The sequence below is a fragment of the Streptomyces uncialis genome, from assembly GCF_001905345.1.
GTDB classification, from domain to species: domain Bacteria; phylum Actinomycetota; class Actinomycetes; order Streptomycetales; family Streptomycetaceae; genus Streptomyces; species Streptomyces uncialis.
Window position 1 is genome coordinate 860,039 of sequence record NZ_LFBV01000002.1, and the last position, 115,343, is coordinate 975,381.

Genomic DNA, 115,343 nt, shown 5'->3' on the forward strand with positions numbered 1-115,343 from the left:
CCGTGCAGCGGGCTGCCGCCGATCGCCGCGACGGTCAGGATGCCGCCGAGGATCGGGCCCGCGCAGAACCCGGCCAGCCCGTACACCGCGCCCAGGACCACCACCGACAGCGCCGAGCCCGAACGCTGCTCCCCCGCCACCCGCTGGAGCCTGCGGGCGCCGAAGCCGAGCCCGAGGATCTGCGCGGCGCCGAGGGCGATGACCGTCCAGCCGCCGACGGCGACGAGCGTGTCACGGTGTCCGTAGAACAGTCTGCTCGCGAAGGACCCGGCGACGCCCAGCGGGACGAGCGTCGCGCAGAGCCCCGCGTAGAACAGCGCGGTGCGGACGACGAGCCGGGTGCGGGTGGTGAAGGAGTACGCGAAGAAGGCGGGGAGCAGCAGCGCGCTGCACGGGCTCAGCAGGGCGAGGAGACCACCGAGGAAGGCGGCCGTGTGCGTGATCCCGTTCATCGCCCGGTCGACTCCCGCTCCGTGGTGGCGCCGGAGGGCGTCGGCCCCGCGGCGGCGCGTGCCGCGTCGAGCGCCTTCTCGACGGCCTGCTCGAAGGACTCGGCGGGCTGGGCGCCCAGTACCGGGATGTCGTTGACCAGGAACGCGGGTGTGCTGGAGACACCGAGGGCGTATCCCTCCTCCTTGTCGCGCTCCACGGCCCGCTTCGCCCCCGGCGAGTCGAGATCCCTGGCGAAGCGGGCCGCGTCGGGGACGCCCGCCTCCTTCGCCATGGCGATCACCTTGTCCCGGCCGTAGGCGCCCTGGTTGCGGGGGCGTTCCTCGCCGAAGGCCGTGTCGTGGAACTCCCAGAACTTCCCTTGCTGTCCGGCCGCCCAGGTGGCCCGGGCCGCGCGCTCGGACTCCTCGCCGAAGAGCGGGAAGTTGCGCCATTCGATGCGCAGCAGCCCCTTGTCCACGTACCGGCTGATGAGTCCGGGTTCGGTGCCGCGCGCGAACTCGCGGCAGAAGGGGCACTGGAAGTCCGAGTACTCGATCATGACGACCGGCGCGTCGACCCGGCCGATCGCCAGCCGGTCGTCCGCGTCACGCCGTGCGAGACCGAGGAGTTCGGTGTTCCGCGGGTCCGGTTCCACCGGTTCGACGGACCCGGCGGCGGCCGGGGCGGAGGGCGCGGACCGGGCGCCGCTACGGTCCCGGTCGGACTCCTCACCGCCGAGGCTGAGCGCGAAGGCGGCGGTGCCGAGACCCAGCGCCAGGACGAGGAAGGCCGCGGCCTTGCGCCGCCGGGTCGCGTCCGGGGGTACGGGGAGAGAGGAGCGCGGGGCGGTGCCGGAGGCCGTGTCGGGGGTGGTCTGAGCGGGGGTGGCCTGACCGGGGGTTACCGGGTCGAGGCTTGTCGGCTCGGGGGTGGCCTTGCCGGAGGCCGCCTTGTCGGTGGGCGCGGGGCCGGCCGGGGTGAGCGGGGCGGGCGGAGCCGGGGGGCCGTCGGGGGTGTCGGCCGGGGTGTCGGCCGGTGTGGCCGGGGCGGCGGGGGTGGCCTTGTCCGTGGAATCAGTCTTGTCCTGGGCGGCCGGGGCTGTGGGATCGGTCGGCGTGTCCGACGGTTCGGGGGACGGGCCGGTCGGGTCAGGGGTCTGGGACGGCATGGGTACCTCTTGGATCGGTGCGTACGGCGTGAGGGGCGCACAGGGTGCGCGAAGGGAACGCGGGCGAGCGGCGCGCCGGACCGTGCGCCGTCGCTCGGGGCGTCCGGGAACGGCGTGCGCCGGGTTCCGCACCGCGCGTGCGGGCGTCAGGACCCTGGGGTACGGCGTGCGGCGACGGGAGCTGACACGGGGTCGGCGGCGGGCGCGCACCGGGGGCGGTACTCGGCGGACGGCCGCCGGGCCCGGTCGGTCGCGGCCTACACCCTCAGCACGGAGAGCACCGACAGCGGTATCGGTGGCGCGAGTCCGGAGAAACGGTCGCCGCCGCCCGTACCGAGGTGCGGTACCCGTACCAGGTCGGCCGGAAGGGCCAGGGAGGACGGGAGCGCCGGGGGCGGCAGCGGGACACGGGTCGACGAGGGCGGTTCGGGTACGGACTGCTTGCCGCAGGGGCGGGTGAGGTCGGAGACCGTGCCGGACGCCGTGGCGGGAGCGCCGACGGCGACGGGGCCGGACGGAAGGGCGGTACGGGCCGGGGCCGGTCCGGGGACGAGGCCCGCGGCGCGGGTCGGGGACGCGGTGTCATGGGCCGGGACCGGCATGGTGACCGTGCCGTCGGCGCGGGCGAGGGAGCACAGCCACGTGGTCAGCAGGAGGAGCAGCGCGAGCACGGCGCCGACCGTGGCCCGCGGAGTCCTCACCCGCTCCATACCGATTCCTCCGCCGCCGTTCGTCCGCGCTTGTCCGCGCCTGTACGTGTACCTGTCCGTGCCGTACGTGTACCTGTTCGTGCCTGTTCATACCGGTCAGGGGGCCTGTCCGTGGGTCGCGCCCGTCCGACGGCCCGTGGCGCGCGTCCTGCCCGCTGTGTTCGCCGCTCGCCCTGCCCGGCGTGTTCACCGGGTCCGACCGGTTCGCGGGCAGCCGTCACGTCGGTTCCTTCGCCCGGTCGCCGTCCGGGTGGACAGCGGGCCGGCCGGGAGGCCACGCCCACGATAGATCATGCTGGTCGGCCCCGTCCGAGGCCGGTACGGGTCGCCGCGAGGTCCCGTACGCGGGGCGGTGCGGGTGGCGCGGCCGGTACCGCCGGGTGAAGTGGCGCACAACGGCGGACGGACCGCCGTCCGGAGGAATCCGGAGGGCGGTCCGTCGGACCGGTGCGGCGGGCAGCCGTCACGTCAGCTCCTTCGTCCGGTCGCCGCCCAGGGTCCGTACGGCGGGCAGCACCCGGTCGTAGGCGCGCTCCTCGCGGCTGTCGGCGAACTGGGTGCGGTAGAGCTGCGCGTAGCGGCCGTCGAGGGCGAGCAGGGTCTCGTGGGTGCCGCGTTCGACGATCCGGCCGTCCTCCACCACGAGGATCTGGTCGGCGCCGCGGACCGTGGACAGCCGGTGGGCGATGACCACGGCGGTGCGGTCGGCGAGGGCCTCGTCGAGGGCCGCCTGGACGGCCGCCTCGGAGGTGTTGTCGAGGTGGGCGGTCGCCTCGTCGAGGATCACCACGCGCTGGCGGGCCAGCAGCAGCCGGGCGATGGTCATCCGCTGGCGTTCGCCGCCGGACAGCCGGTAGCCGCGCTCGCCGACGACGGTGTCGAGCTCCTCGGGCAGCGACCGGACCAGCTCGTCGAGACGGGCCCGGCGCAGGGCGTCCCACAGCTCGTCCTCGGTGGCGCCGGGCCGGGCGAGCAGGAGGTTGGCGCGGACCGACTCGTGGAAGAGATGGCCGTCCTGGGTGACCATGCCGACGGTGGCGCGCAGCGACTCGGTGGAGAGGTCCCGTACGTCGGTGCCGCCGACGCGGACCGTTCCGGAGTCGGCGTCGTAGAGGCGGGGCAGCAGGGACGCGACGGTCGACTTGCCGGCGCCGGACGAGCCGACGAGGGCGACGGTCTGGCCGGGTTCGGCGCGGAAGGACATCCCGCGCAGCACCTCTCCGCTGTCGCGGCTGTCCAGGGTGGCGACCTCCTCCAGGGAGGCGAGGGACACCTTGTCGGCGGCGGGGTAGCCGAAGCGCACATCGGTGAACTCGACGGCGACCGGCCCCTCGGGGACCTCATCGGCGTCGGGGCGTTCCTCGATCAGCGGCTTCAGGTCGAGGACCTCGAAGACCCGCTCGAAGCTGACGAGTGCGCTCATCACCTCGACCCGGGCGCCGGCCAGGGCGGTGAGCGGGGCGTACAGCCGGGTGAGCAGCAGGGCGAGGGCGACGACGGCGCCGGGCTCCAGGGTGCCGTTCAGCGCGAACCAGCCGCCGAGTCCGTAGACCAGGGCGAGTGCGAGGGCGGAGACCAGGGTCAGCGCGGTCATGAAGGTGTACTGGGACATCGCGGTCCGCACCCCGATGTCGCGGACCCGCTGGGCGCGGGCGGAGAACTCGGCCGACTCCTGCTCGGGCCGTCCGAAGAGCTTGACGAGGGTGGCGCCGGGGGCCGAGAAGCGCTCGGTCATCCGGGTGGCCATGGCGGCGTTGAGCTGGGTCGCCTCGCGCTGGAGTCCGGCCATCCGGGCGCCCATGCGGCGGGCGGGGAGGACGAACACGGGGAGCAGCAGCAGCGCGAGGAGGGTGATCTGCCACGACAGGGTGATCATCACGGCGAGGGTGAGCACCAGGGTGACGACATGGCCGACGACCCCGGCCAGCGTGCTGCTGAAGGCGCGCTGGGCGCCGATGACGTCGTTGTTGAGGCGGCTGACGAGGGCGCCGGTGCGGGTGCGGGTGAAGAAGGCGACGGGCATCCGCTGGACATGGTCGAAGACGGCCCGCCGCAGATCGAGGATCAGGTTCTCGCCGAGGGTCGAGGACAGCCGCCGCTCCATCAGTCCGAGTCCCGCCTCGGCGACGGCGATCAGGGCGATCAGCAGGGCGAGCCGGACCACGGTGCCCGGCGGCCCGTTCGACACGATCGCGTCGACGACGCGTCCGGCGAGCAGCGGGGTGGCCACGGCGAGGAACGCGGTGACGACGCTGAGCAGGAGGAAGCGGATGATCCGGGTGCGGTGGGGGCGGGCGAAGGTGGCGATACGGCCGAGGGTGGCGCGGTTGAAGGGGCGGCGGTCCTGCGCGTGGAGCAGTCCGTTGAGCTGGCTCCACGCTGTCGTCTCCATGTCCATGCCCTGACGGTAAAACCTCAAGCAATCCTGAGGTCAAGCCCTGGCCCGGAATTCGACGCCAAGTTCCCTCCGTAGGAGAGGGGTCGGCGGTCAGGGAGCGTCCGTTCCCTCGTCCGTGGCGGGGGGTTCGGTCGGGGTCGGGGTCCCGCCGGTCGTGCCGAGCACCGTGATCCGGACCGGTCCGCCGTCCGGATCGACGTCCCGTACCCAGGCGGCGGACATCCGGACGGTGCGGTTGGGCACCGCGGTCCCCCGCAGCCGCTCGTGGTGCAGTACACGGCCGTCCTGGGCCACTTGGAGCACCGGCCGGTCGAGGAACCGCGCCGTGCGCAGCACGAACGGCTGCCGTGCCGTGGCGGTGGCGAGGAGGTTCGGGGCGATCCAGCGCAGCGGGGCGTCGACCCGGACGGGCACCGGGGCGGCCCGGTGCGTGCCGGGGACGGCAGCGAGATGGGCGAGGACCGGTACGGCGGCGAGCACGCCCTCCCGGGCCGCGGTTCCGGCGGGTTCGGCGGCGTGCAGCAGGCTGCCCACGGCGAAGACCCCGTCGCGGGTGGTCCGGAAGGACATGTCGACGGCGGGTCCAAGGGTGCCCGGGTCCAGTACGAGGCCGCCGTCGCGGGCGAGTTCGTGTTCGGGGACGAAGTCACCGGTGAAGACGACGGTGTCGCAGGCGAGGGTGGTGGTGCGGCCGTCGGAGTGCCGCAGCCGGACGCCCGCGAGCCGTCCGTGGCCGACGAGCGCGGTGACGGTGGTACGGGTCAGCAGCGGGACGCCGTACCGCAGCCGGGCGGCCGTGGCGTGCGCCGGGGACGCCTGGTGGCGCTCGTACTCCGTGACCATGGCGACGGGTGCGACGCCGGCGCGGCGCAGGGTGTCCACGGCGTGGTACGAGACCTGTTCGGCGCCCACGACGACGGCGCGCCGTCCCACGTCCTGCCGGTACAGGTACACGGACTGCTGCAACTCGCCGGTGGTGAACACCCCGGCGGGCCGTGTCCCGGGCACGAGCCGGGCGGCGCGCGGCCGTTCACGCGCGCCGGTGGCGAGGACGACGGCCCGCGCGCTCACCTCGGCGGGCCCGTCGGGTCCGGTGGTGGCGAGGGTCAGCGGGCCCGTCCAGCCGAGGGCGGTGACCCCGGTGCGCAGCCGGACTCCGGCCCGTTCGGCGGCGGCGGTCCAGCGCCCGACGTAGGCGGGTCCGTCGACGCTCTCGGCGCCGGTGCCGAAGCCCCGGTGGAAGCAGTGGCGCGGTACACCGCCCGGTTCGCGTTCGCGTTCCAGGATCTCGACCCGGCCCGCGCCGAGCGCGGCGAGGCGCGCGGCTGCGGCGAGCCCGGCGGGCCCGGCTCCGACGACGAGGACATCGACGTCACGGTGGGTGCCGCCGGTTCCGCCGGATCTGCCGCTGGGGCTGTCGTCGCTGGTACTGGTGCTGGATGTGTTCATGTGGGGGTTCCTCCCGCCCGCCGGAGCAGGTCGCGGACGGCGGCTCCGCAGTGGGAGCCCTGACATCGGCCGCCGCGGGCCCGGGTGCGGCGGCGCAGACCGTCCGGGGTGACGGGCGGGACGGTGGAGTCGAGCGCGTCCCGGATCTCGCCCAGGGACACCCGTTCGCAGTGGCAGACGAGCGTGCCGTAGGCGGGGTCGCGGGCGATCAGGTCGGCCCGGACGCAGGGGCGTTCGGCCGTGCGGCCGAGGTCCGGCACCCGGATCGGCGGCAGCGCGGCGGACGGGCCGGGATCGAGTCCCGCGCCGGTGAGCAGGTCCAGGGTGTGGGCGGCGAGGGCCAGGGAGGCGCTGAGCCCGGTGGAGCGGACACCGCCGAGGGTGACGTACCGCTGGGCGGGGTGGGCGCGGACCCGGTAGTCCTCGTGTCCGGTGGCGGCGCGCAGCCCCGCGTACGCGGCGGTGACCTCCGCGCCGAGGAGCGCGGGTACGATCCGGGCGCCCTGGGCCCGCAGCCCGGCCAGCCCTTCGGCGGTCGTCGCCGTGTCGTCCTTGGCGTCCGGTCCGTCGAGATCCTCGGCGGTGGGGCCGACGAGGACGTTGCCGTGCACGGTCGGGGTGACGAGGACACCCTTGCCGAGGGCGGTGGGCACCGGCAGCAGGATGTGGCGGACGAGATCGCGGGCCGGGGTGTCGAGGACGAGGAGCTGGCCCCGGCGCGGGCGGACCGTGAAGTCCCGGTGACCGAGCAGCAGATCGAATTCGTCGGCGCGCAGCCCGGCGGCGTTCACCAGCCAGCGGGTACGCAGGGTGCCCCGGTCCGTGGTCAGGACATGGTGCCCGGCGGCCCCGGTCACCCGGTCCACCCGGGCCACCCGGCAGTTCAGATGGAGGTCGGTTCCGGCGCGCACGGCCTGGGTGGCGTAGGCGAGGGTGGTGCTCCAGGGGCAGACGACGCTTTCGCCGGGGACGGCGAGGGCTCCCAGTACGCCGGGCCCCAGACGGGGTTCGCGGGCGCGTACTTCGGCGGCGTCGAGGAGGACGGTGTCGTCGTACCCGTTACGCCGGGCCTTCGCGGCGAGTGCCGGGAGGGCCGCGAGTTGCTCCGCGTCCCAGGCGACGAGGAGCGCGCCCACCCGTTCGAGGGGGATGCCGCAGTCGGCGGCGTACGCGGCGAGCAGCCGTGATCCGTCCCGTACGAGGCGGGACTCCAGCGAGCCCGGGACGGCGTCGAAACCGGTGTGCAGGATCGCGGTGTTGGCCTTGGAGGTGCCGTCCCCCACGTCGTCGCGGGCGTCGACCAGCGCGGTCCGCAGGGCCGGGTACCGGGCCAGCTCACGGGCGACGGCACTGCCGACGACCCCGGCGCCGACGACCGTGATGTCGTAGACGGCCGCCGGTAGGTCGCCGCCGCGGGTGACGGCGCCGTATGTGGCCGACGGTACGGCGGGCGCCGGTACGCCATGTGCTGGGACGGCGTGCCGGTCGGGGGGCGGGACGTGGGCGGACCGGGCGGGCCGGTTCCGCGAGTCCTGTACCGCCGGGACCTGGGCGGAGGTGTGCGCGTGCGGGGCGTTCACCGGTCGGTCCCCGCCGCCCGTTCCGCACCGCCGGTCGGACGTGCCCCGGCCGCGCGCTCCGTATCCGCTGCCGCGTGTGTATCCGCTTCGGCTTCCGTGTCCGCTTCCGTGTCCGCTGCCGTCCGCGCCGGACGGGGCGCCGGAAGCGGGGCGCCGCCTTCCCGTGCGGTGTGTTCCGTCCGGTCCGTACGTTCGAGTTCCGCGGTGACCGCCGCGTGGAAGACGGTGAGCCGTTCGGCCGCCTCGTCCGCGTCGATCCGGGGTTCGTAGACGGTGCGCGGGCGCCAGTGGGGCACGGCCTCGTCGACGGTCAGGCCCGGTTCCTGGCCCAGCCTCGCCACCGCGCCGATGCCGAGCGCGGTGGCATCGGGCAGCGCGGACACCTCGACGGGGAGCTGGAGCAGATCCGCCTGGGTCTGCATCAGCAGCGCCGAGCGGGTGAGGCCGCCGTCGACGCGCAGCACGGTCAACGGCCGTCCGAGGTCCCGGGCGGCGGCGTCGGCGAGGGCGGTGACCTGCGCGGCGAGGCCCTCGCACAGGGCGCGCACCAGATGTCCGGGCCGGGTGCCGAGGCCGAGACCGGTGAGGGAACCGCGCGCCTCGCCCCGCCACCAGGGCGCGGCGAGACCGGCGAGGGCGGGGACGAACGTCACCCCGCCGCTGTCCGGGACGGACCCGCCGACCCGATCGAGGTCCGCCGCGCCGGAGACGACCCCGAGGCCGGTGAGCCAGCGGACCGCCGACGCGGCCGTGTACACCTGCCCGTCGAGGCAGTAGCTCGTCTCCCCGGACAGCCGCCAGGCCACACAGCTCACCAGCCCGGAGTCCCCCCGGCGGGGCTGCGGGCCGGTCTGGGCGAGGAGGAACGCGCCGGTGCCGTAGGTGCATTTGGCGGTGCCCGGTTCGGTGACCCGCTGGGCGAGCAGCGCCGCCTGCTGGTCCACCAGGAGTCCGGTGAGCGGGAGTTCGGGGCCGAACGCGGTGGTCGTGCCGACCAGGGTGTCGCAGTCCACGATCTCCGGCAGGTCCTCGCCGTCGAGCCCGAAGATCCCGAGGGCGGTGCCGGACCACGCGACCCGGTCCAGATCGAGGAGCTGGGTGCGTCCGGCGGTGGCCGCGTCGGTGACATAGGCGCCGGTGAGCCGGTGCACCAGCCAGACGTCGCTGGTGGTGACGGTGCCCTCGCGGGTGAGGTGGCGGCGCAGCCAGGTCATCTTGGGGGCGGCGAAGTACGGGTCGAGCGGAAGTCCGGTGAGTTGGCGTAACGCTTCGGCGTGCGGGGCGAGTTCGGCGCAGACGGACGCGGCGCGCCGGTCCTGCCACACCAGCGCCGCGGTGAGGGGGCGTCCCGTCGCCCGGTCCCAGGCGAGTACGGTCTCCCCCTGGTTGGCGAGGCCGACGGCGGCCACCGGTTCCCCCGCGTCGGCGAGGGCCTGCCGCCCGGCGCGGACCACGGACCCGTACAGCTCGGCGGGGTCCACCTCGACCAGGCCGCCGGGGCCCTCGCGGGGGTGCACGGGGGCGCTGCCGCTGCCGATGACCCCGCGCCGCGGGCACAGGACGAGGGCCTTGGTGCCGGAGGTGCCCTGGTCGACGGCGAGCACGGGCCGGGCGGCGGAACGGGTACCGGCCGTCATGTGTCCTCCTCCGGTGCGCCGTGCGGCGTGTCCGCCGGTGTCCGGCGCCGGGCACTCCGGCGGCGGGTGATCACCGCGCCAGCGTCCAGCACATACCGGCGCCGGTCAAGCCCGCCTCATCGCAGCTCAACGCACCTACGCTGGAGGCGACTTGTCCGAATCACCGGCTCCCCCACGGCCGCCGCACCGCACCGCCCGTCACCGAAGGCGCGGACGCCGCCCGGACGGCGTCCGCCCCCGTACCCCACGGAGGTCCCGCGTGTCCCATGACCGTCGCCCGGTCCCCGCACCCCGGGCGGACCGGAAGGAAGCGCCGCCGCTCGACGAGGAACAACGGCTGCGGGAGCTGGGCTACCGGCCCGAACTCGCCCGCCGGATGGGCGGCTTCGGCAACTTCGCGATCAGCTTCTCCGTGATCTCCGTGCTGTCCGGCTGTATGACCCTGTACGGCTTCGGGATGGGTACGGGCGGACCCGCCGTGATGATCTGGGGGTGGGTGGGCGTCGGGTTCTTCGTACTGTGCGTGGGGATGGCGCTCGCGGAGGTCACCAGCGCGTATCCCACCTCGGGCGCGCTGTACTTCATGGCCGACAAGCTCGGCGGCAGACGCTGGGGCTGGTACACGGGCTGGCTGAACCTGCTGGGGCTGCTCGGGGCGATCGCGGGCATCGACTACGGCGCCGCCCTGTTCACGGGCGCATTCCTGAACCTCCGCTTCGGCTTCGAGCCGACCCCCGGTTCGACCATGCTGATCTTCGTCGCGATCCTGCTGCTGCACGCCACCCTGAACCTGTTCGGCGTCCGGCTGGTGAGCGTCCTCAACACGATCAGCGTGTGGTGGCACCTCGCGGGCGTCGCCCTGATCGTCGGCGCGCTGTGGATCGTGCCGGACCAGCACCAGTCGCCGTCGTTCGTGTTCACCGAGTTCGTCAACGACACCGGCTGGGCCAATCCGTTCTATGTGGCGGCGGTCGGGCTGCTGCTCGCCCAGTACACGTTCTCCGGGTACGACGCCTCCGCGCATCTGTCGGAGGAGACCTCCCGCGCCTCGGTCGCGGCGGCGAAGGGGATCGTGCGGGCGATCTGGGTGTCGTGGATCGCCGGGTTCGCGCTGCTCACCGGACTCACCTTCGCCATCCAGGACTACAGCGGCACCCAGGACAGCGCGACGGGTGTGCCGCCCGCGCAGATCTTCCTCGACGCGCTCGGGACCGGCGGGGCGAGCGCGCTGCTCCTGGTGGTGATCGGGGCGCAGTTGTTCTGCGGCAACGCCGAGGTGGCCGCCGCCAGCCGGATGGTGTTCGCGTTCAGCAGGGACAACGCCCTGCCGGGTTCCGCGCTCTGGCGCCGGGTCAGTACCCGTACGCGCACCCCGGTCCCGGCGGTATGGCTGTCGGTGGGGGTCGCGGGTCTCCTCGCGCTGCCGTCGCTGTACTCGGCGACGGCGTACGGCGCGGTGACGGCGATCAACGTCATCGGGATCACCCCGGCGTACGCGATCCCGGTGTATCTGCGACTGCGCGCGGGCGACCGGTTCCGGCGCGGCCCGTGGCACCTGGGACGCTGGAGCCGTCCGGTCGGATGGGTCGCGGTGGGGTGGGTGGCGGTGGTGACGGTGCTGTTCCTGCTGCCGCAGTCGTCACCGGTCACCGTCGGGACGATGAACTACGCGTCGGTGGCGCTGCTGACGGTCCTGCTGCTGGCGACCGTCTGGTGGTACGTGGCACGCGACTCGTACGGGACACCGGAGCCGCCCCCGGCCGACGAGGTGCGGGCGGTACCGCCCGAGGACGCGGTACCCGGTACGGCGGACCGGTAACCGGCTTTCGACCGACAGCTGACCGGTCGGCTGCCACCGGCAGCCGACCGGGCCGCGCGGCGACCTGACCGGCGGGTTCTCAGCGGCGGCCGGATGTGCGAGAGTCCTGGTCGGTCGGGTGCGACGGGTACGAAGGGTGGGACGGCTCCACGGGACCTGCCGGGGGCCGGGGCCGCCCGGACTGCCGGGAGCGCACCGCACGAACCGGAACGCGCCGCACAGGCCGCACAGGCCGCACAGGCCGCACAGGCCGCCGAATGATGCCGAACGAAGGGGCGCAGCGCAGTGACAGAGCCGGTGAGCGGGACAGCGGGGCCCACCGGGCCGCGCGACCTCGTCGTGGGGCTGCTCGGCGCGGGCGCCATGGCGCGCGCGCATCTGCCCGCCTGGCTCGCGCTGGGCGCGCGGGTCACCGTACTGTCCGCGAGCGGCCGGGCGGCGGAGCTGGCGCGCCCGTACCGGGACCGGGGTGTCACCGTGGCCCGGGACCTCGGCGAACTGCTCGGCGGCTGCGACGTCGTCGACATCTGCACCCCGACACCGAGCCACCGGGAACTGGCGCTCGCCGCGATCGCGGCGGGCCGTCCGGTGGTGTGCGAGAAGCCACTGGCGCTGACCACCGAGGACGCCGCTCTGGTCGCGCGGACCGCCGAGGCGGCGGGGGTGCCGCTGTTCCCGGCGCATGTCGTGCGGTACTTCCCGGCGTACGCGGCGGCGGCCCGGGCGGTCGCCGCGGGACGGATCGGGACTCCGTCGGCGCTGCGGTTCACCCGGGCCGGGGCGTACCCGGTGTGGGCGCCGTGGTTCGCGGACCCGGCGCTGTCCGGGGGCATCCTGGTCGACCAGATGATCCATGACATGGACTTCGCCCGGCTGCTGGCGGGCGAGGTGGTCCGCGTCCACGCGCGGGTCCGCGTCGGCCGGTTCACCGACGGGGACGGCCCGGACCGCCCCGGGCACCCGACGGCGTCCGGCACGGCCCTGCTCACCCACGCCTCGGGAGCGGTCAGCCGTCTGCTGGGGGTATGGGGACGGCCCGGTCTGCCCTTCCGTACGACGTTCCGGGTGAGCGGTCCGGACGGGGTGCTGGAGCACGATTCGACGGCGGGTGCCGCAGGGGCAGCGAACACGGTGGGGCGTCCGGGCGGCGCGCGCGCCGGGCGTACGGGCTCCGCGCCCGGGGGCGTGACGGCGGCAGGCGCCGCAGGGGCACCGGCGGGCGATCGGGACGTGGAGGCACCGGCGGGCGGTTCCGATGTGGAGGCTCCCGGGGGCGCGTTGCCGGAGAGTCCGTATCTGACGCAGTTGCGGGAGTTCGCGGCGGCCGTCGCGGGTGGTCCGCCGCCCGGGGTGAGCGCGTGGGACGGAGTGGCCGCGGTGCGGATCGCGACGGCCGCGGCGGAGTCGGCGCGGACCGGGAAGCCGGTGGAACTGTCCGGACCGCTCGGGTAGACGGACCGTCGCGGGTACCCGGCCGATCCGCCGACCGGGTGCGAGGCCCGGGAAGGGTGTCCCAGGCTCCGGCGTGCGGTGGACGGCGGTCCCGTCGGCTACGCCGGTTCCGACGGCGCCACCAGGTCCGAGAGCTGCGCCAGGCCCGACCGGCCCCACAGCTACGCCGGGTCCGACAACTCCGACAGCCCCGAAAGCCACGCCACCAGGTCCCCGGTGACCCGTTCACCGGTGGCCGCGACATCGCCGTCGAGCGCTCCGAGGTCCGCGCGGTACACGGATGTCCGGTCCCGTCCGTGGTGCCGGGTGAGATAGCCGTGACCGGCGCCGTCGTCCCCGACGAGAGTCCAGTGCGGGGCGCGGTCCCGGACGCGGTGGGCCGTGTTGCGCGCGGTCAGGAGGTGCGGGCCGTACACGGTGGTGCCGTTGTCGAGGCGGACGCCCGGTACGCTCCGCCAGAGCCGGGCGAGGTCGGGTACGGGACCGTCGCGGAACCCCGACTCCCGTGCGGCGGAGACCGTGAGGAATCCCGCGAAGGTGTTCGCGAACGGCTCCTCCTCGCCCGTCCACGGATCACGCCGCACGATCTGGTACTCCGCGCCGCGCGGCCGGTCCAGCGCGAAGCCGTACCGGTCCCCGCCGCCGTCGGACTCCGCGCAGAACCACAACCGGTCCTGGTCCGCGCGCCGCCACCCGGCGGTGATGTCCTCCGCGGTGTCGTCGTGGTGCGGGGGCGGCGCGACATCCGCGAGGACGCCCACCCCGACCCGGCCCGCCCGGTACGTGCTCAGCCACCACCGGTACGAGGCGGGCAGCGGGCCCACGGTTGCCTCCGCCGCCGCGATCCACTCCCCCGGAACGCCGCCCGGGAGGCCGTCGATCAGCGGCGACGCGTCGATCAGCGCTCGCAGCAGCAGGGGGTCGGGTGTCATCGGGGAAGTGTGGCACGCCCCCGGCGAAGGCCTTCGGCCACGGGTGCGGAGGTCTCAGCCTCGGGTGACGAAGTCCAGGAGCAGCGACCGGTACCGTGCGGGCCGGTCCCTCGGGAGGGCGTGTCCCGCGCCCTCGACGGCCACGAACCGGGTGTCCGGCAGGGTCGTCACGTACTCACGGGCCACCTCCGGCGCCAGATAGTCGCAGTCGCCGCGCAGCACCAGGGCCGGTACGTGCGCGGTGCGGAGCGCGGACCGGGGGTCGGGGATCTCCTCGAAGTCGGTGGAGGTCAGCTGGTTGGCGTAGAAGCCGAGCGGGTTGTGGTGCGCGGGTGCGGGGGCGGCGCCGGGGCAGGAACCGCCGTCCTTGCCGGTCAGGGCCGTCTCCCGCATCCAGTGGTCGGCCTCGCGGTCACCGACGAGGGCGTGCGCGGCCCGGGGGTTGACGCGCAGCAGCAGGCTCGCCGCCAGGATGCGCGGTTCACCGGCCAGTTCCTCGCGGCGTTCGCGCTGCGCGGGGGTGAGCCGCTTCCAGGGGTCACCCGCCTCGCTGCCGGGCCGGGTGCGGCCCCACAGCGCGCCCGGGGAGGTGAACACGGCACGGGCCACCCGGTTCCCGTGCGCGGCGAGGTACTGGGCGGCCAGCGAGGCGCCCCAGGACTGGCCCACGAGGATCACCCGTTCCGCGCCGATCGCCCGGCGCACCGTTTCGAGGTCGGCGACGTGCCGGGCGACCGTGTAGTCGCGTACGTCGCGGAGCCGGGTGGAGCGTCCGGAGCCGGTCTGGTCGTAGGCGTACACGTCGAACCCGGCCGCCGCGAGGGCCCGTCCGGCGCGGGGAACGCCCTCACCGGGGGTGCCCGGCCCGCCGTGCAGGAAGATCACCGGCGTGGGGCGGGGGGTGCCCGCGGCGGGCTGGTGGACGTACGCGAGCCGGTCCCCGGCCGGGGTCCGCCAGTACTGGACGCCCTGCGGGACGGGTCCCGCGTCAGGCGCGGGCATGGGCCGGAACACCGTGACGGACCCGAGGACCGCCACGGACGTGGTGAGGCCGGCCGCGAACAGCGCGGTGGCGCGACGGCGCCGCGCGGTCACCCCGAACAGCGTGAACGCCGCCCGGCCGAGCAGCGATCCGACGGCGAGGGCGGTGAGGAGGGCCGCGCCCGCGAGCAGCGGTATCCACGCGCTGACCAGGGCGAGCGCGAGGAACGCGGCGACGGCGACGGCGGGGGCCAGCGCGAGCGCGGCGGCCAGCAGGAAGGCGCCGAAGAGCCTGCGGGGAAGGGTGGTTGCCATACGTTCGAGGCTAGGAACGGAACGGCGCGCGACCGTCGGACGAGGGGACGATTCCCCGGGCCCCGGATGTCCGCCCCCGGGGCGGCGGGGCCCCCGCCGCGCGGCGGGGGTGGACCTCGCCCATGCGGCACGGGGAACCCGACAGCCACGTGCGACGGCCGAGCGGCACGGGAACCCGATGGCCACGTGCGACGGCCCAGCGGCACCTGGAACCACGCACCCGCGCGCGACCCGCACGCGGACAAGTACGTCCAGGGGTGCCCCAAGGTCGCGAGCAGCGTCAGCCCCCGCGCCGGAACAGGTGGGCCCGCAGGGCAGGGAGCCGCAGGTCAGCGCACTCCCGGGCGGATCAGCCCCGTCTCGTACGCCGCGATCGTCGCCTGGACCCGGTTGGCGACGGACAACTTGCCGAGGATCACGCCGACATGGTCCTTGACGGTGGCGGGGCTGATGCCGAGCTGCCCGGCGATGTCCGCGTTGGACAGTCCACGTGCGAGCTGCCGCAGGACATCCGTCTCACGCGGGGTGAGCCGGCCGAGGAGCGTGGGGTCGGCGGGTTCCGAGGTGACGGCGAACCGGTCGATGAGGCGGCGGGTGACAGCCGGGTCGAGCAGGGCGGCTCCGCCCGCGATGACCCGGATCGCGTCGGCGACCCGTTCCGGTTCCGCGTCCTTGAGGAGGAACCCGGCGGCGCCCGCGCGCAGCGCCGCGTACACGTATTCGTCCAGGTCGAAGGTGGTGAGGACGAGGACCCGGCTGGCGGGCGCCCGCCGGGTGAGCCGGGCGGTCGCGGCGAGTCCGTCCAGGCCGGGCATCCGGACGTCCATCAGGACGACATCGGGGCGCAGCCGCAGCGTGAGGTCCACCGCGCCGTCACCGTCCGCCGCCTCACCGACGACGGTGAGCCCCGGTTCCGCGTCGAGGACCGCGGCGATCCCGGCGCGCACGACGGCCTGGTCGTCGGCGACGATCACTCGGATCGGGATGGGAACACCTCCGGCAGCCATACCCGGACCGACCCGTCGCCGGCCGCCCAGAGCGTACCGCCCGCGCGGTCGGCGGCCGTTCGCAGTCCGCGCACCGTGCGACGCGGCGGGGCGGGGGCGTGCAGTTCGAGACCGTTGTCGAGACAGCGGAGGGTGAGGGTCGTCCCGCCGGTCATCAGCATCGCGGCACACCGGTAGGCGGCGACCTCGACGGCGACGGGCAGGGGTCGGCGGGGTCCGTGGTGGCGGAGGGTGACCCCGTACCGGACGGCGAGGGCGGCCATCCCGGCGAGCGTGGGCGGCGGGGTGTCGTCGCTCGCGGGACGGTTCGTGCCTCCGGGGCCGTACGTGCTCGCGGGACGTTCCGTGCCGCCGGGACGGTTCACGTGGTCGAGGCCGTGCGTGCTGCCGGGGCGGTCCGTGGTCCCTGAGCCGCCCGCACACCCGGGGCCGTCCGCGACCCCGGGGCCGTCCGCGACCCTGGGGCGGTCCGTGCTGCCGGGACCTTCCGCGGCCCCGGGGTCGTACCTGTTGCCGGGACGGTCCGCGATCCCGGGGCCGTACGCGCTGCCGAGGCCGTGCACGCATCCGGGGCCGTGCACGCTGCCGGGGCCGTCGGGCACTCGGTTCGGTGGCACCGGCGCGGGCCGGGGGACGGGCGACGAGGGGGCGGTGAACGGGGGTGCGGGATGCGGGGACTCGGGGTGCGAGCGTTCGGAGTGCGGGCGTTCGGAGTGCGGGCGTTCGGAGTGCGGGCGTTCGGAGTGCGTGGGCGCAGGACGTGGTGGTGCGGGGCACGAGGGCACCCGCGTCGGCACAGCCGCTGACCCGGACGGACTCGCGGATGACGGCCCGTCCGGCGGCGCGGCAGGCGGCTCGACCGGCTCCCCGAGCGGTGCCGGAAGCCACCCCGTGAACGCCGCTCCCGGTGACCCCCCGGACCTCGGCCCGGACACCGGCTCAGGCAGTCCCCCGGGCGCCGGGCCAGACACCGGCCCGGACAGCCCCCCGAGCACCGCCCCCGGCACCGGCCCGGCCATCCATCCGGCCGCCGCCCCCGACACCGACACCTGCCCGGACACCGCCGCCGACCCCGGACCCGGCCCGGACATCCGCCTGCCCACCGGACCCGGTACCGGCCCGGCCACCGCCCCCGCCCGGAGTTCCACGAGCAGGTCCCGCAGGGCCGTCAGCGCGGCGCGGGCCTCGCTTCGGGCGGCTGCGAGGTCCCCGGCGTCCGCCGCCTCCGCGACCGCGTGGGCGTGCCGCCGGGCGGTGTCCCGCAGCCCGGCGGCGAACCGTTCGCGCTGTGCGCGGACGGCCGCGCCGGTTTCCCGCGCCCGCAGCTCCCGTCGCCGGTCGGCGTCGGCGCGGCGGACTGCGCGGCGCCGGGCCGCCCGGCGGCCTGCGGCCCAGACGAGCAGCGCGGGGACGGCGAGCAGCGCGGACAGCACGGCCCAGGCCGCCACACGGTCACCGCTGATCCCCGTACCGCGGGCGAGGGCGAGGCCGCCGACGGCGGCGACCGCGGTGACGGCCGCGAGGCCGCGTCCCCGGTCCAGCCGCTCCCCCGCCGAGCGGACGAAGGCGAGTTCGACCCACCAGTGGACGAGCAGGACGTCACCGGCGGGCGGTCCGCCCCAGTCGGCGAGGTCGCAGCCGAGCCAGAGGAGCAGGGCCAGCAGGACGGCGGCCAGGCCCCGTTCCGGTGCCCTGCGCCGCACGGCGAGCGGTGCGGCGTGCAGCGCCGACAGGGCGACGAAGGCCGACGCGGACGCGGGACCGTCGAAGGAGTCCGGCGCACCGGTGGCGAGGAGGGCGACCCCGAGGGACAGGGCGGTCGCGAGGCCGACGAGGGCCCAGTCGCGGGCGGCGGGGCCGGGCCAGGCGGGCCAGCGGCGGGTGGGCAGCGGGGCGGTGAGCGGGAGTTCGGCGCGTACGGTCCAGCCGGGGCCCGAGGGTCCGGCGGTGAGGGTGCCTCCGGCGGCGCCGACGGCGGACCGCAGCCCCGGGATGCCGAGTCCGCCGCCGAGGCCGGGGGCGGACCGCTCACCGCCGCCGTCCGTGACGGTCACGACGAGGAGGCGGCCGGTGTCCCGTGCCGTGACCGCCACCCGTACCGGGGCGCCGGACGCGTACCGCTGGGCGTTGGTGAGGGCTTCGCGGACCACGCGGTGGGCGGTGTGCGCGGTCGCGGGCGGGGCGGTGTCCAGGGTGCGGGTGTGGTCGGCGCCGTGGCGGGCGGCGAGGGTGTCGATGTCGGCGAGGGTGATCCCGCCGGGGCGGGTGTCGGGCGCGGTGAGCCGGTCGAGTTCGGCGACGGTGCCGCGGCCCGCGGCGGCGGCGTGGCGCAGGGCGTCCCGGGTGAGGTCGGGGCGGTCGAGCCGCAGGGCCGCCGCGCAGGACACCACGACGCCGGTCAGCCGGTGGGCGGCGGCGTCGTGCAGTTCGGCGGCGAACCGCTCCCGTTCGGCGAGGACTTCGTACCGTAGGGCCGCCCCGGACGCGGCGCGGTGCGCCCGGACGGCTTCCCGGTCGGCGGCGCGGCGGCGCCGGGACCGGCCCGCCGCCCAGAGCACCGCCCCGCATCCGGCGACGACGACCGCCGTCCCGGCGGTGTGCCGCGGCGGGCTTCCCGTCAGCGCGGCGGCGAGGGCGGCGGTCAGCGCCGTGGCGGCCACCCCGGACACGGCGGTCCCGGCGGTGCCGTGGACGGCGAGGGCGTACAGGGCGAGGGCCACGGCGACCGGCGGGCCTACGGTGTCGGCGGGTGCTCCGGCCAAGGCGGCGGCGAGGGCCGCGGCGAGGACGGCCGCGAGCGTCCCGGCGAGGGCGGCGAGCGGCCGGGTGCGGCGGCCGAGGAGGGCCGCGCAGCCGAGCGCGGTGGCCGCCAGGGCGGGCGGGCCCGCCGGGGGGCCACCGCTGACCGTCACGCACATCTGTACGACGGCGGGCGTCAGCGCGGGAACGGCCGCCGCTCCGGCCCGCGTCAACCTCTCGCCCACGCGCCGCCGCGTCATAGGGCCCTCTCCTCCGGGCTCATACGGCCCCCTCCCCCGCGTCCGGACGCAGGACCGCCCCGACCTGGTGTTCCGTCGTCCGGCACGGTACCGGTCGGGGCGTACGGGCGCCGTCCGGCCGGGCGCCCCGGTTAACGGGCGCGCGGAGCCAGCGCGCGAAGTCCCATGCCACTTACGGCGATCGTGCCGCGTCCGCCCTGGCGACCGTCCCGCGTCCGCTTTGTCAATCGTGCCGCCCGCGTCCAGGATGTGTCGCCATGGCGGTAGGGAACTGGCGGCGCGGTGAGATCGTGCTGGGGCGGTACGAGGTGCTGGACGTCCTCGACAACGGGGGCATGGGGCTGGTGTTCCGGGTCCGGCACCGTGACTGGCAGACGGATCTGGCGCTGAAGGTGCCCCGTCCCGAGCTGCTGAGGGTTCCGGCGGACGGGGACGCGTTCGCCGCCGAGGCCGGCACCTGGGCGGGGCTGGACCCGCATCCGCATGTCGTGAACTGTGTGTACGTGCGGCGGATCGACGGCTCGCCGTGCGTGTTCGCGGAGTGGGTGGACGGCGGGAACCTCGCGGAGCGGGTGCGGGGGCGCCGTCCGCAAGGCGGCGGGGAGACGGCCCGGTTGCTGGATCTGGCGGTGCAGATCGCCTGGGGGATCGCGCACGCGCACCGGGGCGGCGTGGTGCATCAGGACATCAAACCGGCCAATGTGATGGTGACCGGGGACGGGATCGCGAAGGTCTCCGACTTCGGGCTGGCGAACGCGCGGGCGGCGGCGGGCGAGAGCGCTGTCGCGCCGCCGGGGGTGAGCCTGTTCGCCGGGTACGGCGGGATGACGCCCGCGTACTGCTCGCCGGAGCAGGCGGAGGCCCGGGCCGGGGCGCGGCTGGCGATGACACGGGCGACGGACGTGTGGTCGTGGGCGCTGTGCGTGCTGGAGATGTTCACGGGCGGTCCGCCGTGCCGGCTGGGGCAGAGCGCGCCGGAGGTGTTCGAGGTGCTGGTGGAGGCCGCGTCGCGGGGGTCGGGCGTGGCCGCGATGCCCCGGGCGCTGGTGGACCTGCTGCGCCGGTGTTTCACGCTCGACCCGGCGGCCCGCCCGCACGACCTGGACGGACTCGCTGCCGAGGTCGCCGCGATCCACGCGGACACGGTCGGTGAACCGTACCCGCGGGCCCGTCCGGCCGGGACGCGGCTGCTCGCGGACGGGCTGTCCAACCGGGCGCTGTCGCTGCTGGATCTGGGCCGCGAGGAGGAGGCGGAGCTGATGTGGCGGGAGGCTGCCGGTGTCGACCCGCACCATCCGTCGGCCGTCCACAACTGGGCGCTGTACCGCTGGCGGCGGGGGCGGATCGGCGACACGGAGGTGGTGTCGGCGCTGCGGGCGGCCCGGACGGTGCGGGGCGGCCGGTGGGACGGGGACCCGCTGCTGGGCCTGGCGCAGCTGGAGCGCGGCGCGGACGACGAGGCCCGCGCGCTGCTGGCGGACGCTCCCGGGACGCCCGAGTTCGAGGCCGGGCGGCGGGAGTTGGCGCGGCGGCCGGCGGCCGTGGCGCCGCTGCGGGTGAGCGGCCACCGGGGCGGGGTGTCGGCGCTCGCGGTGGACGGTGCGGGGACGGTGGCGCTGAGCGGTGGTGCCGAGGGCTGCGTCCGGGTGTGGGACCTGCCGGGCGGGCGGTGCCGTCATGAGCTGTCGGGGGCGCGTGGCGGCCGGATCGTGTCGGTCGCGGTGAGCGCGGACGGCCGGTACGGGGTGGTGGCACGCCGGGACGGGCCGGTCGAGTGGTGGGATCTCGCGACGGGGACGCCGCGGTACCGGCTGACGGACCGTCCGGCCCGGGTCACCGCGGTGGCGGTGACCTCCCGGGGGGTGTGCTTCCTCGGTGACGAGCAGGGGCTGGTGGGCCGGTGGGAGCCGGGGGCGGGCCCGGCGGTGCGGGAGCTGGGACGGCACGGTGGGACCCGTACGGTGGCGGCCGGGACGGCGCCGGACCCGTGCGCGGTCACCCATGTCGCGGCCGGACAGGACGGCGCGGTCGTGGTGTCCGTGGCGGAGCGGGGCGGGCTGACGTCGGTGTACGTGTGGGACACCGCGCTCGGGCGGGTGCGGCACCGGCTGGAGCGGTCGGCGGACCTGCGTTTGACGGGCCTGGACCGGGTGGCGCTGAGCCCGGACGGCGGGTACGCGCTGCTGACCGGGCGTTTCGGGAGCGAGGCCCGGATCTGGGCGGCCCATGACGACCGGGTGCGCGACACGGTGCCGGACTCCATCGACCCGCATGTCGCCGTCGCGTTGAGCGCGGACGGCACGATCGCGGTGTCCGGCGGGACGGGCGGTCACACGGCACGGGTCTGGGAGACCGGGAGCGGGCGCTGTCTTCGGACGTTCGCCCTTCCGTCCGGCGGGAGCACTCCCGGGGGCATGGTGTCGAGCGGCCGGGTGGCCGTCAGCGGCGACGCCTCCACGGCGGTGGTGGCCGATCAGGACGGCGGTCTGTGGGTGCACCGGCTGCCACCGACCGGGTTCCGTGCGGCGTGGAGCTACGCCCGCCCCCGGTCGGCCGCCGATCTCGGTGACACCGCGTCCCAGTTCCGTGAGCTGCTGGACGGTGCCGAGCGGCGGGTGGCGGACGGCCGGACGGCGGACGCGGCACGTCTGCTCCGGACGGCGCGGTCCCTACCGGGCTTCGAACGGCACCCGGAACTGCGCGCCGCGTGGGCCGCGTTGGGCCGGGGCCGGGAGCGGACCGGGGTGCTCGCCGTGCTGCGGCGGTACGACATGCGGGGCGGCACCTGGACGTTCACCCCGCGGGTGACGCTCGCGGTCGAGTCGGACGGCGATGTGATGATCACCGGGGGCGGCGACGGAGCGCTGCGGGTGTGGGAACTCCAGTCCGGCCGGGGCATGTTCGCGTTCCCCGACCGCGCCGGGAAACCGCACACCGTGCTGATCGCCGACGACGAGCCCACGGCCGTCACCGCCGACTGGTCCGGTACCGCGTTCGTCTGGGACCTGGAGGGCGGGGTCCGGCGCGACGCGCTGCTCGGCAAGCACGGCCGGGTGAAGTGCGTCGCGATGTCCGCCGACGGCCGGTACGCCCTGGTCGGGGACGAGGGCGGGGCACTGGTCCTGTGGCGGTTGCGGCCGGCCGCGGCGGTGCGGGTGACGGCGGCCCATACGGGGCCGGTGTCCCGGGTCGCCCTGAGCCGGGACGGCCGGTACGCGGTGTCGACCGGCCATCAGGACCGGATCGCGCGGGTGTGGCGGACGGCGACCGGCGAGGAGCTGTTCTCGTTCCCGCTCGGGACGATGCCGGTGGGGCCGCGCGGGATGCGCTTCAGCCCCGACGGCGAACGGCTGTACGTCAACGCCCAGCCCGTGATGACCTGCTGGGAGGTGCCCACCGGCCGCGGGCTGTTCTCGGTCGAGGTGTCGTACCGGGACACCCTGGCGATGAGCGCGGACTGCCGGGTCGGGGTGACGTCCGGGGTCGGCTGTCTGGTGGTGTGGGACGCGGTGCGGGGCCGGACGATCCGTGAACTGCCGCACTCGGCGGTCGCGTTCGATATCAGCCCGGACGGCGGGTATGTGCTGAGCGCCGGGTACGACCACACACTGCGGCTGTGGGACGTGCGCACGGGGCGCTGCGCGCATGTGCTGGACGGCCATCCGAGGCGCATCATGGACGTGCTGTTCACCGCCGACGGACGCAACGCGCTGTCCACCGACGCCCGGCCCGCCATCCGGCTCTGGGAGTTCGACTGGGACCACGACTTCGGTCCGGCGGTCTCCCCATGAGCGTGACGGTCGTCCTCACCGTGCCGGGCCCGCCGCCCGCGGAGTACGTGTACGGGGAGCCGTTCAGCGTGGTGGTGGGCCGCGCCGCGGAGTGCGGCATCCGGATCGGGGCGGGGCACCGCGGTGTGTCGCGGCGGCACTGCCGGATCGAGAACGCGCCCCCGCCGCTGCGGATCTCGGACCTGGGGAGCAGCTTCGGTACGGAGGTGAACGGCGTACGGCTGGACCGGCTCACCGAGCGGCCCCTGGTGGACGGCGACGAGATCCGGGTGGGCGATGTCGTGCTGCGGGTGGGGGTGCGCGCGGCCCCGGCCGCCGCGCCGCCCGTCGCGCCGGAGCACGGCGACGCGCTGTCCGCGGCGCCGCCGGGGTATGAGCTGCTGCGGGAGCTGGGGCGCGGGGCGCAGGGGGTGGTGTATCTGGCCCGGGACCGGTCGAGCGGGGCGCTGGTGGCCCTGAAGCGGGTGCTGGCGTCGGGGGAGGTCGACGGTGCGGCGCGGTTCGCGTTCCGCCGTGAGTTCGGGAGTCTGCGGGCGCTGCGGCATCCGAACATCGTGGCGTTCCGGGGCGGTCACGACCGGGGCAGCGCGTTCTGGTTCGCGTGCGAGTACTGTCCCGGCGGCAGTCTGGTGGATCTGCTCGGCAGACGGGGCGGGCGGCCCCTGTCTGCGGCGCGGGCCGTGCCGCTGGCCCTGAGGATGCTCGCCGGGCTGGACCACGCGCACCGGGCGGAGGTCCCGGCGCCCCGGCAGGCCGACGGTGCGGTGGTGACGGCCCGGGGGCTGGTGCACCGGGACGTGAAACCGGCCAATGTGCTGCTCGTGGGTGAAGCGGGCGGCCCCGGAACGGTGGTGAAGCTCGCGGACTTCGGGCTGGCGAAGGCGTTCGAGCACGCCGGGCTGTCCGGTCACACCCGGTCGGGGGCGCTCGGCGGCACGCTGCCGTTCACGGCCCGCGCGCAGCTCGTCGACTACAAGTACGCGGGCCCCGAGGTCGATGTGTGGGCGACGGCCGCGTGTCTGTACTGGCTGCTGACCGGGACGACGCCCCGCGACTATCCGCCGGACCGTGATCCGGTGGCGGTGAGCCTGCGGGCCCCGGTGGTGCCGGTACGGGAGCGGGACCGGTCGGTGCCGCCCGGGCTCGCGGAGGTCCTGGACGAGGCACTGGTGGACACGCCCGCGATCCGGGTCACCACGGCGGCGGGCCTGGCGCGGGCGCTGGTTGCGGCCGCGCCGGGGCGGTGACCGGCTCCGGAACTGCGGCTGCCGGTGCGGCCGTTGGGCGCCGGTCCGGGCCGCGTCCGCCGCCCCGCGCCGACCCGGTCCGCGTGTGCCGTTCCGGTCTGCCGAGTGCGGTTCCGGTCTGCCGAGTGCGGGTCCGGTCTGCCGCTGTCAGTCCGCGAGGGCGACGTACAGCGGGGTGCCGAGCAGGACCGTCCGGTCGCCGTGCAGTTCGGGGTAGGGGCTGGGGCCGCTGAGGAGGCGCTTGGCGAGGAACTCGACGTGCTGGGCGGGGCCGCGCAGCGTGGAGCTGGCCTGGGCGACGGTGGCCAGCGCGTCGGTGTCGGCGGCGGCGAGGGCGTCCTGGGGGCCGGGGGCGGCGGGGCGCAGGACGAAGTCGTCGTCGGCCGGGGTCGCGATGCGGTGCAGGAGCACCGGGAGCAGGGAGGCGCTGAGCCGGTCCGGGGCGGGGGGCGGCGGGGCGCCCGCGTCGGCGGCGGCCCGGGTGGCGGCGCCGAGGACATGGGCGCTGGAGCCGCCGAGGCCGAGGATCGTGCGGCGGGTGCGGCCGCCGAAGTACACCGTGTCGTCGTCGCCGACAAGTCCCCACTGCATCGGCAGCAGGCCCCCGAAGTACTGGCCGGGTTCGTCCACATCGCCGATGTCGCCGTGGTCCTGGAGGAAGCGGACCACCCGTTCGAGGCGGGCGACGCGGTCGGCGGAGGCGGACTCGACGCTGCGTCTGGCGGTGACGACCTTGAGGTCCAGGCCCACCTCGGAGGTCCGCTTGCGGGCCCAGCCCGGGTCGGTCTGCGAGAGCAGCATGTCGACCTTGGCGTCGCTGATGTAGAGGTAGTAGCGGAACGACACGTGGACCTCCCGTGCTGCGGCCCCGGTCGCGGTGCCGTCGGTGCCCCGGCCCCCGTCGCGGTGCCGTCGGCGCGCGGTGATCCTACCGGGCGGTCGGACCCGCCCCCGACGCCGTCGGGACGGGGCGGCGGGCTCCGGCCGTGGAGCAGCCGGCGTGGTCAGCGGGCGGGTGCTCCGTGGGCGAGGGGTTCGCGGACGGGGGTTCCGTGGGCGAGGGGTTCGCGGGCGAGTGCTCCATCGGCGACGGGTTCGCGGGCGGGCTCGGGCGGGCCGGAACCGTCGTATCCGCGGACCGCGTCGAGGTACTCGGCGATGGCGTCCCGGTTGCGGATCAGACAGGTGACGCGCTCCGTCATCCGGTCCCGCTCGTGCTCCAGGGTGGCGATCATCTCCGCGGTGGCGTCGGGGAAATAGATGGTGCGGGGCTTGTCGAGGCAGGGCAGGATCTGTTTGATGATCCGGGTGGGCAGTCCCGCGTCGAGCAGACCGCGGATCTGGAGGATCCGGTCCACGAAACGTTCGTCGTACTTGCGGTAGCCGTTCGGGGTGCGCTGGGACACGATGAGCCCCTGCTCCTCGTAGTAGCGCAGCAGACGGCGGGGGGTGCCGGTGCGCTCCGACAGCTCTCCGATACGCATGTGATGCACCTCACATCGAGCCGGATTGACCTTCACATATGTGTGAGGGTTTGAGCATACCCATCATGTCGATCCGCGATACAGAGATCCCAGTTGACACCCCGTCACCTGCCAAGGACCAGAAACTCCCCCTGGCGGCGCTGCTCGCGCTGGCCACCGCCGTCTTCATCACCAGCCTCACCGAGACCCTGCCCGCCGGCGTACTGCCCTCCATGAGCGGCGACCTGGGCGTCAGCGAGTCCGCGATGGGCCAGTCGGTGACGATCTACGCGATCGGCACCGCGCTCACCGCCATCCCGCTCACCGCCGCCACCGCCGCCTGGCACCGCAAGCGGCTGCTGCTCACCGCGATGGCCGGGTTCGCCGTCGCCAACACCGTGACGGCCGTGTCGTCCGACTACCCCGTCACCATGGTCGCCCGCTTCCTCGCCGGGGTCGCCGCGGGCCTCGCCTGGGCCCTGCTCGCCGGATACGCCCGCCGGATGGCGCCCGTCCACCTCCAGGGCAAGGCCATCGCCATCGCCATGGCCGGTATCCCCGTCGCCCTGTCGCTGGGCGTGCCCGCCGGGACCTTCATCGGCGGCGCCCTCGGCTGGCGGGTCGCCTTCCTCATCATGACCGGGCTCACCGTCGTCCTCCTCGGCTGGATCGTCGCCGTGGTCCCCGAGTACCCCGGCCAGCGCGCCGGGAGCCGGACGCCCATGCTGCGCGCGCTGCGGGTGCCGGGGGTCGCCCCGGTGCTGTTCGTGACCCTGGTCTTCGTCCTCGCGCACACGATCCTCTACACGTACATCGCCACATTCCTCGACCGGCTCGGGATGGAGGACTCCACCGATGTGGTGCTGCTCGTCTTCGGCGGCGCGTCGCTGCTCAGTATCTGGATCGTCGCGACGCAGATCCACCGGCGGCTGCGCGGACTCACCGTCGCCAGCACCCTGCTCGTCGCCGTCGCCGCGACCCTGCTCGCGCTGCTCTCGGACAGCACCGCGCTGGTGTACGTCGCGGTGACGCTGTGGGGGCTGGGCTGGGGCGGTATCCCCACCCTGCTCCAGACCGCGGTGGGCGACGCGGGCGGCGAACAGGCGGACTCGGCGCAGGCCATGCTCGTCACGCTGTGGAACGTGGCGATGGCCGCGGGCGGCGTCGCGGGCGGTGTCCTGCTCGACCGGGTCGGTTCCGAATCCTTCCCCTGGAGCGTGCTGCTCCTGATGCTGCCGGTGCTCGCGGTGGTGGTGGCCGCGCGGGTGCACGGCTTCCCGGCGAAGCGCCCCGGCGCGACCGTCTGACCGTGACCGACCGGGGCCCGGCCGTTCCCCGTCCCACCGAGGACAGGGGAACGGCCGGGCCCCGGTCGGCGGTGCGCGGACCCCGGGCTGGACCGCGGTGGCGGCGAGGGACCAGTGCCTGCGGAGTGCGTCCACCGGGACCCGCACGGACACGCCTGGGCAGGGCCCCGGTGTTCGTGACCGGGGCCCTGCCCAGGGGCGATGCTCGGGTGGGACGGAACGGGACGGGCCGGGTCAGGGGGTCGCGGGCGGGGTCCCGTACGCGATGGGGTTGCTGAGGACCACGCCGTGGCTCTTGACGTCGATGGTCACCCGGTCGCCGTCCGCGATACGGAATCCGTCGTGGAAGCTGGCCTGATCGGCGCCGAGCAGGACGTAGTTGACCAGTCCGGGTCGCCGTACCGCGGGGAAGGTGAACAGATGGTCCACCATATCGCGCACCGGGTGGTACAGGGCGTCCGCGCCGCAGTCGAAGTTCCCCTCCCACGCGACCGCGCCGTCGCGTTCGATGGTGACCCGGCCGGTCACCGTCGCGGGCGGCTCCCCGAGGAACAGCCACGGGGACACCGCGGTGTCGCAGAGCTTGCAGTACGGGTTGTAGCCGGGGTCCTGGCGGTGGAGCCCGATGTCGCAGAGGTCGTTGCCGAAGGTGTATCCGGCGTAACGCGGCTCGCCCCGGGCGTCGTTGACGTACACCAGGAGCACCTCGGGCTCCTCGATCAGCGCGACCGGCTCGGCCGGGACGGTGAGCGTCTCGTCCGGCAGCCGCAGCCAGGAACCGAAGCCCTTGAAGAACCACTTGGGCGGCACGAACGGCGCCCCCGCCGGGGCGCTCTCCCCGCCGAACTTGGACTTGTGGGTGCCCATGAACCCGCTGAGCAGGGCGTCGCCGGACACCGTGGGCAGCAGCGGCGGCAGCGGGCGCAGTTGCGGGTCCCCGGGTTCGACGGTGACGGCCCCGCCGGCCGCGCGGATGTCCGCGACGGCCCGCGCGAGGTCACCGCCACCGGCGACGGCCTCCCGCAACTGCCCCTCCCCCACCGGGTACAGGGTCAGCGGCTCGCCGGGGCCGGGACGTTCGAAGGCCGCGTGGCGGCGGCCCTGGTACTCGCTCTCGAAGACGACGGACATGGTGCGGGCTCCTCGGAGGGTCGGACGTACGGGCCGGGCGGGACGCCCGACCCGGTGGCGCGCGGGCGGTGAGCGGGGTGGAGGCGGGTGAGCGGGGTGGGGGCCGGGGCACCGGCGGGACAGGGCAGAGCGCTTCAACGGGGCGGAGCGGTTCAGCCGGGCGGGGCGGTCACCTGGGTGAGGACCTCCTCGATCCGGTCCAGCGAGGCGCGCACCCAGGGCAGTCGGAGCGGATCGGACGCCGTGAGCGCGCGTTCCCGCCGTTCGGCCGTGTCACCGTAGAGACGGCTGGTCGCGACCCTGATCCGCAGGCTTCCGGCGGGTTCCCCGAAGGCGCTGCCCGGCAGGACCCCCACCCCGTACCGGTCGAGCAGCAGCCGGGTCAGGGCGTCGCCGTCGCCCACCCCGTGGCGGCGCTCCAGCCGCTCCCGCAGCGGGGCGAAGTCCGGGTACAGGTAGCAGGTCGCCCGGATCGGGGTGAGTTCGGCGCCGGTGGCGGCGAACCGGGCGGCGACCGCGCGGACGACCACCTCGTGCAGGGCCCGGGAGTGGGCGATCCGGGCGGTCACCTGGGGCGGCTCGTCGAAGGCGTACGCTGCCGCCGCCTGGACGGGGGCCGGGGGGCTGGACCAGATCTGGCTGGCGACGGAGATGAGCCGGGTGGTCAGCTCCCGTCCGGCCGGGCTGTCGGGGAGCCGGGCGACCCCGGTGCGCCAGCCGCCGAGCGCGAGGCTCTTGGTGAGGCCGGTGGTGACCACCGTGCGCTCGGGGGCGAGGACCGCCGGGGACACGGCGGGGCGCGCCGCGTCGTACACCAGGTCGCCGTAGATCTCGTCGGAGACGACGATCAGGTCGAGGTCCCGGACCGCCGCGGCGAACCGGCGCAGGGTGCCCGGTCCGGCGACGGTCCCGGTCGGGTTGTCGGGGACCGTGACGACCACGGCCCTCGGGTCGTGTCCGGCGGCGCGGGCCAGGGTGACGGCCTCCCGCAGCCGGTCGGGGTCGGGCACACCGCCCTCGCCCGGCGCGGTCGGCACGGTGATCGGGCGCACCCCGGCGAGCCGCGCATGGGCCGCGTAGCTGACCCAGCCGGGTACGGGGATGACGACGTCCCCGCCGATGGCCAGGAGCAGCGCGTAGAGCAGGGACTTGCTGCCGGGACCGGCGACCACCAGGTCAGGATCGGTGGCCCGGCCCCGGCGGCCCCAGTACCCGGCCGCGGCGGTGCGCAGGGCGGTGGAACCGGCGACGGGCCCGTAGGCGCCGAGGTCCGCGGCGGCGGCGAGCCGCTCGCGCAGCGCGGGCAGGACGGGCAGGCCGATCTCCCCGCTGGTGAGGGGGAGGACCTGTTCCCCGGCCTGTTGTCGGCGGGCCAGCAGCGCGTCGGCCGCGAGGGTCGCCGACATGGTCACCGGTGGGGGCTCGGGCATCAGGGACTCCAGCGGTCACGGGAAGCGGTCACGGGAAGCGGGGGCGGTGGTGGTGGGTGGGTGCGCGTCGGTCGGCCGGGGCGGCGGGACGCGGCGGACCGGGACCGGCGGGCCAGGGCCGGTGACGCAGGGCCGGTGGCCCGGGATCGGTGGTGGGCCGCGTCCGGGGCGGGGGGCGGCGGTCATGCCCCGGTCCAGCGGGCGCGCAGTTCGGCCTTGCGGACCTTGCCGGTGAGGGTCTTGGGCAGGGCGGTCACCACCTCCAGCCGCTCGGGGAGGAACCGCCGGTCCAGTCCGGCGCGTTCGACGTGGGCGCGCAGTTCGTCCAGTGCGGGGTGGCCGGTGCCGCTGGGGACGACCACGGCGCACAGGGTGTCCCCGCCGGGGCCGGGCAGACCGACCAGCGCGGCCTCGGTGACGGTGGGGTGGCCGCCGATGACGGCTTCGAGTTCGGTCATGGGGGCGACGGTGCCGTCGCGGACGACGGCGTCCCGGGCGCGGCCGACGATCCGGATGCCGCCGTCCCCGTCGGCGCGGGCCAGGTCCCCGGTGTCGAACCAGCCGTCGGCGCCGAACTCGGCCGCGTACACGTCGTCGCGTTTGTGGTAGCCGAGGGCGAGCGAGGCGCCCCGCACCCGCAGCCGGCCCACCCCGTCCAGGGTGCCGTCCGGCCCGGCGGGGTCGATGCGGACCTCCATCGCGTCGATGGGGCCGCCGTTGCTGTGGGCGGCCCAGTCCTCGGGCTGGCCGGGCCGGGTGATGGTGACGGGGCCGTTCTCGGACATGCCCCACAGCGAGTGGGCGCGGGCTCCGAGGGTGTCGCGGATGTCGGCCGCGAGGTCCGCGAGGACGGGCGCCGATCCGATGACGGCGTGCCGCAGGGTGCTGGTGTCGCGTGGATCGGCGCGCTGCGAGGCGGTGACGTCGGCGAGGGTGGCGGGCGGGCCGTACAGGAGAGTGGCCCCGTACCGTTCGACGAGGTCGAGGAGGGCTTCGTTGCGCCGGACGTCCTGGAAGGCGACGGTGCCGCCCAGCAGGACGCCCGCGAGGATGCCCTGGGCGAAGCCGGAGTAGTGGCACAGGGGGGTGGAGACGGCGGCCACCAGTCCGGGTCCGAGTCCGAAGGTGTCGACGTAGCCGCGGATGGCGGAGTGGACGGTGTTCTGGCTGTGCAGCACGCCCTTGGACTCACCGGTGGTGCCCGAGGTGAAGAGCACCACGAACGGGTCGTCGGGGCCGAGTTCCCGCCCTTCGGGGACCGCCTCGGTGCGGCCCACCCGGTCGGGGTCGGGGTCGACGAAGTGGTCGTGGAAGTCGCGGGCGCCGTCCGGTACGGGCCCCCCGACCACGAACACCTGCTCCAGGGTGGCGAGTTCCCCGCTCAGCGCGGTGACGGTCGACGCGAGCGGTGATCCCGCCCAGCCGGGGATCGTGACGCAGACGCGGGCCTCGGTGAGGGCGAGGCGGTGGCGCAGTTCGTCCTCGGGGCAGACCGGCGAGATGGGGCAGATCACCGCGCCGACGCGGGCACAGGCGAAGATCAGCGGCACCATCTCCCAGCGGTTGGGGAGCTGGACGGCGACGAAGTCGCCGCGCCGGACACCGAGTCCGGCGAGGGCGCGGGCGAAGCGTTCGGTGAGCTGGAGGAGTTCGGCGTAGTCGAGGGTGTCGGTGCGGGCCTCGGCGACCCGGCGGCCCGCGATGGCGAGATGGTGCGGCCGGTGGCGGGCCTGGCGGCGGAGGTCGTCCAGGAAGGTCTCGTCCCGCCACCAGCCCCGGCGCCGGTACTCGTCGGCGCGTACCCGCCGTGGATCGACGGGCGCGGGGGCGCTCACGGGCGCTCCGCGCGGCGCGCGGCGAGCAGTTCGGGCAGCGGGTCGCCGACGCTGGCGGCGGCGATCTCCAGCAGGGCGCGGGTGTTGTCGCGGACCCGGGTGGCCACCCAGTCGAAGACCCAGTCCTTGCGGGGTCCGGCGGCGAGTGCGAAGGGCACGGTCCGGGTGAGGGCGAGTCCGGCGGCGGCGGCTCCGCCGACATTGGCGACGACATCGGGGACCAGGGTGGCACCGGAGGCGATGATCTTCTGCTTGGCCTCGGCGCTGGAGGTGAGGTTGCCGCCCTCCACGATCAGCGGGGGGCGCAGCCGGTGGACGTTGGCGGCGTTGACGGCGTCCTTCTGCGCGGCGAGGACGAGCAGGTCGGCGTCGACCCCCAGCCATGCCTCGCGCTCCGGGTCGGCGGTGACGCCCTGCGGCAGCCGGGTGCGGTCGATCCGGCCGAGGTCGTCGGTGATGGCGACGAGGTCGTCCACGGGCAGCCGGTCGGCGGTGATGGTGCCGTCGATGTCGGCGACGGCGACGACGCGGTGGCCGCGTTCCTCCAGGAAGCGGGCGACGGCGCGGCCGACCGCGCCGAAGCCCTGGACGACGACCCGGGCGGCCTTGTCGCGGTGGGCGGCTTCCAGGGCGGTGACGGCGGCGACCCCTACGCCGTGTCCGGTGCAGTCGATCAGTGGTTCGTAGTAGGTGCGCCAGTCGTACGGCATGTCCACGGCGCGGGCCTTGCGGCGCGGGTCGTAGCCCGCCTCGGCGAAGAAGGTGGCGCGGTCGGCGGGGGTGACCCCGAGGTCGATGCCGAGATGGATGCCGCCGTGCAGCAGCGGGGCGACGGTACGGCCGAAGGTACGGAAGGTCTCCTCGCGGTCGCGGCCGTCGGAGACGATGCCCGCTTTGGCGCCGCCGACGCGCAGACCCACGAGGGTGAGCTTCTCGGTCATCCCCCGGGCGAGACCGGCGACCTCGTCCTCGGTGACGGCGGCGGTCATCCGGGTGCCGCCCATGGCGAGCGAGTCGACCAGGGAGTCGACGACGACCCAGCCCTTCAGGGGGCCGCCGCTGCCGTTGAGCTTCACCGAGAAGGCGGGTTCCTGGGTGTCGGTGGTACGGAGGCGGGCGTGCGGAGCGGTCATGTCCGGGACCTCACTTCGGTGTCGTTGCGATGGGGTGCGGTGTGTCGCGTGGGGTGCGGTGGAGTGCCGCCGGACCGGCGCGGGCGGGAGCGCGGCCGGTGGGACGGGAGCGGGGCCGAGGCGGACCCGGCGGTCGGACCGGCTCACTTCCACAGGTCGGTGAACCCGCGGAGGATCTCCTTGCCGTCCCGGCGGAATTCGAGGTGGGCCTGCGAGCCGTGGATACGGCCGTCGTCGGAGCGCAGGAACTCGACGGGGGCGTGCTCGGAGCGTCCGATGGAGCGGAAGCCCGGGGGCGCCTGCCGCAGATAGAGGGTGTGGCGGTGGAACACCGTGACGGTCGGTCCGACATGGGCGAACAGGGCTTCGCCCGGGTCGACACGGGCCTGGTGGCCGCCGACCCGCTGGGGTCCCTCCGCGAGACCGCCGCCCGCGGCGACACCGATGATCTGCATACCGCCGCAGATCCCGAACACGGGGACGTCGGTGGTCATCACCAGATCGATCAGCGGCCGGTAGTGGTCGCTGTCGTAGGCGCGGACCTTGGTGCCGCTCAGCACGATCGCCTGGTAGCGGTCGCCGGCCTTCGCGGGGACGTGGGCGGCCTCGACGGTGTCGGTGGCCGAGCCGAGTTCCGCGAAGCGGTCACGGAGCTGTTTCAGGGACAGGGTCCCGTTGTTCACGACCAGGACCCGGGAGGTCGCCATGGGCCGTGGACTCCTTTCAGGGGCGCGGTGGCCGGTCCCGGGGCGGGGACCGGCCGGAGGGGTGACCGGCCGGAGGGGTGACCGGCCGTGGGGGTGACCGGCCGTGGCGGTCCGGCCGGGAGGGACCGGCCGTGGGTGACCGGCCGTGGGGGCCCGGCCGTGGGGGTCCGGTCAGCCGGGGGTGATCACCGTTCCGGTGCGTTCGGCGAGGAGTTCCGACACGGGGGCGCTGCCGATGACGACCCGGCCGACGCCCCGGTCGAGGGCCTCACCCGCGGCCCGCAGCTTCTTGCGCATCCCGCCGGTGGCGCCGTTGTCGCGGAACGCGGCGGCGGCCTCCGCGGTGATCCGGTGCACCGGCCGGCCGTCGACGAGGAGATGGGTGACGTCGGTGACCAGGGTGAGATCGGGTGCGCCGGTGGCGCCCGCGAGGGCGGCGGCGGCCCGGTCGGCGTCGGTGTTGACCTCCCGCCCGTCGGGCCCGAGGGCCAGCGGGGTGACGAGCAGACAGTGGCCGGGGGCGAGGTTCTTCAGCCGTGCCGGGTCGATCCGGGCGACGGGTCCGACCAGGTTGTCGATCTCCACGAGCTGTTTGCGGTGCCACCACCAGCGTTCGCCCTGGGCCGCCTCGATCAGACCGTCGCTGCCGATGACCCGTTCGGTGGTGACGCCGCGTTCGGCGAGCCGGGCGACGACGTCCCGTCCGAGAGCCGCGCTGACGGTCTTGATGTCCTCGATCACCTGCGGGGTGGTCCAGCGGCTCTGGTTGCCGAACCGGTCGCGCAGCACCGCGGACGGCTCGCTGTAGCGGGGGCTGAGGCGTTTGAGCGGCTTGGACCAGCCGTGCACCAGGATCAGCGGGTGCGCGCGGCCGTGCCGGGCGAGGTCGTCCCACCAGAGCGCGGACACCTCGTCCAGGACGCTGCCGCCGAGTTTGACGACGGTGGGGACCGCGCTCACGCGGGCATCACGGGCTGCATGGTCAGTCCTTCCTCCTCCGGCAGGCCGAAGCGGATGTTGAGGGCCTGGACGGCCTGTCCCGCGGCGCCCTTGACGAGGTTGTCCAGGGCGGCGAGGACGACGATCCGGTCGCCGTCGGGGTCGTGCTCCACCGCGATGTCGCAGTAGTTGGAGCCGAGGACCGCCTGGGGGTCGGGGACGGGGATCAGGGTCTCGGTGTGCCGGCGCACCCGGACGAAGCGGTGGCCCTTGTAGAAGCGCAGATAGGCGCGGTGCAGGGTGCGGGCGTCCGGTGTGTCGCCGTCGGTGAAGACGTAGGAGCTGGTGAGCAGTCCGCGGACATGGGAGACGCCGTACGCGGACATGGACAGGGAGGCGATCCGGCCGGGTTCGGCGCGTTCCAGGAAGTCCCCGACCTCGGCGGCGTGCCGGTGCCCGGTGGGGGCGTACGGGGCGATGGCCCCGCTGCGGAAGGGGTGCAGATCGGGGGTGCGCAGCTGGAGGCCGCCGCCGCTGGAGCCGCTCTTGCCGTCCACGACGACGGTCCGCAGTTCGAGGCCGAGTCCGAGGACGAGCGGGGCGAGGCCCAGGGTGATGGCGGTGGCGTAGCAGCCGGGCAGCGAGATCAGGGGCGCGCCAGCGAGCCGTTCGCCGATCAGCTCCGGGACGCCGTACACGAACCGTTCGGCGAGTTCGGGGCTGCGGGACACCTTGGGGTACCAGCGGTCGTGGAGCGCGGGGGTGCGGATACGGAAGGCGCCGCTGAGGTCGATGACACAGGGGACGCGGTCGGCGAGGCGGGCCGCGAGTTCGGCGGAGGCCGGTGCCGGGGTGGACAGGAACACCACGTCGCAGCGTTCGGCGAGCACGTCCGGGTCGTCGGGGACCGCTTCGACGCTGACGCCGAGGTCCTGGCGCAGCCCGGGGTGGAGTTCGCTGGGGCGGCGGCCGACGCTGGAGGAGCCGCCGAGGAAGGTGAGCCGGAGCCGGGGGTGCTGGACGACGAGCCGGATCAGATCGCCGCCGGCGAGCCCGGAGGCGCCGATGATCCCTACCCGGACGGGTGGTGCGCCGCCCGTCATCCGAGGATCTCCCGGACATGGCGGCCGATCGCGGCGGGGATGTCGGCCCCGGTGGCGGAGGCGACCGCGCGGAAGCCGGGTGCGTGGTTGACCTCGTTGACGAGGTGGCCGTCGGGCGTCTCGAAGAGGTCGACACCGTAGATCCCGGCGCCCAGCAGGTCGACCACCCGGCCGACGATGTCCCGGACCTCGTGGTCGAGGGCCACCGCCTCGTTGCGGTTGCCGAGTGCGGCGTTGTTGCGCCAGTCGGTCCCGCCGCTCTCGAAGCGGGCCGCGGCGACGAGTTCCTCGCCCACCACCAGGCAGCGCACCGAGCTCCCGCCGAGGTAGGGCTCCACGAGGCACGCCTGCTCGAAGGCGTGGCCGAGGTCCTCGACGTAGTCGTAGACGGAGTGGGCGGTGTCCCGGGTGCGCAGCAGGGTGACGCGTTTGCCCATCCCGCCGAAGACGGGCTTGAGGACGACGGGCAGGGGGAGTTCGTCGAGTGCCTTCTCGAAGTCCTTGCGGGAGACGACGAGCCGGAAGTCGGGCACCGGTATCCCGGCGGTGCGCAGCAGGGCGCGCAGCACGAGTTTGTTCTCGCAGCTCTGGATGGCGTGGGTGGTGTTGAGGGTGGGGATGCCGGACGCCTGTGCGGCGGCGGCGAGCAGTCCGCCGCGGGTGTAGCTGCGGCTGCGGATGAGGAGGGTGTCGTACGCGGTGATCGACGGTGCGTCCGGGTGCCCGAGGCAGAGGGACTCGTCGTTCACCCAGTCGATGTGCAGGCCGAGGTCCGGCGCGGTCCGGATGAGCTGGCGTTCCTCCCAGCCGATCCGGTCCGCGACGATGGCCACTTTGCCGCCCATGGATGGACTCCTTCGTGTGAGCGCGTCGGCTACTGGCCCCAGTCGCGGAGCTGGACCTCGATCATCTGGAGCGAGAGGGTGCCGTCCTGGATGCCGTCGACCCGCAGGGTGAGCAGGCATTCGGGGCACGACAGCGTCTCGCCCTCGTTCAGCGGGGGTGTCGTCAGATCGGTCTCGCACTCGGGGCAGGCACCGGTGAGCGTGGGCATGGGTGTCTCCTGGCAGGGGTGGCGGCTCCGGCCCCGGGCCGGGGTCGGAGCGGGGGTGCGTGGGGGTACGAAGGGCGCTGAGGGTTCGGCGGGTACGTGGGGGTACGGGGGGCGCGGCGGGTACGTGGGGGTACGGGGGCGCGGCGGGTACGTGGGGGTACCGGGGCCGGGGCCGGGGCCGGGTGGTGGGGGTCAGGTGCCGGGGAACTCGACGGCGGCCTTGCGGATGGCGTCGCGGTCCAGCAGCGGGGCGCCGCGCTCGGTCTGCCGGCGCACCAGCCACTCGGTGAAGCCGGGGACGTCGATGTCGGTGCCGGAGTCGGCGAGCGCCCAGGTCACCAGCGGCGGGGTGAGGCGGGAACGGACCCGCAGTTCACGGGAGTTGCCGACGGTCTCGGCGGGCAGGGTCTCGTACGCCTCGGGGTGGGTGAGCTGGCCGGGCAGTTCGTAGGCGAAGGCGTGCGAGGTGGTGGGGCCGGGCTGGAAGGCGGTGCCGAGCCCGGAGCCCTTCAGGGCGAGGGCGGACAGCTCGGTGAGATGCGACAGGTCGAAGCGGGTGTCGCCGTGGATCACCCGCAGGGAGGTGAGCAGTTCGGCGAGGGGCGCGTTGCCGCCGCGTTCCCCGATGCCGCCGACGGTCGCGGAGATCCAGCGGGCACCCGCGCGGTAGGCGGCCAGCGAGTTGGCGACGGCCATACCGAGCATGTTGTGGGAGTGGATCTCGATCTCGGCGCCGTCGATCGCGGTGAGGTCGCCGATCACCCGTTCCATCTGCCAGGGCGACAGACAGGCCACGGTCTCCGCGAGCCGGAACCGGTCGGCCCCGGCGGCGAACCCGGCGGTGACGTAGGGGACGAGCCGTTCCCGTGGGGTGCGGGCGCCGTCCTCGCCGCTGAAGGTGACATGGAAGCCGCGTTCCTTGGCCTGCTCGATGGCGGCGCGGGCGACGGCGATGAGGTACTTGGTGCTGCTGGAGCCGAGTTTCAGCGCGGCGTGCTGCTCCGAGGTGGGGATGGAGAACATCACCGACCGCACCCCGAGGCGCAGGGCCTCGTCCAGGGCGCGCGCGCTCTGCCGCCGGTCGCGGACCACGACCAGGCTGAGGCTGCGTTCGGGGCCGACCGCGTGATGGGTGGCGTCGATGAGGGGGGCGTCCTTGGACGCCGCTCCGGAGATCATGCCGACCTCGACCAGTTCGACCCCGGACCGCACCAGGAGCCCGGCGATACGGCCGGCGTCCGCCGGGCCGAATTCCACCCCCGCCATATGGGCGGAGTCACGCAGGGTGGCGTCGGAGATACGAGGGAGTGGGCGTGCTCCGTTCGGAGGGCCGGCGTCCTTTTCTGTCACTGCCATGGCGTTCGTCTCCTTCATCGCGCCGCGTGTGGGGGCGGCGTCCTCGAAATAGCGCCAGGAATGTGCCGCGGACCCGGACGGGTCCGGTCGGAATGGGGAGGGCGATCGCGGCCGGAGGGGGGAGCCGCGATCACCGGTGTCCAGCCTCCGGGGGGCGGGTGCGCGCCGTCAAGATTTCGCGCCTCAGACGATTGTCAGGGATTGTCATGGGAGTTCAGGTCAGGAAAGGAAAGGACGGGCCGGGGCAGAAGTCGGGTAATTGATTTCGGCGGACGGCGGTGGCCGGAGAATTCCCGGCTATGGTGGCCGCGTTCCGTCCGGCGTGGGTACGGCAGAAGGGTGGTCATCGCATGGATCTGTTCTCCCTCCCTCGGCTCGGGGTGGTCGTCCCACCCGAGAACCCCACGGCCGAGCCGGAGTTCCACCGGCTCGTGGGCGGGGCGCTGAACGTCTACACCTCCCGCTTCCCGGTGCTGCCGGGGCTGGGCCTGCGGGACATGCTGGAGCGGTACAACGCCGTGCTGGCGGACACCCTCGCGGGCTTCGGCGGGATGCGGCTGGACGCGGCGGTGGTCGCGTGCAGCGCGTCGCACTATCTGCTCGCGCCCGCGGGCGACCGCGCGTTCTGCGAGCGGCTGAGCGAGCGGGCCGGGTTCCCGGTGCGTTCCTCGACGCAGGCGATCCTCGCGGCGTGCGAGGCGTTCGGGGCGGACGGGCTGACGCTGGTGTCGCCGTACGAGCCGTGGCTGACGGACACCTCGCGGGACTTCTGGCGGCGGGCGGGACTGCGGGTCGACGAGGTGGTGCTCGTCCCGGCGGGCGACCGCTTCGACCCGTACGCGGTGACCCGCGCCGAGATACTGGACCGGCTGTACGGCCGGCCGCTGCCGGGGGACGGCGCGCTGCTGTTCACCGGTACGGGGATGGCCACGCTGGCGGCGCTGGAGACCCTGGCGCGGGACACGGACCGGCTGCTGCTGACGTCCAATCTGGCGTCGGCGTGGTGGGCGCTGCGTGAGGTGGGCGCCTGGGGTCCGGGGACCGCCGCGGCCCATCCGCTGCTGGCGCGGCTGGCCCAGGTACCGGAGGCCGCCTGAACCGCCCGCGCCGCCGGGTGGGGTGGGCGGCGGGCGGGACGGTACTGCCGGGCGGACAGGGCGGGGGTGCGCCCCGGCCGACGCGGGGTGGGGGTCAGCCCCGGCCGATGCGGTAGCCGACCCCTCGTACGGTGATGATCCAGCCGCCCGCGCCGAGTTTGCCGCGCAGGCTGCTGACGTGGGTGTCGAGGGTGCGGCTGGACTGGGCCCAGTTGATGCCCCACACCCGGGACATGAGGTCCTTGCGGGAGACGGCCGCCGTGGGGCTGGCGGCCAGGGTGAACAGCAGGTCGAACTCCTTGCCGGTGACCTCGACCGTCCGGTCGTGCAGCCGGACCTCGCGGGTCCGCTCGTCCAGGTGCAGCGGTCCCAGCGAGATGGTCTGGGCGACGGTCTGCCCGGGGTAGGCGCGGCGCAGCACGGCCTCGATCCGGGCGATCAGCTCGCGCGGGCCGCAGGACTTGATCACGCAGTCGTCGGCGCCGGCCTGGAGGGCGAGCACCCGGTCGAGTTCGGTGTCGCGGTCGGTGAAGGCGATGACGGGGGTGGGTCCCGCGTCCCGGACGGCGCGGCAGATCTCCAGGCCGTCGATGTCGGACAGTTCGAGGTCCAGCAGCACCAGATCGGCGCTGCGGTAGGAGCTCAGGGCCGCCGCCCCGGTGCCCACGCTGACGGCGGCGTACCCGCGCCGCCGCAGTTCACGCAGGAGGGCGTCGGCGAGAGCGCGGTCCTCCTGCACGACGAGTACGCGTTCCATGGTGTGTGGTCGGCTTCCTTCGGTCGGTTCCCGGCCGGCCCGGGGCGTGAGCCGCCCGGGCCGGCCGGGCGGCTCAGCGTGGGACCGCGTAGCGGCTTGCGGGACGGGACAGACCGAGGTGGCCGCGCAGGGTGGTGGCCGTGTAGGCGGTGCGGAACGCGCCGCGCCGCTGGAGTTCGGGCACCAGTCGGCGGGTGATGCCGCGCAGGTCGTGGGGCAGTGCCCCGGGCCGCAGCCGGAAGCCGTCCAGCCCGGCGTCCCGCCAGTCGAGCAGCAGATCGGCGAGCCCGGCGGCACTGCCGGTGTAGATCCGCGCGTCGGAGGTGAGCGGGGTCCCGGCCAGCTCGTCGAGCCGCGCGGTGCGGCCGGCGGCGGCGCCGGGCTCGTCGTCGAGCAGGACGACGAGGTCGGCGAAGACCTTGAGCGGCGGCCCCGTCCGCCCGACGGTCCGCTGGGCCTCCTGGACCTGGGCGGTGACGGTGACGACCTCCTCGTGGGTGTGGGGGGTGATGTAGACGACGTCCACGGACCGGGCGGCGAACTCGTAGGGCGTCACGGCGTGGGCGAGCGAGGTGACGACGGGCTGGCCCTGCGGTGAGCGGGGGGTGATCGAGGGGCCGCGTACGCGGAAGCGGTCCCCTTCGAAGTCGATGTGGTGCAGCTTGTCCCGGTCGATGAAGCGGCCGGTGGCGGCGTCCCGGATCTCGGCGTCGTCCTCCCAGCTGTCCCACAGCCGCCGGACCGTCTCGACCACGTCCGACGCCTCACCGAAGAGTTCGAGCAGCCGGGCCGCGATCAGAGTGGAGTCCTGGACGTCCTCGGAGGTGAGCTGGGGGGTGGCGCGGCGGCCGAAGTGGGCGGCGTCGGCGGCCCGGGAGGCGATCTGCGGGCGCCAGCCGGCGCGGCCGTGGCTGGCGTGGTCGAGGGTGGCGATACCGGTGGAGATGTGGAACGGCTCGGTGTGGGTGACGTTGGCGGTGGGGACGAGTCCGATCCGCGAGGTGAGCGGCGCGAGCCGGGCGGCGAGGAGCACGGCGTCCAGACGGCCCCGGACCTGGTCGGTGCGCTGGTCGGGGAGGTGCAGCGACGCGGTCTGGAGGGCCAGTTCGTCCTCGATGGTGACGAAGTCGAGCAGTCCGCGTTCGGCCTCGGTGACCAGGTCGGCCCAGTATCCGGCGGTGAACAGTTCGGCGGGGCGGGCGTCCGGGGCGCGCCAGGCCGCCGGGTGCCATCCGGCGCCGTCGAGGGCGACGGCGAGATGGAGCGAGGTCACGATGCCTCCTTCTCGGTGCGGGGGGCACCGGTGCGCGGGGCGAGTCCGAGGTGGTCGCGGAGGGTGGTGCCGGTGTAGTCGGCGCGGAAGACGCCCTTCTCCTGGAGCAGCGGGACGACGCTGTCGACGAAGTCGTCGAGGCCGGGGGTCAGGTGGGGGACGAGGACGAAGCCGTCGGCGCCGTCGGTCCGCACGAAGGTGTCGATCGCGTCGGCGACGGTGCGCGGGGTTCCCACGAAGGTCTGCCGTCCGGTGACCTCGATGACCAGCTCGCGGATGCTCAGCTTCCGCTCGTCGGCGATCCCGCGCCAGCGGCGGGCGGTGGCCGCGCGGTCCTTGCGGAAGGTCGAATGGCCCTTGAGGACGAGGTTGTCGGGGGCCGGCTCGATGTCGGGCAGCGGACCGTCGGGGTCGTAGCCGGACAGGTCGTGGCCCCAGACGGCCTCGACGAAGGTGAGCGCGGTCCGCGGGCCCACCTGGGCCCGGGTGATCGCGGCGGCGTGTTCGGCGGCCTCCTCCTCGGTGTCCCCGAGGACGTAGGTCGCGGACGGGATGATCAGCAGATCGCCGGGGGCGCGCCCGTACGCGGCGAGGCGGCCTTTCACGTCCCGGTAGAAGGCGCGGGCCTGGTCGAGGTCGTCGTACTTGCTGAAGATGACGTCGGCCTCGGCGGCGGCGAACTCCCGGCCTTCCTCCGACTCCCCCGCCTGGATGACCACCGGGTGGCCCTGCGGGCCGCGGGGGGTGCTGAACCGTCCGGAGATGTCGAAGTGCTGTCCCTGGTGGGTGAACTCCCCCGCGCCCGGGCGGATGAACTCGCCCGCCGCCCGGTCAGCGAGGACGTCCCCGGCACCCCAGCTGTCCCACAGTTCCCGTGCGGTGGCGAGGAACTCGGCGGCGCGGGTGTAGCGGTCGGCCTCGGCGAGGAAGCCGCCGCGCCGGAAGTTCTCGCCGGTGAACGCGTCGAAGCTGGTGACGACGTTCCAGGCGGCCCGGCCCTCGCTGAGATGGTCCAGGGTGGCCAGCCTGCGGGCCACCTCGTAGGGCTCGTTGAAGGTGGCGTTGACGGTCGCCGCGAGGCCGAGGCGGGTGGTGACCCCGGCCAGTGCGCTGAGCACGGTCAGTCCCTCGGGCCTGCCGACCACGTCCAGGTCGTGGACACGGCCCTTGTGCTCCCGCAGCCGGAGCCCTTCCGCGAGGAAGAAGAAGTCGAACTTCCCGCGTTCCGCGGTCCGCGCCAGCTTGATGAAGGATTCCACGTCGATCTGGCTCTCGGAGCGCGGGTCCGACCAGACCGTGGTGTTGTGTATCCCGGGGAGTTGCGCTGCGAGATGTATCTGTTTCACGGGCACGACGATTTCTCCTCCAACGCCACCGTACGCAAAGTGTTCCGCACCATTGACCGGCCGGCGCGGACCCTCCCGGAATTCCGCCGCCGACCGGGTGTGCGGTAATGACGCGCACTTGTGAAGCCGGGGAAAGAACCGCCCATTCTTTCCCCGGCCGTGCGCATTTCCCCCCGGCCGGGATTCCGTTCGGTGTCCGCAGCCGTTTCCGTCATTCAAGCTGCGATGATCCTGCATTGCTTCCAAGGGCTACGCAACCCACCGCAATAGACTGTTCACAATCCGCGACGGCAAGGGATTGACCGAAAGCCGGACTTGTGCGCAGGGGGCCGCCGGAGTATCCACCGGGGCCGGCGGCGTCCGGTCAGGGCTTCGACGCCCGAACTGATGGCCGAAAACCGTGCTCGTCAGGCCGCGTCCGCCGCATTCGACACATTCCCGTCACACTCCCGACCGATGGCGCGATCCCGTCGTCCGCGACAGGTCCGCCCCGCCGGGTCGTTCAGGGCCTGCGGCCGTGGAAGGTGCGGCGCAGATCGCTCACCCAGGCGTCCGGGTTCTCCCAGGGGATGAAGTGGCCGCCATGGTCATGGGCGTTGACGTTGACGTGGTTGAACCAGCCGGCCTGCGGGCCGGACCCGAAGGCCCGGACGCGCTCGTCGGCGGTGCGGACACCGGGCGGGTTCTCGTAGGTGACGAAGGTGAGGCCGACCGGGGCCTGTACGACCGGGGTCCGGTCATGGGCGGGGGTCCAGGGGTAGCGGTTGGCGTTGGCGTAGTAACGCATCGATGTGGCGATGGAGTTGTTCACCCAGTAGATCGTGGCGTGGGTGAGCAGATCGTCCTTGCTGAAGACGGACTCCACGTCACCGCCGTTGTCACTCCAGGCGTCCCAGCGCTCCAGCAGCCAGGCGAGCAGTCCGGCGGGCGAGTCGCTGAGGCCGTGGGCCAGGGTGGCACCGTCGAGCATGTGCACGGCCAGGTGGGGCGCCCAGCGGTGGTCCAGTTCGACGATACGGGCGCGGACATCGGCGCTCTGTTCGTCGGTGAGGGGCCGGTTCCTTGCGAAGTCCCAGGCGCGGGGGCCGTTGAAGAAGTCGAGCGGCAGCCCGGAGCCGATGTGGATGCCGTACAGCTCGTCGGGGTACTTGTGGCCCAGCTGGCTGGAGACGATCCCGCCGATGTCGCAGCCCCCGGCGGCGTACTTCCCGTATCCCAGGGTCTCGGTCATCAGGGTGTGCCAGAGGTCGGAGACCTTCCAGAAGTTGATGTCCGGGAAGCCGGTGAGCGGGCCGGGGAAACCGAAGCCGGGCAGGGACGGCACGATGACGTCGAACGCGTCGGCGGGGTCACCGCCGAACGCGGCCGGGTCGGCGAGCGGGCCGATCACCTTCGACCAGTGCCAGAACGTCCACGGCCAGCCGTGGGTGAGGATCAGCGGGATCGGACGGGGTCCGCGCCCGGGTTCGCGCATGAAGTGCACCGGGACACCGGCGACGCTCACCTGGTAGTGCTCATGGACGTTGATGGCGGCTTCGGCCTCGCGCCAGTCGTATCCGTCCCGCCAGTAGGCGACCAGCTCACGCACACGGCTCCCGGGGACGCCGTAGGACCCGTCCTCGTTCCCCTCGTCCAGTGGCGGACGGGTCAGCGCGAGCCGGGTGCGCAGATCGTCGAGGACCGCGTCGGACACATGGATCGGGGTGGGCTCCAGGGGGAAGGCGTGCGGGGTGGTCATGGCGTGGTTCCTCACCGGGTGAAGGAGGCGGATTCCTCGGCCTGTTGGGCTCCGACGGCCCGACGATTCCACATCCGCCCCGGGGGCACCGATTCCCTATCCGCGTGGGGGCGCTGCTCCCAGGTGTTCCCAGATGTCCGCTCGTGACGTCGTCACCGAGAGGCGCGGAGCAGGACCGGTACGCCTCGTCCACCACCGTCATACGGATGCCACGTGGGCACGACCGCGTACGACGAGCGCGCCGCCGTCGAGGCGGCGGGTTCAGACGAAGGGCCGGGGTGGGCGGGAGCCTCCCGCGCCCATATGGCGCCGCAGCGCCAGGAAGCCGATACCGACCGTCAGCGGCCAGCACACGGCGAAGGCCCAGATCGCGGCCGGGCTGGCGGTGACGACGCCGAGGATCAGCAGCCCGAGCGAGGCGAGCCCGCACAGCGCGAGGATGCGCCCGCCCGCCGGCCGCTGCGGCAGTCTGAACCGCATGCCGAGCAGACCGAGCCTGCGGTGCAGCGCGCGGTCGCGGTCGAGCACGGACTCGATACCCCTGAGGGCTTGCTGTTCCCGGTCGGTGAGCCGGTCGGCGGCCATGGTGATCACCCCGGTGCGCTTGTCCTGCGGCAGGGCCTTCCCTCTCCGGCGGGGCTTGCGCGGACGCGCTCCGCGCCCTGGGCGGGAGCGTCACCACGCACGGCACCCGGCACCGCCGACGGCACCGCGGGCGGCACGTGTCGCGCCGCAGGGGACACACCACCACGCCGAAGCGCTGGCACTCCCTTGTCCACGTGCCATTTTGCCCATGCAGACCGCTTTCAAACGCTTTGCTGGGAATGCCGGGAACGGCGGGGCGGGGGAGTTCCTGGCGGCCCGCCGGTCCCGTCCCCTTGAACGCCGCAGAGCCGGGAACGGTTTCCGTGCGTGCCCGGAGCGCCGCTCTGCGTGTCCGTCGGGCATGGGCGCGTTCCGCCCGGCGGACCGCCGCCATAGCGTCCCGGGACCCGGCGTCCCAGCCGCAGACCGGCCGAACTCCGCTCACCGGCCGGGGGTGGCCGAAGCCGCCCGTCCCGGGCCCGGCCCCGCGCAGGGCCCGTCGGCGGCGATGCGGGCCGGGCCCGACGGCCTGTCCAGCGGCGAGCCCGTCCGGGCGCACCCGCGCGGACGGTGACCCGGTGCGCGGCCGGCGCGGCCGGAACCGCCGTCCGCCGGGCCGAACATGACCGAGAACACCCGGGCGACCGCCGCTCCCCCGGGCGCTCTGGTTCTTTTCGGCGTCCGGTGCCCGTCGGAGCGTCCGGACGCCGGGCCGGGCGGTCGTCGGGGAGCGGTGGAGGGCAGGCGTCCCCTTTGCCCGGCGGTCCCGGCCGCGCCGCCGCGTCCGGCCGCGCCTCCCGGGGTCCGGGCGGTCCGCCTGACGGGCCCCCGGGACCCGTGTGGTCCGTGGGATGAGATCGACTTGAAGCCACCCATGGGACGTTCTTTACATGGCCATGACCACTGCATCACCATTCCGTTGCCGGTACGGACACACCCAGAGCAAGGAGAGTTCGTGGCCAGACGCACACCGGGGCGGCGCGGCAGGTTCGCCGCCCTGACGGCCGGGTTCATGGCACTCCCCCTTCTCCTCGGCGCCGCGCCGGCGGCGGTGCCGCCGGACCCCGGCGGGACGGAGGCGGCGCCCCCGGCGTTCCGGGACAAGACGGAACCGGGACTCCGGGCGCAGCTCGGCTCCCGTGAACGGGCGACCTTCTGGGTCACGCTGGCCGAGGAGGCCGACTCCTCGGCCGCCCGCCGCGCCCGGGACAAGACGGCCAAGGGCCGTACGCTGCTGGCGGCCAAGCAGAGCCACGCCCGTGCGACCCAGGCCCCGTTGAAGGCGCTGCTGGACGGTGCCGGGGTCCGCCACGAGTCGTTCTGGGTCACCAACACCCTCAAGGTCACCGCCGACGAGGCCCTCGCCCGGAAGATCGCCGCCCGCCCCGAGGTCGCGTCCCTGGCCGCCGACGATCCGGTGGTCCTGCCCGATCCGCTGCCGGGCGACGGCAAGCCGCGGGTGAACGCCGTCGAGTGGAACATCGACCGGATCAACGCCCCCCGCGTCTGGTCCGAGTTCGGGGCGCGCGGGGAGAACGTCGTCGTCGCCACCATCGACAGCGGGGTCCAGCTCGGTCACCCCGCCCTGCACGACCGGTACCGCGGGCTGAAGGCGGACGGCGGCTACGACCACGCGTACAACTGGTACGACCCGGGCTGGGTGTGCGGCCCGACCAAGCCGTGCGACAACACCGGTCACGGCACCCATGTGATGGGCACGATGGTCGGGGACGGCGGGCCGGACCACACCATCGGGGTCGCGCCGGGCGCCACCTGGATCGCCGCCAAGGGCTGCGAGGACACCCGGTGCACCCGTGAGTCGCTGCTGCGGTCCGGCGAGTGGATGATCGCGCCGACCGACACCAACGGTCTGAACCCCCGGCCGGATCTCGCCCCGCACATCGTGAACAGCTCGTGGGGCAACAGCTCGTCCGACCCGTGGTTCAAGCCCGTCGTCCAGGCGTGGCGGGACGCGGGCATCTTCCCCGCGATGTCCAGCGGCAACAGCGGCTCGCAGTGCCAGGCCACCGGGTCGCCCGGCGGCTACGCCACCACGTACTCCAGCGGCGCGTTCGACGCGAACAACGCCATCGCCTCGTTCTCGGCGCGCGGCAGCGGCGAGGAAGGCGCCGTCAAGCCGAACCTCGCCGCCCCCGGTGTCGATGTGCGTTCCTCGTGGTCGGACGGCACGTACCGCCCGCTGTCCGGGACGTCGATGGCGACACCGCACACCGCCGCGACCGTGGCGCTGATGTGGTCGGCGGCGCCGAGTCTGCGCGGTGATGTCGCGGAGACCGAGCGGCTCCTGAACCGGACGGCGATCGACACGGAGGATCTGAGCTGCGGCGGCACCCCCGAGCGCAACAACGTCTGGGGCGAGGGCAGGCTGGACGCCCACGCGGCCGTGTCCGCCGCGCCCCGGGGTCCGGTCGGCGCGGTCAGCGGCGGTGTCACCTCCGGTGGCGCTCCCGTCGCGGACGCGGTGCTGGACTTCGTGGGTCCGGTGAAAGCCCGGGCGCACGGTGACGCCCAGGGCCGTTACCACGCCAAGCGGCTGGCGGCGGGCGAGTACGCGGTGACGGTGAGCGGATTCGGGTTCACCCCGGTCACCGGCACGGCGACGGTCACCGCGAACGGCACCGTCACCCGGGACTTCTCCCTGGAGCGGGCCCCGGCGGCCCGCCTCACCGGACGGGTCACCGGTGCTTCCGGGGCCGAGCGCCGGGCCGTCGTGGGTGTGGTGGACGCGCCAGCGTCGGCCACGACCGCCACCACGGGCGCCGACGGCACGTTCTCGCTGGATCTCCCGCAGGGCACGTACGACATCGCCGCGTCACCGGACCACCGGTGCGCCGCGGTCGCCACCGTACGGATCGAGGTCCGCGGGAACACCGTCCACGACTTCAGGACGCCGCCGCGCACCGACGGGTTCGGTACCAGCTGCACGGTCGCCACCGACGTGCCGTTCCCGCGCGGGACGAAGCCGATCACCTTCCCGCACACGGACCGGGCCGTCAGCACCATCGATCTGCCGTTCCCGGTGCCCTTCTACGGCCGGACCCATCGCGGCGCCGCCGTGTCCATCGACGGGGTGCTCGGCTTCTCGGATCTGCTCCACTCGGGCAACAACACCCTGCTGCCCCGGGCGGGCGCCCCCGACAACGCGCTCTTCCCGTACTGGGACGACCTCGTCCTGGGTGCGGGCTCGGGCGTCCACTGGGCTGCCTCGGGCACCGCGCCGCACCGCGAGGTCACCGTCGAGTGGCGGGATGTGGCGCTGGCGTCCTCGCGCGAGGTGCGGTTCTCCTTCGCCGCGGTGATCGGGGAGGACGGCACCGCGTCGTTCCACTACGAGAACGGGCCGGGCGCCGGCCTCGCTAACGGGGAGAGCGCGACGATCGGCGTCGAGAACCCCACGGGCACCGACGCGCTGATGTACTCGTTCAACAGCTCCGTGGTCCGGGGCGGGACGAGCGTCCACTTCCGGACCGGGGACACGGCCGTGCTCTCGGGGACGGTCACCGACGCCAACGACGGCAAGCCGGTCGCCGGGGCCACCGTGACGGCCGGGGGCCGGACCGACACCACCAGGGCCGACGGGGGCTATCTCTTCCAGCTGCCGCCGTCCGCCGCCCAGGATCTCGCGGTGGCCGCCCCGCACTACACCGCGGCGACCCGGCAGGTCCGCGGGGAGGCCGGCGGGGTCACCGTCACCGATGTGGCGCTCGGCACCGCACGGATCACCTCCGAAGCCGCTTCGGCGCACCTGGTCGTCCCGCCCGGGGAGCGGCGCGCCCGTGACCTCACGCTCACCAACACCGGCTCCGCCGGCGCGTACACCCTGACGGAGGCGACGGACGAGCCCTGGCTCACCGTCTCCCCCGCCGGCGGGGAACTCGCCGCCGGGGGACGTACGGCCGTCACCGTCACGGCCGACGCGTCGGGGGTCGCCCCGGGGACCGTCCTCACCGCGACGCTGAAGCTGGCCTCGGACAGCGGGCGCAAGCCGGTGACCGACATCCCGGTCACCGTGGTCGTGCCCGCCTACCGGACGGCCGTGGACGCGGGAGCCGCCCGCGCCCTCACCGACGCGCACGGCGACACCTGGACCCCCGACCGCGCGTACACCGCCGGAAGCCACGGCCACCTCGGCGCCAGTACCCGGCTGACCACCAACCGGGCGCTGACCGGGAGCCCGCTCCACGACCCCGCCCTCTACCGCACCGCGCGCCAGGACATGCGGGAGTACCGCTTCGACGGGCTGCCGACCGGTACCTACCGGGTGGAACTCGGCTTCGCGGAGCTCGCGGGCAAGCGGCCGTCGCAGCGGGTCTTCGATGTGACGGCCGAGGGCAAGCTGGTCGTCCCCAACCTCGATCTGGCACTGGAGGCGGGCGTACGGACCGCGCACGACCGGGCGTTCACCGTGCGGGTCACCGACGGACAGCTCGACCTGCGGTTCGACCGCACGGTGGGCAGGGCCCTGGTGAACGCGATCCGGGTGACCCACCGCCCCGATCTGACCGGCTGACGCCCCACCGGCACCTCATCGCCCGCACGGCACCGCCCACGGCACCGGGGCCCGACACCCCGGTGCCCCGGTGACGGCTGCCGGGCGGTATCCCGCCCCGCCGCACGGGGGCCCGCGGGGACGGACACACTCACAGCTAGGAGAGTTCGTGGCCAGACGCACAAAACCGGGACGCGGCACGAAAGCCGTCCTGACCGCCGTGGTGACGGCGGGTTCCCTCGTCCTGGGCCTCGCCCCGGCGCACGCGGCGCAGCCCGGCCCGTCGCCGTCGGCCGCCGCCTACCGGGCCAAGGCCGACAGCGGGGTCCGCGCGGACCTCGACCGCACCGGCAGGGCGACCTTCTGGGTGACCCTGGACGACGAGGCCACCCTGCCGTCCGGCGTCGCGGCACGGACCAAGGCGGAACGCGGGCGGACCGTGTTCACGGCGAAGCGGGCCCACGCCCGCGAGGCCCAGGCTCCGCTGAAGGCCCTGCTGGACGGCGCGGGGGCGACGTACGAGTCGTTCTGGATCACCAACACCCTCAAGGTCACCGCCGACCGGGACCTCGCCCGGCGGATCGCGGCCCGGCCGGAGGTCACCGCGCTGAACCCGGACGAGGCGGTCTCCGTCGCCGACACGGGCAAGGCGACCGCCCCTGTGAGGACGGCCACGCCTGCGAAGGCGTCCGAGGTCCGCAAGGCACCCAGGACGCCTGAGGCAGGCACGGCATCCGAGAACCGCGAGGCAAGCAAGGCATCCGGGGCGTCCGGGGCGGGCAAGGCGTCCGAGTCCCGTGCCGCCGCCGCGGGCAAGGCCGCCGCCGCGCCCGCCGACGAAGCGGTGTGGAACATCGAGCGGATCAACGCCCCCCGGGTCTGGTCCGAGTTCGGGGTCCGGGGCGAGGGCATCGTCGTCGCGGACATCGGCACCGGGGTCGGGCTGGAGCATCCGGCGCTGCGCGACCGGTACCGGGGGCTGACGGCCGACGGCAGCTACGAGCACGCGTACAGCTGGTACGACCCGATGAACTACTGTCCCGGGAACGCGCCCTGCGACACCTCCTTCGTGGGCACCTCGGCCGTGGGCGTCATGGTCGGTGACAACGGTCCGGGGCACCGGATCGGTGTCGCTCCCGACGCGGACTGGATCGCCGCCAAGGCGTGCCAGGCGATGGGCTGCGCCGTGGACTCGATCCTGCGGGCCGGGCAGTGGATGATCGCGCCGACCGACGCGAGGGGCGCCAACCCCCGCCCGGACCTCGCACCGCACGTGGTGAACAACTCCTGGTGGGTGAACAACACCAACGCCTGGTTCAAGCCGGTCCTCCAGGCGTGGCGGGACGCGGGCATCTTCGCCTCGTTCCCCAACGACGGGGGCGGCCCCCGCTGCGAGTCGGCGATCGGTGTCAGCGGATACGCGGACGCCTATGTCACCACGACCTTCGGCGCCGACGGCGCCCTGCACGCCGAGTCGGCGCGCGGCTCGGGCGAGAACGGCGCGGTGAAGCCCAACATCGCGGCGCCCGGGGTCAACATCCGCAGCGCCGGACGGGACGGCGGCTACGCCCTCGTCACCGGGCCGGGGATGGCCGCGTCGCACACGGCCGGGACGGTGGCGCTGCTCTGGTCGCTGGCGCCCGGCCTGCGGGGCAAGGTGGCGGAGACCGAGCGGGTGCTCGACGGCTCGGCGATCGATGTGGACGACACGAGCTGCGGCGGCACGCCGGCCGACAACAACGTCTGGGGTGAGGGCAAGCTCGACGCCCGTGCCGCCGCCGCGGCGATCCCCGCCGCGCTGCACGGCTCCGCCGGTGGCACGGTGACCTCGGGCGGCGGACCGCTGGCCGAGGCGGCCGTGGCCTTCTCCGGTCCGACGAAGGCGCGGGTGCGCAGCGACGCCTCCGGCGCCTACCGCGCGCCGGTCCTGGCGCCGGGCGACTACACGGTCACCACCACGCTGTTCGGCTATCTGAGCCGTACGGCGCCGATCACCGTCGGCGCGGGCGGGCACGTCACCCACGATGTGGCCCTGGACGAGGCGCCGATGGCGCGGCTCACCGGACGGGTCACCACCGCGTCCGAGCCCGAGGGGAACGCGCTGGTCGCCGTCGCGGGGACATCCGCGTCCGTGCGCACCGCGCGGGACGGCAGTTGGGCGCTGCGGGTGCCGCACGGTACGCACGGCCTGACGGTGACCGCCGACCACCGCTGTGCCGAGACCTCGACCGTCCAGGTCGGGGTGACCGGTGACACCGTCCGGGACGTCGGTCTCACCCGGCGGACCGATGTGTTCGGCACCACCTGCACGGTGGAGAGCGGCAGGGCGTTCCCGACCGGGGACACGAAACTGCCGTTCCATATGCCCAGTTTCTCCATGTCCACCTTCGATCTGCCGTTCCCGGTCCCGTTCTACGGCCGTACGTACCGCAAGGCCACCGCGTCGCTCGCCGGGGTGCTCGGCTTCGGGCGGATGAGCACCCGGGCCAGGAGCGCGCCGCTGCCGGACATCAGCGTGCCCGACGGGGCGGTCTACGCGTTCTGGGACGATCTGGCCGCGGAGGCCGATTCGGGGGTGTACTGGTCGGCGGGCGGCACCGCGCCGCACCGCACCGTCACCGTCGAGTGGCGGAACATGCGGCTCATCATGAGCAATCCGCAGGAGCGGGTCTCGTTCTCCGTGGTGGTCTCGGAGGACGGCACCGCGTCGTCCCACTACAAGAACGTGACCGGGGCGAAGGCCAACGGTTCCAGCGCCGGGATCGGCGTGGAGAACGCGACCGGCACGGACGCGCTGCACTACTCCAACGACGAGGGTCTTCTGCGCGACGGGATGAGCATCCACTACCGCACGAACAGCGCGGTGGTCGCGGGCAAGGTCACCGACGGCAACGACGGCGAGCCGGTCGCCGGGGCCACCGTGACGGCCGGGGGACGCAGCGACACCACGGGACCCGACGGCCGCTACGCGTTCCAGGTCCCGGCGCCGGACGCGCATCAGGTGACGGTGAGCGCCCCGGACCACACCTCCACCGAACGGCGGCTGACCGTCGAGCCCGGCGGGACGACCGTGACCGATTTCGCCCTCGACACCGGGCGGGTCACCGCCGACACGGCGTCGCTGCATCTCGTCGTCCCGCCCGGGGAGCGGCGGGTGCGGACCGTGGAACTGGCGAACTCCGGCTCCGTGACCCCGTACAAGATCGCGGAACGCGGGGACCAGCGCTGGGTGTCGGTCGATCCGCCGTCGGGTGAACTGGCCGCGGGGGCGCGCAAGTCGCTCGGCGTACGGTTCGACACCACGGGGGTGGCCCCGGGTACGACGCTCACCGGGACCTTGCGGCTGAGCACCTGGAGCGGACGGAAGCCGGTGATCGACATCCCGGTCACGGTGGTCGTGCCCGCCTACCGGGCGGCTGTCGACGCGGGAGCCACCGGCGCCCTCACCGACGCGCACGGCGACACCTGGACCCCCGACCGGGCGTACACCGCCGGAAGCCACGGTTACCTCGGTACGAGCACCCGGCAGACCACGACCCGGACGCTCACTGGGAGCCCGCTCCACGACCCCGCCCTGTACCGCACGGCACGCCAGGGGATGTACGAGTACCGCTTCGACACCGTCCCGAACGGCACCTACCGGGTGGAGCTCGGGTTCGCCGAACTCGCCGACCAGCGGCCTTCGCAGCGCGTCTTCGACGTGATGGCCGAGGGCGAGCTGTTCGTCACGGATCTCGATCCGGCGCGGGAGGCGGGCGTACGGGCCACGCATGACCGGGCGTTCACGGTACGGGTCACCGACGGGCAGCTGAATCTGCGGTTCGTCACCAACTCCGGGAAGACACTGGTCAATTCGGTACGCGTCACCGAACGGTCCGATCTGACCGGCTGAGCGAGGAGGACACCTCACGATCGTGCGGACCGGGCGCCTGGGCGGCCGGTCCGCACGGTCGTTCCCGTCAGGTCCCGCCGTGGCCGACCTGTCGTGTCCCAGGGGCGCGGTCAGTCCCGGCGCAGCACGGCCCGGCCGACCGCCGGGATCTCGAAGAAGTAGCGCAGGGTGCCTGCCGGGGTGAGTGTCAGCTCGATCGGGATGTTGTGGTCGCAGCGGTTGGCGCGGTTGCTGTCGAGCTGCTCCCGGACGACGAGTTCGCCGCCGTCGCGTGATTCGAGGACCCATTCGCCCCCGCATTCCAGGGTGGGGTAGTCGACGGTGGCGACCGGCTCGCCCAGTTCCAGCTCCGTGCCGGGGAAGACGGCCTTGACGGGGTACGACAGGCCGTTGTCCTGTTCCACCGTGCCGCGCCAGGTGCCGCCGAGTGCGGTGTCCCCGGGCGGGGCGGAGCTGCCCGCGGTGGGCGCGGGACGCGGCGGTGAGCCGCCGTCCAGGCCGGTGCCGGGGTCCGTCTGACGCATCAGCAGGACACCGGTGAGCGCGCCCGCGAGCAGCAGCACCACGGTGGTCAGTCCGAGGACCACCACCCGCTGGCGGTCGGCGGTCCGTCCGGGCGCCGCTGTCGGCCCGTACCCGGCCGCCGGGGCGGGCGGCAGGGGAGGGAGGGGCGGCGGGGGCCGCCCGGGAGGCCCCGGCGGCTGCGGGACGCCGGCGGGGAAGGCGGGGGCGGTCGGGCTGTAGGGCACGACCGTCGGCGCGGTGTCCAGGGTGTACGACAGGAGGTCCGGGTCGTGCAGCCGGGAGGCGAGACGGTCCACGTGCCCGGCGATGTCCGGGGGCAGATAGGACCGGGAGCCGCGGGTGGCGGTGTCCCGGGTGCGGTGCATGATGTCCGCCGAGGTGGGCCGCTGGGACGGTTCGGGGTCCAGACAGGACCGGACGAGGTCCCGCAGCCCGCCGGTGATCCCGTACAGGTCGGGGGCCTGGGACAGCACGGCGAGCAGTCCGGCGACCCCGGAGTCGTCGGCGGTGGTGAACGGGGTGCGGCCCGTCGCGGCGAACGCGAGGACCAGGCCGAGGCAGAACACGTCGCTGGCCCCGGTGATCGAGGCACCGGTCAGCTGCTCGGGGGACATGAAGCCCGGGGAGCCGACGACGACGCCGGTGCCCGTCATCCGTCCGCCCTCGACGGCACGCGCTATCCCGAAGTCGATCAGCGCGGGACCGTCCAGGCCCAGCAGCACGTTCGACGGTTTGACGTCCCGGTGGATCAGTGACCGCCGGTGCAGGGTGTCGAGGGCCTGCGCCAGACCGAACGCCAGGGCCCGTACCGAACCGCCGGGCAGCGGACCGAACCGCTCGGTGGCGTCCTGGAGCGAGATCGAGGGGAAGTACACGGTCGCCACCCAGGGAACGGCGGCCTGGGTGTCGGCGCCGAGCACCCGTACCGTCCAGGGGCTGGACGCCGTGCGGGCGGCCTCCACCTCGCGGGCGAACCGGCGGCGGAACTCGCCGTCGACCGCCAGTTCGGGGCGGATCATCTTCACCGCCGCCCACTGCCCGCGCGCGTCCCGGCCCAGGTAGACCCGCCCCATACCGCCCGCGCCGAGGCGGCCGACCAGGGCGTAGGACCCCACGGTTCGCGGGTCTTCGCCGCTCAGCCGTTCCATCCGCCGTCCCCTCAAGAACCGCCGCCCCCGCCGCGCCGTCCCGGAGATCCTGACAGACCATCCGGGACGGTGTCAGTCGCTCCGCGCGCTTCCTGACGCGGTGTGTGCACCGCATGTGCGTATGCCCGGCCACCCGGTCCGGTACCCGGGGAGGACCCAGGGACGGCCTGAGTACCCGCACTCACGCCATGGCCGGATTCCGTTCCTAGTCTGCTGCCATGAACAGACAGAAGGCGGTGGCCGACGACAGCGCGCGTGTCGGCATCACCGGTGTGGGGGCCTTCCTTCCCGGGCGTGTCGTGGATTCGGAGCGGTTGCGGCGGCGGGTCGCCCCGGCGGGCGGGCCGCCGCTGCCCGCCGGGATCTTCGAGCGGGCGACGGGCATCGTCAGCCGGCGGGCCGCGGGCCCGGACGAGTTCGCGTCGACCCTGGCGGTGGCCGCCGCGCGGGACGCGCTGCGCGGCGCCGGGCTCGGTCCGGCGGACATCGATCTGCTGGTCTTCGCCTCCGCGAGCCGCGACATGGTGGAACCGGCGACCGCGCACATCGTGCAGGACGCGCTGGGCTCCCGGGCGCACGCCCTGGACGTCACCAACGCCTGCAACAGCTTCGTCAACGGTATCGACACGGCACGGGCGATGATCCTGGCCGGGCGGGCCCGGCGGGCCCTGGTCGTCACCGGGGAGACCCCGAGCCGGGCGGTGCGCGACACCCCGGCGGACCTCGCGGAGTTCCGCGACGGCTTCGCCGGGTACACGTTCGGCGACGCGGGCGCGGCCGTCGTACTGGAGCGCGTGACGCGTGGCGGCATCCTCGACGTGGACGGCGAGACGTACTCCGAGCACTGGCGGGCGGGAGGGATACCCGGCGGCGGCTCACGCCATCCGCGCGGCGACGAGCACTCGTACTTCCGGGGCGACGGCAGCGAACTGCGGGGGGTGTTCGAGCGGATCGGCCCCCCGGTGCTGGACCGGACACGGGCCCGTACCGGACTGGAGTGGACGGACTTCCGGTACGTGCTGACGCATCAGGTGACGGTGCCGTTCCTGGAGCGGTTCGTGGCACTCACCGGGGTGCCCGAGGACCGGCTGGTGGTCACGGTCGCGGAGCTGGGCAATGTCGCGAGCGCCAGCCTGGGCGTGCAGCTCGCCCGGGTGCACGGCACGCTGCGCGCCGGGGACCGGGTGCTGTTCGTCGGGCTCGGCGGCGGGGTCAGCATCATGACGCTGGTCTGGGAGCACGTATGAGCACCCTGTGGGTGGTGGTGCCCGCGCACCAGGAGGCCGGCCGGATCGGGGACACCCTGACCGCGCTGGCCGCGCAGCGGGACCGGGACTTCCAGCTCGTCGTCGTCGACAACGCCTCCGTGGACGGCACGGCGGCGATCGCCCGCGACTTCGCGCGGCGGGCGCCGTTCCCGGTCCATGTGCTCCAGGAACCGGAGAAGGGGGTGGGCTGCGCGGTCGACACCGGGTTCCGGTACGCCATCGGGCACGGTGCCGGGCTGCTCGCCCGGACCGACGCGGACTGTCTGCCCCGACCGGGCTGGACGGCCGCCGCGCGGACGGCGCTGGACCGGGGCGCGCAGCTGGTGTGCGGGCGGGTCGACGCGCGCCGCGACGAGCACGGGCCGCTGGGACGGGCCGGGTTCAGGGCCCTGGTGCGGGTCGCCGCGTTCTTCGGGCGGATACGGCCCGCGCACCACCGGCGGCACGGTTATCTCACCCCGTACCGGATGCACGCGGGCAACAACATGGCCGTCACCGCCGAGCTGTACCAGCGCGTCGGGGGCATGCCCCGGCGCCCCTCCCCCACCGACCGGCTGTTCCTGAACCGGGTACGCCGGCACAGTGCCGCCATCGTCCATGTCCGCGGCATGGTCGTGGAGAACTCCACCCGGCGGCTGCGCGCCTACGGGATCGTCGCCACCGCCCGCTGGTACCTCGACCGGGGACCCGGCCGTCATGGGGAGGACCCCCGCTGATGCTCGACGCCCTCACCCACGCGCTGCGCGCCGCGCCCGGCCGCCCGGCGCTCCTCAAGGCCACCCGCACCGGCCGGACCCGGGTGCTCGCCACCCGCGGGGACCTGGCCGAGCTCGCCGACCGGTACGCCGCCGCCCTGCACGCGCGGGGCATCGGGCCCGGGGGCACGGTCGGCGTCGCGGTCCGCCCCGGTCCCCGCGCGCTGGCGGTGCTGCTCGCCGCGCACCGGCTCGGGCTGCGCGCGGCGGTCCTCGACCCCGGCGCGGGACCCGAGGTGCTGCGGGCCCGGCTCGCGCTGGCCCGGCCGGACGTCGTGCTCGCGGACGCCGCCGCCCAGGCCGTCGCCGGGTGGGCCCGCCCGCTCGCCCGCCGGGCCCGGCTCGCGCTGCCCGAGCTGGCGGACCTGGGCCCGGTGGCCACCGTCGGCCCCCGGCTGCCGGGCTGCGCCCCCGCGCTGGACACCGGCGCGCGCACCGACGGGCTGCCGCGTCCGGTGGACGGCGACGGGGACGCGGTCGTCGTCTTCACGTCCGGCACCACGGCCCTGCCCCGCGCGGTGGTCCACACCCGGTCGTCGCTGGCCGCCGGGATGGCGACGGTCGCGGAACTGGTGCGTCCGGAGCCCGGCCGTCCGGTGCTGGGCGGGACGTTCTTCGTCCTCGTCCCGTCGCTGGCGAGCGGCGCCCCGGTCGCCCTGCCCGCCCGCTCCCCCCGGCCCCTGGCCCGGCAACTGCGCCGGCTGACCCCGCAGGCCACCTATCTGACGCCGCCTCAGCTCCGGGCGGCGCTCGACGTGGGCGCGCGGTTCTCCGGGCGGGTGTGGACGGGTTCCGCCCCGGCGGGCGCCGCGCTGCTCGGCCGGGTACGGGCCGCGGGCGCCGACGAGGCGTGGGGGGTGTACGCGCTGACCGAGCTGTTCCCGGCGGCGGCCGTGGAGGCCGCCGAGAAGGCCGCGTTCACCGGGGACGGCGATCTCGTCGGTGCCCCGCTGCCCGGGGTGGTGACCGGCTCGGGTCCGGACGGTGAGCTGCTGCTGTCCGGTCCCGCGGCCCGCGACCGCTATCTGGGCGCGGCGCCGGACCCCTGGGTCGCCACCGGGGACCGGGCCCGGCTGGAAGGGGGCCGGATCGTACTGGAGGGACGGTTGAAGGACATGGTCCTGAGAGGGGCGGAGAACATCTACCCGGGACTCTACGAACCGGCGTTGCACATACCGGGCGTCGCGCTCGCCGTACTGGTGGGCGTCCCGGCCGGGGACGGCGACGAACGGCTCGTCGCCGTCGTCCAGCCCGAACCGGGCGCGGCCCCGGACCGGGTACGGGCCGCCCTGAGCGGACCGCTGGACCGGATGGGCGGGGCCCGGCCGGACGCGCTGCTGCTCGCGGACGTACCGCTGTCCGGACGCTCCTCGAAGCCCGACCGGGCGGCCACGGCCAAGCTCGCCGCGACCCGGCTGGCCGGAGCGGTCCGGTGAACGCGACCGGCACGCCGTCGCTGTGGGTCGTGGTGCCCGCGTTCGACGAGGAGTCCGCGATCGGCGGCACGCTCGCCGCACTCGCCGCGCAGAGCGATCCGGGGTTCACCCTGGTCGTCGTGGACAACGCGTCGACCGACGGGACCGCCGGGCTGGTCCGCCGCTTCGCCGCCACGGCGCCGTTCCCCGTCCGGCTGCTGCACGAGCCGCAGCGCGGCACCGGATGCGCCGCCGACACCGGGTTCCGCTACGCGATCGGGCACGGCGCCACGCTGCTCGCCCGCACCGACGCCGACTGCCTGCCCGCCCGCGACTGGGTCGCCGCCGCGAAGGACGAACTGGCGCGGGGCACGGAACTGGCCTGCGGACGCAGTGTGCCCCGCCCCGACGAGTCACCGTCGTTCGCCGAACGCGTGGTGCTCCCGGCGGTGGTACGGATGACGGCGCTGTACGGGCGCTACCGCCGCGCCCACCGCCACCCGCGCTACCGCGCCCCGTACGTGCTGTGCCACGGACACAACATCGCCCTCACCGCCGATCTGTATCTGCGGTGCGGCGGCGCGCCCCGGACCCCGCTCGCGGGCCCGCCCGAGGACGTCGTCCTGCTCAACCGGGCCCGTGAGCACAGCGACCGGATCGCGCGGGCCGAGGGGATGGTCGTCCGCGCGAGTCTGCGGCGGCTGCGGGCGTGGGGGCCGCGCCGGACCCTGCTGTGGTGCTGGGACCGGCGCTACCGGCCCGCCGACGAGCGGAAGGTGCACGTCCGTTGAACGCCGCCCCGAACACCGGCGCGCGCGCCGCGCGCCGACGCGACCGCCGGGTCTACACCCGCTCCCGTCCACTGCTGTTCGCCCTGCTCGCCGCCGCCCGGCGGCGGCCGGTGCTGCGCCTCGGCGGGACGGTCCTGGTGAACGGGACCGAGCCGTACCGGCACGCCCTGACCCGGATTCCGCTGGACCGGGCGGCGGAGGGCACCACGGGCGGCGCCGCCCGTGAACTGTCCGGCGGGGGAAGCCTGTTCGACGAGGAGGGCGCCGGTCATCGCGCGGCCCGGCGGACCGTCGCCCTGGACCTGGGCGCGGCCGGGGTGGAACGGCTGCGCCCGGTGTGGCGCGCGGTACTGGACCGCCGGCTCGCCCCGCTCGCCACCGGTGACGCCGTCGATCTGGTGCCGCTGGCGCGGGAGTTGGCCGGGGCGACGGTCCGCGCGCTGCTGGACGTCACGGCCGATCCGGCCGCCCTGTCCGACGCGGCGGCCGAGGTGGCGGCGGTGGCCGTACGCGGCCATCTGCCGGGCCCCGGCCGGTCCCGCGCGGCACGCGCCGCCGGACCGGCCGCCGCCCGGCTGGCCGCACTGCTGACGCCCGCCGGGCAGGACGACCTTGACGAGCGCGTATCGGGCGAGCACGTACCGGACGAGTACGTACCGGACGGGGAGCCGGGACGTGACGGGAGCGGTGGCGCGGGACGCGAGGCGGCTGGCGAGGCGGCGGGTCACGTCGGACGGAGCGCGGGTGCCGACACGGGACGGGAGGCACGACAGGGCGCGGGCGGTGACGCTCGACAGGGCGCGGGCGGTAGCGCCGGTGGTCGCGCGGGACGGGACGCGGAGCGTGCCGCGGCGCGGCGGGCGATGCTCGCCGTCGCCGCGGTGAACACCACCGTCGCGGCGCTGCCTCGGGCCGCCGCCTGGTGCGCGGACGCCGGGCTGTGGGAGCAGGCCGCCGACAGCCGGTCGCGGGCCGCCCTGGTGGACGAACTCCTGCGGGTCGTCGCGCCCTCGCCGCTGCTGCCCCGGGTCGCCGCCGCCGACGCCGACCTCGACGGCTGCCCGGTACGGGCCGGGGACCGGCTGATCCTGGTCGCCCGGCACGCCGTCCACGCCGACGACACCCCGCCCGACGCCCGGTGCCCCGTGGCGCCCGCCGTCGCCCGGCTCGTCTTCGGCGCGGGCCCGCACGCCTGCCCCGGTGCCCGGCTCGCCCGTGCGCAGCTGGACGACATGCTCGCCGCGCTCGCGCCCTTCCGACCGTCCGTGGTGGCGGCCCGGGCCGACCGGCGGGCCGCGCTGCCCGGCTGGCGCACCCTGACCGTCCGGGCCACCGCCTTGGCGCCCGGACCCCACGGAGGTTCCCCATGCTGACGATCGCCGTCACCGGCGCCACCGGCTTCTGCGGCTCCTATGTAGCCGTCACCGCCGCCGCCCGGGGCGCCCGGGTGCTGTGCGTGGGGCGGCGGCCGGGGCCCGTCGGACGGCACGTCCCGTGGGACGCCGCGACCGGGGTGCCGGACCTCGGCGGCGCCGATGTCGTGGTGCACTGCGCGGCGGCGGTCGGCGACCCGGTGCCCGGGTCCCCGGCCGAGGCCACCATGCGCGAGGTGAACGTCGGCGGCACGGAACGGCTCCTGCGCGCCGCGGCCGGCCGCCCGGTGGTGTGGGTGAGCAGCGCCAGCGTCTACGCCCCGGGCGCCGACCGCTCACGGATCACCGAGGACCACCCGGTGCGCGACCAGCTGAACGCGTACGGCCGCACCAAGGCCGAAGGCGAGGCCCTGGCGCTCGCCGCCGGGGCGGTGGCGCTGCGTCCGCGCGCGGTCTACGGGGAGGGTGACCCGCATCTGGTGCCCCGGCTGCTGGCGCGGGTGCGGGCCGGGGTCCTGCTGCTGCCGGGACCCGATGTGCGGCTGAGCCTGACCGCGGTGGAGAACCTCGCCGACGCCGCCCTGACCGCCGCGGGATGGCCGCCGGGCGCGTACAACATCGCCGACGCGCGGCCGTACCAGCGGGACGCGGCGATCCGGGAGGTCCTGCGCGCGCACGGGGTGCGGGCCCGGATCGGTCACGTTCCGCTGCCGCTGGCCCGTACGGCCGCGCGGACCGCCGAGTCCCTGGCCCGACGGCGCCCCGGCGCCGAACCCCCGCTGACTCGGTACGCCGTCGACCAACTGGCCCACACGGTCGTCCTGGACATCACCAAGGCGGGAGCCCAGGGCTGGCACCCCACCCACCACCTCACCACCCACCTGACCACGCTCCCCGTCCCGTCCGGCTGACCCCCTGCCCCGACGCCCCGCGTCCCGCCGGGCCCGGCGGCCACCCCAGCCGGGCTCAGCCGGACGCCCCCGGACACCCCGTAGTCAGATCAGAGGGGGAACCCACCCCCGGGAGCCGTCCCCAGCGGAGCGGTCGCGATGAACTCCCGGATCAGACCGGCCAGCAGCTCGGGCTGATCGCGCATGATCCAGGTGCGGCTCTCGGGGATGCTCTCCAGCCGCGCGTCGGGCAGGGTCGCGGCCAGCCGCACCCCGTACCGGAACGGGAAGATCCGGTCCTCGCGCGCGAACGCGACCAGGGCGGGCGCGCCGAAGGCCGCGAGCCGTTCGGCGGCGTCCGTGAGGACGACCGGACCGAGTCCCCGGGTGACCTTCGCGCAGTCGCGCCGCACCCCCCGGTCGGCGAAGTACGCGCGGATCCAGGTGTCGATGAGGTCATGGGGCAGCGCCCGCCTGGTCAGCGGCCCGTACGCGAACGGCAGCCCGCGCGGGGCGCGCAGCCGCAGGGACTGGAAGGCCAGCGGGAGCAGCCCGGGCACCCTGGCCGCCGGGACGAGGGGCCTGAACACGGGCGCCGGGCAGTTGTCGAAGCTCTCGCCGCTGGTGAGCACCAGCCGGCCGATGTGCTCGGGGTGGTCGGCGGCGACGAGCTGGGCGACGGCGGTGCCCAGGTCGTTGCCGATCAGGGTCACCCGGCGCAGACCGAGTCCTTCGATCAGGTCCGCGACGAGCCGGGCCACCCCCGGGAGGCTGAGGTCCGCGTCCGGCGCCAGCGCCTCGGAGTGGCAGCCGAACGGCAGGTCGGGGACGACGCAGCGCAGGCCCGGGGCGAGCCGGTCGACGAGCGGTTCCCACAGCCCGCCGCCCATCAGATAGCCGTGCAGCAGGAGCAGCGGCTCGCCTTCCCCGGTGTCCTGATAGTGGACGGTCCCCTGGGGAAGCGTGATCTGCGGCATGGCGTGACCCCTCACATCGGCATTCACATACAGACTGTATGTATGTAGAGAGTGCATGCAGAATGGACGGAACTCAAGGGGGTCGGATGGAATCCGTCGGCAGCAAGCACGTCCAGCGTTCCCAGGCGACCCGGGCGGCCCTGGTGGCCGCCGCCCGGCGGCTGTTCGGCGAGCGGGGCTACGCGAACGTCGGGACCGAGGAGATCGTCCGGGCCGCGGGCGTGACCCGCGGGGCGCTCTATCACCAGTTCCGGGACAAGACCGATCTGTTCGACGCCACGGTCCGGACGGTCGAGGCCGAGGTCACCGAACGGATCGCCGCCCGGATGCGGGCGGGTGCCGCCGACCCGGTCGCGGCCCTGCGGACCGGGGCCCGCGCGTTCCTGGACGCCTTCGCCGAGCCCGACGTGGAACGCGTCCTGCTGCTGGACGCCCCGGGCGTGCTGGGGTGGCGGCGCTGGCGTGAGATCGGCCAGGAGTACGGCCTGGGGGTGATCACGTCGGCGCTGGAGGCGGCGATGGCGGCCGGGGTCATGACCGTCCAGCCCGTGGTGCCGCTGGCCCATCTTCTGCTCGGCGCCCTGGACGAAGCGGCACTCAAGGCCGCCCACGCCGAGGACCCCGAGGCCGCCCGTACGGAGATGGCCGAGGCCCTGGACAGCCTGCTGACCGGCCTGCTCATCCGTAAGGACATCTGACCGGCTCCCTCCCACGTCACCCCGCGCCCGGCGAGCGGCGGATCACCCAACTCCGCCTCGACCGGGGCCGACAGCGCCTGCGGCCACACGCCGACACGGCCGGAAGCGGTGACTTGGCCGTCGGGCGGGACGAGACTGGGGACACCGCCGTCGGCTCCGCGCCGCGTCCGTGCGACCGGGGCCGCGCACCCCGGGGCCCCGGCCCCGTACCGGAAAGAGGGACGCAATGACAGGCAGAACCGGAAGGGCGCTCGCCGTTCTCGGCGCCGTCGCCGCACTGGGTGTCACCTTCCCGCAGGGCGCTCACGCCGCCACGGGGAACTTCGTCTACCACACCCAGCCCGGGAACGTGACGCGCACCCTGGTCGACCCGATGGACGGCAACTGCTACCCGGTGGGCCGCCAGGCCCAGGGCCAGGTCACCAACAACACCGACCGCCGCGCGGTCCTGTACGCCGACAAGAACTGCCGGCTCGTGGTCGCCGAGGAGCTCGAACCGGGCCAGTGGACCAGCCACAGCGAGTTCATGTCGGTGCGGTTCGGCAGCTGACCCCCCGCACCCGTCGGGGCATCCGGCCACACCTCCGGTGTCCGGGTGCCCCGCAGCACGCCAGACCCCCGACATCCCGCGATCGCGCACGTACAAAACGCCACAAATCCCGGCATATCACATCCGCTGGACCGCCTGGACGATCAGATCATCGGTCGGGTTAGCATATGAGCGCCCCCTAGCTCGAAAGATGGATCTGTGACTGCCAACGAGGATTCGTTCACCAACTGGAAGAACCGCGAGGAGATCGCGGAGTCGATGATCCCCGTCATCGGGAAGCTGCACCGGGAGCGTGACGTCACGATCCTGCTCCACAGCCGTTCCCTGGTGAACAAGTCGGTGGTCAGCATCCTCAAGACCCACCGGTTCGCCCGGCAGATCGCCGACGAGGAGCTGTCGGTCACCGACACGCTGCCGTTCCTCCAGGCGCTCACCACACTCGATCTCGGGCCGTCCCAGATCGACATCGGCATGCTGGCCGCGACCTACCGGGCCGACGACCGCGGACTCACCGTGCGGGAGTTCACCGCGGAGGCCGTCGCCGGAGCCACCGGTGAGGACAAGATCGAGCGCCGCGAGCCGCGCGACGTCGTCCTCTACGGCTTCGGCCGGATCGGGCGGCTGGTGGCCCGGCTGCTCATCGAGAAGGCCGGCTCCGGCAACGGGCTGCGGCTGCGCGCCATCGTCGTCCGCAAGGGCGCCGGGCAGGACCTCGTCAAGCGGGCGTCGCTGCTGCGCCGCGACTCCATCCACGGCCAGTTCCAGGGCACGATCACCGTGGACGAGGAGAACAGCAGGATCATCGCCAACGGCAACGAGATCAGCGTGATCTACTCCGACGACCCGACGACGGTCGACTACACGGCGTACGGCATCAAGGACGCCATCCTGATCGACAACACGGGCAAGTGGCGTGACCGCGAGGGGCTGTCGAAGCACCTCCGTCCCGGTATCGACAAGGTCGTCCTGACCGCGCCGGGCAAGGGCGATGTCCTGAACGTCGTGCACGGCGTCAACCACGACATGATCAAGCCGGACGAGCAGATCCTGTCCTGCGCGTCCTGCACCACCAACGCGATCGTCCCGCCGCTGAAGGCGATGGCCGACGAGTACGGGGTGCTGCGCGGTCATGTGGAGACGGTCCACTCGTTCACCAACGACCAGAACCTGCTGGACAACTACCACTCGTCGGACCGCCGCGGGCGCTCGGCGCCGCTCAACATGGTGATCACCGAGACCGGTGCCGCCTCCGCCGTCGCCAAGGCGCTGCCCGACCTCGACGCGCGGATCACCGGCAGCTCGATCCGGGTCCCCGTGCCGGATGTCTCGATCGCGATCCTCAGCCTCCAGCTCGGACGCGAGACCACCCGCGAGGAGGTCCTCGACCATCTGCGTGAGGTGTCGCTGACCTCGCCGCTGAAGCGTCAGATCGACTTCATCACCGCCCCTGACGCGGTCTCCAGCGACTTCATCGGCTCGCGCCACGCCTCGATCGTCGACGCGGGCGCCACCAAGGTCGAGGGCGACAACGCGATCCTCTACCTCTGGTACGACAACGAGTTCGGTTACTCGTGCCAGGTCGTCCGGGTCGTCCAGTACGTCTCGGGCGTCGAGTACCCGACCTACCCGGCCCCGGCCGCCTGATCCGGCTGCCCGGTCCGGCCGCCTGATCCTGCCGCGCCTCACCGCGCGCCGCACCCAGCACCACGTCCCGCCCCCGGTCACCCGGCGGCGGGACGTGGCGTCTCACCCGGCCTACGGTCAGCCCGGCACCTGATCACCCGGCCGACCAGGCATGCGCGTACGCGAGCAGGGGCCGCCCGGCCGGTCGCTCACCGCCCGGCGGGTGGCAGCGGCGGATTGCCCGGGTGCGGCAGCGCGCGCAGCCACGCGTCGGCCGCGACGACGAGACACGCGGCCACCAGGACGACGTTCTTGATGATGTACTGACCCAGCATCGTCGGGATCGGGGTGCCCGTCTTCCACATCTCCTCATGGAGGACGAAGAGCGCCGAGAACACCCCGACCATGTGCGCGAAGAACACGGTCAGGGTGAGGCGCAGCAGGAACCCGGTGACCAGCCCGATCCCGATCGCCGTCTCCAGGACGGCGAGCAGCGGGAGGATGGCGTCCAGGGGCAGCAGCCCGAACGTCAGCTTCGCCGAGGCCCGGACGGCGACCTCCTCCGCCGGGCTGACCGCGGGGAACAGCTTGAGGACCCCGAACCACAGGAAGACCAGGCCCACGGAGACGCGCAGCAGCACCGGGCCGCTCAGGGCGATCCGGACGGCGAGGCCGTGGACGGCGCCGCTGACCGGCGGCCGGTCGGGGGCGGGGCGGGCGTGGGCGCCCGGGGTCCTCCGTACGAGGACGGTGTCGACCGACGTGGGGACGCCGGGTCGGTGCGGGTTGGTTACCGTCATGCGCGCTCTCCTGCCCTTCGGCATCGTGAAGTTCCGGCATCCGTCCGCGGGGTCGGCTCGGCGGCCCGCACCGGGGGTCGCGCGTGGGCGCGCTCCGGTGGGGCGGTCGGTCGGGCCGGGGTCCGGCGGCGGGGACGTCAGCCCGTCGCGCGAGTGCGCGGCGGGCTGTGTCGGGGCCTGCCGTACGTGCCCCTCGGCGGCTTCATGGCCTTGGGGGACCCGTCGGCGGCGGCAACTGCCGTCAGATCAGCGGGTGTTCGTCTCCAGGCGGGTCCGGGAGCGCCGGGGGCGCGCCTGGTGGCCGCGGAAGGACCGCGGCGGCGGGTCCATGGCCAGGAGAGGGGCGGTGTCCGCGACGGCGGCGAGAGCGTTCCTGTGCTTGCCCGTCATGGCAACTCCTTGGGTGTGGGGGGAGGTTGCACGTCAGCACGCGAGGTCACGCCTGGGCGGCGTGGGCCGACGGTACGGGGGCGCCGTCCGGCCGTCCGGTGGTGGGGGACCAGCGGCCGTTGAGTTGATGGCGCACCCGCGAGCGTGCTTGGTCTAGACCATACTCCTTGACGGTTTCCGGTCAAGACCGTCGACCGGGTCCGATGTTCCCGTTCGGGCCCCGAACCCCCGGAACGTCCGGTTCCGCCCCCAGGGCGGCGGTTCCGCGGCGGGACGGCGGGGGCTTCCGGACATGACGCGGAGCAACTGTGCGCGGGAGGTGAAAGTTGATCACATGCGCTGTGTGGACTAGACCTTGGGGGTCCCTCACCACCTCCCCACCCCTGAAGGTCACGCATGCCACGCATACCGGGCTTCCGCAGACAGCCGCGCCCGATCCCGCCCGAACCCGGCCGCCACTCCCCCGGCGGCGCCCGCACCGCACCGCGTCCCGCGCGCCTCGCGCGCCACGGGGTGCGGCTGCTGGCCGTGTCGCTGACCGCGGCCCTACTGGCCGCGACCGTGCAGACGGCCGCCGCCGCCCCGCCCGGTGCGAGCGGACCGCCCACCGATGAGACGGTGGTCATCCAGAGCGTCGGCGACAGTGTCGCCGCCGACGGCGGCGGGGCCGGCCGGGGCGGTGGCGGCTACCAGATCTCCGGTACCGAGCTGCTGTTCCGGGCCGTGCCGCCCAAGGGCGACGAGGCCGACCAGTGGTGGTACCTCCAGGCGTCCGCCACGGCAGGCGCCTACAAGGTCAAGAGCCGCACCAAGGCGGACCGTTGCATGGGCCGCGACTCCAACGCCGAGGGCGCGGCCCGTCTCGCGTTCCGGGACTGCGCCGGGTCCGGGACCGACTGGGTGTTCCAGCGGGAGAAGGGCGAGCGCTACAAGATCCGTCCGGTCGGGTACCAGGAGTCCTTGCAGACCCCGCTGACCGTCGACCATGACAAGCGCGAGAACGGCGGCGACGTGACGTTCGCCCCCGACCAGAGCCAGTCGGTGGACGCCCAGCTCTGGTACGTCACCCGGGTGACCCCCACCCACCGGGCCATGCCGGCCGACCCCACGTTCGACCAGCGCACCTTCCTCACCACGCACAACGCGTACTACAACCAGGACGACGCGAACGGCGGGGCGCCCACCCCGGCCCAGCCCAACTCCATCGCCACCCAGCTCAACAACGGCGTACGGGCGTTGATGCTGGACGCCCATACGCGCAACGGCCGGGTCCGGATGTGCCATATGCCGGGCAATATCGACTTCTTCTGTCTGCCGACCGGCCAGACCATGTCCGACGTGTTCACCGTCATCGGCGACTTCCTCAAGGCGAACCCGGGCGAGGTCGTGACGGTCTTCGTCGAGGACTACACGACGTACGACGAGCTGAACGCCGAGGTCGGTGACGACCTGAAGCCCGGCGGACAGCTGGACGGACTGCTGTTCAACCCGTCGGACACCGCGCCCGCCGAGCTTCCCGGCGCCAAGGCGTGGAACGTCAAGGCGAACGGCTGGCCCCGGGTCTCCGAGATGGTCAGGGAGAACAAGCGCCTCCTGCTCTTCTCCGACCGGGGGGACAAGACCGGCCTCGGCTTCATGCACGGCCAGGACTGGACGGCCGAGAACTACTGGGGGATGGGCGGCGGCGTCGGCAACTCCGACTGGACCTGCCGCAGCCGCTGGGACGGCATCCCGCTGGCCAAGGAGGAGCCGAAGTTCCGCCGGCTCTTCGTCATGAACCACTTCCGCACCCCGGCCATCGACGGCACCGCCGGGACCGACAACGAGAAGATCCTCAACCGCACCCAGCGGTTCTGCTCACCGGCCGCCCGCAAGAAGCCCAACTTCCTCGCCGTGGACCGCTATCAGAGCGGCAACCCGATGAGCGCCGTCGACACCCTCAACACCTACGTCCACAGCGAGGACACCCCCGGTTTCGGCGGCACGCCCGACGAGCTGGGCGAGAACTGGACCGTGCCGCGGCTGACCGTGATGCCGCTCGGTGACTCCATCACCCAGGGCGCGGGCAGCTCCACCCGCTCCAGCTACCGCGCCGCGCTGTGGCCCCGGCTCCAGCCCCGTACCCCGGCGCTGGACTTCGTCGGCTCGCAGAAGCACGGACAGCTCGCCGACACCGACCACGAGGGCCACTCCGGCTGGCTGATCGAGGGCCTCTCCGCGAACATCGACAGCTGGCTCGCGACCGCCAGGCCCAATGTCGTCCTGCTGCACATCGGCACCAACGACATGGACCGCGACCACCAGGTGGCGACCGCGCCCGCCCGGCTCGCCGCGCTGATCGACCAGATCACCACCGCGTCACCGGACACCGCGATCGTCGTGGCCTCCCTCGTGCCGTCCACCTCGGCGGCGGTGCAGTCGAGGATCAACACGTACAACGCCGAGATCCCGGGGATCGTCGCCGCCCGGCAGGCCCAGGGCCGCAAGATCGCGCATGTCGGCATGGGCTCCCTGACCACCGCCGACCTCCGGGACCGGCTGCACCCGAACGACGCCGGTTACGTCAAGATGGCGGGCGTCTTCGCCGACGGCATCGCCCAGGTCGCCCGCGCGGGCTGGATCAGCGAGCAGGTCGACGTCAGGCCCGCGCCGCCGCGCTCCGGACTCGGTGACTACCAGGTGGACCTGAACGCCGACGGCCGCGCCGACTACCTCGTCGTGGAGGACAACGGCGCCGTCCGGGCCTGGCTCAACAAGGGCGGCAACGGACGCGGCGGCTGGACCGACGCCGGACGGATCGCCTCCGGGGTGGGCGCGCCCGGTTCCTCCGTACGCTTCGCCGACCTCAACGGCGACCGCTACGCCGACTATCTGACGGTCGACGCGAACGGCGCCGTACGCGCCTGGCTCAACAAGGGCGGCACCGGCGTCAGCGGCTGGACCGACGCCGGAACGGTGGCGTCCGGGGTGAACCTCGCGGGGGCGACCGTCCGCTTCGCGGACCTGAACGCCGACCGCTACGCGGACTACCTGGCCGTGGACGCGAACGGCGCCGTACGCGCCTGGCTGAACAAGGGCGGTACGGGCACCGGCGGCTGGACGGAGGCCGGTCCGATCGCCGCGGGGGTCGGCGTCCCGGCGGACCAGATCCGCTTCGCCGACGTCAACGCGGACGGCTTCGCGGACTATCTGGCCGTGGACCCGAACGGCGCGGTCCGCGCCTGGCTCAACAAGGCCGGCACGGGTACCGCGGGCTGGACGGCCGCCGGACAGATCGCCTCGGGTGCGAACGCCCCGGGCTCCTCGGTGCGCTTCGCCGACCTCGACGCCGACCGGCGCGCCGACTACCTGGTGGTCGACGCGAACGGCGCGGTCCGCGGCTGGCTCAACAACGGCGGCGACGGAACCGGTGTCGGCGGCGGCTGGACCGCGGCGGGCACCTTCGCCCTGAGCGTCGGCGCCACCGGGGCCCAGGCACGCTTCGCGGACATCAACGCCGACCGCCGCGACGACTACCTCGTCGTCGCCGCCGACGGCTCCGTCCGGGCCTGGCTCAACAACGGCGGTACCGGCAACGGCGGCTGGACACCCGCCGGGCAGATCACCGCGGGCGTCGGCGCCCCCGGTGACCAGGTGCGGCTCGCGGACGTCAACGCGGACGGCCGCGCCGACTATCTCGCCGTCGCCCCCGACGGCTCGGTACGCGCCTGGCTGCACAACGGCGGCGACGGCAACGGCGGCTGGACCCCGCTGGGCGCGTACGCGTCCGGCACCGGCACACCCGGTGACCAGGTCCGCTTCGCCGACATCGACGCCGACGGCCGCGCCGACTATCTCGCGGTCGCCGCCGACGGCTCGGTACGCGCCTGGTCCAACAACGGCGGTGACGGCAACGGCGGCTGGGGCACCGGCTTCCGGCTGGCCACCGGTACCGGTGCCACGGGCGACCAGGTGCGCTTCGCCGACATCGACGCGGACGGGCGCGCCGACTATCTGGCGGTCGCCGCCGACGGGTCCGTCCGGGCCTGGCGCAACAAGGACGGCAACGGCAACTGGACCGCCCTCGGCGCGTACGCCCCCGCCGTCGGCGCGCCCGGCGGACAGGTCCTCCTCGCCGAGGCGAACGGCGACGGCCGGGCCGACTACCTGGTGGTCGCCCCGGACGGCTCCGTCCGCGCCTGGCTGAACAACGGCGGGGTACTCACCGGAGGCTGGGCCGGACTCGGCACCATCGCGTCCGGCGCGGGCGCCCCGGCGAGCCAGGTCCGTATCTGACCCGGCACGACCGTACGACCGTGAGGGCCCACCGGCACACCGCCGGTGGGCCCTTCGCCGCCGCCGGACGCCCCGTCGCATCCGGAAGCCCGGCCGACCGCACCGGGGCGGGGACAGCGTCCCGTCCAAGTCCCGCACAACCAAGGCACCGTCCCAGGAGCCGGGATCACGCGGCTCCCCCGGGTCGCGTCACTCCCGCACACCGCCCGCACCCTCCATGTCCCGCGCGCCCTCCGCGTCCATGCCCCGCGTCGAACCGTTCGCCGCGTCCGCCAGCCGCTCCGCCAGTGTGCGCAGACGCCCGGCCAGCTCCGGCGGGCCGTGCACCTCGAAGGGTGCGTCCAGCAGGGCCACCCACAGGGCCAGTTCGTCCAGGGAGTCCGAGCCCGCCGTGACCGAGCAGCTCCGCGCGTCCAGCGGCTCGACCGTCGCCGCCGAGGGGGACATATGTTCCGCGATCCGGGCCGCCGGGGCATGCACGGTGAAGCGGCCCTGATAGCGGTAGGGGGCGGTGGACAACCCGTGCGAGGCGTACCCGGCGAGGTCGTCGGCGGGCGGTTCACGCGGGGTGAAGCGCGGTCCGCCGGGGGTGCGCGGAGTCAGCCGGTCGACGCGGAACGTCCGCCAGCCGGCACGGGACGGATCGTACGCGACGAGGTACCAGCGGCGCCCCGAGGACACCAGCCGGTGCGGCTGCGCCTCGCGCCGGGACTCGGTGCCGTCGTGGGAGCGGTAGTCGAAACGCAGGGTCTCGTGGTCACGGCAGGCCGCCGCGATCACCGTCAGGGTGTCCGGCGGGACCACCGGGCCGCCGTCGGGGAGCGGCACCGTCATGGCTCCCAGCGTCCGGACGCGGTGCCGCAGCCGGGGCGGAAGCACCTGTTCCAGCTTGGCGAGCGCCCGTACCGAGCTCTCGGCGATGCCCTCGACCGTGCCGCCCGCCGCGGTACGCAGCCCGACGGCGACCGCCACCGCCTCCTCGTCGTCCAGCAGCAGCGGCGGCAGCTTCGTCCCGGCCCCGAGCCGGTAGCCGGACACCCCGGCGTCGGCGTGCACGGGGTAGCCGAGTTCCCGCAGCCGGTCCACGTCACGGCGGACGGTACGGGTGGTGACACCGAGGCGGTCGGCGAGTTCCGTGCCCGACCATTCCCGGTGGGCCTGGAGGAGCGAGAGCAGTCTGAGCAGACGGGCGGAGGTGTCCAGCATGTCTCCCACTGTGCCTCACACCTAGGACCGAACCTGTCCTAGCCGCTGCCTAACGTGGTCCTCATGAACAGCGACAACGTCACGCAGGGCGAGCAGCAGACGGACACCACCACCACGGCGCGGGCGGACGAGGCGATCACCCCCTTCCGGATCACGGTCCCGCAGGGCGAGCTGGACGATCTGCGCGAGCGGATCCACCGGGCCCGCTGGCCCCGGGAGGTCCCCGGCCAGGGCTGGAGCCGGGGGGTGCCGGTCGGCTATCTGCGGGAACTGGCCGCCCACTGGGCCGACACCTACGACTGGCGGGCGTGGGAGGCGCGGCTGAACGCGTATCCGCAGTTCACGACCACCATCGACGGGCAGAACATCCATTTCCTGCACATCCGGTCGGCCAGGGCCGACGCGCTGCCGCTGATCCTCACCCATGGCTGGCCGGGCTCGGTCGTGGAGTTCCTCGACCTCGTGGAGCCGCTGTCGCGGGACTTCCATCTGGTCGTTCCGTCGATCCCCGGCTTCGGCTTCTCCGGTCCGGTGGACGAGGCGGGCTGGGGCACCGAACGCGTCGCCGGGGCGTGGGCCCGGCTGATGCGACGGCTCGGGTACACCAGGTACGGGGCGCAGGGCGGCGACTTCGGCAGCGGGATCTCGCGGGCGCTGGCGCTGATCGCGCCGGACGAGGTGGTGGCCCTGCACGTCAACGGCGGCACCACGTATCCCAGCGCGACCGAGGACGACCCGACCCTCACCGAACGTGAGCGGGCCCGGGTCCGGCGGATGAACGAGTTCATGGGTGAGGCGGGCGGATACCTCGCCATCCAGTCGACCCGTCCGCAGACCCTCGCCTACGGACTCACCGACTCACCCGTCGGGCAGCTCGGCTGGATCATCGACAAGTTCCGGGACATGACCGACCTGGCCAAGGAACTGCCGCACGAGGCGATCGACCGCGATGTGCTCCTGACCCACGCCACCCTGTACTGGCTGACCGCGACCGCCGGGTCGTCGGCGGCGCTGTACTACGAGGACGCGCGGAGCTGGGGTGAGCAGCGGCGCTCGGAGGTGCCGCTGGCCGTCGCGCAGTTCACCGTGCAGGACATCGCGCTGCGCCGGGACGAGGAGAAGCTCAACAATCTGGTCCGCTGGACCGACCACGACCGCGGCGGTCACTTCGCGGCGATGGAGGCCCCGGACCTGCTGCTCCAGGACATCCGGGAGTTCTTCGCCGACTACGGGGCGTGACCGGGACGGGGCGCGGCGGGCGCGGCCCTGGGATCGGGACGTGACCGGGGCGCGGCAGGCTCGCGGGCCCCGGGCGGGTGCGGCCCCGGGCCCGAAAGCGGGTACGCGGCCCCGGGGGCGGGGCCGCGGCGGAGGGCGGGGAGCAGCCCTTACGGCTCTAGCGCTCGTCCCGCGCCGCGTCCTTCTCCGCCTTCTCCGCCTGCATCTCCTTGATCCGGACGGTCTCCTTGCGGACCCCGGCCTGGGTCTCGCGCTCCTTGCGGAGCCATCCGGGGAGCTCCTGCTTCAGGGCGTCGATCTGCTCGGTGGTGAGGGGCTCGGTGACCCCGCCGCGCGCGAGACCGGCGATGGAGACACCCAGCTTCGCCGCGACCACGGGGCGCGGGTGCGGGCCGTCGGCGCGCAGCTTGCGCAGCCACTCCGGCGGATCGGTCTGGAGGGCGTTCAGCTCACCGCGCGAGACGGCACCCTCCTGGAACTCTGCGGGGGTGGCCTCTAGGTACACACCCAGCTTCTTCGCCGCGGTCGCGGGCTTCATGGTCTGGGCGGTCTGGTGCGACGTCATGGTGTCAAGGGTAACGAGCGGGTGCGGTGTCTTCGACCACGGCCGGTAACCTGGCCAGGTGACAGTCTCGGAAGCCCCCTCCTCGTTCCGGCTCGCCTATGTCCCGGGAGCGACGCCCGCCAAATGGGTGCGCGTCTGGAACGAGCGGCTTCCCCAGGTACCGCTGGCCCTGCTCCCGGTGTCCGCCGCCGAGGCGGAGGGGGTGCTGCGCCGCGGGGAGGCCGACGCGGGGCTCGTCCGGCTCCCGGTCGACCGCGCGGAGCTGAGCGCGATCCCCCTGTACACCGAGACGACGGTGGTCCTGGTCCCGAAGGACCATGTGGTGACGGCGGTGGAGGAGGTGTCCGTCGCCGATCTCGCCGACGAGATCGTGCTGAGCCCCCTCGACGACACGCTCGGCTGGGAGCGTCCGCCGGGGGTGGCCGCGAACGAGCGGCCCGCCACCACGGCGGACGCCGTCGATCTGGTGGCGGCGGGGGTGGGCGTACTGGTCGTCCCCCAGTCGATCGCCCGGCTGCACCACCGCAAGGACCTCACCTACCGTCCGGTGGTGGACGCGCCGGAGTCCCGGGTCGCCCTGTCGTGGCCGGAGGAGCGGACGACGGACCTGGTGGAGGAGTTCATCGGGATCGTGCGCGGGCGGACGGTCAACAGCACACGGGGCCGTACGGCGGCGCAGGCTCCGGCACCGGCCGACAAGAAGCAGCGCGGCCGTCCCGGTGCGGGTGCCGGGCGGGGGTCCGCCGGGGGCGCGGCGGGCGGCGGTGGCCGCCGGGGCGGTGCCGCGGGCCGGACGCAGCAGGGCGGCAAGTCCGGCGGTAAGGCCGGAGGCAAGAGCGGCGGCAAGGCCGGGGCCAAGCACGGCAAACCGCGCCGCCGCCCGTAACCCGCTCGGCGTACGCCCGTATCCCGCCGCGCCGCACACCCGAACCCACTTCGCCCGCCGCGCACGCGGACCCGGGACGGCCTGAACCCCTCGCACCCCGACGGGCGCGCGCGCCCGCGCGGCCGTGGTTTCGCGCCGTCCGGGGCGGGCAGCCGCTCCGGCACGGCGGCGGTCGGTCCGTCAGGTAACGAACCGGGACAACGGCCTTCACCACCCCACCGGTCGTATTAAGGTGAGGTTTACCTAACTAACGTCTTGTTGGGTCAAGGGCCCTGTCAGGAAAGGCATTTCCACCCATGTCGACCACTCGTACCCGTCGCACCGCAGCATTCGCCGCCGTGGCCGCGCTCACCCTGTCCGCCTGCGGCTCCGACGGGGATGACGCCAAGAAGTCGGACGGCGGAGGCGACACGCGTACCGTGACGACCGTCATGGGCAAGGTGAAGGTGCCGAACGAGCCCAAGCGGGTCGTGGTCCTGGACACCGACGCCCTCGACTCGGCCGTCACCCTCGGGGTCACCCCGGTCGGCGCGGTCACCTCCGAGGGAGGCGCGCCGCTGTCCACGTACCTCCCCGAGGACAAGCTGAAGGGCGTCAAGAAGGTCGGTCTCATCGCGGAGCCCAACCTTGAGGCGATCCACGGGCTCGACCCGGACCTGATCATCAGCAGCAAGGCCCGTGACGAGAAGAACTACGACGAGCTGACCAAGATCGCGCCGACCGTCTTCACGGAGACCACCGGGCCCGACTGGCGCAAGAACTTCACCCTGCACGCCGATGTGCTCGGGAAGAAGGACGAGGCCGCCAAGGCCGTCGCCGGCTACGAGAAGGCGATCGGCGAGGTCACCACCGCGCTCGGCGGCGCGGGCAAGGCCGCGAAGACGAAGGTCGGGTTCGTGCGCTTCCTGGAAGGCGCGGACACCCGGCTGTACATGAACGACACGTTCGTCGGCAGCATCCTGAAGGATCTGAAGGTCGGCCGTCCCGCCAACGTCGACAAGACGGGCTTCTCCCTCGACGTCAGCCCCGAGCGGATCAACGAGGCCGACTCGGACGTCATCTTCTACTCCACCTACGGCGACCCCGCCAAGGCCAAGGAGACCTCCATCACCGGGGGCGCCCTGTGGAAGCGGCTCGGCGCGGTGAAGAGCGGCAAGACGTACAAGGTGGACGACAGCCTGTGGATGCTGGGCATCGGCTACACCGGCGCCGGTCAGATTCTCGACCAGATGCGTGAGCAGCTCTCGTAAGTACCGCACGCGGCGGCAAAGGCGGTGGGCCCCGGTCACGGAACGTTCCGTGACCGGGGCCCACCGCCTTTGCCGCTGTCAGGTCACATGCGTTCGAAGCCGCGGACCCGCTCCCAGTCGGTGACCGCCGTCTCGAACGCGGCCAGTTCGGTGCGCGCGGCCTGCGCGTAGTGCTGGACGACGGACGCGCCGAAGACCTTGGCGACGATCTCGCTGTTCTCCCAGCGGTGGACCGCCTCACCGAGGGTGGCCGGCAGCCGGGGCACCGACGCGTCCCCGAGCGCGTTGGCCGAGTGCGGTGCGGGGGGCGTCAGTTCGTTCTCGATGCCGTACAGACCTGCCGCGACCGCCGCGGCCGTCGCGAGGTACGGGTTGGCGTCGCCGCCGGGCACCCGGTGCTCGATACGCAGCGAGTGGCCGGAGCCGACCACCCGGATCGGGCAGGTGCGGTTGTCCCGGCCCCAGGCGATCCCGGTGGGCGCGAAGGCCCCGGGCTGAAGGCGCTTGTACGAGTTGATGTTCGGTGCCATCAGCAGTGCGAAGTCCGGCAGACAGGCGAGCTGTCCCGCGACGAAGTGCCGCATCAGCTCCGACATGCCGTCCTGGTCGGACGGGTCGGCCAGCACCGCCGAGCCGTCCGTGCCGCGCAGCGACAGATGGATGTGGCAGGAGTTGCCCTCGCCCGCGTCGTACTTGGGCATGAAGGTGAGGGCGACGCCTTCCTGCTCCGCGATCTGCTTCGCGCCGTACTTGAAGAAGACGTGGTTGTCGCAGGTGGTCATCGCCTCGTCGTAGCGGAAGACGATCTCGTACTGTCCGGCGTGGCACTCGGCCCGGGCGCTCTCCATGGTGAGCCCGGCGCGGACCATCTCGCGGCGGATGCGGCGCACCACCGGTTCGAGGGCGCCGAGCCCCTGGAGGGAGTAGTCGACGTTGTAGTCGGTGGCGGGCCGCAGTCCCGCGTAACTCCGGTCCCAGGACTGGCGGTACGTCTCGTCGAAGACCAGGAACTCCAGCTCGGTGCCCGCGAAGGCGGTCAGCCCGCGGGAGGCGAGCCGGTCGAGCTGGGTGCGCAGGACGTGCCGGGGTGCGACGTCGACCGGTTCGCCGTCCGGCCACACGGCGTCCGCGAGGACGAGCGCGGTTCCCTCGTCCCAGGGCAGGGTGCGCAGGGTCCCGGGGTCGGGGCGCAGCACGAAGTCGCCGAAGCCGCTGCGCCAGGCGTCGATGGCGTATCCCGGGCCGGTGTCCATGTCGACGTCGGAGGCCAGGAGGTAGACACAGGCGCCGACACCGTCACGGGCCGCCTCGTCGAGGAAGTAGGGGACGGACAGCCGGCTGCCCTGGATGCGGCCCTGGAGGTCGGGGACACCGACGATGACCTCCAGGGCGCGTCCCGCTTCGGCCTCGGCCCGCAGCCGCTCGTACGGTGAGTCGGTCATATCCGCTCCTGGGGCGCTGCGGCCGTGTGCCCGGGGGCGGCGGCCGGTCGGAAGAGAGGGTTGTGGAGGGTGCCGTGGACGACGTCGAAGCCCTCGTCCTTCTCGGAGCGGTCGTGGAAGCCGCCGCCGAGCAGCTGTTCGCGGTTGAGCGCGACCCGGTCGAACTCGGGGGCGAGCAGTCCGAAGTCCTCGAAGCGGTCGGCCAGTTCGGGGAACCGGGCGTGGTAGCGCTCGATCTCGGCGCGTACCAGGGCCCAGAACTCGTCCTCGGGTACGCCGAGTTGGTCGGCGGCCAGCGGGGCGAAGAACCGGAAGTGACCGGCGAACACCGCGCTGAGCAGGGAGTGCGCCAGCTCGCCGGGCGGCCAGCGCAGCAGCAGGGCGTCCGCGCGTGCGGAGAGGGCCTCGTACTCGGGGTGGCTGCCGGGCAGCAGATTGACGTCCTCGGCGAAGTCCTTGACCGCGATGCCGATCGGCCGGTCGGTGGAGTCGTAGAGGACCACGGTGTTCTCGCCGTGCGGGCAGTAGGCCACCCCGTAGCGGTACAGGTAGTGGAGCAGTCCGGGGAGGAGGGCCGCGAAGAACCGTTCGAGCCAGGCGCGGGGCGGCAGTCCGGAGCGGTCCACCAGTTCGGCCACCAGGGCGCGTCCGTCGGAGCCGACCTTGAGCAGGGCGGCCATGGTGCGGGCCCGCTCGCCGTCGCGCAGCACCCCGGTGACGGGCTCCCGCCATACGGCGCCGAGCAGTTCGTGGTAGCGGTACGGGGCGTCCTCGACGGAGTCGTACAGCGGGTGGCCCACGGCGACGCCCGCGACCTCGCCCAGCGGGTGGAAGCGCAGTTCGTCGCCCAGGTACGGGTCGGCGTCGCGCACGGTGTGCAGCCAGGCGCTGACGTCGGGGGCCGCCTCGGTGGGCCGGGGCGAGAGTCCGCGCCAGACGAGGGTGTTGCGGATCAGCAGCGGCACCTTCACATTGCGGCGGTGCGGATGGTCGAGGTTGGCCAGGGTGCGGATGGACTGGAGGGGCCGGTAGCGGTCGGGGCCTTCGCCGAGGAGGACGATCCGGCCGTCCGCGAGGTACGGGGCGAACAGGGTCGCGACCGCCTCGTCCCAGTGGAAGGGATGCACGGGCAGCCAGTGGAAGTCGGCGGGGTCGGGCCCGCCCGCCCCGCACGCGGTGCGCAGGGTGTCCGCGAACGTCTCCCGGGTGGCCTCGGCCAGTTCCTCCGTGAGGAGGGTGTCCGCGTCGAGGCCGGGCACCCCGGCGTACGCGGCGATGCTGTGGTGGACGGCCGCCCACAGCAGTTGGACGGAGCCCGCGGACTCGGGGGCGTAGGCGGCGGCGTCGGACGCGGAGAAGCCGAGGCGTCCCTTGTTGAGGAGCATGCAGGGGTGGCCGTCCTGGTGCGCCTCCAGGTCCAGCTGGTCGAGGTCGGCGAGGGCCGCGGCGGGCAGCGCGCGGGAGATCAGCTGGGCCTCGGCGCGGCGGGTGGCGGTGAGTTCGCGCAGTACCTCGGCGGTGGTGGGGCCGTCCCAGCCGAGCCCGGGGCGGGCGTCGAGCAGGAGGTGTTCGGGTCCGGGCGCGCCGCCGTCGGCGGGTTCGGGGTGGCGGGCGAGGGTGCCGGGCACCAGCCGCCAGGTGGCGAAGGTGCCGCGGGTGGCGCGGAAGGTCCAGTGGACACCTTCGGTGAGGTCCAGCCGGTACGCGTCGGGGGTGTCCGCGGAGGGGTCCGGGACGGGCACGAGCAGTTCCTCGTAGGCGAGTTCCTCCACGGCCTTGGTGAGCAAGCGTCGGCCCGCCTCGTCCCAGGCGTCGCGGACTGCGCTGTTCATACGGTGTTCTCCTTGGATCGTGCGGGGGCCGTGAGGGCGGGGTCGGGGGCACGGCGGGCGGGCGCGGGGCCCGCGATCGTGGTGCGGCCGGACCCGGTCGGCGGGTCGTTCGCAGGCGGGTCGTGCGGGGGCGGGGGCGTCCCGGCGACGGTGGCGCGTGAGCGCCGCAGGGCCAGCAGGACGGCGCCGAACTGTACTCCGGCGGCGACCGCGAGGGGCAGTGCCAGATCGTGGGAGACGGCCGCGGCGGCGGCGAGCGGGGCGGCGAGCAGTCCGGCGTTGCGGACGGTCTCCACGGCCGTGTACGCGGGTCCGGCGGTGCCGGTCGCGCGGAACACCCACAGTTCGACGGCGACCTGGCCGAGGCCGAGGCCGACCCCGTACAGCAGACGTCCGCCGACGAGGGCGGGCAGGGAGTCGGCGAGCCATGACCAGGCGAGCCCGACGGTGCCCACCGCGAGGGCGGCGGGCAGCAGCCGGTCACCGAGCCGGGCGTGGCAGCGGCGTACCAGCGGGAGCACCGCGAGGGCGGAGAGGCTCGGCAGGAAGAACAGCACCGCGGAGCCCACGGAGCCGCTGCCGAGTCCTTCGGAGAACTCGGTGAAGAAGGGCCGTGCCACGTTCACGGAGAAGTCGAACGCGACCCCGATCATCGCGACGAAGGCGAGCACGGTGAACCACGCCCGCCGGTCCATGGCCACGCCCGGCACCGCGGCGGTGCGGGGCGCGGTACCGGTGGCGGCGGTGTCGGTGGCTGTCGCCTCCGCGTCCAGCGGGACGGGAGCGGGTGCCGCCGCCCGGGCGCCGGAACGCCTGCCGAGGATGCGGTAGGTGAGGACGGCCAGCAGGATGTCGAGGACGGCGAACGCGGAGATGCCGATCCTGGGGTTGGGCAGCGCCAGCACCCCGGCGCCGACCAGGGTGGACACCACCACGGACAGATGGAAGACGACGACCAGGGTGCACACCCCGGCCAGCCGCCCGCCCTCCCCGTCCTCGGACTCGTCGCCGTGCTCGGCGATGAACGCCGGGTACGCCAGCAGCAGGGCGCTGTTGGTCGCCACGACGAGCGTCGACAGCACGGTGTACGCGGCGTAGCTGGGTGCCATGCCGAGCAGCAGGTCGAACACGGCGGAGCCGCACAGTCCGGCCAGCACCAGCCGGTGCAGGGTCCACCGGCGGGCCGCCAGACCCCAGAGCGGCAGGGCGGCCAGTCCGACGATGCGGCAGATCCAGATGTAGACACCCGTGGCCTGCGGGTCCTCGATGTCGTACAGCCGGTCGAAGAGCTGCGGCAGGAAGGGGGTCAGCGCGGTCTCGGCGACGAGGTGCAGCCCGATGACGGACAGGAGGACCGACCTGGCCTGCCGTCCCGTTCCGGCGGCGCGGTCCTTGACCGTCACCGCGGCCCGCCGGAGGATGTCGCCGCCGGGTCCGCGGGCAGCTGCGCGCCCGCCCCGGGACCGGCGGCCCCGGAGGCGTCGGGCCGGGCGGCGTCGGGCGGGGTGCCGAAGGTCGTGAACGCCTGCCGGGCGGCCATGGGCAGCACGTCGCGGCCGGTGGCGGCGTTCAGGATCGTCGCGGAGCGCCAGGCGCCGAGGGTGAGGTCGGGGGCGCCGACACCATGGGTGTGCATCTCGGCGTTCTGTACGTAGAGGGTGCCGGTGACGCGCGGGTCGAGGGCGACGCGGTAGTCGCCGTCCACCTGGTAGCGGCCCTTGTCGTCCCAGTCGACGAGGTCGGTCAGCGGCTTCAGGAACGCGGGCCGGGAGGCGCAGTAGCCGGTCGCGGAGACCACGGCCGAGGTGCGCACCTCGAACGGCTCGTCCTGCTGCTGGGAACGGCAGGTGAGCACATAGCCGTCGCCGTCCGCGACGGCGCCGATGAGCTCCACACCGGGGTGCAGGGCCGCCCGGGGGTCGCCGCCGCCGATGGTGCGCTCGTACAGCTCGTCGTAGATCTCGCCCAGGGTGTCGCCGCTGACGCCCTTGTAGAGCTGCCACTGCTCGCGGACGAGCCGCTCACGGGTGGCCTCCGGCAGTCCGCGGAAGTAGTGGATGTAGTCCGGGGTGAAGTGTTCGAGGCCGATCTTGGAGTACTCCATGGGCGCGAACGCGGTGGTGCGGGCCAGCCAGCGTACGAACGGGCCGCCCTGTCCCTCGCCGTCCTGGTGGCGCAGCAGGTCGAGCGCGACCTCGGCACCGGACTGGCCGGAGCCGATCACGGTCACGTCGTCGGCGGCGGCCAGCCGGGCGCGGTGGGTGCGGTAGTCGGCGCTGTGCATGACCCGGTCGGCGTGCGCCCCGGTCATCAGTCCGCGCAGCGCGGCGGGGACCACCGGGTCGGTGCCGACCCCGAGGACGACCTGGCGGGCCAGTACCCGGGTCTCGGTGCCCTCGGAGCGGTGGACGACCGCGAAGGCGTCCGCCCGTTCGTCCCATTCCAGCGCGACGACCTCGGCGCCGAAGCGGCAGGAGTCGAGGCCCTCGGCGACCCAGCGGCAGTAGTCGTCGTACTCGCGGCGCGGTATGTGGAACCGCTCCGAGAAGAAGAACCGGAACATCCGGTCGTGGTGGCGCAGATAGTTGAGGTACGACCACCGGCTGGTCGGGTCGGCCATGGTGACGAGGTCCGCGAGGAACGGCACCTGGAGGGTGGTGCCCTCCATCAGCATCCCGGGGTGCCAGGAGAACCCGGGCCGGGAGTCGAGGAACAGGGACCGGAAACCGGGTACCGGATCGGCCAGCGCCGCCAGCGACAGATTGAACGGGCCGATGCCGATCCCGACGAGGTCGTAGGGGGAATCGTGGTCGGCGGGCGTGGGGGCGGTCACCGCTGGGCCTCCGTGAGGGGATTGGCGAGATCGATGTAGACGGACTGGGTGTGGACGTCGCCGACGAGTTCGTCCAGCCCGTCCACGCAGGTCAGGTAGTTGCCCTTGCAGCGCAGTACGGGGGCGTCGAGCAGCAGTCCGAGCAGGCCCTTGGCGGCGGGTTCGGCCGCGCGCAGCCGCTCCAGCACGGCGCGTACGACGCCCAGCAGGCGTTCCTCGTCGGCGAGCCCCAGCGCGCCGAAGGCGCCGACGAGGCCGAGGAGGTTGTTGACGCCGAGGTAGTAGGCGACGCGTTCGTCGACGAAGGCGTCGTCGAAGACGAGTTCCACGCCGTCACTCGCGCCGGGCAGCAGCCGTTCGATGTCGTCGGCCCGGGAGGCGGCCAGATAGTAGCCCTGGCTGTCGCGGTACCAGCCCGCGGACGGCAGCCCCTGGTCGTCGAGCGTCACGAGGACGTTCTGGTGGTGCGGCTCCAGCGCGATGCCGTACCGGGCGTGCAGCCGGATCAGGGGGACGGCGAGCACGCGCAGATACCGTTCGACCCAGCGCTCCGACGCCTCGGCGACGGTGGTCCCGCCGGTCCGCGCGGCGTGTTCGACCGCCTGGCAGAGCTGGGCGCGGTACCGGGGCGGGCGGCCGTCGCCGGGGCCGGTGCGCTCGGCGAGCAGACCGGCCACGCACAGGCCCTCGGGCTCGCCCGTGCCCCGGAAGGGGTTGTCGCGGAACGCGGTCTCCAGTCCCGTCTCCGGTCCTTCCGCTCCGACCGAGATCCAGGCGAACTCCCGCAGGATGCCGAACTCGGGGTGCTCGGCGCGCAGCCAGTCCCCCGGCCCGGCGGCCAGCAGCTGGGTGGCCCGCACACCGAGACGCATCTCGGAACGCAGGTTGTTGCGGCGGGAGTTGGTGATCCGCATACCGAGGGACAGTTTCAGCATCACCTCGGCGTCGGGCCGGTGGACGGTCCGTACGGAGGACGTGGGGTACCAGGCGGGTCCGCCCGCGCCGAGCGGGCGCAGGAGTCCGGCGTCCACGAGCGCGGCGACCTCCGGGCGGGCGAGCACGTCCCGGGCCTGCCAGGGGTGGGCGGGCACGGCGGCCCAGCCGTCGGGCACGTCGAGTCCGGCGGCGAGCGGGGCCAGCAGGTCCCGGGGTGAGCGGGGGTCCGCGCTGTCACCGACGACGACGTCCGGGTGCGCGGCGAACCAGTGCAGCGGGAAGGAGCCGCGCAACTCGGGTGAGTAGGACTCCAGTTCCGCGTCGGACGCCTCCTCACGGCTCTTGGGCGCCGGATGGAACGGATGCCCCAGGAGCAGTGCCTGTTCGGCGTCGAGGAACGGGGTCGGTCCCCGTCCGCCGTCGCCCTCCGTCCGGCGGCGGGCGAGGTGTGCGGCCGTGCGCCGCGCGGAGTTGAGGACGCGGGCGGCGGCGTCGCCCCCGAGATGGGGGCCCACGCCGCGGCCCAGTGTCGTCTCGCGGATCAGGGCCGCCGCGACCAGTGACGCGTCGGCGTCGGGCCCACCGCCGTCGGCGGACACCCGGGGCACGTCGAAGCGGTGCCAGCCGGTGGCCGAGCGGTGGCGTACCGGCACGGACAGGGTGATCCCGCTGGCGGGCAGATCCAGCACCAGTACCTGCCCGGCCTCGGGCACCCGGGTGCCGGTCTCACGTACGTAGGCCCGCAGCAGGGTCTCCGTGGCCGCCGCGTCGCCCGCCCGCAGCGGGTCGGGGTCGTCGAGCGGGTCGGGACGGGTACGGGGGTCGGCCAGCGTCCGGTCGGGCGCGGGGTCCTGCGTGGACGCGGTGCCCGGCGCGGGGTCCTGCGTCGGCGTGCCCGTGGGTCCGGGGACGGATGCGGGGGCGTCGTGGGGGGTCACCGGCCTTCCTCCTCGGCGAGGCCGGCCGCCACGACGGTCCGCACCAGCCGTGCGACGTCCTGCGCGGAGGTACGGGGGTTGAGGAGTGTCAGCTTGAGCCGGACGCGTCCCGGGCCCTCGCCCGGCAGTTCGGTCCGGCCGACGACCGCCCGGCCCTCGCGCAGCAGCCTGCGCCGCAGCGCCGCGTTGACCTCGTCGGTGTACGCGGGGTCGGCGCCCTCGGGCACGTAGCGGAACAGGAAGGCGGTGAGCACGGGTTCGGCGTGCAGTTCGAGCCGGGGTTCCGCGCGGACGGCCAGCGCGCCCTGGCGGGCCAGTTCGTGGCAGGTGTCGACCAGGGCGCCCAGACCGGCGCGGCCCAGGGTGCGCAGGGTGACGGCGATCTTGAAGGCGTCCGCGCGGCGGGTGGTGCGCAGGGACAGCCCGAGCAGACTGGGGTACCCGGCCTCCTCGTCGTCCTGCGGGTTGAGGTAGACCGCGCGCCGGGCGAGGGAGGCGTAGGTCTCGGCGCGGCGGGCGAGGAAGACACCCGCGGCGACGGGCTGCCAGCCCAGTTTGTGCCAGTCGAGGGAGACGGAGTCGGCCCGTTCGATGCCGTCGAGCAGCGGGGCGAGCCGGTCGGACAGCAGGGCGCCGCCCCCGTAGGCGGCGTCCACGTGCAGCCAGGCGCCGTACTCCGCGGCCAGTTCCGCGCAGCGGCCCAGCGGGTCGACGGCTCCGGTGTCGGTGGTCCCGGCGGTGGCGACGATCGCGAGGGGCAGTTCCCCCCGGTCGGCGCTCTCGCGCAGGGCCGCCGCGAGGGAGTCGGGCAGCATCCGCAGTTCATGGTCGACCGGGACGGACACGACCGCGTCCTCGCCGAGGCCCAGCAGGGCCGCGGAACGCGCCACCGAGAAGTGAGCGGCGGAGGAGGCGAAGATCCGGGGCCGGGCCCCGGTGGCGGGCACCCCGGCCAGCTCGACCTGGCGTCCGGCGGCGCGGCCGAGGACCCGGTCACGGGCGAGCATCAGGCCCATCAGATTGGACTCGGTGCCCCCCGAGGTGAGCACCCCGGCCGCGGCGACCGGGTCATAGCCGACGAGCGCGGCCAGTTCCTGGAGGAGCAGCGTCTCCAGGGTCGTCGCCGCGGGCGCCTGGTCCCAGGAGTCCTGGGAGGGGTTCAGCGCGGACACCGCGAGATCGGCGGCCACCGCGACGGCCAGCGGCGGGCAGTGCAGATGCGCGGCGCACAGCGGGTCGGCCGGGTCGGCGCTGCCGTGCGCCAGTACCTCGGTGAGCAGGCCCAGCGCCTCGTCGCCGTCGGCCGCGGTGAAGGCCCGTACGACCTCCGCCGCCAGCTCGCGCGGGGTGCCCTCGGGCAGCGGTCCGCCGCGGCGGGCGGCCCCCCGGGCGAGGGCGTCGAGCACGGTACGGATCAGCGGGTCGAGGGCGTCGGGACCGTCCGCCCCACCGGACAGCGCGGGCGTCGGCGCGGCGGCCGGTGCGACCGGGCCGGTGGCGCTGGTCCGCCCGGGCGGCGGGGCGAGGGGACGCAGGGGGGTCACGGGGACCGGGTCGGGGCCGCTGTCCTGGTGCGAGGCCGTGGGCGGGTCCGGCAGGGCCGTGGTGAGACCGCCGCCCGGCGCGGTCGCGAGGCCGAGATCGTGGGTCATGAGGAGGCTCCGGAGGTGCGCAGCGCGGTCACCGTGGCGATGGCGTCGGTCAGCCGGTCCAGGACGGCCTCGACCTGCTCGTCGGAGATGATCAGCGGCGGCAGCAGCCGGACCGTCGAGTCGAACCGGCCCCCCAGCTCCACGATGAGCCCGCGCTCCAGGCACGCGGTGCGCACCTGGACCGCCGTCCGCGGGTCGACGGGACGCGCGCCGCACGCGTCGGGCTCGGCGTCCGGGTCGACCAGTTCGACACCGATCATCAGCCCGCGGCCCCGCACGTCACCGATCGCGGGCAGCGAGGAACGCAGGGCGTTCAACCGCTCCGTCATCCGCGCGCCGACGACCGCGGCACGCTCGGCGAGGCCCTGCTCCGTCACGTACTCCAGGGTCGCCGTACCGGCCGCCATGGCGAGGGTGTTGCCGCGGAAGGTGCCGGTGTGGGCGCCGGGCAGCCAGCCGTCGTAGTCCTCGTGGTAGACGAGCACCGCGAGCGGGAGGCTGCCGCCGATCGCCTTCGACATGACCATCGCGTCGGGGACGATCCCGCTGTGCTCGACGGCCCAGAAGGCGCCGGTGCGCCCGACCCCGGTCTGCACCTCGTCGATGATGAGGGGGATGTCGCGCTCCGCGGTGATCCTGCGCATCTCGCGCATCCAGTCGTCGGGCGCGGGTACGGCGCCGCCCTCGCCCTGCACCGCTTCGACGATCATCGCCGCGGGCGGTACGACGCCGCCGTTGGGGTCGTCGAGCAGCCGCTCGGTGTAGGTGGCGGACAGCCGCGCGCCCTGGTCACCGCCGACGCCGAACGGGCAGCGGTAGGGGTACGGGTAGGGGAGCCGGGTCACATCGGCGGCGATGCCGGGCACCGGCGTCCGGGTGGTGACGCCGCCGGAGGCGGCCAGCGCGCCCGCGGTCATCCCGTGGTAGCCGCCGCCGAAGGAGAGGATTCCGCGGCGGCCGGTCGCGGTCTGCATCAGTTTGAACGCCGCCTCGACGCCGTCCGTCCCGGTGGGACCGCAGAAGTGGACACGGGCCTTGTCGGCGAAGCCGCTGGGCAGGGTCGCGAACAGGGCGTCGGTGAATCGATCCTTCTCGGGGGTCGCCAGGTCCAGGACATGCAGCGGGGCCCCGCTGTCCAGGGTGCGCCGCACGGCCTCCAGTACGACCGGGTGGTTGTGGCCGAGGGCCAGGGTGCCGGCACCCGACAGGCAGTCGAGGTAGCGGCGGCCGTCCACGCCCTCGACCCACATGCCTTCGGCACGGGCGGGGACGATCGGGAACGAGCGTGCGTAGGTACGGGCCGAGGACTCACGGGAACGCTGGCGCTCCAGGATCGCGGAGTGGCCGGTGCCGGTGCGCTCGGCGGGGTGCACGGTCATGGGGAATCTGCTCCTGATGGGGGTTGTGAGAGGGAGCGGACAGCGTGGAGTACGACCGGGCCCCTGGTCGGGCCGGCCTGTCTGCCTCGCTTCGTGGCCTGTGGTGCGGGTGGTGCCTCAGATCAGATGGCGTTCGGCCACCGGGTGCCCGAGGAACCTGTGCATGGCGAACTCCCAGCCGTAGGAGCCCGCGTAGGGGAAGACGACGAGGTCTCCGGCGCGTACCCGGTCCACCCGGACATCACGCAGCAGGGTGTCCTCCGGTGTGCAGAGTTCACCGACGACGGTGACCCGGGTGTCCTCGGCGGTGGGCCGGGGGCAGGACTCGGGCCAGCCGGGGACGGGGAGCACGGCGATGTTGTGCACGATGTCCCAGGACGTGGGGAGCTGGAAGTGGTTGATCCCGCCGCGCAGCACGACGAACGTCTCACCGTACGAGGTCTTCACGTCCGTCACCTCCGCCGCGTACCAGCCGCAGTCGGCGACCAGGAACCGGCCCGGCTCCAGGACGACCTTCACCCCGGGCGGGACCTCGACGGCCGCGGCCAGTTCACCGAAACGGGCGACGTCGAATTCCTTCTCGCCCTCGAAGGCGACGCCTATCCCGCCGCCGATGTCGACGTGCCGCAGGGTGAATCCGGCCTCCTGGGCCGCCCGTACGCTCCACTCCACGCACCAGCGCAGATACGCGGCGTGCGCCTCGGCGTCGAGGTTGTTGGACGCGGCGTGGATATGGAAGCCGATCAGCTCGACGGCGGGCAGGCCCAGGGCCTCCCGCAGCACGGCCGGCACATCGGGTTCCGCCACGCCGAACTGGGAGGGCTCGCCGCCCATGTGCAGCGAGCCGGAGACGGGGATCTCCGCGGGGTTCACCCGCAGCGCCACCCGGGCCCGCACACCCTCGCGCTGTGCGATCCGGCTGATCCGGTGCAGTTCGAGCAGGCTCTCGGCGTTGATGGCCTCGACTCCCGCCCTGATGAGCGAGGTGAGGACCGGTACCGATTTCGCGGGGCCCGCGGCGACCAGCGGGGCGGGGACCCCGTCCGTCACCGGCAGGGCCTCCAGCGCCAGTTCGACCTCGGCGCGGGACGCGACCTCGAACCCGTCGATGTGCGGGGCCAGGGCCCCGAGCAGCGCCGGGAACGAGTTGGCCTTCACCGCGTAGTAGACGGCGGCCCAGTCGGGCAGCGCCTCGCGCAGCTGGCGGGCGCGGCCGATCGCCACGGAGGCGTCGTACACATAGGTCGATACGGGGGATTCGTCACGCGTCATTTCCAGCAGACGGGCGCGGACTTCCCCGGGGAGCACGTCCACCGGGTAGACGGAGCGCGGGGCGGAGGACGGCGGCAACTGGATGGACAACATTCTGCCTTGGGTCGGAGCGGGCGCAGCGGGGAGCTGACGTCCGGGGTGGGGGGACGTCGTGAACTGTTCAGCGCCGAAGATGGTTCGGCGTCACCGTCAGGGGGAAGTGTGTACGGGACAGACGCCCGGGCGCCGCGTCAGCTCGATGGCTGTACGCACTGACCTCGTATCGGTGTAGCCCGGTTGAGACACGTCTCTCCTACGAAGGGGCACGGGGAATCCCCGGCCTCGGTTCTGAACTTAGGGTAGCCTAACCTAACGGTACGCAGTTTGTCTCTCACGGGCCGTCCGGCGGGACGGCGGGCCGTGCATGGCCGGTCAACCTCCCTGGTCGCGAACCGTTTTGACGACGCGTCAGCACCCGCGAACCGAATGTGACCACACACTCTCGGGTGGTCGCAACATCCCAATCATGGCGCTTTGCCTCGGAATTGACGCCGTGGGTGCAGGGGTGCGACGCCAAGTCAACCCACCACCGGACGGGGCGCGAGGCGCCGGAGGCGGCGAATACGCCCGGGGAACCGCACCGGTTGACCCGAATCGCCCGGAACATCCACCCCATATGGGCGGTGCGTGATGTGAGGAAGGTCGCAGCGGCGGCGGTGCGGTGCGGGTGCGCCACGCCTTGCGGTGCGGTGACGTGCGGTGACGTTCGGGTGCGATGCCCTGTGGTGCGGGTGCGGCGCCCATGCGAGGCGGGCGGCGGCGGGTCCTGCGGTGCGGAGGCGGGCGCGGTGGTGCGGCGCGCGGGTGAGGGCGAGGGCGCGGCAGGACCCGGTGGGGCGCGCGGGAGGGCCGGGGCGCGGGGACGCGCGTGGGCGGCACGGGACGAGGCCCGCGGGCGGGGGCATGCGCCGGGCGGCCCAGGAGTCGGCCGGACCGGGCGTGCGCCGACCCGGACAGCCGAAGGTCCGCAGCCGCCGCGTGAGCGCGGGACCGCCCGCGTCACCGGGCCGGTCGGGCCGTCGCCAGGACGCCGGGCGGGGCGCGGTCAGGGGCAGGGGGCGCTGTCGTCGCGCCGGGTCACCCCGGGCCGGGTGTCGAGCGACCAGGCGTGCGCGCAGCGGGGGCACTGGAGATGGACGACGGGCCCGTCGTTGGAGATCAAGTAGCGCCAGTGCTCACGGCAGTTGCGCCGGTCGGCGCAGGTCGCGCAGGTACTGGCGTCGTCGCAGACGGGACACGCCACCCAGGCCCGGCGGGCGTCGTCCGCCTGGGGGTCAAGGGGAAGCCGCACGGCCCGGGCCCTCCCCCGGCAGCACACCCGCCGCGACGAGCATGTCGTGGGTGCGGCGCTGCTCGGGGTCCAGCCCCGAGTACAGCAGCGCGTACGCCTCGTCCTCGCCCCGGAGGACGGCGACCGGGTCCCAGTCCGGCCCGAGGGCGGCCACGACCGAGGCCCGGCGCCGGGCCTCCTCGAAGGTGAGGTCGACGGTGAAGGGGGTGAGGCCGGTGGTGAAGGGGGTGAGGCCGGTGGTGAAGGGGGTGAGGCCGGTGGTGAAGGGGGTGGGGCCGGTGGCCCTTTCCTGATCCATGGCGAGACTTCCGGTGTACTGACGGGACCCGTCCACCTGTACCAGAGCGCCTCCGCCGGAGGGAAGGGTCACCTAAGTCGCCGCATATGGCGCGTACGTCACCCCCGGGGTGCGGAGCACCGGACCGTACGGCGAAACGCGCCGCCGCCGACGGCCGGTTGCCCGGGTCCGGCGGCAGCGCCCGGAGCCGACCCGGACCGGCCCGCTGTGACGTACTTCATCGCCGCGGTGCGGTCCGCCGGGGCGACGGCCGTCAGGGAGCGCCGTCGGCCGGCCGCCGCCCCGCTCGCACGCCGGGGTGCGCGGGCTACTGTGTCGCGCGTCACGCGCGAAGGCGCGTCCGGTCGGCGGACGGAACGGGAAGGGGAACGGAGGCGCACCGCGCCTCCGGCCCCGGTGCCGTACCGGGGACGCACAATCCGGGCCGTGCCACGCGACGCGCACACCGTCCGGCCCGCGAGCACCGTCAGGGGAGACATGTCCGAGCCCGTACCCGCCGGTTCCCGCCGTCCACCGCGGCGTCGGCCGCCCCGGCTGCTGGTGCCGCTCCTGCTGCTGGCCGTCTGGATCGGGGTGGGCGGTGTGCTCGGCCCGTTCGCGGGACGGCTCGGGGAGGTGGCCACCAACGACCAGTCGGCGTTCCTGCCGCGCAGCGCCGAGTCGACCAAGGTCGGAGCCGAGCAGCGGGAACTCGCCCAGGAGGAACCGGTACCGGCGATCGTCGTCTGGACGGCCGAGGGCGGCGGGCGGCTGGACGCGGGCGCCGAGGAGGCGGCGAACCGGGTGCTCGCCGCGGTCGGGGCGGACACGGAGGTCATCGGGCGGGTCCCGCCCGTCGTGCCCTCGGAGGACGGCGAGGCGCTGCGCGGGGTGGTACCCCTCGACCCGGCTCTCGGCGACGCCCTGCCCACCGCCGTCGAGGACATCGGGGCCGCCGCGGGGAAGGTACCCGGGACCACCGCCCAGGTCGCCGGGCCCGCCGCTTCCCAGGCCGACCTCAAGGGTGCCTTCTCGGGCATCGACGGGCTGCTGCTCGTGGTGGCGCTCGCGACCGTGCTGGTGATCCTGGTGCTGGTGTACCGGAGCGTCCTGCTCCCCCTGGTGATCATCCTCAGCGCGGTCCTCGCCCTCGCCCTGTCCTGCGCGGTGGTCTACGCGCTGGCGGACGCGGGGGTGGTGCGCGTCGACGGGCAGGTGCAGGGCATCCTCTCCATCCTCGTCATCGGCGCCGCCACCGACTACGCGCTGCTGCTGACCGCCCGGCACCGGGAGGAGCTCGCCGTCCGCTCCGACGCGTACGCCGCGCTGCGGGCCGCGGTACGCAGGTCCGCCGGTGCCATCCTCGCGAGCGCCGCGACCGTCGCGTTCGGGCTGCTCGCCCTCCTCCTCAGCGATCTGACCAACAACCGGGCGCTCGGTCCGGTCGGCGCCATCGGTATCGCCGGTTCCGTGCTCGCGGTGCTGACGTTCCTGCCCGCGGTGCTGATGCTGCTGGGCCGGAGCGTCTACTGGCCCGCGAAGCCCGAGACCGCGGCACCGGCACCGGCACCGGCACCGACTCCGGTGACCGCCGACGGCACCGGCGAGGGGACCCGAGCGGACCGGGTCCAGGAAGCGGACCAGGCGTCGGGGGCGGCCGGGGTCCTGGCGACGGCCGGGGTCTGGGGGCGGGTCGCGCGGCTCGTGGACCGGGCTCCGCGACGGGTCTGGGCGACGAGCCTCGCCGTACTGGCCCTGTTCTCGGTGTTCGCCGGAGGACTCAGCGCCAAGGGCCTCCCGCTCGACGAGATCTTCGTGAACGACGCCCCTTCCGTCGCCGCCCAGGAGACGCTGGGCCGGCACTTCCCCGGCGGGTCCGGGACCCCGGCGGTGATCCTCACCAACGCCGGCAGCGCCGAGCGGGTCGTACGCGCCGCCGCGGACACCGAGGGCGTCGCCTCCGCGGCGCCCGCCCCCGGCCCGGGTGGACCGGGCAGCGCCGCGCCTTCCGCCGACGGCCGGGTCAGGATCGACGCCGTACTGGCGGACAGCTCCGACAGCGCGGCGGCCGAACGGACCGTCCTCGCCCTGCGCGACACCGTGCACTCCGTGGCGGGAGCCGACGCGCTCGTCGGCGGCTGGACCGCGCAGCGCATCGACGCCCGCACCACGGCCGAACACGACCGCGACCTGATCGTGCCGGTCGTCCTGCTGATCGTGCTGGTCATACTGATCGGCCTGCTGCGTGCGCTGGTCCTGCCGCTGCTGCTGGTCGCGACGGTGGCGCTCAGCTTCCTGGCCACCCTCGGGGTCAGCGCCCTGGTCTTCCCGCTCGTGCTGGGCTCCGCCTCCACCGATCCCTCCGTACCGCTCTACGGCTTCGTCTTCCTCGTGGCCCTGGGCGTCGACTACAACATCTTCCTGATGTCCCGGGCCCGCGAGGAGTCCCTGGTCCACGGCGTCCGCACCGGCATGCTGCGGGGGCTGGTCACCACCGGCGGGGTGATCACGTCGGCCGGGGTGGTGCTCGCCGCGACCTTCGCCGCGCTGGCGGTGATCCCGCTGTCCTTCCTGGTGCAGATCGCGTTCATCGTGGCGTTCGGCGTGCTGCTCGACACCTTGATCGTCCGCTCGCTCCTGGTGCCCGCACTCGTCCGGGACCTGGGCCCGCGCGCCTGGTGGCCCGGTGTCCTCAGCCGTCCGACGGAACAGGACCCGGGCGCCGCGCGGCCCGCGACGGGGAAGGGGGAACCGTCCGGCGGCTAGGAACCGCCCCCGGCCCGCGAGCAGGGAACCGGCCCAGCGGGACGACGCCCCGGACCGCACCGCCTCACGTCGCGTTCAGCGCCACCGTCGGATGCGTCCGTGAGGCCCGGATCGCCGGATAGAGGCCCGCGACCACACCGATCACCAGGGTGGCCGCCAGACCGCCCGCGAGGGACCAGGGCGGGACGACAGCCGTCCATCCCTGGAACCGTGCGAAGCCGCCCGTGGCCGCCGCGCCCAGCAGCGCGCCCGTCACCCCGCCGAGCGCCGACAGCAGCAGCGACTCGGTCAGGAACTGGAGCCGGATCGCGCCCCGGGTCGCGCCCAGCGAGCGGCGCAGGCCGATCTCCTGACGGCGTTCCAGGACGGAGATGACCATGGTGTTGGCGACGCCCACCCCACCGACCAGGAGGGCCACCGCGCCCAGGCCGAGCATCAGGTTCGTCAGCCCCTCGTCGGTGGCCGCCTTGGCGGCCAGCGCGTCCGACGGGCGGGAGACCGTGACGCCCGCCTCGTTGCCGGGGCTGACGGTGCGGGCCAGGACCGCCCGTACGTCCTCCACCGAGGCGTCCGTGGAGCGCTCGAAGACGGTGGTGGGGTGGCCGTCGAAGCCGAAGTAGCGTTCGGCGGCGGGGAAACCGATCATCGCGACCCGGTCCAGGGCGGGAACCAGTTCGATCGGCTTCAGGATGCCGACGACGACCACACGGATGTCGTCCATCATGATCGTCTCGCCGGTACGGGTGACACCGAGACGGTTCGCCGCCCGGGCGCCGAGCACCGTCACCGGCAGGCGTTCTCCCGCCCCGTCGAGCCAGACTCCCCGGTCGACCTCACCGCCGAGCGTGGACAGCAGATCGGTACGGGCCGCCTGGGCGATGACCCCGGCGGTGCGCTCCTCGGGGACCACGTCGCTGCGGCGGATACGGGCGTCGACATCGGCGGTGGCCGTGGCGTGCTGCACCGGTCCGACGCGCTCGACCATCGCGACCGCCGACTTCGCGAGCTTGACCCGGGTGCCCGAGGGGTCCTCGGCCGCCTCGGCGGTGAGGAGGTTGGTGCCGAGGCGGTCGAGCCGGGCCATCAGGTCCGCGCGGCTCGACTCGGACAGCCCGACGACCGCGACCATGGTCGCGATACCGATGGCGATACCGAGCGCCGAGAGCACCACCCGGGCGCGCCGCGCCCGCAGACCGACCGCGCCGACCCGCAGGACGTCACGCGCGGAGAGCCGGGAGGGCTTGAGGTCGTTCCCCACGTTCCTCATGAACCGGCCCCTCCCCCACCGGACACGCCCGACGACATGAACCTGTCCGACCCGCCGGACGCACCGGACCCGGCGGACCCGCCGGACGCACCGGACCCGGCGGAACGGGAGTCCGAGACGATCGCGCCGTCCCGGAAGCGGACCCGGCGCGGCAGCGAGTCCGCGATCCCCTGGTCATGGGTGATCACACAGATGGTGGTGCCGGACGCGTGCAGCTCGTGCAGCAGCTCCATGACGATCGCGCCGGACGCGGTGTCCAGCGCCCCGGTCGGTTCGTCCGCCAGCAGCAGCGTGGGGTCACCCACCAGCGCGCGGGCGATGGCCACCCGCTGCTTCTCACCACCGGACAGCTCGTTCGGTGTGTGCGAGCGGCGGTGGTCCAGCCCCACCCCGGCGAGGGCCTCCCGTGCCAGGGCGCGGCGCCGCTTCAGCGGCACGCCCGCGTACAGCAGTCCGTCGGCGACGTTGTCCACCGCGTCGCGTCCCGCCGCCAGATGGAAGTGCTGGAACACGAAGCCGATATGGCGGGCGCGCAGCGCGGAGAGCCGGGAGTCGGGGAGCCGGGACACGTCGTACCCGGCGACCCGGACGGTGCCCGAGGTGGGCTTGTCGAGGGTGCCCATGACGTTGAGCATCGTGGACTTGCCGGAGCCGGACGGGCCGACGACCGCGAGCAGTTCACCCGCTTCGACGGTGAGGTTCACCGCGCGCAGGGCGTGGACGCCGCCCGGGTACGACTTGGCGGCGTCCCGCAGTTCGATCACGGGAGCGGGTGTGCCGATCGACGGGGGTTCCTCGATCACCTCAGGGTGTGTCATGACTTCGCCACCCCGACCTTCATCCCCTCGCGCAGGCCGGAGCCGCTGACCTCGATCCGCCCGTCGGCGGTCATGCCCGTCTCCACCCGCACCATCCTCGACGCGCCGTTCTCGACGATCTGGAGGCCGTAGCCGCCGTCCTCACCGCGCAGGGCGACGACCGCCTCGACGGGCACCGCCAGGACCCCCTTCCGTGCCTCGCTGACGAACTTCACGCTCGCCGGTTCGTCGGGGTCCTCACCGGACACGGCATCCGCGCCGCCGGTCAGGACGACCTCGACGGTGATGCCCTCCGGAGCGGGTTCACCGCCCTCGGCGGCGAGCTGGTCCGGCCGGACCGTCCCCGCGACCTTCCCCGCCACGGTCCGCCCGCTCGGCAGGGTGACCTCGACCTTGGTGCCGTCGGAGGTGAGCGCCCCGTCCCCCTGGTCCAGTTGTGCCCGGACGACGGGGTTGGTGGAGGCGATCGTCAGGACCTTCCCGTCCGGTCCGACCTGGTCGGCGAGCGCCGCGTCGGCGGAGACCACCTTGACCTGGCCGGGCTGGAAGACGACATGTCCCCGCCCGACCCGGCCGGTGACGTCGCGGTTCAGGGACTTCTGCCACCGCTTGACGGCGGCCTCGGTGTCCTTGTCGTACCAGATGTCGACGTACAGCCGCGCCCCGTACCCCAGGTCGCGCAGATTGCGCTCCAGTTGGAGCACATCGCTGCCGCGGTCGCCGTCCTTCATCTCGCGGAACATCGGGACGGGCCCGTAGAGCAGGGTGACGGGTTTGTCGTCCAGCTCGTACAGCGCCTGCCCCCGGGTCAGCGTCGCCCCTTCGGAGGCGGCCACCGTGACGGTGCCCTCCACCGCGGATCCGACGGGACGGCGCTGCGCGAAGTCGATTGTGCCGTCGACCGTCTTGGAGCTGACCAGGTCGGTGCGTACGACCGGCGTGGTGGCGGGCGGCAGACCGCCGCGCCCGGGGTCGCCCCCGTCCCCGCCACCACCGCCGAGGTACAGCGCGCCCCCGGTGACGGCGGCGCAGACGGTCACCGCGCCCAGCACCACCAGAGCGGTACGGCCCTTGACCGCGTGCCGTCCGGACCTCCGGGTCACTGCATCCCGTCCAGACCGTCGAGCAGCTTCGACGCGCACGCCTCGCGGGCCTTCTTGTACGCCGGTGACTCCTCGTCGAAGGCCGGGTCCATCGGGTTCGACTGTCCGCCCGGCTGGGCGTTGCCGCCGCTCATGGTCGGGTTGACGAACTTGGAGACGCCGTTGTCCCGCATGCAGTGGGCGTGCGCGAGCATCGACTCGTACGCCTTCTGCTGGTCGATCTTGGGCGTGGCCGCCGAGACGGCCTGCAACTGTTCGACGCAGACGCCGTTCCTGCCGCCCCTGATGCCTTGGTTGCGGCCGGGCTGGGACCCGATGGCGTTGATCTTGTCCCAGTCGGGATGGCCGTTGAGCCGGGGGTCGGGGAAGTCCGGATAGCCGCCCTTGGCGCGCATGCACTCGATGTACGTCATCTGGGCGTCGTAGAAGGCGCTCCTGCTGTCGGAACGGGCACCCGGCTTCTCATCGCTCTTGGTGGGGCTCGCGTCCGGCTTGTCCGGCGCGGCGGGCACCTCGGCGATCGCGGTGTCCTTCCTGGCGCCGTCCGGGTTGCTGTCGTCACCGCCGACACAGGCCATGGAGAAGGCGAGGACGGGCAGCACGACGAGCGCGGTCAGGCGCAGCCGGGCAGTCGTACGGGAGGTCGTGTTCACGCTCATGGCCACCACCCTCGCCACGCCACGTGATGACGATTCCATGGTCATATGATGAGCACGTAACAATGCCCCGACCTGCGACATCGACCCCCGGCCAGGGCAGCGGAGCAGCGATCGGGACGGCCATAATCGACCGCATGCCGCATGTACTGCTGATCGAGGACGACGCGTCCGTACGGGACGGGATGGAGCTCGTGCTGCGCCGGCACGGCTACGACGTCGACACGGCGGCCACCGGCGAGGAGGCCCTCGCCCTGCTGGACGGTCCGGGCGGCGGGAAGGTCGAACTGGCCGTGCTGGACCTGATGCTGCCCGGTATCGACGGCTTCGAGGTGTGCCGCCGCATCCGCGCCAGGACCACCGCCATGCCGGTCATCATGCTGACCGCCCGCGGCGACGACCAGGACATCGTGACGGGCCTGGAGGCGGGCGCCGACGACTATGTCGTCAAGCCGGTCACCGCACCCGTGCTGGAGGCCCGTATCCGGGCGGCGCTGCGCCGCGCGGAGCCGTCACCGGCCGGACCGGCACCGGGCGCGGGCGCCGACCTCGCCGGGCTGGTGATCGACCGCGCCGGGCTGACCGTCACCAAGCACGGGGTCCCGGTCGCGCTGCCGCCCACCGAGCTGCGGCTGCTCCTTGAGCTGTCGGCCTCCCCCGGCCGGGTCTTCAGCCGTGAGCGGCTGCTCGAATCCATCTGGGACCACACCTTCCTGGGCGATTCCCGGCTGGTGGACGCGGCCGTCGCCCGACTGCGGGCCAAACTGGAGGACATACCGGGCAAGCCGCGCTACGTCCAGACGGTGCGCGGCTTCGGCTACCGCTTCGGACCGCTGTGAGCCGGGGGGACGCGCGCGGGGGTGGAGCGAAGCGGGGGCCGGGAGCGGCACGCGGGGACGGGGCAACAGGTGAGGACAGGGCGGCACGCGGGTCCGGGGCGGCACGCGGGGACGGGCGCGGCACGCGGGGACGGGCGCGGCACCGCGCCGAAGCGGCGGCGCCCCCGGCGGCTGATCGGGCGGCTGATCGGCGGACTGCGCGTCCGGCTGGTCGTCGCCTTCGTCGTCGTGGCCCTGATCAGCGCGGTGACCGCGACCGCCCTCGCCTACCGGGACGCCCGCACCGCCGTTCTCCAGCGCACCCAGCAAGCGGCCGTGCACGACCTCCGGGACCAGGTCACCGCGGTCGCCGCCGACTTCGAGATACCCCCCGACCAGCGGTCGCTGTCGCGGTTCACGGCACAGGTCGCGGACGGCCTCGTCAGCGACAGCCGTGTCGTGGTCGCCCGGTACCAGGACCTCGTCGCGGTCTCCGACTCGCGCACCGACCCGGACGCCCGGATCTCCCCCGAGCTGCGCACCGCCGTGCACATCGGGGAAGAGGCCCGGTTCCAGCGGGTGATGTGGCGGGGCGAGCCCTATCTCGTCGTCGGCATGCCCGTGAGATACGCGGACGGGGACCGGGAGACCTCCGGTCTGGAGGTCTACGCGCTCACCGATCTGCGGGCCGAACGGGACGACATCGCCGCCCTGCTGGACTCGGCGCGGGAGGGCACCGTACCGGTGGTGGTGCTGGCCGCCGCCCTGGCGCTGCTGGCGGCGGGAACCGTGCTGCGTCCGGTACGCAAACTGGGGCGGGCCACCCGCGAGCTCGCGGCCGGGGACCTCGGCAGCCGGGTCGCCGCCACCGGGCACGACGAACTCGCGGAGCTGGCGAGGACGTTCAACGAGACGGCGGACGCGCTCCAGGCCTCCGACGCGGAACTGCGCGAGCAGGAGGCGAAGGCGCGCCGCTTCGTGGCGGACGTGTCGCACGAACTGCGCACACCGCTGTCGGCGATGACGATGGTGGCGACCGTCCTGGAGGAGGACGCCGACCAGTTGCCGCCGGACGCGGCACACGCGGCCCGTACCGTCGGCGCGGAGACGGCGCGGCTGGCCCGGCTGGTCGACGACCTGATGGAGATCTCCCGCTTCGACGCCAAGGCGGTACGGCTGAACGCCGCCGAGACGGATCTGGCCGACACCGTACGGGCGTCGCTGGCCCTGCGCGGCTGGACGGACCGGGTGGAGACACGGCTTGCGGAGGGTGTGCGGGCGGTGGTCGACCGGCGCCGCATCGACGTGATCGTGGCGAACCTGGTGGGCAACGCGCTGCGGCACGGGGCCCCGCCGGTCACGGTGACCCTCGGGACGGCCCCGGCGGCGGACGGGAGCGGCACGGAGTGGGTGACGCTGGCGGTGGCCGACCATGGCCCCGGACTGCCACCGGGGGCCCGGGAGCGGGTCTTCGACCGGTTCTACAAGGCGGACGCGGCCCGCACACGCGGCGCGGCCGACGACAGCGGCCAGGGCAGTGGCCTCGGCACGGCGATCGCGCTGGAGAACGCGCGGCTGCACGGCGGCACGATCGAGGTGGCCGACCCCACCGACCTGGCCGACGGGAACGACGGCGACGGCAAGGGTGGCGAGCGGGCGGCCCACGAACCGCGGGGCGGAGCGGTGTTCACGCTGCGGCTGCCGCTGCGACGCACGGGGGAGGACACGGAGTGAGGGTCCGGCAGAGGGTGTCGGTCGGCGCGCTGGGGCTCGCCCTGATGGGCTGCGGCGTCCAGCCGACCGGGGTGATCGGCACGGGTGAGTCCGCGTCCGGGCCGACGCGGGGGGTGCGGATGTACTACGCGTCCGCCTCCGGTCTGCGCGGGGTCCCCACGCGCCACCAGGAATTCGACAGCCTCAGCGGGGTGATGAAGCTGTTCTTCCAGGGGCCGTCGGCCGACCAGCGGCGCGACGGGCTCACCAACCTCCTCGAACTCCCCGGCTTCCAGGTGAGCGGAACAGGCACCCGCGTCACCGTGCGCCTTGAGGACTCCTACGCGGGAACGGGCCGCGACCAGGGAACGGGGCAACTGGTGTGCACCCTGGCCCGCGCCCAGTCCGTGCTCGACCCGAAGGTCAGGACCGACGACGTCGAGGTCACGGTGCGCCAGCCCGACAGCGCCGACCTGGGCCCCTACCGGTGCGCGGAGTTCCTCGACGGGTGAGGGCGGGGACGGTAAGGGGGCGGAGACGGTACGGGGGCGGGCGCGCGCACAAGGCTCTGCCCCGCCGGACGGACTCCAGCGGGGCAGATGCGACCAGCGGTGCCCGCGAGGGGCGGTACGGCGTGTCCGGTCAGGCCGGGATGACGTTCTCCGCCTGCGGACCCTTCGGGCCCTGGGTGACGTCGAAGGTGACCTGCTGGTTCTCCTCCAGGGACCGGAAGCCGGACGCGTTGATGGCGGAGTAGTGGACGAAGACGTCCGGGCCGCCGCCGTCCTGGGCGATGAAGCCGAAACCCTTTTCGGCGTTGAACCACTTCACAGTGCCCGTGGCCATGTCTGCCCCTTTGTCCAGGGTTGCGGGACACCGGCTTGTCAGTGCCCCTCGGTTGAGGTGATCGCCCTGGTCCTCGGGCATGCTGCACAGCGCAGCGCCCACGGCGCGAACCGCGGGCGCTGATGACTTCGAACCACGACTACCGGCAAGAAAGTTATCCGATTTGTGATCGCCTGGCTACATGACCCCGACCGGTGATCCCGGGCCCGGCTCCGGGGAGTCCGGGGCCGGGCCGCGGCGAGGCGGCCGGTGGGCCCGTGGCGCCGGCGGGGTCACGCCGTGCGCGACCCCGTGGCGCCGGTCTCAGAAGGTCAGTCTGAAGCTCTTGATATGGCCGCTGTCCTGCGGGCCCTTGTCCTGGACCCGCAGCTTCCAGACCCCGTTGGCCACCTCCGACGAGGCGTTGACCTGGTAGGCCTTCTTGAGGTCGGGCGCCGTGTCGTACGGGCTGGACGCCTTCAGCGGGTACACGGTCCCGTCGGGCGCCAGCAGGTCCACCGCCAGGTCGCCGCGGAAGGTGTGGACGATGTCCACCCCGACGTGCAGTGTGGCCGGGGCGTTGCCCGTGATACCGGACACCGTGACCGAGGAGGTGACCGCCGGGCCGAGATCCGGGATGTCGACGGGGGTCGTGTTCTCGAAGACGGTGCCCGGGGGGTTGGGGTCGACGCCGCCGGGGCGGTCGCCGACGTTGACGGCGGCCCAGGCGTCGGTCACGCGCGCGACCTCCGGACTGCTCGCCCCGTACAACTCGGCGGCGACCGCGAGGGTGCCCGCGCGCGCTCCCGCGTAGTCGGTGGTGGTGGTGAACTTGGTGGTCAGCGCCTTGAACCAGATCAGCGCCGCCTTGTCCCGGCCGATACCGGTCACGGGCAGTCCGTCGGAGGTAGGCGAGTAGTAGCTGACCCCGTTGACGGTCTTGGCCCCGCTTCCCTCGGAGGCGAGGTAGAACCAGTGGTTCGCCGGGCCCGACGAGTAGTGGACGTCCTGGCTGCCGAGGGTGGGGTACCAGTAGTCCTTGGACGGCCCGTCCTTGCTCGGCTCGTCCATGTAGCGCAGCGGTGTGCCGTTCCCCCGGATGTCGATCTTCTCCCCGACCAGATAGTCACCCACGTCCTGGGGGTTGTTGGCGTGGAACTCCACGGCCGCGGCGAAGATGTCGGAGGTCGCCTCGTTCAGTCCGCCGGACTCACCGCTGTAGACGAGGTTCGCCGTGGCCGAGGTGACGCCGTGCGTCATCTCGTGCGCGACCACGTCGATCGCGGTGAGCGGCTCGGCGTTGGCGTAGCCGTCGCCGTACGTCATACAGAAACAGGAGTCCTGCCAGAACGCGTTGGAGTAGTTGTTCCCGTAGTGCACCCGCGAGGAAGCACCGGCCCCGTCACCGCGGATACCGTTGCGGCCCTGCACGTTCTTGAAGTAGTCCCAGGTCAGACCGGCGCCGTAGGCGGCGTCCGCGGCGGCCGTCTCGTTGTGGGCGGGCAGGCCGTCGCCCCACACGTCGTCGGTTCCGGCGAACAGGGTGGGGGTCCCGGGGGTCCCCTTGGCCAGGTCGTACGTCCGGTGACCGCCGCGTCCGGCGTCGGTGAGCTGGTACGAGGAGCCGGACCCGGAACTGCCGAGCGTCACCTGACCGCTGTACTGGGTGTTGCCGGTGCCGTTGTGCACCGCCTGCCATTCGAAGAGCTTCCTGCCGTCGCCCGCGTCGGTGACGACATGCAGTTCGTTGGGGGTGCCGTCGTGCTGGAGACCGCCGACGACCGTCTCGTACGCGAGGACCGGTTCCGTCCCCCGCGCCAGCCAGACCACCTTGCGCGGCGCGCGGTCGGCGGCGGTCCTGGTGGAGCCCTCGGCCCTCGCCCGGCCCAGCGCCTGCTTCTCGGCGGCGGACGGGGCGATACCGGCCGTGGTGCGGACCCCCTTGAGGGCTGTCCGGGAAGCCATGGCGATCGACTCGGTCGCGCCCGCCCCGGTCTCGGACACCACCAGGTCGCCGCCGAGCACCGGCAGCCCGGCGAAGGTGCGCTCGTAACGGGTGTGGGTGGTGCCGTCGCGGTCCTGGGTGACATCCCGGACGACGAGCTTCTCCCGCGCGGTGAGGCCCAGTTCCCGGGCGGTGGCCGCGGTGGTGGTGCTCCGGGCGCGGATCAGTTCGGCGCGCTTGGCGGGGGTGAGGCTACGGGGCAGGGCGCCGGGGTCGGCGGCGCCCGCCCGGGTGGTACCGGGTCCGGCGGTGGCGGGCTGGGCCGCCGAGGGACCGGCCGGGAGGCCGAAGGCCAGCAGGGCGGCGGTGGATATGAGCGCGCCGGTCACGGCGGTGCGCCGGCGAAGCGTGGATCTCACGCGGACTCCTTCTGCGAGGGGGCTGTGGGACGGCCTGGTCGAGGCGCGCCCCGGCAGAACGAACGGTGCGGCGGTGCGGCGGAGCGGCGGAGCGGCGGAGCGGTGGCGCGGTGTGCGGCGGTACAGCGAAGCGGTGTACGGCGAAGCGGTGTACGGCGAAGCGGTGTACGGCGAAGCGGTGTACGGCGAAGCGGTGAGCGGCGAAGCGGTGAGCGGCGAAGCGGTGAGCGGTGAAGCGGTGAGCGGTGGTGCGACGGACGGGGGAAGAGTGGCAGGAGTGGCACCCTCCTGTCAGGGGCGCGTCAAACCTTGGCCGGAACTCCTCCGCCCAGGGACTCCTCCGCCCAGGAGATCCGCGACGGCGGACTCCCGATCACCCGCCCCCGGAACCGCCCCCGCCGACCGCCTCGTAAGCTCCCGACCGTGACGCCCGGCCGCACAGGGCTACGCGTCCCGGAGTCCGGCGACCAGCGACAGGAACAAGGCCAAGATGATCACCATCCATCTGAAGTACGAGATCGACCCCGACCGCATCGACGACTTCGAGGAGTACGGCCGCCGCTGGGTCGGCCTCGTCAACCGCTTCGGCGGCACCCATCACGGCTACTTCCTGCCCAGCGAGGGTGACAGCGACATCGCGTACGCCCTCTTCTCCTTCCCCGACTTCGCGCGGTACGAGCGCTACCGGGCGGACAGCGTCACCGACCCCGAGTGCGTGGCCGCGTTCGAACTGGCCCGCCGGACGAAGTGCATCCGCCGCTACGAGCGCCGCTTCCTGCGCCCGCTCGACGCCGCACCGGCGCCGCGGGACGAGCCGTCCGTCTGAGGTCGGGCGCGCTCCCGGGCCCGGTGCGCGGGGTGGTGGTGCGGGTCTCCGGGGGGCGTGGCGCGGCGTCGCGGAACCTGAACCGCCACCGGGTGCCGGGGTACCGCCACCGGGTGCCGGGTACCGCCGCCCGGTTCAGAGGCGTACGACAAGCTTGCCCGTGCGCCTGCCCTCCTCCATGTCCCGGTGCGCGTCCCTGATCCGGTCCAGCGGGTAGACATGGACGGGGCCCGCGGAGAACTCACCGGTGGCGATGCGGTCCAGATAGCGCTGGAACACCTCGGCGGGCAGATCGCCCGACTCCCCGCCGTACGCCGACAGCCGCAGCCCGCGGGGCAGATACGCGATCGGGTAGAAGTCCGGGATCGTCCACCGGTTGGAGAGCATCCCGGTGAAGCAGACGGTGCCCTGGGAGCGGGTGGCGGCCAGCGTGTCGGGAAGTGTGGGTGTGCCGACGAGTTCGAGCCCGGCGTCCACCCCGTCCGGGAGGATCTCGCGCACCAGCGGGGCGACCGTGCCGTCGTCGACCAGCGGATGGTCTACGCCGTGGTCCGCCAGGACCCGGAGCCGGTCCGGATCACGGGTGGTCGCGAACACGGTCGCCCCGAGGTCGCGGGCGAGCGCCGCCGCCGTCATCCCCAGGGCGGAGGTGCCGCCACGGATCAGCAGCGTCTGCCCCGACCGCAGATCCAGGCCGGTGGTGAGCGATCCGTACGCGGTCTGAAGGGTCTCCGGCAGCGCGCCCACCGTCTCCCAGGGCAGCTCCGAGCGGAAGGGGACCACCTGGGAGCGCGGCACGACCGTGTACTCGGCATAGCCACCGTCGTAGGTGCGGCCCATCCCGCCCATCATCGTGACCACCTGCTGCCCCAAAGGCAGCACCCCGTCCGGGTCTGCGTCGACGGTCCCGGTGGCCTCGATCCCCAGCACCCGGGGCAGGGTCACCCCTTCGGCGAGACCGAGCCGGGTGTGGAGTTCGGACCGGTTGATACCGAACGCCTCCACCTTGATCCGCACCCAGCCCGGCCCCGGCTCCGGAACCGGGAGCACCTTCAGCTCCAGACGGTCCACCGGCCCCGGCTCCTCCAGGACGACGGCGCGCATGGTCTTCCCCACTGGGCCTCCTCGTGATCGTCTGCGGGGGTCATCGTGGCGCACCGGCGTACGAACCGGCGCGGGTGGCGTCACCGGCCGCCCGGACACCGCACCAATGGCGGCACCGGCCACCGCCCCGGACGGCCACCCCCCTACGAGCCCGCGCGAGCGGTGAGGCGGGCGAACTCCCACGGGTCGTGGGCGCTGAGGACGGTGACCTCGTCCGCGTGGTCGCGGCGCAGACCGCGCAGTCGGTCCCTGGTCAGTACCCGGGCCGCGGCATCGGTCTGTGCCCCCTGCTGGACCGGGTCGAGGGCGGGGTGGGAGCGGGGCGGGGTGTGCTCGATCTCGCCGTGATGCATGTACGCGTCGCCCGCGTGCAGCAGCCACCGTCCGTCACCGTCGCGGACGGCGACGCCCGCGTGTCCCGCCGAGTGGCCGGGCAGCGGCACCAGCAGCAGCTCACCCGCGAGCCCCCGCGGCCGTGCCACGTCCCGGAATCCGAACCACTCGCCGTCCCGCACGGCGACCGCGGGCGTCAGCAAGGGGTGGTGCGCCCGGTGGGCGGACATGAACCGGTCGAGGCTGTGCCGGTGGTGCGGCGCCGCGGGATCGGTGACGGACCGGTACTCGTCGGGATGCACATGCACCCGTGCGTGCGGGAAGTCCGGCAGTCCTCCCGTGTGGTCGCGATGCAGATGGGTGAGCACGATGTGCCGCACGTCCCGCGGCGCGTACCCGAGGCGGACGACCTGGCGCAGCGCGCTCTCCTCGGGGTCGAGCGCGGGCCGCGCGTAGGCGACCCAGTCCGCGCCGAGTGACCGCTCGGGGTGGCGCAGGTCGGCGGTGCCGAGGCCGGTGTCGACCAGGACCAGCCCGTCCGAGTCGGTCTCGATGAGCAGGCAATGGCAGACAGCGGCCCGTTCGCGGTGCGCGACATCCGCCGTGGGTTCCGTGCCGAGCGGTGGAATCTTCCTGAGGGAACCGCAGTTGAGGTGGTGGATACGCACAAGGCCCCCTGGAGGCGAGTTCGGCGGGCTGTTCGTGACGGACGTTAGGAGGAGCCCTCGTGACTCACCAAACGGTTGGACACGCCCCGTCGGGTGGTCAGGACGGCCCGCTGGGGGACTGTCCGGGCAGCGCGCTGGTGCCGCCGGGCCGGGCAGCACGGTGCCCTGTCGACATCACCCTCGCCGTGCTGGGCGGCCGGTGGACGCCGCTGGTGCTCCGCGAGTTCCTGCGCCGTGGGGAGGCTACGTCCTCCGAGCTCTCGGCGGCCCTGCCCGCGCTCTCCGACAAGGTCCTCTCGGAGCGGCTGGCCCAGCTGACCGCCGCGGGCGTCATCGAGCGCCACCGCAGCGCCAGTTGGCCGCCCTGGGTCCGCTACACGCTCACCGGCCAAGGCCGGGCGCTGGAGCCGGTGGTCCACAGCATGTGGGAGTGGGGCACCGCGCGGCGGGACGCCCCCGGCTGATCGCCGCACCGTCACCGGGACACCAGGACACCAGGACACCAGGACACCAGGACACCAGGGTGATGATCCGGGGCATGGCCGGCCAGGAGCAGGGCAGGCGGGGGGCGAGGGCGGGAACGGCCGCGGACAGCTCCTCACGGAGCGGCGTGGCCGGGGCCCCGTCCGCACCGCTTCCCCGAGCGAGAGGAGTCTGTGCCATGCAGGAGAACGCGTGGGAGTACCCGTCCGCGGCTGGACACACCGGGTCCGATCTGACCGGGTTCAAGGTCGAGGCCCTGGACGGCGGTATCGGCAAGGTCGACAAGCACACCGACGAGGTCGGTTCGGCGTGTCTCGTCGTGGACACCGGTCCGTGGATCTTCGGCAAGGAGGTTCTGATACCCGCCGGTTCGGTCACCCGGGTCGACACGGCCGACGAGAAGATCTTCGTGGGACTGAGCAAGGACCAGGTCAAGAACGCGCCCGAGTTCCTCCGGGAGACCCACTACGACAGTCCCGACTACCGTCGTCAGCTGGGCGCCTACTACTGGCCGTGAGACCCGCCGGCCGACGGGCGGGGTGAGGCGTCCCCGCCCCCACCCGTCCCTCCAGGGCGGATTTCGGTCACGACCCTGTTGAAAGGGCGCAAACGGTGCCACTCTGGGGGTCACGGGCGATCCGCGACCCCCAGCGGGCACCCCGTACCGGCCCCGCCGTCATGCCACCGCTCGGGCGGGCCGCGCCGACCCTCCCGGCTCCCCACGGGAGGGCCAGGGCGCGTGGGCCGACGGATCTGACGGCCCCGACGGCCCGCAGGCTCTCCGGTCCCGCTCCAGGTCACCCCGTCCGCCGACGGATCCGTTTCACCTCGCCGTCGACGGCCCAGGCATCGGCGACCGGTCCGAGGTGGCCGAGCTTGTCGGGGTTGATCACCGCGCGGATGTCCTGGATCCGCCCGTCGAGCACATCGAGGGCCAGGATCTGGAGGACCTTGCCGTCCCGGTCACGGAAGACGGCACCGGGCCGGGCGTTGACCTCGTACGGCTCGAACGTCACGTCGACCCGGGCCAGCAACGGCACGACGGCGGCCAGCAGGCGGGCCACGTTCCCGGCACCGACGGCGGCCCTGGCCGCCTGCGGGGCCTTGCCGCCGCCGTCCGACGCCAGCCGCACATCGGCGGCCAGCAGCTCCCGCAAGGCATCGACATCACCTTCGCGCAGGGCGTCGAAGAACCGCGCCGCCAGCTCCCGCCGTTCCGCGCGGTCCGCTTCGAACCTCGGCCGCCCGGCGTCCATGTGCCGCCGTGCCCGTACCAGCAGTTGCCGACATGCCGCCTCCGAACGGCTCACCGCCGAGGCGATGTCGTCGAACCCGAAGCCGAACACGTCCCGCAGCACGAACACCGACCGCTCCAGCGGGCTGAGCCGCTCCAGGAGCAGCAGCGCCGCCATCGACACCGAGTCGGCCAGCTCCGCCGAGCGCGCCGGGTCCTGGTACGGGTCGCTCAGCAGCGGCTCGGGGAACCACGGACCCACGTACGTCTCCCGCCGCACCCGCGCGGAGCGCAGCACGTCGATCGAGATCCGGGTGACCGTGGCGGACAGGAACGCCTTGACCGACGCGGGAAGCGTCGTCGAGGCGTCGAAGCGCAGCCAGGCCTCCTGCACCGCGTCCTCGGCCTCGCTCACGCTGCCCAGGATCCGGTAGGCGACCGAGAACAGCAGTGGCCGCAGCTCCTGGAACTCCTCGGCCTTGTTCACGCCGTGTCCTCCTCCTTGAGGTCTTCCCGCCCGGCCCGCGCATCCACGCGGCACGCCACCGGTGATCCGGCGACCCGTCAGCCGCGTCGTCGCGGTGGAATCCTGCTGTTCCCCAGCGCGTCATCGACGGCCGGTCGACCGGCGGCCGGTCAGTGGAACTGGCCGACCTGGTAGTCACCGGCCGGCTGCTGGACGATGAGGTTCAGCCGGTTCGCCGCGTTCATGACGGAGACCAGGATCACCAGGGCGGTGAGCTGCTCCTCTTCGTAGTGCTTCGCGGCGCGTGCCCAGCACTCGTCGCCGACCCCGCCGGCCGCGTCCGCGACCCGGGTCCCCTGCTCCGCCAGTTCCAGCGCGGCCCGTTCCGCCTCGGTGAAGACCGTGGCCTCCCGCCACGCCGCCACCAGGTGCAGCCGCGCCGATGTCTCACCGGCCGCGGCGGCCTCCTTGGTGTGCATGTCGACGCAGACGGCGCAGCCGTTGATCTGGCTCACGCGCAGGGCCACGAGTTCCTGTGTCGCGGCGGGCAGCGGCGACTCCTTGAGTGCCCTGCCCGCGGCCATGAAGTGCTTGAGGGACCTGGTCCCTGTCGTGGTGGCGAGGTAGTCCAGTCGCGCGTCCATCGTGTTCTCCTCCGTGCTGTGCGGCTCGTCGGTGGCGGTATCCCTGGGACGAGACAGCACCGCGCCCTGTGACACGGAGGCGTGTGATCCACGTCATCCCGAACACGGCCACCGCACCGGTCGACCGGGCGGGAAGGCGACGGGGGTCTGTTCAGGTGGTGCGGCGGGCGGCGCCCCGCACGGCGTGCGGCAACCCCGAACAGAACATATGACTATATGCCCGTTCATACGGACCGCAGAGAGAGGTGCACATGAACGGAGGCCAGCTCGCGAAGACGGGCACAGGAGCCCTGGCGATCGGTGGTGTGGCGCTGGGTGTGGAGTGGATCGTGGGACTCTCGCTGCTGATCGTGGCGGCGGGAGCGTTCTGCGTCCGGCTGGGGTTCCAGAGACGGACGCGACGGCGGTGAACTCCGCCCCGACCGTCGGCCGGCGGCCCCGCGCGCCGCTCCTCGCCGCGACTCTCGCCCTCCTGGTCATCGGGGCCTGGGCCGCGGTACGGGGACTGGAGGCGGGCGGTGTCCTCGGGGACCGGGACGACGGCCGCACGGTCCTGCTGTGGGCGCCGGTCGCGCTGCTGCTGATCCTCCAGAGCGTGCTCTACGCCTGCGAGCGGCCGCACCGTGCCGACGCCGCCGGGCAACGCGCCCTGGACGAGCTGCGGATCGCGGTCCTGGTCCCCGTGTACAACGAGGACCCCGCCTATCTGCGGGCCGCGCTGACGGCGCTGGCCGCGCAGTCCCGTCGCCCCGACGCGGTGCACCTCGTCGACGACGGCTCCGACGACGGCTGTCCCGCCGTCGAGAAGTGGTGGACCCGCCACGCGGCGGAAGCGGGCATCCGCACCACCTGGCAGCGCACCCCCAACCAGGGCAAGCGCCACGCGCAGGTCACCGCGCTGCGCGAGGCGGACGACGCCGACATCATCGTCACCGTCGACTCCGACGCCTGTCTCGCCGCCGACGCCCTCGGTGAAGTGCTCCAGCCCTTCGCCGACCCCCGGGTCCAGGGCAGCGCCGGACTGGTGGTCGCCGCCAACCACCGTGCCACCCTCCTCACCCGGGTCACCGACCTCTACTTCGTCGCCAACCAGCTCGTGGACCGCTCCGCGCTCTCCCCGCTCGGCGCGGTGATGGTCGCCCCCGGCAGCCTCGCCGCGTACCGGGCCCCCGTCCTGCGCGACAACCTCGCCGCCTACCTCGGTGAGACCTTCATGGGCAGGCCCGTCCACTTCTCCGACGACTCGCTGCTGACCCTCTTCGCCCTGCTGAGGGGGCGGGTGGTCCAGCAGCCCAGCGCGGTCGTCCTCACCGCCATGCCCGAACGCACCGGTCACCATCTGCGCCAGTACCTGCGCTGGATGCGCGGCTCCACGATCCGCTCGCTGTGGCGCGCCCGCCATCTCCCCCTCACCCATCCCGCCTATGTCGCCCAGTTGCTGCGCTGGTTCCTCCAACTCGTGTGCACCGGCGCCCTCTGCTGGATGGCCGTCCTCCATCTGCGCCACGACATCGGCTTCTCCCCCTGGCTGGCCACCGTCCCCCTGCTCATCGGCTACGCCCAGGCCCTGCGCTACCTCACGGTCCGCCGCTCCGACGAGACCCTCGCCCACCAGACCGTCACCTGGCTGCTCACCCCCCTCGCCCTGCTCTGGGCGTGGACCGTGCTGCGCGCGGTCCGCTGGTACGCGACCCTCACCTGCGGCCGGACCCGCTGGGGCACCCGCGCGGGCGGCCCCGAGGTCGTCCTCACGGCCCCGGTCACCGCCTGACGCCGTCCCGGCAGCGGCGGTCCCGTCCGGCGGAATCCGGGCGGGGCCCGTCGTCCGTGGCGCGGTACCGAGCGGCCGGGACGGGTTCAGGCCCACGCAGGTGGACTCTCCCCGTACCTGGCCGGCACACCTCCCGAACCCGGTGGAAGTGTGCTAATTCTCCTCCGGGTCCGGACCCAGGAACGGGGTGCACAGCGAGATGCGTGGTACTTCCCACGGACGACGGCTCGGTGCGGTCGTCTGCGCGGCGATGGTTCTCTCGGTGTCGGCGTCGGCTTCGGCGCTGACTTCGGCTCCGGCTTCGTCCCCGTCACCGGCCTCGGCCTCGGCGCCGACCGCCGCCGGAGCGGCTACGCGGGCCGTGGCGGCACCGGCTGCGGCACCGGTGGCGCGGGCGGCGCCCGGCACCCCCGGGGTACCGCAGAGCCCTGTCGAGGTCTACCGGGAGAACTTCGAGAACGGGACGGGCCCGACCCCGGTCCTGCTCGACGAGTACACCGGGGCGCCACCCGTGAACGCCACCTACACCGCCGACCCGAACTGGCTGGACCCGGCGCAGTGCAACGGGATCATCCTCAGCGAGTCCGGGGAGGACCAGCCGGACTGCGCGAGCGCCAGCTCGGCGGCCATGCTCGATCTGCGGGACATGGCCGGTGTGCTGGGCCAGGTGGGGGGCGCCGCCGACCCGACCGTCAACCACGCCGTGTCCGCGTGGACCGCGGGGGACCCGGGGGCGGATCTGACGGAGTTCGCCACGGTCGAGCCGATCCCGCTCGTCAGCGAGAACCGGTTCATCACGTTCTCCGTGGACGTCGCCGCCATCAACTGCTTCGCCTCGGGGCCGCGACTGGAGTTCTATCTCACCGGCTCCGGCCCGGAGATTCCCACGTTCACCAGCCCGATCGACCCCTGCACCGACCCCCGCGCCCAGACATACCCCGGGAGGAAGGAAGTGGAGGCGGGTTCCTTCCCCAGCAACGGTTCCGTGCTGTTCACGGGTACGTCCGTGGGGATCAGGATGGTCAACGCGAACGGCGGCGGGGGCGGCAACGACCACGCGTTCGACAATGTCGGCATCCTGGATGTGACGCCGCAGCTCGACAAGGAGTTCAACCCTCCGACGATCTCCCAGAACGCCGTCTCACAGCTGACGTTCACGGTCACCAACACCAGCGAACTCGCGGCGAAGACCGGCTTCTCGCTCACCGACGCGCTGCCCGCCGGGGTCGTGGTCGCCTCCTCCCCCAACGCCTCCACCACCTGCGGGAACGGCACGGTCACCGCGACCCCGGGATCGTCCTCGGTGTCCCTGGCCAACGGGGGCCTGACCACCGGCACCGCGTCGTGCGTCTTCATGGTGGACGTCACCGCCGCGGACGCGGGCACCTATCCGAACACCCCGGCGGACCTGGCCCTCGTCGGCCTCGACCCACCCGCGACCGCGACCCTGACCGTCACGGCGCCCGCCGGTCCGTCGCTCGTGAAGAGGGCGGCCGAGGCGTCGTTCAGCACCGGACAGCAGCTCCACTACAGCTACCGGGTCACGAACAACGCCGACGAGCCCCTGACCGGTGTCGCGGTCACCGACAACGGACCGGGCACCCCCGTCGTCACCTGCCCGTCGGGCACGCTGGCCCCGGGCGCCTCCGTGACCTGCACCGCGCTGTACACGGCGACCGCCGTCGATGCCACGGCGGGCACCATCGTCAACCGGGCGACCGTCACCGGCACCACCGAGGCCGGGACACCGCTCAGCGCCACCAGCAACACCGTCGTCGTCCCCCTGCGGTCGCTGGCCGTCACCAAGGCGGCCGTCGAACCCGTCTTCAGCGCGGCGGGGCAGACCCTGCACTATGTCTACCGCGTGACCAACACCGGCCGCGCCCAGCTCGGCGCCGTCACCGTCACCGACGACGGACCCGGTACCCCGGCCGTCATCTGCCCGCCGACCGTGCTCGCGCCCGGGGCGAGCGTGCGGTGCGTCGCCTCGTACGTCACCACCGCCGCCGATGTGGAGGCCGGACAGGTCGTCAACAAGGCGACGGCGACCGGCTCCGATGTGCAAGGGGGGTCCGCGCGGGCGGTCAGCGCGACCGTCACCGTCCCCTACCGGGCATTCCGCGCCGATCTCGCCGTCGACAAGACGGGCCCCGCGACCGCCCGGCCCGGCGAGCGGCTGACCTACACCCTGACCCTGACGAACAACGGACCCGCCGACTCCACCGGCTGGACCGTCACCGACCCCCTGCCCGCCGCGCTGACCGGTACGCGGACCCTCAGCCCCGGTTGCGAGATCGAGTCGGCCACCCTGACCTGCACCGGCACGGAACTGGCCGACGGCGACAGCGTCACCCTCCAGGTGTCGGGAATCCTCTCCCCCGGCGGCACGGCCGTCACGAACACGGCCACCGTCACCGGCCGGGACCCCGACCCGGACCCGGAGAACAACACCAGCATCCTCGTCACGACCATCCCCTCGGTGGAGATCGTGAAGAAGCAGAACGGCCCCGCCTCGGTGCGCGCGGGCGCCACCGTGTCCTACACGATCACGGTCCGCAACACCGGCTCCTCCCCCACCACCGCCGCCTTCACCGACGATCTCTCCCGCCTTCTGGACGACGCCGCGTACAACGACGACGCCACCGCCACCAGCGGCCGGGTCGACTACGGCGAGCCCGTCCTGTCCTGGGAAGGCACCCTCGCGGCCGGCGGGAGCGCGACCATCGACTTCTCGGTCACCACGGACCGGCGGACCTTCGGGGACCTGCGGCTCGACAACACCGTGACCTCCCCGACCCCCGGCAGCAACTGCCCCACGAACCACCCGGACACCCGCTGCACCACCCACGGCACCGTCATCACCAAGGACAAGGACAAGACGGCCCGGCCGGGCCCCCAGGGGCAGACCCGGCCCGGTGTCCGCCAGGAGCGGCCCGTGGACGCACGGCCGATCGACACCCCGAGCATGCTCGGCTGAACCAAGGAAGCAGGACGGACAAGGCAATGACCTGACCGGCGCGGACCGCCGGTAGGAACCGCCGGAACGGGTGCGCACCTCCTGGGTGCGCACCCGTTCCGGCGTCCGGACGGTCCTGCGAGGACACCGCCGCGTTCAGCGCGGTGCCGACAGCTCCCGTTTGAGGATCTTCCCGGTCGCGGTCATGGGGAGGGAGTCACGGAACTCGATGATCCGGGGGTACTTGTACGCGGCCATGTTCCCCTTGCACCACCGGACCAGTTCCTCCTCGGTGACGGTGGCTCCCGGTGCGCGGATGACATACGCCTTGACCTCCTCGCCGTGGCTGGGGTGCGGCACCCCGGCCACGGCCACCAGACTCACCTCCGGATGGGTGAGCAGGATCTCCTCCAGTTCACGGGGATAGACATTGAAGCCGCCGCGGATGATGAGGTCCGTGGTGCGGTCGACGATGAAGACGAAGCCGTCGGTGTCGCGGCGGCCGATGTCACCGGTACGGAACCAGCCCCGCGGGTCGATCGCCGCCGCGGTCGCCTCCGGCCGGTCGAGATAGCCCTTCATCACATTGTGGCCGCGGACCCGGATCTCCCCGGGCTCGTCCGGCGCGGCCGACGATCCGTCGTCCCGCACGATCCGTATCTCCACCCCCCACACCGGATGTCCGACCGAACCGGGCTTGCGCGGCCGGTCCCTGCGGTTGAAGGTGGCGACCGGACTGGTCTCGGAGAGCCCGTACCCCTCCAGGACCGGTATCCCGAAGCGTTCCTCGAACGCCCTCAGCACCTCGACCGGCAGGGCGGACCCGCCGGAGACGCTGATCCGCAGATTCCCGGCGATGGCTTCCAGATCGAAGCGGTCGGCCGCCTCATGGGTCAGCAGCGCCCAGTACATCGTGGGGACCCCCGCGAAGAAGGTGACCCGCTCGCGTTCCATCGCGGCCAGCGCCGCCCCCGGTTCGAAGCGGGGCAGCAGCACGACCTTCGCGCCGCTCGCGAAGCCCGCGTTGAGCTGCACGGTCTGGCCGAAGGAGTGGAAGAGCGGGAGCGCGACCAGGTGCACGTCGTCCGGGGTGGTGCCGAACAGCCGATTGGCCAGCAGGGCGTTCTGCACCATGTTGCTGTGGGTCAGCTCCGCGCCCTTGGGGCTGCCGGTCGTACCGCTGGTGTAGAGCACGACCGCCGTGTCCGTCTCCCGGGTGGGCACGGTGTCGAACCCGTCGGGGGTGCCCGCGGTGAGGTCCGCCAGGGTCGGCGGCTCCCCGGGGGCGGCGGTGCCCCGCGGATCGGCGGTGATCATGATGAGGTGTTCGCAGCCGGGCACCGCCTCGAACGCCGCCCGGCCCGCCTCGCCCATGGGCAGCTGCCCGGTGCCCTCGAAGCAGAAGTACGCCTTCGCCCCCGAGTCCCGCAGATGGTAGGTGATCTCACGGGCGTTGAGCAGCACGTTCAGCGGCACCACCGTCGCCCCGGTCTTCAGGATGCCGAAGTAGACGACGGGGAAGGACGGCAGATTGGGGCAGCTCAGGGCGACCCGGTCGCCGGGGCCGACGCCACGGGCGGCGAGCCCCGCGGCGACCCGGCCGGCTGCCGCGTCGACCTCCGCGTACGTCAGCCGGGTCCCGTCGAGGACGAGCGCGTCCCGGTCCGGGTGCTCCCGGGCCGTGTCCTCCAGCAGAACGGCCAGGTTGAGCATGGGGTTCCTCCAGATCGGCGGGGTACGGGCGGGGATCAGCCGCGCAGCGCGGAGGCGAAGATCCCCGGCAGGGCCGACCAGCGGGGCGCGGCGGCGAAGCCGCTGAGCAGCCGTCCGGTGGTCGCGGCGGTCCGGTTGGTGACGAACCACGGCGGCTTCGGGGACAGTGACGGTTCGCCGTGCAGGAGCGAGCGGGGGGCGGGGCGGAACGGCCCGCGTACCACCGTGCGTTCCGGACCGTCGAGCAGCAGGGCGTTGTGGACCACACCGATCCCGCTCTGCACATCGTCGACCGTGTGCCCGGGGAAGGCGCCCCAGCTCGCGGTGGCGGTCAGATAGCCGACGCCGGTCCAGGCGTTCACGGCGACCGTCCCGTAGCGCAGCCGGGCGATCGCCTCGTCCAGCGCGGGGCCGAGGGCGGCGAGGGTACGGGGGTGGGCGATGAGATTGACGCCGAGGGTTCCGGCGAACCGCTCGTTCGCGGTGGTGACCGCGTCGTCCAGGAAGGCGGCCGGGTCGCCGGGCAGTTCGAGGACGCCCAGCACCGGGGCGAAGTACTCGGTGGTCAGCGCCGGTCCCGGGTCCCGGGCGTCGAGGTCCTCGATCAGGACGCGGTCACCGATCCGGCGTGCTCCGGCGTACTCGGTGAGTGCCTGGGCGACCCGGTCGTCGCTGCCCGGGTAGTAGGCCGGGCGGGCCGGGGCCTTGGCGAGGGCGGCCCGCAGATGGGCCAGGAAGCGGTCCTTCTGCGCCCACCCGGAACTGAGGACGACGACCTGGCTCGCGACGCAGTTGTAGCCGCCGTTGTGGAGCCGCTGGGTGGCGACGTGTTCCGCCTGGAAGCGGAGATCGGCGTCGGACCAGTTCCCCGGGAGCACGAGGGTGGGTGAGACGCCGCCCAGTTCGCTGGTGACGGGCTTGTCGAGCAGCGGGGTGCCTGCGCGTTTGCGGTCGGCGCCCGCGGCGCCCGTGCCGAAGACGATCGCGTCATGGGTGACGGCGCTGCCGGTCATATGGACATGGCCGACGTCCGGGTGGTGGACGAGATGGGTGCCGATGTCGGCCCCGCCGGTCAGGATCCGGACCGCGCCGGCGTCGATCAGCGGGGCCAGTACCGCGCGGAAGACGGTGAGCAGTCCGTCGGTGACCGGGTTGAGCTTGAGGACGACGACCCGGTTGTGGGCGTAGAGCTCGTACAGCACGTCCAGGACCGGGATGGAGGTGATGTTCCCGGCGCCGAGGACGACGCCGACGCCGCCGGTCTCCTTCGGCCTGCGCAGGGCGAGTCCGGCCCGGTCGCGGATCTCGTCGGTGGTGATGCCCGGGGGCATCCAGACATCGGCGCTGAACCCGCTGAGCAGCAGCCGGTCGTAGACACTGTGCGGCAGGACCCGTACGGCGACCCGTCCGCCGGGGGCCGGCCGGGTGGTGAACGCGTCGACGGGGCTCCGTCCGGCCTCCAGTGCCCGGATGCTCGCGGCCAGCGCCCCGGTGCCGGTCAGTACGGGGTACGGGCCGGTGATCCACTCCTCGCCGGTGAGCGGGCTGTCGTCGGGGAGCCGTTTGTACGCGGCGGCGGCGCGCACCCAGGCCGCCGCGTGCTCACCGGCGGCGGTGTGGACGCGTTCCAGCAGTTCGCGGCGGCGGGCGAGTCCGAGGGCGGCCCAGGCGGACTCGCCCCGTACGAGGTCGGCGACGGCGCGGTCGGCCTCGGCCAGCCGGTCGGC

General features: G+C 73.8%; 87 protein-coding genes (2 of these 87 running past the window's edge). 31 read left to right on the top strand and 56 right to left on the bottom strand.

Annotated elements, in window-relative coordinates:
• The 7 genes from AB852_RS12020 to AB852_RS12050 form a co-directional block, all read right to left on the bottom strand.
• Window positions 1-452: the start of a cytochrome c biogenesis CcdA family protein gene (locus AB852_RS12020; protein ID WP_079184534.1), read on the bottom strand. It extends 538 nt beyond the left edge of the window; the window shows 452 of its 990 coding nt (coding positions 1-452); it begins with the start codon at window positions 450-452; its stop codon lies beyond the left edge, outside the window.
• On the bottom strand, window positions 449-1,210 hold the full coding sequence (locus AB852_RS12025; RefSeq protein WP_073787777.1) for a DsbA family protein: 762 nt from the start codon (window positions 1,208-1,210) through the stop codon (window positions 449-451). The genes AB852_RS12020 and AB852_RS12025 overlap by 4 nt, the downstream gene beginning before the upstream one ends.
• Window positions 1,211-1,857: 647 nt before the next feature.
• A complete protein-coding gene (locus AB852_RS12030) occupies window positions 1,858-2,310 on the bottom strand; it encodes a hypothetical protein (RefSeq protein WP_073786856.1) in 453 nt (150 codons plus the stop codon).
• A 463-nt stretch (window positions 2,311-2,773) separates the two neighbouring features.
• On the bottom strand, window positions 2,774-4,702 hold the full coding sequence (locus AB852_RS12035) for an ABC transporter ATP-binding protein (RefSeq protein WP_178391010.1): 1,929 nt from the start codon (window positions 4,700-4,702) through the stop codon (window positions 2,774-2,776).
• Between the two features lie 96 nt (window positions 4,703-4,798).
• On the bottom strand, window positions 4,799-6,157 hold the full coding sequence (locus tag AB852_RS12040; protein ID WP_073786858.1) for an NAD(P)/FAD-dependent oxidoreductase: 1,359 nt from the start codon (window positions 6,155-6,157) through the stop codon (window positions 4,799-4,801).
• Window positions 6,154-7,539, bottom strand: coding sequence for an FAD-dependent oxidoreductase (locus tag AB852_RS12045; RefSeq protein WP_073787779.1), 1,386 nt, complete (start codon window positions 7,537-7,539; stop codon window positions 6,154-6,156). Before AB852_RS12045 ends, AB852_RS12040 begins: the two co-directional genes overlap by 4 nt.
• 194 nt (window positions 7,540-7,733) lie before the next feature.
• The gene (locus AB852_RS12050; protein ID WP_245876728.1) at window positions 7,734-9,374 is read right to left on the bottom strand and encodes an FGGY family carbohydrate kinase; all 1,641 of its coding nucleotides are present in this window, start codon (window positions 9,372-9,374) and stop codon (window positions 7,734-7,736) included.
• A 259-nt stretch (window positions 9,375-9,633) separates the two neighbouring features.
• Between AB852_RS12050 and AB852_RS12055 the strand changes: the two genes are divergently transcribed.
• Together AB852_RS12055 and AB852_RS12060 are read left to right on the top strand one after the other, a co-directional pair.
• Window positions 9,634-11,193: an amino acid permease gene (locus tag AB852_RS12055; RefSeq protein ID WP_425444161.1), complete on the top strand. Its 1,560-nt coding sequence runs from the start codon at window positions 9,634-9,636 to the stop codon at window positions 11,191-11,193.
• Between the two features lie 285 nt (window positions 11,194-11,478).
• Window positions 11,479-12,645, top strand: a complete 1,167-nt coding sequence (locus AB852_RS12060) for a Gfo/Idh/MocA family protein (RefSeq protein ID WP_245876729.1) — start codon at window positions 11,479-11,481, stop codon at window positions 12,643-12,645.
• A 161-nt stretch (window positions 12,646-12,806) separates the two neighbouring features.
• Here the strand turns inward: AB852_RS12060 and AB852_RS12065 are convergent, their stop codons facing one another.
• The 4 genes from AB852_RS12065 to AB852_RS12080 all read right to left on the bottom strand — a co-directional run bounded on the left by AB852_RS12065 (window position 12,807) and on the right by AB852_RS12080 (window position 18,879).
• The gene (locus tag AB852_RS12065) at window positions 12,807-13,577 is read right to left on the bottom strand and encodes an SMI1/KNR4 family protein (RefSeq protein ID WP_073786871.1); all 771 of its coding nucleotides are present in this window, start codon (window positions 13,575-13,577) and stop codon (window positions 12,807-12,809) included.
• A 54-nt stretch (window positions 13,578-13,631) separates the two neighbouring features.
• Window positions 13,632-14,873, bottom strand: a complete 1,242-nt coding sequence (locus AB852_RS12070; protein ID WP_073786873.1) for an alpha/beta fold hydrolase — start codon at window positions 14,871-14,873, stop codon at window positions 13,632-13,634.
• 329 nt (window positions 14,874-15,202) lie between these two features.
• Window positions 15,203-15,880 carry a response regulator gene (locus AB852_RS12075; RefSeq protein ID WP_073786876.1) on the bottom strand — a complete coding sequence of 226 codons (678 nt, stop codon included), beginning with the start codon at window positions 15,878-15,880 and terminating at the stop codon, window positions 15,203-15,205.
• Window positions 15,844-18,879, bottom strand: a complete 3,036-nt coding sequence (locus AB852_RS12080; RefSeq protein WP_073786878.1) for a sensor histidine kinase — start codon at window positions 18,877-18,879, stop codon at window positions 15,844-15,846. The genes AB852_RS12075 and AB852_RS12080 overlap by 37 nt, the downstream gene beginning before the upstream one ends.
• Window positions 18,880-19,136: 257 nt before the next feature.
• On the opposite strand from AB852_RS12080, the gene AB852_RS12085 reads away from it, so the two are divergent.
• Both AB852_RS12085 and AB852_RS12090 read left to right on the top strand, forming a co-directional pair.
• Complete coding sequence (locus tag AB852_RS12085; protein WP_073786880.1) at window positions 19,137-22,670, top strand: protein kinase domain-containing protein; 3,534 nt, start codon at window positions 19,137-19,139, stop codon at window positions 22,668-22,670.
• The gene (locus tag AB852_RS12090) at window positions 22,667-23,917 is read left to right on the top strand and encodes a protein kinase domain-containing protein (RefSeq protein ID WP_073786882.1); all 1,251 of its coding nucleotides are present in this window, start codon (window positions 22,667-22,669) and stop codon (window positions 23,915-23,917) included. The genes AB852_RS12085 and AB852_RS12090 overlap by 4 nt, the downstream gene beginning before the upstream one ends.
• Window positions 23,918-24,064: 147 nt before the next feature.
• On the opposite strand, the gene AB852_RS12095 is transcribed toward AB852_RS12090, so the two are convergent.
• Complete coding sequence (locus AB852_RS12095) at window positions 24,065-24,763, bottom strand: DUF7019 family protein (protein WP_073786884.1); 699 nt, start codon at window positions 24,761-24,763, stop codon at window positions 24,065-24,067.
• Window positions 24,764-24,921: 158 nt separating this feature from the next.
• Window positions 24,922-25,401 carry a MerR family transcriptional regulator gene (locus AB852_RS12100; protein WP_079184537.1) on the bottom strand — a complete coding sequence of 160 codons (480 nt, stop codon included), beginning with the start codon at window positions 25,399-25,401 and terminating at the stop codon, window positions 24,922-24,924.
• 65 nt (window positions 25,402-25,466) lie between these two features.
• Between AB852_RS12100 and AB852_RS12105 the strand changes: the two genes are divergently transcribed.
• Window positions 25,467-26,687, top strand: a complete 1,221-nt coding sequence (locus AB852_RS12105) for an MFS transporter (protein WP_073786886.1) — start codon at window positions 25,467-25,469, stop codon at window positions 26,685-26,687.
• Window positions 26,688-26,921: 234 nt separating this feature from the next.
• Here the strand turns inward: AB852_RS12105 and AB852_RS12110 are convergent, their stop codons facing one another.
• From AB852_RS12110 to AB852_RS12155, 10 genes are all read right to left on the bottom strand, one after another.
• Window positions 26,922-27,818, bottom strand: coding sequence for a fumarylacetoacetate (FAA) hydrolase (locus AB852_RS12110; RefSeq protein WP_073786888.1), 897 nt, complete (start codon window positions 27,816-27,818; stop codon window positions 26,922-26,924).
• A 152-nt stretch (window positions 27,819-27,970) separates the two neighbouring features.
• A complete protein-coding gene (locus tag AB852_RS12115) occupies window positions 27,971-29,248 on the bottom strand; it encodes a pyridoxal phosphate-dependent aminotransferase (protein ID WP_218623253.1) in 1,278 nt (425 codons plus the stop codon).
• Window positions 29,249-29,430: 182 nt separating this feature from the next.
• Window positions 29,431-31,083, bottom strand: a complete 1,653-nt coding sequence (locus AB852_RS12120) for an AMP-binding protein (protein ID WP_073786890.1) — start codon at window positions 31,081-31,083, stop codon at window positions 29,431-29,433.
• Complete coding sequence (locus tag AB852_RS12125; protein WP_079184538.1) at window positions 31,080-32,216, bottom strand: Glu/Leu/Phe/Val dehydrogenase dimerization domain-containing protein; 1,137 nt, start codon at window positions 32,214-32,216, stop codon at window positions 31,080-31,082. The genes AB852_RS12120 and AB852_RS12125 overlap by 4 nt, the downstream gene beginning before the upstream one ends.
• 143 nt (window positions 32,217-32,359) lie before the next feature.
• Window positions 32,360-32,923 carry a type 1 glutamine amidotransferase gene (locus AB852_RS12130; protein ID WP_073786892.1) on the bottom strand — a complete coding sequence of 188 codons (564 nt, stop codon included), beginning with the start codon at window positions 32,921-32,923 and terminating at the stop codon, window positions 32,360-32,362.
• A 171-nt stretch (window positions 32,924-33,094) separates the two neighbouring features.
• Complete coding sequence (locus tag AB852_RS12135) at window positions 33,095-33,883, bottom strand: amino acid kinase family protein (protein WP_073786894.1); 789 nt, start codon at window positions 33,881-33,883, stop codon at window positions 33,095-33,097.
• Entirely contained in the window at window positions 33,880-34,965 is a 1,086-nt protein-coding gene (gene argC / locus AB852_RS12140) for an N-acetyl-gamma-glutamyl-phosphate reductase (RefSeq protein WP_073786896.1), read from the bottom strand. Before argC ends, AB852_RS12135 begins: the two co-directional genes overlap by 4 nt.
• Window positions 34,962-35,810, bottom strand: coding sequence for an ATP-grasp domain-containing protein (locus tag AB852_RS12145; protein WP_073786898.1), 849 nt, complete (start codon window positions 35,808-35,810; stop codon window positions 34,962-34,964). Before AB852_RS12145 ends, argC begins: the two co-directional genes overlap by 4 nt.
• Window positions 35,811-35,839: 29 nt before the next feature.
• A complete protein-coding gene (locus AB852_RS12150) occupies window positions 35,840-36,019 on the bottom strand; it encodes a lysine biosynthesis protein LysW (RefSeq protein WP_073786899.1) in 180 nt (59 codons plus the stop codon).
• 192 nt (window positions 36,020-36,211) lie between these two features.
• On the bottom strand, window positions 36,212-37,375 hold the full coding sequence (locus AB852_RS12155) for a LeuA family protein (protein ID WP_073787787.1): 1,164 nt from the start codon (window positions 37,373-37,375) through the stop codon (window positions 36,212-36,214).
• Between the two features lie 350 nt (window positions 37,376-37,725).
• Here AB852_RS12155 and AB852_RS12160 point away from each other — a divergent pair, with 350 nt between their 5' ends.
• On the top strand, window positions 37,726-38,472 hold the full coding sequence (locus AB852_RS12160) for a maleate cis-trans isomerase family protein (RefSeq protein WP_073787789.1): 747 nt from the start codon (window positions 37,726-37,728) through the stop codon (window positions 38,470-38,472).
• A 94-nt stretch (window positions 38,473-38,566) separates the two neighbouring features.
• Here AB852_RS12160 and AB852_RS12165 read toward each other — a convergent pair whose 3' ends face one another.
• The 5 genes from AB852_RS12165 to AB852_RS12185 all read right to left on the bottom strand — a co-directional run bounded on the left by AB852_RS12165 (window position 38,567) and on the right by AB852_RS12185 (window position 44,171).
• Window positions 38,567-39,229 (bottom strand): response regulator transcription factor, encoded by a 663-nt coding sequence (locus AB852_RS12165; RefSeq protein WP_073786901.1) that lies wholly within the window; start codon window positions 39,227-39,229, stop codon window positions 38,567-38,569.
• Window positions 39,230-39,302: 73 nt separating this feature from the next.
• Window positions 39,303-40,502, bottom strand: coding sequence for an LLM class flavin-dependent oxidoreductase (locus AB852_RS12170; RefSeq protein WP_073786903.1), 1,200 nt, complete (start codon window positions 40,500-40,502; stop codon window positions 39,303-39,305).
• On the bottom strand, window positions 40,499-41,848 hold the full coding sequence (locus AB852_RS12175; RefSeq protein ID WP_245876730.1) for an NtaA/DmoA family FMN-dependent monooxygenase: 1,350 nt from the start codon (window positions 41,846-41,848) through the stop codon (window positions 40,499-40,501). Before AB852_RS12175 ends, AB852_RS12170 begins: the two co-directional genes overlap by 4 nt.
• A gap of 502 nt (window positions 41,849-42,350) precedes the next feature.
• Window positions 42,351-43,586, bottom strand: a complete 1,236-nt coding sequence (locus tag AB852_RS12180; protein WP_073786908.1) for an epoxide hydrolase family protein — start codon at window positions 43,584-43,586, stop codon at window positions 42,351-42,353.
• A gap of 261 nt (window positions 43,587-43,847) precedes the next feature.
• Complete coding sequence (locus AB852_RS12185; protein ID WP_073787792.1) at window positions 43,848-44,171, bottom strand: DUF3040 domain-containing protein; 324 nt, start codon at window positions 44,169-44,171, stop codon at window positions 43,848-43,850.
• A 955-nt stretch (window positions 44,172-45,126) separates the two neighbouring features.
• On the opposite strand from AB852_RS12185, the gene AB852_RS12190 reads away from it, so the two are divergent.
• Together AB852_RS12190 and AB852_RS37790 are read left to right on the top strand one after the other, a co-directional pair.
• Window positions 45,127-48,702 carry a S8 family serine peptidase gene (locus tag AB852_RS12190; RefSeq protein ID WP_245876731.1) on the top strand — a complete coding sequence of 1,192 codons (3,576 nt, stop codon included), beginning with the start codon at window positions 45,127-45,129 and terminating at the stop codon, window positions 48,700-48,702.
• 148 nt (window positions 48,703-48,850) lie between these two features.
• Window positions 48,851-52,573 carry a carboxypeptidase regulatory-like domain-containing protein gene (locus AB852_RS37790; RefSeq protein WP_143201219.1) on the top strand — a complete coding sequence of 1,241 codons (3,723 nt, stop codon included), beginning with the start codon at window positions 48,851-48,853 and terminating at the stop codon, window positions 52,571-52,573.
• A gap of 110 nt (window positions 52,574-52,683) precedes the next feature.
• Here the strand turns inward: AB852_RS37790 and AB852_RS41325 are convergent, their stop codons facing one another.
• Entirely contained in the window at window positions 52,684-54,246 is a 1,563-nt protein-coding gene (locus AB852_RS41325; RefSeq protein ID WP_073786910.1) for a serine/threonine-protein kinase, read from the bottom strand.
• A gap of 218 nt (window positions 54,247-54,464) precedes the next feature.
• Here AB852_RS41325 and AB852_RS12205 point away from each other — a divergent pair, with 218 nt between their 5' ends.
• Genes AB852_RS12205 through AB852_RS12230 form a run of 6 tightly spaced genes read left to right on the top strand, consistent with a single transcriptional unit; the run spans window position 54,465 to window position 60,759 of the window.
• Window positions 54,465-55,493 (top strand): 3-oxoacyl-ACP synthase III family protein, encoded by a 1,029-nt coding sequence (locus AB852_RS12205; RefSeq protein WP_073786912.1) that lies wholly within the window; start codon window positions 54,465-54,467, stop codon window positions 55,491-55,493.
• Window positions 55,490-56,230 (top strand): glycosyltransferase family 2 protein, encoded by a 741-nt coding sequence (locus tag AB852_RS12210; protein ID WP_073786914.1) that lies wholly within the window; start codon window positions 55,490-55,492, stop codon window positions 56,228-56,230. Before AB852_RS12205 ends, AB852_RS12210 begins: the two co-directional genes overlap by 4 nt.
• Window positions 56,230-57,705, top strand: coding sequence for a class I adenylate-forming enzyme family protein (locus tag AB852_RS12215; RefSeq protein WP_073786916.1), 1,476 nt, complete (start codon window positions 56,230-56,232; stop codon window positions 57,703-57,705). The genes AB852_RS12210 and AB852_RS12215 overlap by 1 nt, the downstream gene beginning before the upstream one ends.
• The gene (locus AB852_RS12220) at window positions 57,702-58,475 is read left to right on the top strand and encodes a glycosyltransferase family 2 protein (protein WP_073786918.1); all 774 of its coding nucleotides are present in this window, start codon (window positions 57,702-57,704) and stop codon (window positions 58,473-58,475) included. Before AB852_RS12215 ends, AB852_RS12220 begins: the two co-directional genes overlap by 4 nt.
• Window positions 58,472-59,848: a cytochrome P450 family protein gene (locus AB852_RS12225; RefSeq protein ID WP_073786920.1), complete on the top strand. Its 1,377-nt coding sequence runs from the start codon at window positions 58,472-58,474 to the stop codon at window positions 59,846-59,848. Before AB852_RS12220 ends, AB852_RS12225 begins: the two co-directional genes overlap by 4 nt.
• Entirely contained in the window at window positions 59,842-60,759 is a 918-nt protein-coding gene (locus AB852_RS12230) for an NAD-dependent epimerase/dehydratase family protein (RefSeq protein ID WP_073786922.1), read from the top strand. Before AB852_RS12225 ends, AB852_RS12230 begins: the two co-directional genes overlap by 7 nt.
• Before the next feature lie 89 nt (window positions 60,760-60,848).
• Here the strand turns inward: AB852_RS12230 and AB852_RS12235 are convergent, their stop codons facing one another.
• Entirely contained in the window at window positions 60,849-61,715 is an 867-nt protein-coding gene (locus AB852_RS12235; RefSeq protein WP_073786924.1) for an alpha/beta fold hydrolase, read from the bottom strand.
• Between the two features lie 86 nt (window positions 61,716-61,801).
• Between AB852_RS12235 and AB852_RS12240 the strand changes: the two genes are divergently transcribed.
• From AB852_RS12240 to AB852_RS12250, 3 genes are all read left to right on the top strand, one after another.
• Window positions 61,802-62,413 carry a TetR/AcrR family transcriptional regulator gene (locus AB852_RS12240; protein ID WP_073786926.1) on the top strand — a complete coding sequence of 204 codons (612 nt, stop codon included), beginning with the start codon at window positions 61,802-61,804 and terminating at the stop codon, window positions 62,411-62,413.
• Window positions 62,414-62,639: 226 nt separating this feature from the next.
• The gene (locus tag AB852_RS12245) at window positions 62,640-62,963 is read left to right on the top strand and encodes a hypothetical protein (protein WP_073786929.1); all 324 of its coding nucleotides are present in this window, start codon (window positions 62,640-62,642) and stop codon (window positions 62,961-62,963) included.
• Between the two features lie 198 nt (window positions 62,964-63,161).
• Window positions 63,162-64,607 carry a glyceraldehyde-3-phosphate dehydrogenase gene (locus AB852_RS12250; RefSeq protein ID WP_073786931.1) on the top strand — a complete coding sequence of 482 codons (1,446 nt, stop codon included), beginning with the start codon at window positions 63,162-63,164 and terminating at the stop codon, window positions 64,605-64,607.
• A 188-nt stretch (window positions 64,608-64,795) separates the two neighbouring features.
• Here the strand turns inward: AB852_RS12250 and AB852_RS12255 are convergent, their stop codons facing one another.
• On the bottom strand, window positions 64,796-65,386 hold the full coding sequence (locus AB852_RS12255) for a DoxX family membrane protein (RefSeq protein ID WP_245876732.1): 591 nt from the start codon (window positions 65,384-65,386) through the stop codon (window positions 64,796-64,798).
• A 246-nt stretch (window positions 65,387-65,632) separates the two neighbouring features.
• Window positions 65,633-65,776: a hypothetical protein gene (locus tag AB852_RS39695; RefSeq protein ID WP_178390995.1), complete on the bottom strand. Its 144-nt coding sequence runs from the start codon at window positions 65,774-65,776 to the stop codon at window positions 65,633-65,635.
• 396 nt (window positions 65,777-66,172) lie between these two features.
• On the opposite strand from AB852_RS39695, the gene AB852_RS12260 reads away from it, so the two are divergent.
• Complete coding sequence (locus AB852_RS12260; RefSeq protein ID WP_073786934.1) at window positions 66,173-70,051, top strand: FG-GAP-like repeat-containing protein; 3,879 nt, start codon at window positions 66,173-66,175, stop codon at window positions 70,049-70,051.
• Window positions 70,052-70,240: 189 nt separating this feature from the next.
• On the opposite strand, the gene AB852_RS12265 is transcribed toward AB852_RS12260, so the two are convergent.
• Complete coding sequence (locus AB852_RS12265; protein ID WP_073786936.1) at window positions 70,241-71,257, bottom strand: helix-turn-helix transcriptional regulator; 1,017 nt, start codon at window positions 71,255-71,257, stop codon at window positions 70,241-70,243.
• 63 nt (window positions 71,258-71,320) lie between these two features.
• Here AB852_RS12265 and AB852_RS12270 point away from each other — a divergent pair, with 63 nt between their 5' ends.
• Entirely contained in the window at window positions 71,321-72,496 is a 1,176-nt protein-coding gene (locus AB852_RS12270; RefSeq protein WP_073786938.1) for an epoxide hydrolase family protein, read from the top strand.
• A gap of 157 nt (window positions 72,497-72,653) precedes the next feature.
• Here AB852_RS12270 and AB852_RS12275 read toward each other — a convergent pair whose 3' ends face one another.
• Entirely contained in the window at window positions 72,654-73,061 is a 408-nt protein-coding gene (locus tag AB852_RS12275) for a DUF5997 family protein (protein WP_073786941.1), read from the bottom strand.
• 58 nt (window positions 73,062-73,119) lie between these two features.
• On the opposite strand from AB852_RS12275, the gene AB852_RS12280 reads away from it, so the two are divergent.
• Together AB852_RS12280 and AB852_RS12285 are read left to right on the top strand one after the other, a co-directional pair.
• The gene (locus AB852_RS12280; RefSeq protein WP_073786943.1) at window positions 73,120-73,947 is read left to right on the top strand and encodes a LysR substrate-binding domain-containing protein; all 828 of its coding nucleotides are present in this window, start codon (window positions 73,120-73,122) and stop codon (window positions 73,945-73,947) included.
• A 296-nt stretch (window positions 73,948-74,243) separates the two neighbouring features.
• Window positions 74,244-75,197, top strand: coding sequence for an ABC transporter substrate-binding protein (locus tag AB852_RS12285; protein WP_073786945.1), 954 nt, complete (start codon window positions 74,244-74,246; stop codon window positions 75,195-75,197).
• A gap of 83 nt (window positions 75,198-75,280) precedes the next feature.
• On the opposite strand, the gene AB852_RS12290 is transcribed toward AB852_RS12285, so the two are convergent.
• The 10 genes from AB852_RS12290 to AB852_RS12335 all read right to left on the bottom strand — a co-directional run bounded on the left by AB852_RS12290 (window position 75,281) and on the right by AB852_RS12335 (window position 89,109).
• A complete protein-coding gene (locus AB852_RS12290; RefSeq protein WP_073786947.1) occupies window positions 75,281-76,639 on the bottom strand; it encodes a glutamine synthetase family protein in 1,359 nt (452 codons plus the stop codon).
• Window positions 76,636-78,471 carry an IucA/IucC family protein gene (locus AB852_RS12295; RefSeq protein WP_073786949.1) on the bottom strand — a complete coding sequence of 612 codons (1,836 nt, stop codon included), beginning with the start codon at window positions 78,469-78,471 and terminating at the stop codon, window positions 76,636-76,638. The genes AB852_RS12290 and AB852_RS12295 overlap by 4 nt, the downstream gene beginning before the upstream one ends.
• Complete coding sequence (locus tag AB852_RS12300) at window positions 78,468-79,874, bottom strand: MFS transporter (protein ID WP_073786951.1); 1,407 nt, start codon at window positions 79,872-79,874, stop codon at window positions 78,468-78,470. The genes AB852_RS12295 and AB852_RS12300 overlap by 4 nt, the downstream gene beginning before the upstream one ends.
• Entirely contained in the window at window positions 79,871-81,304 is a 1,434-nt protein-coding gene (locus tag AB852_RS12305) for a lysine N(6)-hydroxylase/L-ornithine N(5)-oxygenase family protein (protein WP_073786953.1), read from the bottom strand. Before AB852_RS12305 ends, AB852_RS12300 begins: the two co-directional genes overlap by 4 nt.
• Window positions 81,301-83,178: an IucA/IucC family protein gene (locus tag AB852_RS12310; RefSeq protein WP_073786955.1), complete on the bottom strand. Its 1,878-nt coding sequence runs from the start codon at window positions 83,176-83,178 to the stop codon at window positions 81,301-81,303. Before AB852_RS12310 ends, AB852_RS12305 begins: the two co-directional genes overlap by 4 nt.
• Complete coding sequence (locus AB852_RS12315; protein ID WP_079184544.1) at window positions 83,175-84,830, bottom strand: pyridoxal phosphate-dependent decarboxylase family protein; 1,656 nt, start codon at window positions 84,828-84,830, stop codon at window positions 83,175-83,177. Before AB852_RS12315 ends, AB852_RS12310 begins: the two co-directional genes overlap by 4 nt.
• A complete protein-coding gene (locus AB852_RS12320; protein WP_073786968.1) occupies window positions 84,827-86,209 on the bottom strand; it encodes a diaminobutyrate--2-oxoglutarate transaminase in 1,383 nt (460 codons plus the stop codon). The genes AB852_RS12315 and AB852_RS12320 overlap by 4 nt, the downstream gene beginning before the upstream one ends.
• 117 nt (window positions 86,210-86,326) lie before the next feature.
• On the bottom strand, window positions 86,327-87,574 hold the full coding sequence (locus tag AB852_RS12325; protein ID WP_079184545.1) for a type III PLP-dependent enzyme domain-containing protein: 1,248 nt from the start codon (window positions 87,572-87,574) through the stop codon (window positions 86,327-86,329).
• A gap of 991 nt (window positions 87,575-88,565) precedes the next feature.
• Window positions 88,566-88,811 carry a hypothetical protein gene (locus AB852_RS12330; RefSeq protein WP_073786970.1) on the bottom strand — a complete coding sequence of 82 codons (246 nt, stop codon included), beginning with the start codon at window positions 88,809-88,811 and terminating at the stop codon, window positions 88,566-88,568.
• On the bottom strand, window positions 88,795-89,109 hold the full coding sequence (locus AB852_RS12335) for a DUF6400 family protein (RefSeq protein WP_073786972.1): 315 nt from the start codon (window positions 89,107-89,109) through the stop codon (window positions 88,795-88,797). The genes AB852_RS12330 and AB852_RS12335 overlap by 17 nt, the downstream gene beginning before the upstream one ends.
• A 477-nt stretch (window positions 89,110-89,586) precedes the next feature.
• Between AB852_RS12335 and AB852_RS12340 the strand changes: the two genes are divergently transcribed.
• The gene (locus AB852_RS12340) at window positions 89,587-91,854 is read left to right on the top strand and encodes an MMPL family transporter (RefSeq protein ID WP_073786974.1); all 2,268 of its coding nucleotides are present in this window, start codon (window positions 89,587-89,589) and stop codon (window positions 91,852-91,854) included.
• Between the two features lie 64 nt (window positions 91,855-91,918).
• Here the strand turns inward: AB852_RS12340 and AB852_RS12345 are convergent, their stop codons facing one another.
• From AB852_RS12345 to AB852_RS12360, 4 genes are read right to left on the bottom strand one after another with little or no spacing between them, the layout of a single operon-like run.
• Window positions 91,919-93,121, bottom strand: a complete 1,203-nt coding sequence (locus AB852_RS12345; RefSeq protein WP_073786976.1) for an ABC transporter permease — start codon at window positions 93,119-93,121, stop codon at window positions 91,919-91,921.
• Window positions 93,118-93,939: an ABC transporter ATP-binding protein gene (locus tag AB852_RS12350; RefSeq protein WP_079184547.1), complete on the bottom strand. Its 822-nt coding sequence runs from the start codon at window positions 93,937-93,939 to the stop codon at window positions 93,118-93,120. Before AB852_RS12350 ends, AB852_RS12345 begins: the two co-directional genes overlap by 4 nt.
• The gene (locus AB852_RS12355) at window positions 93,936-95,042 is read right to left on the bottom strand and encodes a peptidoglycan-binding protein (protein ID WP_073786978.1); all 1,107 of its coding nucleotides are present in this window, start codon (window positions 95,040-95,042) and stop codon (window positions 93,936-93,938) included. Before AB852_RS12355 ends, AB852_RS12350 begins: the two co-directional genes overlap by 4 nt.
• The gene (locus AB852_RS12360; RefSeq protein WP_073786980.1) at window positions 95,039-95,701 is read right to left on the bottom strand and encodes a hypothetical protein; all 663 of its coding nucleotides are present in this window, start codon (window positions 95,699-95,701) and stop codon (window positions 95,039-95,041) included. Before AB852_RS12360 ends, AB852_RS12355 begins: the two co-directional genes overlap by 4 nt.
• 134 nt (window positions 95,702-95,835) lie before the next feature.
• Between AB852_RS12360 and AB852_RS12365 the strand changes: the two genes are divergently transcribed.
• From AB852_RS12365 to AB852_RS12375, 3 genes are all read left to right on the top strand, one after another.
• Window positions 95,836-96,537, top strand: a complete 702-nt coding sequence (locus tag AB852_RS12365) for a response regulator transcription factor (protein WP_073786982.1) — start codon at window positions 95,836-95,838, stop codon at window positions 96,535-96,537.
• A 69-nt stretch (window positions 96,538-96,606) separates the two neighbouring features.
• Window positions 96,607-98,250 carry an ATP-binding protein gene (locus tag AB852_RS12370; protein ID WP_079184548.1) on the top strand — a complete coding sequence of 548 codons (1,644 nt, stop codon included), beginning with the start codon at window positions 96,607-96,609 and terminating at the stop codon, window positions 98,248-98,250.
• Window positions 98,247-98,741 carry a GerMN domain-containing protein gene (locus tag AB852_RS12375; RefSeq protein WP_073786984.1) on the top strand — a complete coding sequence of 165 codons (495 nt, stop codon included), beginning with the start codon at window positions 98,247-98,249 and terminating at the stop codon, window positions 98,739-98,741. The genes AB852_RS12370 and AB852_RS12375 overlap by 4 nt, the downstream gene beginning before the upstream one ends.
• Before the next feature lie 130 nt (window positions 98,742-98,871).
• On the opposite strand, the gene AB852_RS12380 is transcribed toward AB852_RS12375, so the two are convergent.
• Window positions 98,872-99,075, bottom strand: coding sequence for a cold-shock protein (locus tag AB852_RS12380; RefSeq protein WP_015610594.1), 204 nt, complete (start codon window positions 99,073-99,075; stop codon window positions 98,872-98,874).
• A 303-nt stretch (window positions 99,076-99,378) separates the two neighbouring features.
• The gene (locus AB852_RS12385; RefSeq protein ID WP_073786986.1) at window positions 99,379-101,418 is read right to left on the bottom strand and encodes a M4 family metallopeptidase; all 2,040 of its coding nucleotides are present in this window, start codon (window positions 101,416-101,418) and stop codon (window positions 99,379-99,381) included.
• A gap of 490 nt (window positions 101,419-101,908) precedes the next feature.
• Here AB852_RS12385 and AB852_RS12390 point away from each other — a divergent pair, with 490 nt between their 5' ends.
• On the top strand, window positions 101,909-102,244 hold the full coding sequence (locus tag AB852_RS12390; protein ID WP_073786988.1) for an NIPSNAP family protein: 336 nt from the start codon (window positions 101,909-101,911) through the stop codon (window positions 102,242-102,244).
• Between the two features lie 135 nt (window positions 102,245-102,379).
• Here the strand turns inward: AB852_RS12390 and AB852_RS12395 are convergent, their stop codons facing one another.
• Both AB852_RS12395 and AB852_RS12400 read right to left on the bottom strand, forming a co-directional pair.
• A complete protein-coding gene (locus AB852_RS12395) occupies window positions 102,380-103,348 on the bottom strand; it encodes a zinc-binding dehydrogenase (protein WP_073787806.1) in 969 nt (322 codons plus the stop codon).
• A 143-nt stretch (window positions 103,349-103,491) separates the two neighbouring features.
• Window positions 103,492-104,349, bottom strand: a complete 858-nt coding sequence (locus AB852_RS12400) for an MBL fold metallo-hydrolase (protein WP_073786990.1) — start codon at window positions 104,347-104,349, stop codon at window positions 103,492-103,494.
• 59 nt (window positions 104,350-104,408) lie between these two features.
• On the opposite strand from AB852_RS12400, the gene AB852_RS12405 reads away from it, so the two are divergent.
• Together AB852_RS12405 and AB852_RS12410 are read left to right on the top strand one after the other, a co-directional pair.
• A complete protein-coding gene (locus AB852_RS12405; RefSeq protein ID WP_073786993.1) occupies window positions 104,409-104,813 on the top strand; it encodes a winged helix-turn-helix transcriptional regulator in 405 nt (134 codons plus the stop codon).
• A gap of 197 nt (window positions 104,814-105,010) precedes the next feature.
• Window positions 105,011-105,349: a ribosome maturation factor RimM gene (locus AB852_RS12410; protein ID WP_073786995.1), complete on the top strand. Its 339-nt coding sequence runs from the start codon at window positions 105,011-105,013 to the stop codon at window positions 105,347-105,349.
• A gap of 280 nt (window positions 105,350-105,629) precedes the next feature.
• Here the strand turns inward: AB852_RS12410 and AB852_RS12415 are convergent, their stop codons facing one another.
• Together AB852_RS12415 and AB852_RS12420 are read right to left on the bottom strand one after the other, a co-directional pair.
• Window positions 105,630-106,553, bottom strand: a complete 924-nt coding sequence (locus AB852_RS12415; RefSeq protein WP_073786996.1) for an RNA polymerase sigma-70 factor — start codon at window positions 106,551-106,553, stop codon at window positions 105,630-105,632.
• Between the two features lie 149 nt (window positions 106,554-106,702).
• The gene (locus AB852_RS12420; protein WP_073786998.1) at window positions 106,703-107,176 is read right to left on the bottom strand and encodes a carboxymuconolactone decarboxylase family protein; all 474 of its coding nucleotides are present in this window, start codon (window positions 107,174-107,176) and stop codon (window positions 106,703-106,705) included.
• A gap of 251 nt (window positions 107,177-107,427) precedes the next feature.
• On the opposite strand from AB852_RS12420, the gene AB852_RS39700 reads away from it, so the two are divergent.
• From AB852_RS39700 to AB852_RS12435, 3 genes are all read left to right on the top strand, one after another.
• Complete coding sequence (locus AB852_RS39700; RefSeq protein ID WP_178390996.1) at window positions 107,428-107,586, top strand: hypothetical protein; 159 nt, start codon at window positions 107,428-107,430, stop codon at window positions 107,584-107,586.
• Window positions 107,583-108,947 carry a glycosyltransferase gene (locus AB852_RS12425; protein WP_073787000.1) on the top strand — a complete coding sequence of 455 codons (1,365 nt, stop codon included), beginning with the start codon at window positions 107,583-107,585 and terminating at the stop codon, window positions 108,945-108,947. Before AB852_RS39700 ends, AB852_RS12425 begins: the two co-directional genes overlap by 4 nt.
• Before the next feature lie 361 nt (window positions 108,948-109,308).
• The gene (locus tag AB852_RS12435) at window positions 109,309-111,924 is read left to right on the top strand and encodes a DUF7507 domain-containing protein (RefSeq protein WP_073787004.1); all 2,616 of its coding nucleotides are present in this window, start codon (window positions 109,309-109,311) and stop codon (window positions 111,922-111,924) included.
• Between the two features lie 135 nt (window positions 111,925-112,059).
• On the opposite strand, the gene AB852_RS12440 is transcribed toward AB852_RS12435, so the two are convergent.
• Together AB852_RS12440 and AB852_RS12445 are read right to left on the bottom strand one after the other, a co-directional pair.
• Window positions 112,060-113,616: a long-chain-fatty-acid--CoA ligase gene (locus tag AB852_RS12440; protein ID WP_073787006.1), complete on the bottom strand. Its 1,557-nt coding sequence runs from the start codon at window positions 113,614-113,616 to the stop codon at window positions 112,060-112,062.
• A 35-nt stretch (window positions 113,617-113,651) separates the two neighbouring features.
• Window positions 113,652-115,343, bottom strand: the 3' portion of a protein-coding gene (locus AB852_RS12445; RefSeq protein WP_073787008.1) for an aldehyde dehydrogenase family protein. 21 nt of this gene lie beyond the right edge of the window; the window shows 1,692 of its 1,713 coding nt (coding positions 22-1,713); its start codon lies off the right edge, out of view; its stop codon occupies window positions 113,652-113,654.

Excerpts from the sequence above, each read along its gene's own strand:
- AB852_RS12130 (WP_073786892.1), bottom strand. The coding sequence starts at position 32,923 with ATGGCGACCTCCCGGGTCCTGGTCGTGAACAACGGGACCCTGTCCCTG.
- AB852_RS12340 (WP_073786974.1), top strand. The coding sequence starts at position 89,587 with ATGTCCGAGCCCGTACCCGCCGGTTCCCGCCGTCCACCGCGGCGTCGG.
- AB852_RS12345 (WP_073786976.1), bottom strand. The coding sequence starts at position 93,121 with ATGAGGAACGTGGGGAACGACCTCAAGCCCTCCCGGCTCTCCGCGCGT.
- AB852_RS12295 (WP_073786949.1), bottom strand. The coding sequence starts at position 78,471 with ATGAACAGCGCAGTCCGCGACGCCTGGGACGAGGCGGGCCGACGCTTG.
- AB852_RS12365 (WP_073786982.1), top strand. The coding sequence starts at position 95,836 with ATGCCGCATGTACTGCTGATCGAGGACGACGCGTCCGTACGGGACGGG.
- AB852_RS12105 (WP_073786886.1), top strand. The coding sequence starts at position 25,467 with ATGTCGATCCGCGATACAGAGATCCCAGTTGACACCCCGTCACCTGCC.
- AB852_RS12270 (WP_073786938.1), top strand. The coding sequence starts at position 71,321 with ATGAACAGCGACAACGTCACGCAGGGCGAGCAGCAGACGGACACCACC.
- AB852_RS12360 (WP_073786980.1), bottom strand. The coding sequence starts at position 95,701 with ATGAGCGTGAACACGACCTCCCGTACGACTGCCCGGCTGCGCCTGACC.
- AB852_RS12230 (WP_073786922.1), top strand. The coding sequence starts at position 59,842 with ATGCTGACGATCGCCGTCACCGGCGCCACCGGCTTCTGCGGCTCCTAT.
- AB852_RS12235 (WP_073786924.1), bottom strand. The coding sequence starts at position 61,715 with ATGCCGCAGATCACGCTTCCCCAGGGGACCGTCCACTATCAGGACACC.
- AB852_RS12185 (WP_073787792.1), bottom strand. The coding sequence starts at position 44,171 with ATGGCCGCCGACCGGCTCACCGACCGGGAACAGCAAGCCCTCAGGGGT.
- AB852_RS12255 (WP_245876732.1), bottom strand. The coding sequence starts at position 65,386 with ATGACGGTAACCAACCCGCACCGACCCGGCGTCCCCACGTCGGTCGAC.
- AB852_RS12155 (WP_073787787.1), bottom strand. The coding sequence starts at position 37,375 with ATGGCAGTGACAGAAAAGGACGCCGGCCCTCCGAACGGAGCACGCCCA.
- AB852_RS12335 (WP_073786972.1), bottom strand. The coding sequence starts at position 89,109 with ATGGATCAGGAAAGGGCCACCGGCCCCACCCCCTTCACCACCGGCCTC.
- AB852_RS12085 (WP_073786880.1), top strand. The coding sequence starts at position 19,137 with ATGGCGGTAGGGAACTGGCGGCGCGGTGAGATCGTGCTGGGGCGGTAC.
- argC (WP_073786896.1), bottom strand. The coding sequence starts at position 34,965 with ATGACGGGCGGCGCACCACCCGTCCGGGTAGGGATCATCGGCGCCTCC.
- AB852_RS12410 (WP_073786995.1), top strand. The coding sequence starts at position 105,011 with ATGCAGGAGAACGCGTGGGAGTACCCGTCCGCGGCTGGACACACCGGG.
- AB852_RS41325 (WP_073786910.1), bottom strand. The coding sequence starts at position 54,246 with ATGGAACGGCTGAGCGGCGAAGACCCGCGAACCGTGGGGTCCTACGCC.
- AB852_RS12125 (WP_079184538.1), bottom strand. The coding sequence starts at position 32,216 with ATGACCGCTCCGCACGCCCGCCTCCGTACCACCGACACCCAGGAACCC.
- AB852_RS12215 (WP_073786916.1), top strand. The coding sequence starts at position 56,230 with ATGCTCGACGCCCTCACCCACGCGCTGCGCGCCGCGCCCGGCCGCCCG.
- AB852_RS12165 (WP_073786901.1), bottom strand. The coding sequence starts at position 39,229 with ATGGAACGCGTACTCGTCGTGCAGGAGGACCGCGCTCTCGCCGACGCC.
- AB852_RS12260 (WP_073786934.1), top strand. The coding sequence starts at position 66,173 with ATGCCACGCATACCGGGCTTCCGCAGACAGCCGCGCCCGATCCCGCCC.
- AB852_RS12245 (WP_073786929.1), top strand. The coding sequence starts at position 62,640 with ATGACAGGCAGAACCGGAAGGGCGCTCGCCGTTCTCGGCGCCGTCGCC.
- AB852_RS12210 (WP_073786914.1), top strand. The coding sequence starts at position 55,490 with ATGAGCACCCTGTGGGTGGTGGTGCCCGCGCACCAGGAGGCCGGCCGG.
- AB852_RS12065 (WP_073786871.1), bottom strand. The coding sequence starts at position 13,577 with ATGACACCCGACCCCCTGCTGCTGCGAGCGCTGATCGACGCGTCGCCG.
- AB852_RS12040 (WP_073786858.1), bottom strand. The coding sequence starts at position 6,157 with ATGAACACATCCAGCACCAGTACCAGCGACGACAGCCCCAGCGGCAGA.
- AB852_RS12035 (WP_178391010.1), bottom strand. The coding sequence starts at position 4,702 with ATGGAGACGACAGCGTGGAGCCAGCTCAACGGACTGCTCCACGCGCAG.
- AB852_RS12205 (WP_073786912.1), top strand. The coding sequence starts at position 54,465 with ATGAACAGACAGAAGGCGGTGGCCGACGACAGCGCGCGTGTCGGCATC.
- AB852_RS12380 (WP_015610594.1), bottom strand. The coding sequence starts at position 99,075 with ATGGCCACGGGCACTGTGAAGTGGTTCAACGCCGAAAAGGGTTTCGGC.
- AB852_RS12285 (WP_073786945.1), top strand. The coding sequence starts at position 74,244 with ATGTCGACCACTCGTACCCGTCGCACCGCAGCATTCGCCGCCGTGGCC.
- AB852_RS12090 (WP_073786882.1), top strand. The coding sequence starts at position 22,667 with ATGAGCGTGACGGTCGTCCTCACCGTGCCGGGCCCGCCGCCCGCGGAG.
- AB852_RS12145 (WP_073786898.1), bottom strand. The coding sequence starts at position 35,810 with ATGGGCGGCAAAGTGGCCATCGTCGCGGACCGGATCGGCTGGGAGGAA.
- AB852_RS39700 (WP_178390996.1), top strand. The coding sequence starts at position 107,428 with ATGAACGGAGGCCAGCTCGCGAAGACGGGCACAGGAGCCCTGGCGATC.
- AB852_RS12030 (WP_073786856.1), bottom strand. The coding sequence starts at position 2,310 with ATGGAGCGGGTGAGGACTCCGCGGGCCACGGTCGGCGCCGTGCTCGCG.
- AB852_RS12180 (WP_073786908.1), bottom strand. The coding sequence starts at position 43,586 with ATGACCACCCCGCACGCCTTCCCCCTGGAGCCCACCCCGATCCATGTG.
- AB852_RS12100 (WP_079184537.1), bottom strand. The coding sequence starts at position 25,401 with ATGCGTATCGGAGAGCTGTCGGAGCGCACCGGCACCCCCCGCCGTCTG.
- AB852_RS12350 (WP_079184547.1), bottom strand. The coding sequence starts at position 93,939 with ATGACACACCCTGAGGTGATCGAGGAACCCCCGTCGATCGGCACACCC.
- AB852_RS12160 (WP_073787789.1), top strand. The coding sequence starts at position 37,726 with ATGGATCTGTTCTCCCTCCCTCGGCTCGGGGTGGTCGTCCCACCCGAG.
- AB852_RS12315 (WP_079184544.1), bottom strand. The coding sequence starts at position 84,830 with ATGACCCACGATCTCGGCCTCGCGACCGCGCCGGGCGGCGGTCTCACC.
- AB852_RS12115 (WP_218623253.1), bottom strand. The coding sequence starts at position 29,248 with ATGCCCGAGCCCCCACCGGTGACCATGTCGGCGACCCTCGCGGCCGAC.
- AB852_RS12240 (WP_073786926.1), top strand. The coding sequence starts at position 61,802 with ATGGAATCCGTCGGCAGCAAGCACGTCCAGCGTTCCCAGGCGACCCGG.
- AB852_RS12080 (WP_073786878.1), bottom strand. The coding sequence starts at position 18,879 with ATGACGCGGCGGCGCGTGGGCGAGAGGTTGACGCGGGCCGGAGCGGCG.
- AB852_RS12325 (WP_079184545.1), bottom strand. The coding sequence starts at position 87,574 with ATGTTGTCCATCCAGTTGCCGCCGTCCTCCGCCCCGCGCTCCGTCTAC.
- AB852_RS12390 (WP_073786988.1), top strand. The coding sequence starts at position 101,909 with ATGATCACCATCCATCTGAAGTACGAGATCGACCCCGACCGCATCGAC.
- AB852_RS12275 (WP_073786941.1), bottom strand. The coding sequence starts at position 73,061 with ATGACGTCGCACCAGACCGCCCAGACCATGAAGCCCGCGACCGCGGCG.
- AB852_RS12075 (WP_073786876.1), bottom strand. The coding sequence starts at position 15,880 with ATGGCTGCCGGAGGTGTTCCCATCCCGATCCGAGTGATCGTCGCCGAC.
- AB852_RS12395 (WP_073787806.1), bottom strand. The coding sequence starts at position 103,348 with ATGCGCGCCGTCGTCCTGGAGGAGCCGGGGCCGGTGGACCGTCTGGAG.
- AB852_RS12050 (WP_245876728.1), bottom strand. The coding sequence starts at position 9,374 with ATGACGGCCGGTACCCGTTCCGCCGCCCGGCCCGTGCTCGCCGTCGAC.
- AB852_RS12110 (WP_073786888.1), bottom strand. The coding sequence starts at position 27,818 with ATGTCCGTCGTCTTCGAGAGCGAGTACCAGGGCCGCCGCCACGCGGCC.
- AB852_RS12290 (WP_073786947.1), bottom strand. The coding sequence starts at position 76,639 with ATGACCGACTCACCGTACGAGCGGCTGCGGGCCGAGGCCGAAGCGGGA.
- AB852_RS12440 (WP_073787006.1), bottom strand. The coding sequence starts at position 113,616 with ATGCTCAACCTGGCCGTTCTGCTGGAGGACACGGCCCGGGAGCACCCG.
- AB852_RS12320 (WP_073786968.1), bottom strand. The coding sequence starts at position 86,209 with ATGACCGTGCACCCCGCCGAGCGCACCGGCACCGGCCACTCCGCGATC.
- AB852_RS12420 (WP_073786998.1), bottom strand. The coding sequence starts at position 107,176 with ATGGACGCGCGACTGGACTACCTCGCCACCACGACAGGGACCAGGTCC.
- AB852_RS39695 (WP_178390995.1), bottom strand. The coding sequence starts at position 65,776 with ATGACGGGCAAGCACAGGAACGCTCTCGCCGCCGTCGCGGACACCGCC.
- AB852_RS12150 (WP_073786899.1), bottom strand. The coding sequence starts at position 36,019 with ATGCCCACGCTCACCGGTGCCTGCCCCGAGTGCGAGACCGATCTGACG.
- AB852_RS12070 (WP_073786873.1), bottom strand. The coding sequence starts at position 14,873 with ATGGCAACCACCCTTCCCCGCAGGCTCTTCGGCGCCTTCCTGCTGGCC.
- AB852_RS12265 (WP_073786936.1), bottom strand. The coding sequence starts at position 71,257 with ATGCTGGACACCTCCGCCCGTCTGCTCAGACTGCTCTCGCTCCTCCAG.